Genomic DNA, 112,235 nt, shown 5'->3' on the forward strand with positions numbered 1-112,235 from the left:
GCGTTACGAGAACATCTTCCGTGACCGGCCGCCGACCCTGATCGCGTTCTTCGCCGAGCGCGTCAACCTCTGCAAGGGGCGCTGGGATCCGGAGGGCGGCACCGCAACGGCCTACATCTGGCTGGTCTGGGACAAGTATGAGCAGCCCCGCGCGCCGTTCTGGATCCCGCCCGGCTCCCGCGAAAGCCTGTCGCGATCCAACGACGTCGCCCGCTTCACCCAGCATCCGGTCGCGCGGCGCCCGGATCATGTTTCCCGTGCGAAAGCAGATGTGCGTGCGATCTCCGTGCATGCCGGGCAACGCCCGGATGCCGCATCGCTAGGTGTAGAACCATCTGCCGGTAGGCTTCCCGATGGGCGGACATCGGACGCCGGCGCAGCGGAATTGCTCGTTGCGCCGGCACCAATACCCCGAGAGGAGGCGTCTGGTACAGCTCGCGAGGCTCCCACCCCCGTTTCGGGACGCGAACCGGCCAGGCCTTTGGTTGTGGCAGCCGGTTCAGACGTAGGGGTTCAGCCCGCGCCTCCGCAGCTCGCGTCCAGCGAGCCGCACCCGCTCGACCTTCCCGAATTCCTGAGACGGAGCAAGGAGCCATGAAGCACCTTCGCTGCATCGGCGGTCCTCGCCACGGCTCGGTGATCGAACTGGCCGATCACACCGGCGACGTTCTCCTGATCAATCCGAGAGCGCCGGAAGAACCGCGCACCCGCTACACAGCGCGGTTCGCCTACACGACGCGTTCGGCATTTACGGATGATGTCGTTCACTTCCTGGCGCCCGCGGACATGACCGACAGCGAGGCGCTCCGGATCGCGCTGGGCCCGGTCGAGCATTTCAACCGGTCGTGGATCTCGCTCGAAGAGGAGCAGAAGCTTCGCGACCGGATCGAGGTGCTCGAAGGCGAACTGCAGCAGGCGAGGGACAGCGCAGCATGAAACAGTCCCGCTTTATGTCTGCGCTGGAAACGACGCTGTCGACCGCAGCCGGCTTCGGTCTTTCCCTGTTCTTGCAATGGATGATCCTGCCTCTCCTCGTCGGCGTGCCTATCCCGCTGCATACTAATCTCGCCTTCGCCGCCATCATGACTGTCGCCTCGCTGGTGCGCGGTTTTGTTCTCCGGCGCGCGTTCGAGGCGTTCCATATCCGCCGGCCGGTCTCCCCGTTCATGTCCGCAGTGATCGCGGAGCGGTTTCGTCAGATCGAGCAGGAAGGCTGGTCGACCGAGCATGACGACGCGCACGACCGCGGCGAGCTCGCCCGCGCGGCCGGCGCCTATCTTCTCCACGCCGGAACGGAATCAAAGACCGTTCCGCACGAATGGCCCTGGGATGGTTCGTGGTGGAAGCCGCAGGGACGCCGCCGCGACCTCGTGCGCGGCGGTGCCCTGCTGATCGCCGAGGGCGAGCGGTTCGATCGTGCCCGAAAGGGAAGGCGCTAATGCACGCCGTCCACATTTCACGTCTCACCAAAGGAGATTCCCATGCGTCCAATCACTGATGTGCTGCGTGACTACCGCAACGGCCGTGCCGTCGACATGGCAAGCCGCGACCTCGCTGAATGCGTCCGTGCCGTTGACGAGACCGGCAAGAAAGCCAAGCTCGTGATCGAGCTCACGATCGAGCCCGAGAAGGGCGGCGGTTCGCAGAAGGAATTGTCGATCAAGGTCAAATCCTCGGTGCCGAAGGCCGACATTCCGAAGGCGATCTTCTTCTCGGACGGCACCGGCGACCTGCACCGCACCGACCCTCAGCAGAAAGAGATGTTTACCGAGGCCGGCGGCGCCGCCCGCGGCAGCGCCTGATTCTGTTCGTCTCCACCACCGCGTTCGTTCAACCCCCAAAACCTAAGGTCCTAGATCCATGAGTGAAGCCGATTCCGTCGCCAAGCTTGCCGCCAAGGCGGCTGGCGTGCCGCAGATAATGACCATGGCCGATGGCCGTGAATTGCTGGTTCTGCCCCAAGGGTTCGAATTCAAGGATGTCTCGCCGGCCAACAAGGCCGAGGTGCTCGCACCGAAGCAACTAGTGCAGTCCGTCACGCTCCAGAACGCCGATGCGTTGATCGAGTACCTCAACCGGTTCAAGGCCGATACCTCACTGATGTTCGCCGACGTTCAGGCCAACCGGATCGTCTGCGCGCTCGACTACCACGACAAGGCCAAGGCATCGCTGGTGACGCACCGCGCGATGCTCGACCTGCCGTTCTCGGAAGAATGGAAGACCTGGAGCGGCATCTCGGGCCAGCTGAAGCCGCAGCTGGAGTTCGCCCGCTTCATCGAGGAGAACGCGCCCGACATCAAGGCGCCGGATGCCGCCTCGCTGCTGGAAGCCGTACGCGACCTGCAGGCGCGGCGGACTGTCAACTTCATCAAGGCCGTGCGCACCTCGAGTGACAATGAAAGCTTCGAGTTCAACGACAATACCGAGGCCCGCACCAAGGGTGACCTCGAACTGCCGACCCGGTTCCTGCTGAGCATCCCGGTCTATTTCGGGGATGCGCCGGTCGAGGTCGGCGCCTTCCTGCGCTGGAAGCTTGACGAGGGCTCGCTCAACCTCGGTATCAAGCTGCATCGCGCCGAGCATATGCGCCAGGCGGCGCTCAGGCTGATCGTGACCGACGCGGTCGAGAAGACCGGCGTCATGGCCGTGTTCGGCAAGCTCGGCTGAGACACCATGCTGGCGCCGCATCGCATGTCGCCGAACCGCCGCCGCGAGCTGCGCGAACGCGTGCAGCAGCTCGTCCGCGAGCGGCTCGGCGACCGCCTGATCTGCACGCGATGCGGCGCCAAGCTCTCCACCTATGCCGACAAATGCGCCGCTGATCTCGATGAACGGTGCCCGGGCTTCAACGTCGTCGATCGCGTGCAGATGGATGCGGAGAAGGAAGTGGGGCTATGTTGATGAAGGCGATATCGCTGTGGCAACCATGGGCGTCCCTCATCGCATGCGGCGCGAAGCCGTATGAGACGCGCGATTGGGCTCCGCCGGCTGAGTTGATCGGGCAGACGATCGCGATCCATGCCTCGAAGAAGGTCGACAAGGACGCGCGCGCCTTCGCCGAAGACCTGATGTACGGGCAGCACTCGCCCGGCGGCTTCGATCTCGCCGACAAACTGTCGGCATCGATGCAGGGAATCCCCGACGAGCTGATGCAATGCTTCGGAATGGCAGTGATGCCGGTCGGCTGCGTCGTCTGTACCGCACGGCTGGACGCTGCCTTTCAGCTGGGCGATGCCGCAGAAGGGACCGCCGTTCCAGCTGCGCGCGTAGTCCGACGCATGGTGAGCCGCCCTATGCCGGACTGCTTCACGGTCCGCTACGACGACTTCGGAGACTACAGGGCCGGCCGTTGGGCATGGTTGTTGCGGAACGTGCGGGTCCTCACGCCTACCGCGGGCGTGACCGGACGCCAGAAGTTTTTCGAGGTGCTGCAATGACCGCGCCGCAACGGATCCAGCGACAGCGCACCAAGGGCTGGCGGATGCCGGAGAACACGGTCTACGTGGGTCGGCCCGGCAAGTTCGGAAACCCGTATGCCGGCACCTTCGAGCAGGCAATGTACCGCACCTGGCTGTGCGGCAGCAGCGAGCGCGCCAAACGTGTCCTCGACGCGCTGCCGAGTCTTCGTGGCAAGAACCTCGCGTGCTGGTGCGCCGTCGGCGAGCCATGCCACGCCGATGTCCTGCTCGAACTCGCAAACCGTCCCAATTGTGAGGAGGCGACGCGATGAGATCGCTCACCGTGTGGCAGCCATGGGCCTCGCTGATCATGATCGGCGCCAAGCACCACGAATTCCGCGGCAAGAGCTACCGGCTCTATATGAACGCGCCGCAGGTAGGCGAGCGCATCGTCATTCAGGCCGGGGCGCGTCCGGTGCGCCCGAAAGAGGTCGAGGACCTGCTCGCCCGGCTCGATGCCGAGGCCAATGGCACCGCCGAGCTCTCCGGCCGCACCTGCCTCGACGTCGACAAAGCCCGCGCGCTGCTGCTGAAGGTCCGGGCTGCGCACAAGTATCGGCTGCTGCCGACCGGCATGGCGCTCGGCACCGTCGTGCTAGGTCAGCCGATCCTCGCCTGCGACCTGTTCCGGATGAATGTCGCTGACAGTGACCGCAGCAACTTCAACTGGGCCTGGCCGCTCTCGGACATCCGCCACTTTGAGCCGCCGATCGAGATGCGGGGCTATCAAGGATTCTTCAACGTCAATGTGCCGGAGGTGGCATGAAGCGTCCGCGCAAGATACTCGTGGCCGACCTGCTTTGCGGCGCTGGCGGTTCATCGACCGGCGCAGCTCGCGCGCTATCCGATCTCGGCCTCGAGATGGAGCTCGTCTGCGTTAACCATTGGGGCGTTGCACTGGAGACGCACCAGAAGAACCATCCGGCGGCGCGGCACTATTGCGAGGACATCGCGGCGGTGCGGCCGCACATCATCGTGCCCGAAGGGTACCTCGATCTCCTGATGGCCTCGCCGACTTGCACGCATCATTCGGTCGCGCGCGGGGGCAAGCCTACCTCGGACCAGCAGCGTAGCGATCCCTGGCACATCATCACCTGGCTGACGGAGCTTCGCGTCAAGCGCATCATCATCGAAAATGTCTGGGAGTTTTGCGGCTGGGGCCCGGTCGATGCCCGCACCGGCAAGCCGATCAAGAGCCGCAAGGGCGAGTATTTCCGGGCATGGATCGATACCATCCGCAGGCTCGGCTTCGATCCGGAATGGCGCAAGCTGAACGCCGCCGATTATGGCGACGCGACGACGCGGCAACGCTTCATTTTGATGGCGCGCAGCGACCGCAAATCGTTCTCATGGCCGATGCCGACGCACGTCAGGAAGATGGACGGCCTGTCGCTGTTCCCGACGCAGAAGCCCTGGAAGCCAGCGCGCGAGATCATCGACTGGTCGATCAAGGGCCGCTCGATCTTCGACCGAAAGAAGCCGTTGGCGCCGAAGACGATCGCCCGAATCTATGCCGGCGCGGAGAAGTTTAAATGGCCGGAACCGTTCCTCGTTGTCCTGCGCAATCATATGGCAGGGCAGAGCCTCGATCGGCCGTTGCCGACAGTTGCGGCGAATGGATCACACATTGCCTTGGCACAGCCGGTGCTGGTCGAACCCTTCATCCTCAACCGGCATGGCGATGGCTACGGCGAGAGCAGGGCGCATGCCATCGGCGAGCCAGCGCCGACGGCGAACTGTGATGGCGGGGGCTATCTGGTCGAGCCATTCGTTCTATCGCGACACGCCGGAGGCGCCGCGCGATCGCTCGACGAGCCGACGCCGACGCAGGTGGCGAAGCACTCGCACTGCCTGATCGCGCCTTATTACGGCTCCGGCTCGGGCGAGACCTGCCAGAGCGCGGAGGAACCGCTGCCAACGGTCACGTCGAAGGGGCGTTTCGGTATGGTTGTGCCGGTCACCCACACCCATGGCGGAAACGCAGCGCGCGATGTTGACGATCCGCTGCCGACGCTGACGACCGCCAAGGGCGGCGAATTCGCCATGGTGATGCCGGTTACCCACGCTGGTTTCGACGATCGCGCCCGCGATCCTGCGACCGATCCGCTGCCGACTGTGACCGGGGCCAACCGCGGCGAGCTCGCCTTCATCGCTGCGCAGTTCGGCGAGCGTGTAGGGCAGGCGCCACGCGTGCATGATCTCGACGGGCCAACGCCCGTAATCTGCGCGTCGGGACATATCAACCTGGTCGAGGCGACTCCGCAGTTCGACATCCTGTTCCGCATGCTGGAGCCGCACGAGCTCGCCGCGGCGATGGGCTTCAATTCCGATGACCAGGCCTACGAATTTGCGGGCACCAAGACCGAGAAGATCAAGCAGATCGGTAACGCCGTCTCGGTCGCGAAGATGAAGGCGTGCGTCGGCGCGATCATGGCCGATGCGGCACGACCGCGCATGAATGAGCCTGACGCTATCCTGCAGAGGGCGGCCGAATGACGGGAACAGCAGAAATCGTAGCCGGATCGCATGGCGATTGGCGGAAGGCCCAGATCGAGCTTCTGGAAATGCTGTGGCGAGAGGCCATCCGAAAGCATGCCCGGATTCCGTGGGCGGAGATGGCTCGCCAGGTCGGTCACTCGATCGCGTCGTGCGAGGCCAAGATCGCGGACATCCGCGCGGACGCGCAGCTCAGAGGGAAGCGGGAGATCATCATGACGACGAAAAAACACAAGCCCTGGACGACGCGGCAGACCCAGATTCTGCTTACTGCCGTGCGCGAGGCCCGCTCCGGCATGGTCCGTGTTCGCGTGCCTTGGGAGAAAGTTGCCGAAGAGGTCGGGCACTCCGTGTCCTCGTGCAAGGACAAGTTCGCCAACATGCGCAAGCGCGACAGCATCCAGCTGATCCGCAAGCTGTGCGGACGGGACCGCGATCCGGCACCGGTAGAGCCGATCGAGATCGCTGCGCCGACCGCGCCCGAACCCGCGCGCGCGCCTGCGCCGTCAGCCTATATCGACTTCAACCGCCCGGCATCGCCCTTCCGGTTTGGATTCGACGCCGACATCCGCGCCCGCGTCGCCGAACAGGGCGCGACCGCGGGCCTTCTCGGTGACCCCAAGCCCGGCCGCAGCGCGCTCGATGCCATGCGCCGCGGCGAGGTCTCCGAGCCGGGCGTGCCACGCAACGGCTACCGGCTGGCCCGGATCACGCTGGCGGGAGGCGTGCGATGAACGGGCTCGCCGAGGGTACTCCGCTCGCGCCAGTCCAGCCGTTCTGGTCGGACGATTTCGACATGGACCTTCCGAAGATTTTTCCGGAAGCGCACCACCTGCTCGGCGATCTAGCGGGCGTCGAAATGTGGACCGGAGGCAGCGCGGACGCGAATGGGCGACTCAACCATCCGTCGTGCTGGAACACGGATGTCGGGCTCGCCGCATTCTTCGGATTTAGCGATACCGGGCGCGACGAGGGCTTTTACGTCGCGAGCGGGGGCCGCGTGCGTTGCACCGCATGGGAAGCGTTCCGCGATGCCTGGTGCCGCAACTACGTGATGGTCATCGAAAACAGGGTCGTCTGGCGCACCGATAGGCTATGGCCTCATTTCGAGACCATCATGTGGAACGTGCGCAGCTGGGACGACGGCAGCAAGAAGCCGAACGATGGCTTTGCGCGCCGTCAGGCATTGGGCTCGTATCGCCACGCGATCCAGCTTTTCCGTGAAGTGGTCGAACTGCATCGCGCACGGAGCGCGCCATGAACCATCGCTGGGGCGATCCCGTCCGCTTCCCCCATAAGACCGAGCACGAATGCCTCAACGGCTGCCGCACCATCAAGGTGACGCGCCACGAATCCGAGGCCGCGCGCGACGTCGTCTGGCCCGAATTCTGGCGCGACGGGGAAAAGATCGAGGGCGACAGCACGCCCGAGTGCGAGCCGGTCGCCGTCGGCGGCTGCGCCGTCTTCTCGCCCGATCGCATGTACCGCTACCGGCTCGAACGCGAGCTCCCGGGCGAAGGCATCATCGCCGCCATCATCATGGTGAACGGCTCCGACGCGGACGAAACCTCGAACGACCACACGGTGCGCAAGCTGATCGGGTTCGGCACGCGCCTCGGCTGGCGGCGCATCATCATCGGAAATCTGTTCGCCTTCGTCTCGACCGACATCAGCGGCCTGCGCACGGCCGCCGACCCGATCGGCTCCGACAATGATCGCCACCTCGAGGAGATCATCGCCGCCGCCGACATCGTCATCGTCGGCTGGGGCACAGTTAAAAAGCTGCCCGAGGCCCTGCGCAAGCGCTGGATCGACGTGGTTAGAATCGCCGATCGGCTCGGCCAGCAACTCTATTGCCTCGATGTGACCGACGACGGCCACCCGAAGCACCCGCTGATGATCGGCTACGACGCTGTGCCGCATCCGTGGGACGCGCCGTGGTTTCCGAACCGGGTGCCGGCTGGCCTGGAGGTCGCGCCGTGAAGTCAATCCGCCACCCCCTTCTTATCGACCGCGTCGCACCATTCCTGCGCAAGCCATCAGCCGCCCCCCTGCTCACGCCAGCCGAGGTAATCTCGGCCGCGCTCTCGCTCTTCGTGCCGGGGCCAGCACGCATGATCTCGCCATCGGGCCTCGGCGTCAGGTTGATCCTGCTGGCGCTTGACAAGACTGGCTACAAGATCGTGCCGATGGAACGGGAAGATCACGATGCCTGATTTCCCGTCACGCCAGCAACGGCTGCACATCCTGCTCCGCGACGCGCTGATCCAGCAGCAACGCCGCTGCGCCTATTGCAAGGTGCCACTCTCGCGCAGCACGGCCACCGCCGACCATAAGCACCCGCGCTGCCGTGATGGACGCACATCGCGCGGCAACATCGTAGCGGCGTGTCTGTCGTGCAACCGCGCCAAGGGCGACATGCATGAGGGCGCGTTCTACCGGATGATCAATCGCGCGCGGCCCATTCCCGGAACACCGGCCAACATTCTCCTGATCTGGGCGGCAAGGCGCATCTGGCGCCGCACGCACCAGGCCTGCGCTGCGATCGAAAGGCGCGTGCGTGCCCCTGATGTTCCCACCACTCATACGAGTTCATTGCGTCCAGATTCACTTTACGGCCAAGAGACATCTCCGACATGACTGCCAATGCCCGCGACAAACGCCGGAAACGGCGCCTCGCCTCCGACGAAGCCCACAGCTGGGCGCGGAACATGGAATTGAAGAATCCGCTCGGCAAATCGGTGCTGCGCGCAATCGCGTTCTACTGCAACGACGAAGGCATCTGCACGGCAGGGATCGATACCCTGGCGCAGGACTGCGACGTCACGGCCAACACGGTGCGCTCGCGCCTCAAGTTCCTCGAGGACGTCGGCGCCATCGTGCGGCTGCCGTGCTGGCGGGATGATCTTGGTCGGCGCAATTATGAGGGTCGCGGCAAGCGCACCACCGACGATATCCGCATCATGGTCGATGCTGACGTCGAGATGATCGAGGCGCGCGCGCAGGGTTTTGCGGTTCCTGATCACGATGACGCTGGCGAGATTAGCCCCTCACGCGGTGAGGGGCTAAATCCGGGCGACGCGAATCGTAGCCCTTCAGTAGCCCTGCAGCAGCCCTCCAACTGCGTGGAGGGCCTAATGTCTGAACCTGAACCTGAATCTTTCCCCCAACCCCCTTCCAGGGGGCTGTCCGATGATGAGGACGATCGGGAAGGTGAAGCGGGCGATGCTGGCAGCGTCGTCGAGGAACCGGAGCATTTCGCGTTCTTCAAGGCCAACTATCCGGGCAGGGAGCGCTGGGCCTGGCAGAAGCCGTTGATGGTTTTTGCCGCGCTGTCGCCGCTCGATCAGCAGCGCGCGGCAGCAGCGGCGCCCGAATACGCCAAGGCCATCGAGACCTCGCGTCCACGGCAGGCGCCGTTCCGGCCCGACAGGTTCCTGAAGGATCGCGTGTTCGACAACTTCCCGCACGCCCGGCTGCCGGAGCGTCCGCCGGAGCGCGCCTGGATCGTCGAAGGCTCGGTCGAGTGGCGCGCGCTCGAGGTGCTCGCGTATCTGCTCGACCTGTCGCCGCCGCGCCCGATCCGTTCCGAGACGGGCGAGTTCGGGATGTGGCGCCTCGGCGCTGTCGGGGCTGATCTTGCGGCCCTCGCGCAGTTCGATCCGGACGAAGCGCTGGAGTGGCCGGTCGCCGTTCCCGAAACGCGCGAATTCAACGCATGGCGAAGCCGATATCACGGCTGGACCGGACGCTGGCCCGAAGAGCGCATCGTGATGCGCGCTGGTCAAACCACCACAGAGGTCAACGGCAAGCCGATGACCTACCAGAACCGGATCAAGGGACTGCTCACTCCGTGTCGGTGGCCGCCCAAAAAGGATGGCGGACTGTATGCAGAGCACGAAAAGCCGGGCAACGAGGAGAGGGCGTGATGAACATGGTGGTCGAGTTCGGTAATCTCGAGAACGTGAGGCAGGCCCTCAAAGTCGGCCAGATCGTCGAATATCTCTCGCCGCAGGAGGCGATCTCGGTACCCTTGCCAAAGAGGTGGTACATCCTGCGCACCATGCCGACCCGGGAGTTTCAGGTGATCAGGCGCTTTGCGCGCCTCGGGCTGAGTGCGTACCTGCCGACACTGACGGCCCGCCGCGAGTTTCGCAGGTACAAGGCCGGCTATGAATGGATCGAACGACGGAACGTCACCATGCCGCTGATCGCGGGAGCGATGCTCGTCCCTGACTTCGAGATCGATGCCGGTCACTGGAAATCTGTGGAGGGCGTGTTCGGAATCCTGCGCTTTGGCGACTTCGTGCCAACGATCTCACCTGCATTGCTGGCTGACCTCAGGCGCATCGAGGCAATCGGCAATACCCCTAAAAGCAAGCGGGATCATTACTTTAAGATCGGTCAGCTGGTGCGGGTGCTGAGCGGTCCATTCAGGGATTTCTGCGGTCGGGTCGAGCGCTTTGACAACACCGGCCGAATCAATGTTGGACTGGAGATATTCTCGCGCATCACGCCATCGGAATTCGATGAGGGTGAGATCGAGGCGGTTTAAGCTGGGTGGCAGCGTTGTATGCCACCTTGGTGCCAGACGGCCAAGGTCGTCAGGACGCCTCGAACGAAGGAAGCACACCTTCGGCGCCCCCCTCGTCGGCACCATGCCGATTCAGGGGCTGTTCAGAGATGCGCCTTTCGAGGCAAGCCCCGGCCCCGTCCGGGGGCTTTCCGATTCATAGCCATAGGTTATGCGGTAGCGCCTCGGCACTATCGCTGCCCTCCTTGGGCGTTTCCTCCCTAGACTTGGGCCGCTTGTTCATTCAAGCTGCCCGATCTTTCGTAAACACGGGGTATCAATGGGTCCTTCCCAGCCCCAAACGTAATGCGGGCAGGCTGAGCGTTCGGCTTCTCTAGCAAGTCAGCGTTTTTAAAAGCCTGAAATTTCATCGCCCGTTGCAAATCTGGCGGTGAAATTCAGTGAAGACGGTCGTTTCCAAAGGCGAGTTCGCAAAACGCAAGGGCCGTGGCCCGTCTGCGGTGTCGAACTGGATCAGGGACGGCAAAATCTCGGCCGCAGCGCTGATCGGGTCAGGCAACGCCGCGAAGATCTGGCTCGAGCGGGCGGAGGCGGACCTGGCCGGCTCGCTCGATCCGTCGCAGCAGGTCAACCAGGCAACGCCAATTCTGGCCGGAACGGCAGCGGGAGCGCTGGCGGACCTGCCGCTGGTAAACGGTGATGCGCAGTCGGCGCCGGTGCCTCCGCCTTCGTTTAGGCCGGTTGTGCAGACCGACCGTGAACTCGACCTGGCCCGGCGCACTAAAGCCGACGCGGACAGCGCCGAACTCGACCTCGAGATCAAGCGCCGCAAGATGGCGGTGGATGAGGGGCGCTATGTGGAGGCCGCGGAAGCAACGCGATCTTTCGGCCGCGAGCTCGCGAAACTGTCGAGCGAGATTGAGACGTGGTTGTTTTCCACGCTGGCCCGCGAGATCGCCAATGCATACGGCCTGGACTGGAAGGCACTCGCGGTCGCGATGCGAGAATCTTACCGCAAGTTCCGCGCCGGCATCAGCGACGATGCCCGCGACCGTCGTGAAGCGATCGAAGCTGGGAAGCTGAATGTCGATCCTGGTGAACCCGGACGCGCTGGCGCTGATGGCGGTCGAGGTGGCGATGAAGCCGCCGCCGCCGGCGGACCTGAATAGGTGGGCGGAAGACAACATCAAGTTCGGCAAGGAGTCCTGGGCTGCCGGCCAGTACAGCAGCGACACGATTCCGCAGTTGAGGCGGATTCTGCAGGTGCTCTCGCCGGACCATCCGGCCACCGTCGTCTCGGTGCGTGGTGCTGCGCAGATCTTCAAGACGACAGTCGCACAGATCTTCATCGGCAGCCGCATGGACATCGATCCCTGCGACATGGGGTACGTCCATCCGAGCCACGACAACGCCATCCGCTGGGCGCGCCGCAAATGGAAGGTGATGCGAAAGCAGAGCCCGGCGTTGTGCCGGATTTTCGGCGAGCAGCGATCGCGGGACTCGACGGATACGACGCTCTACCAGGAGACCCGGGACGGTCTCGGTTCGCTGCAGATCTCCGGCGCGAACTCACCGGCGTCGCTGTCGATGGTGAGTTGGCCGGCGCAGGTGCAGGACGACCTGTCGAAGTGGCAGGCCAACGACGCTGGCGATCCGGAGGAACAGTCCGACAGCCGGTCGGGCGCCTTCGAATGGCGCAAGGTGCTGAAGATATCGACGCCACTGGTCAAGAAGACCTGCCGCATCACGAGGAACTTCGAGCGCGGCACGCAGGAATGGTGGCACGTGCCGTGCCCGCATTGCGAGCACTACCAGGCGCTGAAGTGGGAGAACTTTCAGGCCAACATCGATCGCGAGGAACCGGACGAGTCGCACTTCACCTGCATCGCCTGCGGCTCAACGATCGAGCGCAAGCACAAGGCCGATATCCTGCGCCGCGGCCGGTATGTCGCGGACAATCCCGGTGCTAGGGAAATATCGCTGCAGGCCTCCCGAGCGGAGATGCCCAACTACGACTGGGGCGAGATCGCGCGGAAATGGCTCGACGTCGAGGGCGACCCGAAGGCGGAGCAGGTCTACCTCAACGATTGGTGGGGACTACCGTTCGAGAGCGCCAGCGAGGCGCCGCCCTGGGAGGATATCCGCAACCGCGCCAATGGCGTCGACGACGCGGGCAACGTCGTTCCGGATGCGCCGACCTATCAGCGTGGACGGATTCCTCCCGGCGCTCTCCTCACTTGCGTCGGCGTGGACTGTCAGGGTGATCGCATCGAGGTGCACATCAAGGCGTTTGGAGAGCATCTTCGGCGTTACACGGTCGACTATGAGATCATCCCGCATTTCATCGGCACCGATGAGGGGAGAGCCGCACTCGACAAGGTGCTGATGCGAACCTTTCCCGATGCGTTCGGCAACATGCGCGGCATCGACATGCTGGCGATCGACGGCAACGCCTACACCAAGGATGTGTTCGCCTGGGCGAAAGGCCATCCGTGGACGAAGGTGATCGTGGTCCGTGGTGCAAAGAGCGACCTGGCGCCGCCGCTGGCGCTGACGAAAACCGAGCGCAAGCCGGATGGTCAGGTCAGGAAAACGCAGAAGAGGTTCTACAACGTCGGCGTCTCAGCCCTGAAGTCGGCGCTCTATGAGGTCTTGCGGCGGGTCGATCCGCTGGCGCGTGGTTTCTGCGGCTATCCGCAAGGGTTGGACGACGAGTTCTATCGGCAGCTCACCTCTGAAAAGCGGGAAACGACCGTCGACAAGCGGACTGGCTTCCCGCGCTCGTTCTGGCGCAAGGATCATGACCGCAACGAGGTACTCGATACCGAGATCTATGCGGAGGCCGCCGCGGTCCGTTGCGGCTGGTACACGCGAACCGCGGAAAGCTGGGCTGCGATGCGGGCCGAGCGCGAAGTGGTCAATCAGAACGGTCAGTCGGACCTGTTTGATCCGGCGCGCGAGGTCTCGGCGCACGCGGCGCGTCCCTCGGTGACGGTGACCGAGGCTAAGAAGTCCAAGGCGTCGATCGCGAAGCTGTTGGCATAGGAGAGCGGAAATGTTCGTTCCGAACCAAACGATCCTGGCCGGCATCCCGACAGCGACCCTGCAAGCGCAGCTCGCGGCTGCGCAGGCGGCCTACAACAAGATCATGATCGGCGGCATGGCCGAGATGGTCACTCACGAAGGCAAGTCCGTTCGCTACACGACTGCCAACAAGAGCGATCTCGTCAGCTACATCCAGCTGCTGCAGCGTCAGCTCGGTCTCACCAGTGGCCGTCGCGCCGTCCGCCCATACTTCTGAGGCTAGTCATGGCATCTACTCGTCGATCGACCGATGACGAACTCCGGACCGGCTCTGTGGCGAGCCTGATCGAGCTCGGAAAAACGCATGGTCTTACTCCGACGGCGATCGAGGTCAGGCATCGGCTCGACGACAACCGGACCTCGATGGAGTCGTTTACGCGCATCGAATTTGCGCAGGCAACCGGTATCCGTTGATGGGTGACCGAAACGTCACGATCCTCGGCGCCGATGGCGAGCCGGTCAAAAGCGGCCGCGCCGGCATGCTTGCCGGCGGTAACGGCCGCGTCGGCGGGCCGGCCTATGACGCGGCGGATCTGTACGGCCAGCACATGGCGGCGTGGACGCCGTTCCTGTGGTCGCCGGACGCCGAGCTCAACCCCTACCGCGACCGCATCGTCTCGCGCGTTCGCGACCTGGTGCGCAACGATGGTTGGGCATCGGGTGCGGTCACCCGGATTCTCGACAACGCGATCGGCGCAAATCTGCGCCCGATCGCAAAGCCGGATCATCGCTACCTTGCGGCCGTGACCGGCAATCCGGCCTTCGACCACGAATGGGCGAAGGAGTTCGGCCTGGCGCTCAACACCAATTGGCGGGCTTGGGAAGCCGATCTCGGCCGCTACTGCGACGCCGCGCGACGGCAATCGTTCCGCCAGATGATGAAGACCGCGTTCCGCCACAAGCTGATCGACGGCGATGCGCTGGCCGTGATGCGCTGGCTGCCCGATCGGGTCGGGATGGGCCGCGCGCGCTATGCGACTGCCGTGCAGCTCGTCGATCCCGACCGGCTGTCCAACCCGCAGCTGCGGTTCGATCAGCAGGCGCTGCGTGGCGGCGTCGAGATCGACGGGTATGAAGCCGCCATCGCCTATCACATCCGCAAGGCGCACGAGGGCGACTGGTTCTCGGCAATGGAATCCCTGACCTGGGAGCGCGTCGAGCGCGAGACCTGGTGGGGCCGGCCGATCGTCGTGCACGACTTCGACGGCGATCGTGCCAGCCAGCACCGCGGCGGCGCCGGCATCTTCACGCCGATCCTGCAGCGGCTGAAAATGCTGATCAAGTATGACGGCGTCGAGCTTGATTCCGCGATCATCAATTCGATCTTTGCGGCCTATGTCGAAAGCCCGTTCGACCAGGAGTTGGTCGGCGAGGCTCTGAGCGACGGCGACCGCATCGGCTCGTATCAGACGGCGCGACGCGAGTTCCACGACGAAAAGAAGATCTCGCTCAACAACGCCCGCATCCCGATCCTGTTTCCGGGCGAGAAGATCAACTCGGTCGCGGCGAACAGGCCCTCCAGCAATTTCGAGGCCTTCGAATCTGCGTTCCTGCGCAATGCCGCAAGCGGGCTCGGCCTCTCGGCCCAGCAGGTGTCGAACAACTGGTCCGACGTCAACTATTCGTCGGCGCGCGGCGCGTTGCTCGAATCCTGGAAAACATTGTCGCGGCGCCGGCAGGACTTCTCGGAGAATTTCTGTGGGCGCATTCGCGGCGCGTGGATCGAAGAGGCGATGGAAGAGGATGATCTTCCGCTGCCGAGCAATGCGCCGGCCTACATGGAACATCCGAATGCCTATTCGCGGTGCCGCTGGCTTGGCCCGGCGCAGGGCTGGATCGACCCGGTCGACGAGCGCACCGGCGCTGTGATCGGCATGGATGCCGGCATCGACACACTGGAATCGATCTGCGCCCTGCAGGGCGAGGACATGGAAGAGGTCCTCGATCAGCGCGCTTACGAGATCAAGGAATTTGATCGCCGCGGCATCCCGCGTCCCGATTGGGCCGGGCAGGTCGCGGTCAACCGCGTCAAACAGAGGCCGCCAGCCGAATGATCGTCACAGCTCAACAGCATTTCGTGAACGTTCCGCTTGCGCTGCTGCCCGAGCGGGCGGCGCTGCTCCTCGAGGCCATGAAGGCGAGCGATCTCGGCGAGTTTGCGCCGTTCCGCGCCCGGCTCGATCCGGCGCCGGCGGCGGCGCTTGGCCAGGATGCCTACACGCGCGACGAGCAGCGACCGTACAGCGTGATCGACGGTATCGCCGTCATCGTCGTGCGCGGCGTTCTCGTGCATCAGCGGTCATGGTGGTTCGATGAGACCTGCTATGCCGACATCCGCCGCGCCTTTGTCATGGCGCTGGATGATGCGAAAGTCCGCGCCATCGTGCTGCACGTCAATTCGCCTGGCGGCGTCGTGTCCGGCTGCTTCGATCTGGCCGACCTGATCTTCGTCAATCGTGGCAAGAAGCCGATCTGGTCGATTCTGGATGAGCACGCATACAGCGCCGCCTATGCGCTGAGCTGCGCCGCGGACCGCATCATCGTGCCGCGGACCGGTGGCTCGGGGTCGATCGGCGTCATCATGCTGCGCATCGACGTGACGGCCATGTGGGAGAAGTTCGGCGTCAAGGTCGAGACGATCAAGTTCGGCGCACAGAAGGACGACTATTATCCGACCACGCCGCTGTCGAAGGATGCCCGCGACCGCATGCAGGCCGAGGTCGACGCGATGGGCGAGATGTTTGTCGAGATGGTCGCGCGCAACCGCAAGATGACCGCGTCCGCTGTGCGTAAGACCGAAGCTGGAATTTTTCTCGGATCTGCCGGGGTCGATCAGGGCCTGGCTGATGCCGTCATGTCGCCGGACGAAGCATTCATCGCCCTCCGCGACAAGATTTCCTGATCGCTTAACCCCAAAACTGCACCCCAAAGAGGAGGCCTCTCATGGCAACCAGAACCAGCGTTCCGCAGACCCGCCCTTCGACCGCCTTGTCCGCGTTCGCCCATCTCGCCCGCACCAAGTCGGAAGACGAGGAGTGCGAGGACAAGGAGAAGGACGGCAAGAAGGCCGAGGACGAAGAGGACGACGAGGAGGCCAAGTCCAAGAAGTCCAAGTCGAAGAAGGCCGAGGATGAGGACGACGAGGAAAAGTCGGAGTCCGAGGACGACGAGGAGGCCTCGAAGTCGAAAAAGTCGAAATCCAAATCGAAATCCAAGTCGAAGAAATCCAAGTCCGAAAAGGACGAGGACGACGATGAGGAAGACGAGGACGATCAGGACGACGATGAGGACGGCGACGACGATTCGGATCGCGAGGACGACGACGATCCGGATGCGCGGCACGCCCGGGCCCGCGAGCGCGGCCGGATCAAGGCGATCATGCTGTCCGATGTCGGCAAGCGCAACCCGGCCGCCGCGGCGCACCTCGCCACCGGCACCTCGATGTCGCGCAAGCAGGTGATCCAGACGCTCGCTGCGATGGAAGCGGCGATGCCGCAGACCAGCTCCGGCAGCGGCCGCGAAAGCCTGCGCAACCGGATGTCGGGCGTCAAGGATCCCGCGCTCGGTGCCGGCGGCGAATCCGCTGCGCCGAACCTGGCGCAGCAGATCGTCCAGGCCGGCAAGAAGGCGCGCGGCGAGGCCTGATCCCCACTCGCGCTGCTGAAGTGAGGCGTGCGGCGGGAGAACATCCCGCCGCAGCCTAGCAAAGCGTTTCACCCATTCCTCAAAAAGGTGCCTCCCATGACCACTTCGCCGACCAACGTCTATGACAATGCCGACCAGCCGTCGGCCACCGCGTATACCTATCTTCCCGATCAGCTGATTGCTGGCGGCCGTCAGTTTCCGACCGAGACTGTGACCGTGACCGGCAATGCCGCGCTGAAGCGCGGCACTGTGCTGGGCCAGAAATCGTCCGGTGACGTCGGTGCGGCCGTGGCCGGTGGCAGCAATGCCGGCGACGGCGCGATCTCGGCGATCTCGAAGGGCGCGAACTACAAGCCCGGCCAGTACAAAATCCTGTTCACCGGCGCGACCGCGTACCAGGTGATCGATCCGCTCGGCGAGGTCGTCGGGAGTTCGGCGTCGGCGGGGGCATTCACCTCGCAGGACATCAACTTCACGTTCGCCACGCACACCAATCCGATGGTGGCCGGCGATTATTTCACCATCGCGATCGCCGCGGGAACCGGCCCCTACAAGGCGTCGGTCTCAGGCGCGGGTGACGGCAGCCAGACGCCGACCGCGATCCTGGCGGATGACTGCGATCCGACCGCGGGCGATGTGCGGGCCGGTGTCTACCTGGCCGGCGAGTTCAACAAGCGCGCGATCACGCTGGATGCCTCGATCTCGATCGACTCCGCGCGCAGCTCGTTGCGCTCGGTCGGCATCATCCTCAAGGGCAGCGTCTCGGCCGCCGATCCGACGTAGTCGATCCCGGTCCAGGCTCGTTACGGTCTGACATCATGTTAATAGCGACCGGTACGAGCCCGGCGGACGATCCGCTGCACAAAGCGGAAGTCTCGCTACCGGATGGCCTGGTCCTTGACGAGCGCACGCTCGTCACGGACACGGCCACCATCACCGGCACCGCGGTGTTGCCGCGCGGTGCGGTGCTCGGTCAAATGAATGACGGTCGCTACCGCCTCGCGGTTGCGAGCGCGACCGATGGCAGCAATGTTCCCTGTGCGATTTTGGCCAACATCAGCGACGTCACGTCAGGCGATGTCGAGGGTGGTGTGTACCTCGGCGGCTCGGTTCATGTCGCCTGCCTGACGTTCGATCCGTCGATCACTCCACTGAATGCCCAGGCCGCGCTGAGGCGGTACGGGATTTTCGTCAAGGGCCTTCCGGCCACTCTCTAAACCCCTTTGAAAGGAATATCGCCATGACGACCCCTGGCGGGAATCTTGTCTATGACACCAATACCCTCGTGCAGGTTGTTCCCAACCTGAAGCGCGCGGTCAGCTTTCTGCTCGACCGGTTCTTTCCGAACATTGTCACCGCCGACAGCGAGTTTGTCTCGATCGACGTCGACGTCGGCAAGCGCCGCATGGCGCCGTTCGTCTCGCCGCTGGTCGAAGGCAAGCTCGTCGAGCAGCGCCGGATTCAGACCAACATCTTCAAGCCGGCCTATATCAAGGACAAGCGGGCGCCGGACCTGCGCAAGCCCGTGCGCCGAATGATCGGCGAGCGCATCGGCGGCCAGCTCACCGGCGCCGAGCGCGAGATGGCCAACATCGAGTTCGAGATGACGGATCAGATCGACATGCTGACCCGTCGTCTCGAGTGGATGGCGGCCAGCGCACTGAACAGCGGCACCGTGACCATCGCCGGCGAAGGCTTCCCGACCGTCGTGGTCGATTTCGGCCGCGACTCCACGCTCACCGTGGTCAAGACCGGCGGCGCACAGTGGACCCCGGCCAACGTGTTGGCGGGTACCGCCTCGCCGACGCAGGATATCGAGGGCTGGCAGCGCCAGATTCTCAAGAAAAGCGGCGCTACGGTCGAGGACATCATCTTCACCACGAGCTCGTGGGAAGGCTTCATTGCCGATCCGCTGCTCAAGGGCGCGATCTACTATCCCAAGCTCGGCGAGAGAGGCAACGTCATCGACCCCGGTGCCCGCATCAAGCGCGGCGCGACCTACAAGGGCCAGTGGGGGCAGTACTCGCTCTGGATCTACAACGAGTGGTATGTCGACGAGAACAACGTCGAGCAGCCCATGCTGGTCGACGGCACCGTGATCCTGTCGGGCACCGAAATGCAGGGCACTCGCGCGTTCGGCCAGATCCAGGACCCGGCCTTCAACTACGGTCCGATGGCCTTCGCGCCGAAGACCTGGGTCGAGGAAGATCCGGCGCAGCGCTACCTGATGATGCAGTCGGCGCCGATCGTGATCCCGTCGCGGGTGAACGCCGCACTGTCGGCGAACGTCTGCGCCTCGCAGTTCACCTGATCGCCGGTGACGATCTGACGGCGTGACCTCGCAAGGGGTCGCGCCTTCGGTCCATTCCAATGCGCGTCAAGTCTCACAATCAACAGGAGTTCTTTGCAATGGCAGAGCAGGACAAGAAGGTCCGCGCCACTATCGCGCGCGGCCGCACGCTGGTGATGAGCGATCCCAGCCAGATGAACATCGTCGGCTATGACAGCGAGGGCAAGGCGATCAAACGTGCCAAGAGCGTTGCCTTCGGCGAGCATCAGGACGTCGAGTTGCCGGCGGCCGAGGTCACCCGGCTGCGCAAGCTGGGCTACCTGGTCGATCCAGGTGCGGCGCCGATCCCGACCGCCGACGGCCCGAGCTTCACCGAGCTGCCCAAGAGCAGCGACGCCGCAAAGTCAGTCGCTGCCTGACATCGCATGATCTGGGGCGCGGTCGGACCGCCATGGTGGGACGACCGCGTCACAGTCGTCATCGGCGGCGGCCCGTCGCTGTCGGGATTCGACCCCCGCGCGATACCCGATCGGGCACACATCGTTGGCGTCAACCAGGCGATGCTCGACTTCCCCTGCGAAGCCGGTATCTCGATCGACTTCGGATTCGTCGCCCGCAATCAGGTGCGGTTGGCCGAATTCGCGGAGAGTAGGCCGCTCTATCTCGCCGTCTCCGACCGACGGCCAGAACGGATGCCCGCCATACAGTCCGCGGTCTATCTCCGGAGCGTCTCCGAAGGCCTGTCCGGTCCGGATGACTACTCGTCAGCCGTCGTGGACGGCGGCACCTCAGGCTTCGCCGCCTTGCAGCTTGCGGTGCTGAAGCGTGCGCGGCACATCGTGCTGCTGGGTTTCGACTACGGGCTCCAAGGCGACCGCGACCACTACCACGACGCTTATGTGGGGCATGGCGCCGGCGCCGACGCGGCCACCTGGCAGCGATGGGCCGAGAATTTCAACGTGATCGCCCCACAGATGGTCGCCCGCGGAATCGAGGTGATCAACGCTTCGCCGGCAAGCCAGATCAGCTGCTTTCCGAAATGTTCGATTGAGGACGCTTTGCATGCCGTCTCATAGGCCGCCGTTGTTGGTCCGCGGCATGCACGGGCTCGGCGACAACCTGCATCAGCGGGCGGTGCTGCGGCAATTGATGGTCCGGCATGACGTCTGGCTCGAATCGTCGTGGGTTTCGCCCTATCACGACCTGATCGGGCAGGGGCTGAAGGTGTTGCGCAAGGCAACATCGCTCCGGACGCAGGCGAAGAATGCTGCGCGCGAGGCCGAGTTGTTCGCCAGCGCGCCGTCGCCTCCATCGGCACAGGCAGTGAACGTTTGGTATCAGCCCCAAGAAGTTCGTCGGCGCGGTTCAGTGTTGGCGGCCATGTGCGCAAGCGTTGGTGTTGATTATGCGACCGCCGATTTCAGGCTCTCGCTGCCGGACGCCTGGTTGCGGCGCGCCGACGAGCTTGTCGCCTCCTTTGCGACCGACAAACCGATCCTGTTGTATCGCCCGCTGGTCGAGCGCACGGAGTGGAGCGGCTGCGCGGCGCGCAATCCGCACCACGATGGCTACGCCGCGATCTTCGAGGCTATTCGGGAACGCTTCTTCGTTGTCTCGCTCGCCGACCTGGTCGATAGGGTCGAATGGATCGTCGGCCGGCCGATCGAGGCCGATGCAACCTTCCATAAGGGCGAGCTTGACTTCGAGATGCTGGCGGCCCTGTTCGCGCGCGCAGCCATGGTGTTTTGTGCGCCGGGCTTTGCAGTGATCCTGGCCCAGGCGGTCGGAACGCCGGTGATCTGCAGCTTCGGCCGCTACGAGCGGGCCTATTCGTTCTCTGCCGGCGCGAGACACTCTCCGTATCTTGGCATCGAGCCCATCAACCCCTGTGATGATTTCAAACATGACGATAGCCACGACAAGACGATCGACATTGCCAGTGCGATCAGCCGCGCCGCCGTTTTTGCCGGCGAAGCGGAAAAGCGTGTCCGTTCCGCTTGCGTCGTGTGATCTGTCGGGGCTGCACGCCCGATATGTTCATGCAGGCGAGTTGGAGACGCTGATCTGGCTGATCGCCAGCGTAAAACCGCGCTCGGTGATCGAATTTGGCGCCAATTCCGGACGCACGGCCAAGGCGATCCTGCGCAACGTGCAGGGGATCGAGCGCTATGTCGGGATAGACGTCCCGCAGGGCTACGTCACGGAAAAGCTTGTGCAGCGCCGGGAGGTGCCGGATCGACCGGGTGAGCATGCGCTCGATGATCCCCGTTTCCGGCTTCTGATTGCCCGCCACGGATCCCACGACATGGCGCCCGATGACCTGCCTGCAGCGGACGCGGTGTTCATCGACGGTGATCATTCCGCACGCGGCGTTCGCCGGGACTATGCTCTCGCCAAAGCGAAGGTGAGGCCGGGCGGGATCATCATCTTCCATGACGATAACGGCAGCGAACTCGTCGATGTTAGCAAGGTGCTCGACGAGTTCGTCGAAGGCGGCGCCGAGATCGTCCACGTCAGCGGTACTTGGCTGGCCTACGAGCAGGTCTGACCTATGAGCGCAATCCTGGCTTCGCTGAAGGCCCGCCTGGCCGACATTCCGGGCATCGAATCCATGTCCATGCAGCTGCTTGCTGGACGACAAAGCTACTCGATCGGCGGCAAGGTGGTCAGCGTCGACGCCACAGCGACGGAAGACGAGGCAGAAGCGGCGATCCGAGCGGCGCTGGGCTCGCTGGCGGTCGCTCAGATGCCGGCCGGGACACCGGTCGCGGCGCCGGCCGTGCCGGCCTCCAGCTCGTCGGCGCTTCTGCCACAGGTCAACATGACAGCCAACCAGGAGAGCACAACGATGAGCATCACGGGTGCCGGCGGCGCGGGATTGTCGCTGAAGGCGATGATCCAGAAGCGCAAGGCCAAGATCCAGGCGGACATCGACAGCCATATGAAGGCGATCGAGGCCGAATTCGACGTGCAGGATCAGGTTGTCGCCGGTCTCGGTGCTCTGCCCGGCAAGATCAAGAGCGAGACGTCCGATCTCGCGGCCAGCATCGGGCAGTTCGCGAACGACATTCTAGGGGAAAGCAAGTGACGACTGAGGCCGATCTCGCCGCCGCACTGGCGAAGTTCGACGACGCGATCGCGCGCGACGACGAGAAGGCCGGCCGCGAGGCGCTGGTTGCGCTGGCTACGATCACGATCGGCGGCGTGCTCCGGATCGCCGCGGCGCTCGAGCATATCGGGCGCAACATCATCCCGGAAAAGACCTGACGTTGAGCCGCGTCTTCATCGTCGCCGGCGGCCCCTCGGTCAATGGTCAGGACACCGACCGGTTGAAGGGCCAGCGCGTCATCGCGATCAACTCGAGCTGGCACCGCGTCCCGTTCGCGGAGATCCTGTTCTTCGCCGATGACCGTTGGTGGCGGGAGTACTCCGCTCAGGTCCTGGCAGGGTTTGCCGGCCGGATCGTAACCTGCGCCGAGGCCGTCCATCATGTCAGGCTGGAAAAGCTGTATCGGCGCACCATGGTTCCGGGCCTCTCCATTAATCCCGGCGTCGTGATGGTTCGCAGGACCTCGCTGACGGGTGCGATGAATATGGCGGTCCATCTCGGCTGCCGGGAAATCGTGCTGCTCGGCGCGGATGGCAAGCCGGGCGAGGACGGTCGTCTGCATCACCATGCCGAGTACGGTCCGCGGCTGAGGACGTGCTATTCCGGTCTTTGGGCCGAGCAGCGCAAGGACCTCGAGACCGCCGCGGCCGATCTCGCGCGTTGGGGAATTTCGGTGGTCAACGCTTCACCAGGATCCGCGCTTTCTGACCTGTGGCCGGTGACCACACTGGACGACGTCTTGAGCAGGGACATGGTTGCGGCATGAGCATCTGGAACGGCATGCTCGACACGATCTATTCGACCGATATCGCCGCGCCCGCGATCCTGACGGCGCCGGCAGTGACCGCACCGATGGACGTGATGGCCGTAGATGAGACGTCCGGCGCCGTGATCGAGGGCAAGGGTGGCAACATCGGCGTGCAGACCGTCAGGCCCGCCTGCAGGCTGCGTATGACGGAGCTCGCGTCCTACCAGGTCCGACCGGCCGATCTGATCGGCGGCACGATCTCACTTCGGCCCGGCACTCCGGACCAGGCCGTCTGGCGTATCGAGAGCTCTGTACTCAAGCCGAGCGCATATGGCGAGACGTCCGGCGAGGTCCAATTGATCCTGGTAAAACAATAGTGGACCGCCGCGAGGCCATACTCGTCCAGCTGCTCGCGATCGCGACCGCTGCGCCTGGCGTCACGACGGCCGCGCGGAACCGTCTCGCGCCGACCGATGACGAGTCTCCATCGATCATCATCTACGACGGTGACGAGATGGTGTTGGAGTCGTCGGATGCACCCGGGGAGATCAGAAGGCCGGCCAGAAAGCCGCGGGTCGTTCCGATGGCACCGACGATCGAGGTGTTGTTGGGAGCTTCGCCGGCGAACGCGGGCACCGTCATCAACGGAATCCGCAAATACCTGATCAAGACGATCATCCAGGATGAGACGCTGGCGTCATTGGTCGTCAGCGACATGACATCGCCGCCGATGGCGCGCGGCATCCATTATCTCGGCTGCACCTTCGGGGCCGGGCTCGGCCGTTCGCTGCAGGCCGACATGGTCCTGAATTTTGCGTTCACCTACGTGCTGAACATCGACGAGCTTTAAGCGTAACCCCGCCGGCGGTGCGAAGCCGGATTTCACCTCACCGCAAACGGAGATAGATCGCCATGACCACCGTGTGGACCCATATGGGCAACGTTCAGAAGTGGGACATCACGCCGAACCCGACCATTCTGAAGCACAAGAATACCCAGGGCGGCCTGAAGCGCGTCGACATGACGGCGATGACGCTGCTGGAGATGGGCTTCTCGACCGCTCTCGACGAATGGACCGTCGACAACATGATGATCGCGCTGCTCGGCACGGTCAACACGGCCGGTCTGATCGAGATCGGGGTGACTTCGATCACGCGGCAGATCAAATGGGTCGGCGCCAATATCTACGGTCCGCAGTGGGAGGTTATCCTGCCCAAGGTGTTCATCGCCGCCAAGGAAGCGATTCAGTTCATGAGCCAGAGCGATACCGAAACGTCGCAATTGCCGCTGTCAGGCGATGTGCTGTACGACCAGACGCTCGGTTCGTTCGGCACAGCTCAGCCGCTCGGCACGGCGACCGGAGGCGCGCCGATCGCGCTCACGCCGAACGAGCTGAACTACTATCTCGGCACCGGCAGCGTCTACTCAGCGCCGGTCGGGACCTGATCTGTGGCAGTGGTAGACATCCGGGATATCCTGCCCGGCAAAGGCGAGGTGACGATCGGGGAATCGATCGTCGAAGTGCGCGGCCTGTCGCTGCATTCGTTCGCGGAGACGGTCGCGCAGTTTCCCGAGATCATCGCTTATCTCGACGGCGGCAGCATCAGCGATCCGACAGCGCTCCTGGCATCTGTCCCGGATGCCGCGCTCGCGCTCATGGCGTGCGGTATTGGCAAGCCTGGCGACGCCGAGATCATCGGGATACTGAAGGTCTGGGAGTTGCCGCAGCAGACCGATCTGCTCACCGGTGTGCTGGATCGCACCTTCAAGGGAAGCGCGCGCCCTTTCGTTCAGGCGCTGCTGGTCGCCGCGGTTCGCGCAGCAAGAAGCAGCAGCGCCCAGCCGCAGCCAGAGACCTCGGCGCCGAGCTCGCAGCCCTCGTCGAATTCCTGATCGGCGAGGCCGGGCATCCGCCCGCATCGGTCTGGAGCTATACGCCGGCGCAGGCGCAGGCCTTCGCCGACCTGGCGCGCAAGCGGCTCGCCAGAAACCGCGCCAGTGCGTTGCTGGTGGCATCGCTCGGCGCGCGCGGCGAACTCAAGACCGTGCGCGACAAGATCAAGGAATGGCAGCGACCGTGAGTATTCGCCTTCGTCTCGAAATGCTCTCGCCGGACTACGGCAAGCAGATGGCGGCGGAGACGCGGAAGATCGCGCGCGCGGCGACGGCATCGGTGACCGAGGCCGCTGCGTTGTCGAAGGCGGAAGGCAAGAGCTCGCTCGCCGCCCTGGGACGCCTGCAGCACGCCATGTATGCCAAGGTCTTCCCGGGCCATGGCGACAGCCTGCATCCGGCAGCGGTGATCGGCGTCAAGGTCGACTACGCCAGCGTGTTCGAGGAAGGGGCGACCATTTCCGGCAAGCCGCTGCTCTGGCTGCCGCTCGACAATGCGCCGCGTGGCCGCGGCGGCAAGCGAATGGGACCCGGCGAGTTCACTAAGAACGTCGGCGTGCTCTACTCGATCAACCGGCCCGGCAAGGCGCCGCTTTTGGCGGCCGTGGTGCGCGAGACCGATGCCCGGGCGAAGAACGCGCCGTCCTTGAGGCTGCTCCAGCGCGGTCGCAACCCGGGCGGCCGCGGCACGGTTCGCCTGGTGCCGATGTTCGTCGGCGTCCCGTCGGTGACCGATCCGAAGATCACCGACGTCAGAAAGATCATCCAAAGGCATGCCGATGAGCTCCCTGAGCTCTACGAGCGCAACTGGAACGAGTTGAACCGTGGCTGACATCAAACAACGCATCTCGCTCGACGGCGCCGACGATGTCGCGAGCAAGCTGAAGAAGATCGGCGACACCGGGTCCGACGCCTTCAAGAAGCTGAAGGAATATTCCGATCGCGGCGGCGAGGGATTTTCCAAGTTCGGCCGCGAAACCGAAGACCTCGAGATCGGCGAGAAGCTCAAGGAGACCCTCCATACCCTCCATCCGGTGTTGGATGAAGCAGGCCTCGGGCTGGAGAACCTTGGCGCGTTCGCGCGGCTTGCCGGCGCAGGCATGCTCCCGCTCGGAGCGGCGCTGGCCGGCTCTGTGCTGGTCGGGCTCGCCAAGGTCGGCGAGGAGACCGATCGCACCAAGAGCCGGCTGAAGGGGCTCGGGGCAGGCGAGGGCGGCTTCGAGGATTTGTCGAAGCAGGCCAAGGCCCTCGGCGTCGAGATCTCCAGCCTGCAGCCGCGCTACGAGAAGTTCATTTCGTTCCAGCAGCGCTCGCTTGCCGGCAACCGGTCGATCAGCCATCCGCCGAACTTCGTTCCTGGTGAGGCCGAGGAAACCGCCGCCGGCGTTCGCGTGCTGGGCGGTAGCGGCACGATCACGCCGCCGTCGAAGGATTCGTTCCAGCAGTTCGACAAGGCGCTGTTCGAGGAGATCCGGCGCGATGTCGGCAGCGCCGACGACGCCGGCAAGATCGCCGACGAATTCGAGCAGTCGCTCTATGAAAAGGGGCTGACGCCGGACGCGCTCAAGTCGCTGCAGGGCAGCGCGCCGAACGCCGCCGATTTCGTGACGAAGTCGCTGACCGGCTTGCTCGGCGGCGGGTTCTCCAATCCGAACGAGCTGGCGACGCGGCTGCAACGCGGCGATCGGCAGGTCTCGGCCACCGACCTGATCAATGAGGGCGCCAAGAACGTCGGCCGGGCTGACAAGGACGCGGAGGCTGCGCGCGGCGTCACGGCTGCGTTCGAGGGCCTGAAGGCAAGCGCCGGGCGGCTCGCCGAGGAGCTCGGCGGCGATCGCGGCATCACCCATGCGGTCGATGGGCTCACCCACGTCATCGACCAGGCGACCGAGCACGTCGATCAGTTCCTGCATCCCCGCGACTATGAGCCGGGTGGTCCTAAGTTCACCGGACCGGTCAGCTCATCCGAGCAGAAAGAATACAACAAGCCCGACATCATCGACGTCGGCAAGGCGCTCCTTACCGGCCAGGCCGACGATCGTTTCAAGGACAGCAATGCCATTGCGGTCGCCAAGGCGCTGCACAACGGACCTACAGGGTTGCAGAAGACCCCGGACGAGGGCTTGCGCGACCTCATCGACGCGGCGCATCAGCCCGGGGCGATCAATCAGCAGCAGCTACCGCTTCTGAATGAGACCAATCGGGGATCCGGTGTCAGCACGAATCTTTCTCCTGACGAGACCGGGCCGTGGGCCGCCGGATCGGCGGCCTTCGAGGCTGCGCAGAAGGCACTCGCCAATCAGCCTCAGGGTAAGTCTGCTCTGGAGACCTGGCCAGCTCCGCCGCCCCCGGAAAAGCATTCGGAGGCTGAAGGCTCGACGGCGATCGCATCTCTCGGGTCGCTTTTTCAGCAGGCTGGCGCTGATTCATCCCAGGCCATTCGCGACGGGTTCGGGCAGTCCCAGCAAGCCGAGCAAGAGCAGACCGGCATCCTGCAGCAGATCCTTTCCGCGATCGCTGCGCTGGTCAACAAGGCCAATCCGCCGAACACGCGCGTCGATGGTGATGTCGGCACCATCGGCGTGCGGGGTGCAACAGGCGGTCTCATCAGGGCATTGGCGGATGGCGGCCGCATCGATGCGCTGGGAGGCGGGCATCTCAGCGGGCCCGGCGGCCCGACCGGAGACAAGATCCCGCTGTGGGGCTCGGCCGGCGAGGTCATGATCAAGGCCTCCAGCGTCAACAAGATCGGCGCCGATCGGCTGCTCGAGATCAACGAACATCCGGAGCGCTTCTTTGCTGAAGGTGGGGTTACCAGAACCGGCCGGGATAATGGGAACGCTTCCTCAACCGTCGGCAATGCGCGATCATCGCTTGGCCCGGGGCAGCACTCGGTCCTGTACGATCCGCAATCCGGCGGCGCCTATGTCGATGGCCTCCTTCATCTACCCGGCGATCCGCTTCTGAACGATCCGATCGTCAGGAAAGGCATGGAGGAATCCAAGGCCGGCATGAATCAGAAGACGTCCTCGAAGAAGCACAGCGAATTCGTCGGCCGCTTCGGCTACGACGTCGAGACCGACACCGGCAGCGGGTTTGCCGAAGGCGGCATCATCGGCCGGTCCTCGTCGGGCAGCGGCAGCTGGCTCGGGAGCATCGGACATTTTGCCTCCGGCGGTCAGGTCACCGGAGACATCGACGCCGTCTCCCTGATCGGCGGCGACCGCTTTGACGCAGGCGGTCGGATCTCGGCTTCCGACCTTGCCGCGCTGCCTTCGGGCGACGATGGCGCCGGCGCCGGCGGCAGGCATTACGGGACGGCCGATCTCAGAACGGACCACGGTGACTTCCCGGTGATGGGCGAGCACGACGTGCTCGACAAGCTGACCCGCGCCACCATGTCGAAATCCCGCCGGCGCACCGGCGTCTCTCCGGGCTGGCAGGGAGCCTGATCGATGCCGCTCGATACAACCGGCACGATCCTGACGATGACCAATGTCGCCGACGGATCGTCACTCGTTCCGTTCTATAGCGCAAGAGGGATCACGCAGACGCTCGAGCCCATCGACGGCAGCATGTACCAGATGCGCACGGTCAACGGCGAACTGATCGACCTGTCGGTGCCGCGCTTTCGCAAGTTCAGGTCGGTCATTTCTGCAAGGGACGTCAGGCCACCGAGCCGGGATGACATCTGGCCTGGTGCGAAGGTGGTTGTCGGCTGCGCATATCTGTTGTCCTACCCGACCATCGGTGGCTCCCCCAGCCGCACGCCCGTCAGCGGGTCTCAGATCGTCGAGGGCAGCTTCACGTTCTACCAGCCGCAGATCACCTTCATGATCGGTAAGCCGACGGGCTCCTTCGAGGAGTGGGAGGCCGGCTATGCCTGGTCGATCCCGCTCGAGGAAGTCTGATGCCGCTTGCAGGCCCCGTCTATTTTGCCTGGGTCGACGGTGGAACGGCCTTTGATCCGACCATCCATAACCGGATGGACGAGTATATGGAGTATTACAACCTCGTGCTGTCCGAGGGCGACATGCCGGCCCTCGAGCTGAGGATCCGCAATCCGCACATCGGGTTGCTCAACTCGAGCCGAAAGCAGTGGGCCTGGCTCAGCCGCATGAACTCTGTCGGCACGATCGTGCCGATGTTCTACGGGCGCATCGTCGCCGCGCCGCGGGATATCTTCAAGGAGGTGATGACGATCGAGCTGATCGCCTGGCCGAGCGACTTCTACGTGCAGAAGCAGGCGCTGGCCGAGCAGATCAAGCTGACCGGACCCTACGATCCGGTCTTCATCGACGTCAGCAAGCGCGACGATCCCGACACCATGCTGGAGGCGATCTCCGGACGCTTCCATGTCGATCCCGTCACCCACGTCGTCTCGATCAGCGATCTCCTGAACGGCGAGGACGGCAACGTCGACATCACGGCCGATCAGCATTTCTACGAGAAGATGAATGCTGATCTCGATCAGACCAGCGCGCTGACCAACATCCTGATGGATGCCACGGTGACGTGGAACCAGACCGGTCAGGGCTACATCGACATGGGCAACCGGTCGATCGGTAGCTTTGCCGGCGATGCCATCATCAACGAGTGGCCAAAGCCGCTGCAATCGCTCGGTGGCGGCTATACCGTCGCCTACAGCAATGCTGTCGACGCCGCCGGCATCAATGCCATCGTGACGGCGACGGCCACGTACTCCTGGACCAATCAGGCAAAAGAACATTCAGACGGCGATCAATTGTCGTTGAACTGGTCTGTGACGGCACCGGCCGGATATGGGACCAGTTTCTTCAACGCGGCCACGGTGCTCACTGAGACCAACCAGAGCGGCGCTCTCGATCCCTTCGCGGTCGACGGCGACGGTGATCCCGCTCCGGTGAACATTCCGGCGCATTTTGACGCGACATACGCCTACGTTCCCTGGTGGAGGGTCAACACGTCGCTCGTGCTGCTCTATCGCGACCTGCAACGGCAGCGCACCGAACGGGTGCAGATGCTGCTGACCAGCGACCTACAAACGATCATCGTCGATCCGACGGTCGAGCAGTCGAGCGAGGTCATTACCAAGAGCGGCGCGGATGTCGGTATACCCATTGTTCCGCTTCTAAGCGCGACGACAGTCGCCGGCCAGACTGTCGGGCTGGACACGATCGTCTTCCCCGATCATCCATCTCTGCCGAGCCAGCGCACTGCCCAGATCTGCACGACTGCCGGTCTCACGACGGCCAATGTCCCCGACTTTAGCGACATACCCGGCACCACGACGACGTGGGGCACTGCCGTCTTCGCGAGCCTCGGGATCTCGTCGCCGACCGAGACAGCTTACGACTGGACGGCCTTGACCAATGTTGGCCTCGGCACCGTCATCCTGGCGCGCAAGCCATTGTTCATCGCCTGGACGACCCTGACCCAGGCCGGCCGCCAGTTGGTGCCGCAGACCGGGACGCAAGCCTCGCTCGGCATGATCATCCAGAGCAGCAATGGCTTTTTCCACGTCTGCACGCTGGCAGGCTTGACGCTCACCCGTGAGCCGAACTTCGCCAATGTCAGGGGCACTGTCACCAACGACGGCAGCGCACAATGGACCTGCCTTGGCGCCGCGCTGCCGGATGGCAAGACGCACTTCCTGTGCGTCCAGCCCGGCAAGACCGGTGCGCAATACCTGATCCCGGCGTTCGACAACACGCTGCATGCGCAGACGACGGACGGAACCGTGGTCTGGGCTGCGATCGGCACCGGTGTCATTCCGATCGGTGGCACACCGGGTGACACCTGGGCAAGTTCCTTTTTCGATAGTGACTACGCCAAGCAATATACGTTCCCTTATCTGATCTCGATCCAGCGCGCCCATGGCCGTAAGAAGGCCAGGGCGGTTGCCATCGACTTCTCGCCGATCGACCCGTTCGGGCTCGGCCTTGAGCTGACGCTTCGCAAGACCGTTTCGCTGCACGACACAAGGCTCGGCGGCGGCATTGCGAGTGGCAAGCTGATCAGGATCGAGCACGCCTGCGATGGCCCGAGTGGCCGCGAGACCTGCAATGCCAGGATCGGCTGCGCGATCGGAAACGATACGACGATCACGGCAGTCCACGGCAATCCAACATGGTGTGCCGCGGACTTTCTCGGCAGCGACTATCAGGTCTTTTCCAGTTCGATCGTGGTCATTGGAGACGCCAGTGACGTCGGCTACACGCCGCCGGTCGCTGCGCCCAATGATGATGGTCTGGTTTTCCCGCTGACCAAGGATCAAATCGTTATCAGCGAGGCGGTGCGGGGCGACGCCGGCGCACAGGGCGCAGCGGTGGGTTCGGCGCTGAATGCCATGGCGCAGGCCGCCCGCCTAGGTGCGCTGCAGACAAGCGATCTCGGCACCTCGGCGATGATCCAGAAGCAGATTCAGGCGCTGCAGGCCAACAGCGTACAGCGGGCAACCACGCTGAATCCGATCTGGTATGACGCCGTGCTGAAGCCGCTGAGCGGCCTGGAATTCAACGCTTTCTACAATGTCAAACTGACGCAGCTGACATGTCCGAAGGGCATCGATCTGCAGGCCGCGAGCACGCCATGAGCATTGAATCGATCGTCCGTCCGTTTCAGACGCCAGGCGTCGCGCTGGGAAGGCCGTTCTATCCTGCCGGCAAGGCCGGCGCGCCAAATGTCATCCTGCAGTTCGGCCGCGGTGGCGGCGGCAAGGTGCTCAACGGCAACGCGACTTACAGCGCGTCCTTCTACATGACGCAATACGTCAACGAGAAGCGCGACGCGACCTGGGGCACCTCGTTCTAGCCCGCTCGCTTCTCTTTCCAATCCAGCCAGTCTGATCCAGCCTCTCCGCGGGGATTGAATGCCGACGCCTCCCACCTACGCGCCGATCACCTATAGCGCGAACGATACCGTCAGCGGTCGCTGGACAGGGCAGGGCTCCGTCCTTACGGCGCAGCAGGGCAACTATAACTTCTACAATCACAACCAACGCATCGCGTGGCTCGAGTCGAACTACACCGTAACGGTCAGCATCGCGACGATCACATCGCCAACTCCGGGCGAACTGCTGTTCACGATGACGGATTCCTCGACGCAGGGACCGATCCCGATTCCAGCAGCAGCGTTCCATAGCCGCGGTGCGTGGGCTCCGTTCACCTCCTATAACGTCAACGACACGGTGACGAACAACGGCACGATCTACGACGTGCCGACTGCGCATACATCTGCCGCGACCTTCGACCCCGGCGCGAATGATGGGCACGGCAATAATTACTACAGCGCGATGCTCACGCTGCCGGGCAACAGCCTGCCGTCCGGCGGCGCTCCCGGCATGGCGGTGGTCAAGAATTCGTCGACCAACTTCGACTACAAGCTCGCCTATATCCTGCCGTCGACCGGAAGCGCCGGCGAGGTCGTCATCAGGACCGGCACCGGTCCGACCGACTATGTCTGCGGCTTCGTGGATGCAGCCCACGTTACTTTCACGCCTTCGACGGCGAGTGCGCTGGTCTCGACCAACGTCGCGGCTGCCCTGGAAGAGCTCAAGGCCGATATCGCGAGCGGGGGCGGCAGCATCACGCTCAGCGGCCTTTCTGACGTCAACGTCACCGAAGGCTCCGGGATCAACGGCTATTACCTGTCGTGGAACAACGCGACCAGCAAGTGGGTCGCCGTTGCCGCAGCGTCGAACCTCTCCGGCCTGGCTGACGTCAACGTCACAGAAGGTTCTGGAATTAACGGATGGTTCCTGCAGTGGAATCAGGTGACCGGGAAGTGGATCGCTGCGGCATCATCTGCGTCTCTGGCCGGTCTCTCGGACGTCAATGTCACCGAAGGCGCCGGAATCGATGGCTACTCGCTGAAGTGGAATAATGCGACCAGCAAATGGATCGCGTCGACTAGCGCACTCTCCGGCCTCTCGGATGTCAATGTCACCGAAGGTTCCGGCATCGACGGCTATTTCCTGAAATGGAGCAATTCGACCGGCAAGTGGATTGCATCGCTGACAGGTGCGACCGCCACGCTGCTCAGCGGCCTCTCGGACGTCAACGTCACCGAGGGCTCGGGGATCGATGGTTATTTCCTGAAGTGGAATAACGGCACCTCGAAATGGATCGCCGGGGCGCTTGGTACGGCGGCTGCGCAAAACACAGGTACTTCTGGGGCCACCGTTCCGTTGCTGAACGGGGCCAATACCTGGGCCAGCGCGCAGACATTTACGACGGCGCCGGTCTTCAGCGATGCTCCGACCACACGCAGCAATCTCGGCGTCTCGGTCGGCTCGATCGAGGTCGTCATCGACGGCGGCGGATCGGCCATCGGGACCGGCTTAATGGGATTCGTCAGGCTTCCGTTCGCCGGCACCATCACCGAGGTGACGATGCTCGCTGACAGGTCGGGCAGCATCGTCGTCGACATCTGGAAGTGCACATATTCGCAATTCGACGCCGGCGCGACCCACCCGGTAGTGGGAGATTCGATCACCGCGTCCGACCACCCGACGATTTCATCGGCGACGAAATCGGACGATACGGCGCTGACCGGATGGACCACGTCGTTCTCGGCCGGCGACATCCTCGGCTTCAACGTCAATTCGGCGAGCACCGTTCAGCGCGTGACGCTTGCCCTGAAATACACGAAGTAGGTCAAGATGCAGGTCCTCACGCCGTCCGGCTACAAGAGCCCGGCATCGCTGGCTGCCGGCGATGACGTTTGCGCGTTCGATCTCGTGACCGGCGCGGCGATCGTCAACCAGGTCGAGACCATAGACCTCGTCGATCATGCCGAATGGTGCCGCTGGTGGTCGGTCGAGGAGGCCGTGCCGCCGTTTGCCTGGGTACGGATCAACGGCTCATTCACCTTGTTCCGCGAGCAGAGCATCTGGCGGAACGGGACCAATGTGTGTCACGTCCGCGATCTTACCGTCGGCGACGTGATCTATGACGATGCCGACCACGCAGTCACGATTTCCACGATCGAGGAGATCGAGGACGATTCGCTGATCTGGTACCGCTTCGCCATCTCCGGCGACCACAGCTACATCGTCGATGGCGTGACGGTGCACAACGCTTCCCGATTCTGGGTCGGCGGCACCGGGACGTGGGACAGTTCGACGACGACGCACTGGGGGTCGTCGAGCGGGACATCTGATAACTCGTCTGTGCCCGGCTCAGCTGACACGGTTGTGTTCGACGGATCGAGCGGCGGTGGTACCTGCACGGTCAACTTTGGCGGCACGATTACCATCACGTCGCTCACCTTTGGTGCTTTCACGGGGACGCTCGACTTTAGCGTCAACAACAACGGCATAACCCTGAGCTCGGGCTCTGGCGCGTTCAATGGTAACGGCTCTGGGGCGCGAATCCTCAAGATGGGTGGCGGAACGTGGTCGTTTACGTCGACGTTGAGCAGCGGCAATGCGTTGTGGAATTTGTTCACCGCGACGAATATGACGCTTGTCGCCGGCGGCTCCACTATCGCGTACACCGGAAACGTAACGACCGGCTCTGGTGCACGATTGTTTACCAGTGCAGGGGCGACCTACAACAACATCTCGTTCCTTGGTAACGGGTCCTACGCCTTCAGCGGCTCGGCCAATCTCACGATCGGTACGCTCACGCTCGGGCCGAATGCAAACGTCAGATTTCTGAACGGTCAGACGTACACCTGCACGTCACTGGCCTCGACGGCGACCAGCTCCGCACCGGCGAGCATGATGACGGACGTCGACACGGAGCGATCAACAATCAGCATCGCATCGGGTACGCAGTCTATCGCGAACGTCGCCATCAAGGACATGGCCTTCACGGGCGGTGCGACCTTCGCTGCAACGGGTTACAATCTCGGCAACAACAGCGGGATCACGATCACCGCGCCGTCGGGAGGCGGAGGAGGTGGCAGTCCGAGGTTTTCGGCGACAATATTCTAACGGGAGCGTCATCCTAAATGGCGACCAACGCGCCCGCGAGCCGCAAGACGCACATCGTGCGCATCTTCGGTGTCGACCGTCAGGGCAACATCATTCCGGACATGTATGCCGACGTCGAGCGGATGGACGTCGTCAAGCAGGCGATGCAGATCCCGCCGGATCGGCAGTGGCAGGGCACGCAGCGCACGTTCCATTGGTGCGACGATCCCAATTCCGATGACTACGCGCCCGACGGCACCCCGTCGCGCATTATCGAGATCGTCAAGGTCTGCGATCCCACGACGACGACGAACTTCGAAGACCCGGATGAATACATCCCGATCAAGTCAGTCAAGGGCATCCGGACCAGGGTTGAGGGGCAGGAGATCAATGGCGGCACCGGAATGGACCGCTTCCTCGCCAGCGTCACCAACGAGGAGCTGACGACGGCGCGCGTGGTGCAGGTCCGCCAGATCGTGCACCACGACACCAGTATCGATGCTGCGGCTGCGGCTGCGGCGGCAAATGGCCAGAAGGAGTACGTCGTCGATCCCGCAAACTACGAGAAGGATCTCAGCACCCGGGATGACACCCAGCACATCGACCAGGAGATCATTCTCTACCTGAAGCACAAGGGCAACGTCGCAGCACTGGCCGGGCTCGCGCGGCAGACCAAGCTGCTCAATCAATACCTGATCGACGAGAGCGATCCGCCGTCGGGCGACGTGACGGGGCCGGCCGGCTACAATCCGCCGTATCGGTTCGACTTTCTTCAGAGCATCATCAACATCAAATTCTCGTCCGGCCCCGACCAGCAGTGGCTGCTGGCGATCACGAACGGCACCGGTACCATCAGCGGGCTAAACATCGCATCTGATGTCGATGTGCTGGCTGCGGACGGTGCGCGGTGGACGGCCTATGCCGGTGCATCAGGACTTGGCTTTACGGTGATTGCTGGAGCGGTGGCCTACGGCAAGGCGACGCTGAACGACGGCACCACGATGAATTGCTTCCTGGCGTGCGATGCCAATATGCGCAGCGCAAAGCTCGGAACGCTCAGCAATGGCAAGATTTCATGGCAGGCCGCGTGGTCGGTGCCTACTGGCGGCGATCATCCGGAAGACGTGTTCATCTCCTCGATCTCCTACGCCAAAGATCGATTTTTCATCACGTTCCTCGATCAGAACGCCGTCATGAATATCGTCTCGACCAGGGACGGAAAGAGCTTCTCGGTGCCGCAAGCACCTCTGCCAAGTCGAGGATCCGGAACCGGACCGCTCGGGGGTGGCGTCGCATATGTTGAAACAGATGCGGTCCATCAAACCGGCGTCTTCGCGGTGATTGGCTACGAGCTCCAGGATGACACCGAAACCGAGGATCATCTGGCGTTCAGCGCCGGCTTCTGCTGGGCAACGTCGAACAATGGCACATCGTGGTCGGGTGGAAAGATCGAGGGGGTATTTGAGCAGCCCGGCGGCGGGGGCGGATATGTCGGCAACCTTAATCTGACCTCGCAGTCGTTCATTGCCGCCGGGAACGGCGTGTTTGTCGCTGCCGCGTCAAAGCGCAACGAGGTGTTCGAACAAGTCGGCGTCTTTGACGATGAAGGCAATCTGATCGGCACGCGAGATGCGCCTTACATTCTCACGTCTGCGGCGGTTGCCGTATCAACGAACGGCACATCGTGGTCCCTCGTGCCGTTGCCCGGTGCGATCTTCATTCAGAGCAATGTGGATGGCGACGTTGGCGGCACGACGACAGGCGTCCGGTTCATCCAGGACAAGAGCTATCGCGATCAGAGGGGCAACACGGGTTACTTCGTTGCGTGCGGGTACGAGGGCGCCGCGCAGGGCTTCGAGAATGCCAAACTGTGGAAATCGGTTGACGGCCGCTCATGGTCGCTCATTCGATCAGAGACGCACCATATACCCTCACCAGCGGGCGGCAACTACGTCGGCCTGAGCGCGATCGACAAGGTCATCAGCAAGGTCTCCGTCCTCTAGCTGCACACAATTTGGCGGCTGCCGGCCATCTACAACCATAGGATTTACCCCGATGACGTCGGACACCGTGTCTGCGAGCGCTCTCGATTTGTCCGGTTTTGGCGACGCGTTGATGAAGCTGTGGCCGCAGGGCGACAAGCATATCGCCGGACTGCGCCAGGCGATGGGCGAGCAGATGCCCGCGGTCGCCGCGAAGTGGGATTTCGACAGCCTCGACATCATCGCGATCTTCATGGGGCAGGTCTCGCTCGAATGTGGCGCCGGCCTCGAGGTCGAGGAGAACCTCAACTACACGGCCAAGCGCATGATGGCCGTATGGCCTTCGCGTTTCCCGACGCTCGCGAGCGCGATGCCCTATGCCGGCAATCCGCGGAAGCTTGCGAACAAGGTCTACAACGGCCGCATGGGCAACCGCACGGGCTCCGATGATGGCTGGAACTACCGCGGCCGCGGCGGCACCCAGACGACCGGCCACGATGGCTACGAGGCGGCCGGGCAGGCGACGGGGCTCGATCTGCTCAATGATCCTGGTCTCGTCAATGACATCCGGTTTTTCCTCGAAACGGCTGCCGCCGACTTCGTGAAATGCGGTTGTCTGCCGTTCGCGCGCAAGGGTGATATCGACAGCGTCACCCATCATCTCAACGGCGGTTTCACGGGGCTTTCCGATCGCAAGGTGTGGACCAAGAAATGGCGCGCGGCGCTCGCGGTGCAGCCGGCGCCGAAACCCGCGGCCGACGGCGTCCTGCGCCTCGGCACCAAGGGCTTCGAGGTCAAGGCACTGCAGCAGCGGCTCGTCGAGCTCAACTACGCGGTCGGCGCGATCGACGGCAAGTTCGGCCGTGGCACGCGGATGGCGGTGATTGCGCTGCAGCTCGACCGCGGCCTGCCTGGCACAGGCGAGGTTGACGCTGCGACGCGCGAGGCCCTGCAGCGGGACCTGAAGAAGCCGGTCTCCGAGGAGCGGGCGACAGCGACAGCGGATGACCTGCGCCAATCCGGATCAGAGACCGTCGCCAAGGCCGACAATCTGAACTGGTGGGGCAAGCTACTGACCTTCACCGGTGTCGCCGGCGGAGGCGGTCATGCCGCACAGAAGGTCGGCCTGATCGACAACGTCAAGGACGCGACCGACCAGGTCCAAACCATCCGCGGCGTCGTTGAGCAGGTCCAGGATGCCGGAGGCTGGGTCGTCTCGGTCCTGCAGACCTATTGGTGGCTGGCGCTGATCGCGGTCGGCATCGCCGGCGTGCATTTCGGCGGCGCCATCATCCGCCAGCGTCTCGCGGACCACCGCGATGCCTTCAACATGAGCCGCTGAAGGCTCGCCGCAAATGATGCCGGAAACAACGCTCGAAAGGGACCACCTCCAATGCTGAACACTCTGATGCTTGTCCTCACCTGGGCGATCGGCGTCCTCGGCGGCGGCAGTGTGGTTGCCATGATCGTGACGATGGTCGCGCTCGGGCCCGCAGCCGTGGTCGGAATCGTCCAGCCGATCCTTACCCGTTTCCTCGCCTGCGCCATGTGCGTGGCTTCAGTCGTTTTCGTGCTGGCGACTGTCGGAGCTTATTGGGTCGGCCGCCACGGCGAGTATGAGCGCGGTTACAAGGCTGCACTCGCCCACATCGCCGTTGAAGACGAACAGGCGATCAATGGTGCGTGGGAGCTGCGTCAGACGTGGAAGGATTGCCGCACGCGCGGCGGCAAATGGGATCAGTCGACGGGAGTCTGCCAATGAACCGGATCATCCTGCTGCTTTTGCTGGCGCCGCTGCTGAACGCCTGCGCGTCCCATGGTCCCGGCTCTATCGCGGGCGGCGAATGCAAGATTTTCGAAGCCCCGAGATACGCCATCAAGGGCGAGACCCAGTACGACCAGGATTGGGTTGACAGCACGATCGAGGGCGGCGTCGGAGGATGCCACTGGACGCGACCATCGCCGCGGCCAGCTGAACTGGATGCGGGTGAGAAAAAGACGAAGGCCGCAGCGCCGCGGACCACGGCAAAGCCGCGGCGCAGCTTCCTGAGGCGCTTTCACGATCAATTTGCGCCAAAAAAGAAGCCGGGCGACGTTCCTTCGCCCGCACCCGCCGCAGAGATGCCGCCGGCAAGACAAGAGCCGCTGGCCGTGGAGCCCACGCCGGCGCCGCCGCCGGCGCCGCGGTCGCGGATCGAGCAGCTACTGCGACCGAACGGGTGAGGGCGCAATGACGCTACCAAGGCTGATTGCTCATTTCGGGAATCGCCTCGCTGAGGTTGGCACCACGGTGATGATGTTGATGCTGGCGGCTCACATCGCGATCTGGCCGGACTCGATCCGCGCCAGCGGCTTCCGCCAGATCCTCGACGTGCTGTCCGTCGCTTGGCTTGGCTGGGGCTTTGCCGTCGCCGGCGGTCTGCGGATCGCAGCGCTGATCGTTAATGGTGCATCCGACTTCTGGGGTCCGTTGCTGCGCGCGATGTTCGCGCTTTCTGGTGCGCTGATCTGGCTGCAAATGTCGATCGCGCTCTACCATCTCACACCAACCGTTGGCTCTCCGCCCTCACCAGACATATCGATTTATTTGACGCTGTCGGCCGTCGAGCTCGTTTCGATGTACCGCGCGCTGGTGGGGGTGCGCTGGCATGGAAAAGCTCCTTGAGCGCATCTACGACGGGTTGACGTCTACTCCGCTCAACACGGTCGGCGCCCTGATCATTTTCCTGATTGCGCTGCCCCTGATCCGTGCAGGCTTTCGTGACGGCAAACCTTCGGCGCCGCCGCCCATGCAGCCACCGGTGCCGATCCAGATCGAGAGTCCCTGGCTGACGCAGCAGCTGATCGAGATGCACTACGAGATCGAGAAGATCGAGGAGCGGCTCGGCGTGCTCTCCAACCAGGTCAAGGGAATTGCGACGCTGCTGCGGCGTCGCGAGCAGCGCGAGCCGAAGAAGTAGTCTGCGCGTACACTTTTTTCTTCATCAATCGAAAGGCATCACCATGTTCCGTACCGTCGTTCTGGCGGCGATTGCGCTCGCCTGCCTGATCGCGCCCGCCGAGGCCCGCCACAAGCACGAGATCATTTCCGTCGCGCACCCGGACTGCAACATCGTCTTCCCCTGCGTCGGGGTGGTGGCCTCGCCGCGCGGGGAGGCGATCGCCAAGAAGCTCGGCTTCGGCGCGGCCCAGAAGCAGTATCGGCATCGCATTTCGGAAGTGGTGCAGCATCCCGATGGTTGCCCGCGGCGCGCCTTTTGCGGCTGTGGCGCGGCCGTGCGGGTATTCGGCGCGCCGATCCGCTCGCTCTGGCTCGCCGCGGCCTGGTTCAAGTTTCCGCGCGCGACGCCGGCGCCGGGCATGGTGGCTGTGCGACGGCACCATGTGTTCGTGCTCGAGCGGCATCTCGGCGGCTCGACGTGGCTTGCCTTCGACGCCAACTCCGGCCGCCATGCCACGAGGATTCATGCCCGCTCGATCGCCGGCTATGTGATCGTCAATCCGCGCAGCAGCTCGTCGTGATCCAGCGCCGCGCGACTTGGCTATGCCGGAGTTGATGACGTGAGCAAAAAGCTCGACATGATCCTCGCGAAGGATGAGGCCGGCGAATTTCGCCTGTGGGCTTGCCGCGGCGAAGGCAAGGGATGCGACCGCAACAAATATCGACGCAGCAAGTCGCCGTGCGTCGATTGTGTTGGCCCACTCGATGAGAATCTCACGCTTGGGGAGGTGATGGACCAACTCAATCGTGGTGACGCGTAACCCTGAGTCCGCCGCCTGACGGCGTCAGGCAAATCCCGTCAGAGGAGATTGGCCATGGCCATTCGCTGTAAGATGCGTCTCGACAACGTGTTTCGTCACCAAGCCTGGAGCGGCCTGAAGGCATTCTTCAGCTGCATCTATGATGAGAAACTGGCTGCCGCGGACAAGGCATTCCAGAAGGCGACGCCTACCGGCAATGCCGAGTTCATCATCGACAACCCAAAGGCGGCCGAGCAGCTGGTGATCGGTCAATACTACTACGTCGATTTTCACCCGGTGCCCGAACCGGAAGCAAAACCGAGCTAGCACAGTAGCGTACCGCGTACCTCCAAGGGCCCGCGTCGCCATGCCCGGCGGCACGGGCTTTTCGCGTTAATCGTTAATGGTGCATTGGCGAGGCTTCACCTTGAGACGCTGAGGTTGCAGTGATAAGGGTGCTGCTATTTCAGGTGGGGCTATATTTTCAATGGCCTGGACTTCAGTTCGCGCGACCACGACCGCGCTCGTCGCGATCGGGGTCTATATTCTGCTTGTGTGCTCCGGTCGCCACGTCCTGCGTGACCCGGATGTCTTCTGGCACATCGAGACCGGCCGGTGGATCTTCGCTCATCTTGCGGTTCCAAGCACGGACCCGTTCTCCAACACCATTGGCGGGACGAGCTGGATCGAGCACGAATGGCTGGCTGATGTGATCTTTGCAGCTGCCATGTCGCTCGCCGGCTGGCGTGGCGTGCTGGCACTCACGGCTTTAGCCATTGCGACGGCTTTCGCGCTGCAGACCCGTTTTCTTTTGCGGCATGTGCGCGAGTTGCTCGCGATCGAGATCGCGATCGTCGCGGTGGTGTTGATCGAGGGCCACGCGTTGGCCCGGCCGCATGCGTTGGCTTATCCGATCCTGGCTGCATGGTGCATCGGCATCGTCAGGGCCGCAGACGAGAACCGAAGTCCGTCACCCTGGCTGCTGGTCTTGATGCCGCTGTGGGTCAATCTCCACGGCAGCTTCCTGTTCGGCATCGCGTTCATTGTCCCGATGGCGCTGGAAACCCTGCTTAGAGGTCCGGACCGGAAACGCTTGGCTCGGGATTGGGCGCTCTTTCTGGCGGCGGCTCTGATCGCTGCCTGCATGACGCCTTACGGACCAAAACTCCTGTTCACACTCAACCGGGTGATGGACCTCGGTCCTGTGCTGGAGATGATATCCGAGTGGCAGCCGTCGACGTTGAGCAACAACCTGCCGCTCTTCCTGGTGACGCTCGTCGGCGTCGGGCTTGCGGTGTACTTCCGTGTTCGGCTGCCCGCCATTCGCATCCTCCTTATCGGCGCCCTGCTGCTGATGGCCTTGTCGCACATGCGGCACACCAGTCTTTTGTCGCTCGTCGTTCCGCCCCTAATCGCAGCGCCGCTCGGCCGTCAGTTCGGCCGGCCGAAGCTTGCTCCCGTGACGCCGGTTCGCCTTGCGGGCCTTGCGAGCGTCGGCATGGTCGCAATCGCGCTGACGCTCGTCGATCGAAGGCCTCCCGATGACATCGTGCCGCGAGCTGCTGTCAGCGCCATGCTGGAGTCGACCAGCGGTCCGGTCCTGAACGAATACAATTTCGGAGGGTATCTGATCTCGATTGGCGTCCGGCCCGCGATCGACGGCAGGGCTGATCTCTATGGCGGCCCGTTCATCATGCGCTACGTCCGCGCAATCCATGACGGCGATATCGGAGAATTGAGCTCGCTGATCGCCCAGTATCATATCGCGGCAACGCTGCTGGGCCCGAACGCCGCCGCGGTGAAGACACTCGATGCGATGCCGGGGTGGCAGCGCGTCTATTCCGACGAGATCGCCGTCGTCCACGTCAGAACAGAATAGGGCCTTTTTCCCCCACACAATCCGAGGTGGTGTTGCATTTCTGCAATTGACTCAACCTCCGGTTATGGTGGACCCTTATGCTCTTTCAGGGGCGGGGTATTTTTCATGAAACTGCTCGCTTTAGCGGCTCTTTGCGCTACGTCATTGTCGATGTTCCCGGCTGCCCTCGTTCACGCCGCGGAGCCGACGGAGATCGAACAGTCTCACGCCCAGATCACGCTCGGTGTCGATGAGACCAAGACGTTCAGGTTCGATACACAAATCAGCCGTGTCGATTTATCCAACGAAGGCGTCGTCCGAGCTTTCCCACAAGCGGGAAATCAAATTAGGCTCACCGGAATATCTTCAGGCCGTACGCCTGTCGCGATCTATGGTCCCGACGGATCGCGGATCTACAGTGCCACGATCACGGTGACCGCCGAATCCGGTCACATGGTCCGCATCTACCGGCAGCCGACCAGGGAAGAAATGAAGGCTGCGGGGAATAGCGCCGATGGCAAGGTCGATGCTTCCGACGAATATTGGTGCACACCTCTCGCATGCAATGACTCTCGCCGGATCACCCCAACCAACAATCGATGAGATCGATCCGCGCCTGAAGTCTGTCGACGAGTATTGCGATGTGGCCCGCGCAGGGATGATCTCCGCGCGGGCCGTTTGATGTGGAGACCATCTAAGCGCGTGAGGGCTTCTCGATGTCGGCATTGGCGTGAAGAAACCAGTTAGGCCCCTGGGTTTGTCGCCAACCATGGTCCTGGTTGATCAACCGATCGAACGAGCCGAGCGCCGGCTCCTCCTCGTCGCCCGACAGCTCATCGTCCACGTTGGGCTCCCTGCCATCGTGCTCGTCCTCGCGATCGTCGCGCGAGCCCTTGTTCCAGCAGGTCTGCGCACCGTCGCCGGTTCGATAGGGCGCATTGAGCCATGACTCGCCCGGGATGCATTCCGGGTGTCGCTCCAGTGCCGCGAGCGATGGCTCGAGGTCGCCGCCGTCCTCGAGATCCGCTTCACCGTCGATCTGGTCGAGCAGGAGAAGAAGATAGTCGATCGCTGCCTCCGCGCGTTTTCGGAGTCGCCGCCACTGCAATTCCATCTGCAATTTCCCCGTCAATTCCAACATGTGTCTCCCGGCCTTCAATTACTCGCGCCGGGGTAGTGTCATCAAAACATGCATGCGGAGTGATGTGCGGACGAGAGTGTCCAAAGTGGACACCACTTTAGTCGGATGCGGGTCGCGCCAAAGTGTACGGAGTGTACGGACTATCGTTTCAGCCGATCGGCGGCGCTGCGTACGGCGAGCGCCATGGCGCGCGTGTCGCTGCGCGAAAGTTGATCCATGCGTTTGGCGGACGTGCGCCAGCCGCGCGCGGTCCGCTCCAATACGCCGAGGCGATCCAGTGCGCGCAGCCGCCTGACGACGGTTGCCCGCGGCATGCCGACAAAACCGGCAAGCTTCTTGGCGGTTATCGGCCGCCCCTCGATCGTGCTGACGTAGACGGCGGCTCCGATCATCAACAACGCGGTGCGCGAGCCGAACTGCGCCTGCTTGTCGGGTGCCGCGGTTTCATGGAGCTGGCGGGTGAGTTCGATCCACAGGCGCGCGAGGTGATAGAGCTTCGGTGGTGGCGGCATCTCTCTCTGCTGCGACACGCCCGGGCTGGTGCCGGGCGGTTGATATTCAGCAGCACTGCTTGCTGACCCCCATTATTGCCGCCACGCAGGGAGCTATCGTCATGTTTCGCAATAACGACATCAGCGATGGCGGCCGTGCGGTCCTGATTGAGGGGCCAACCGATGAGGTCATCGCGCTCGCGGACGTCAAGGCGGCGCTCGGCATCAGCGGTGGTAGCCAGGACCTGGTCCTGACCGCCGCGCTCGAGACGGCGATCGCCAATCTAGATCCGGCGTCGGGTGGCTCCCTCGGCCGCGCGCTCCGCGAGCAGACCTGGGAGCTGCAGCTCCGCAGCTTCGATGACCGGCGCCGCAAGGTGCTGCCGCGAAACAATCCGTTGGCGATCCCGCTGCCTTATCCTCCGCTGTTGCAGCAGGGCGCCGGGGCGATGGGGGATCTCGGCAACCAGGCGCAGGCCGCCGGCGCCGTCATTGACGACGCGACGATCAAGCGCGCATCCGATTTCGATGCCGAATGGCGCAAGAGCTCGGTCCAATGGTCGCTCTACATGAAGGCGGCCTTTGCGGATGTGCTGCCGTTCCTCGACGATCTGATCGAGCGCGCGGCCAAATTTTTCAAGTCGTTCGATCGGGACGCGGTCGAGAAGGCGGCAAACGAGCAACTCGACGCCCTGTCCGGCGCAGTCGGCGGTCCTGGCTCAAACCAGACGGTCGGCATCAAGATCGGGATCACGCCGGAAACCGAGCGCGCACTGGCCGATTTCAAGAATGCGTCGGTTTTCACGCTCGATTTCTGGGAATCGGCCGGCCGCGTCTTGAGCTCGTCGGTCGAGCGCATCAGGCCGGAGGATATCAAGTGGTACGCCGGGACGGGCGCCTCGATCACGGACACCAGCAACGCGCAGAACGAATTCGCCTGGCAGGGGCAGGCCGCGTCGCTCAAGTCGATGCAGGCGGGCCTGACCGGCCTGCAGTTCGGCAGGCCGTCCAATGTGGCGACAAGGGGCGATGCGGCCCTCGATCCTGTCGACCGCGCGATCAACTCACTGCGCAAGCATACGGAGACGCAGGAGGCCGATACCAAGGCGGTCGGGCTCGGCGATGCCGCGCTCGCGTCTTTCCGCGCAACGGCCGCTGAGACGTCCGCAGTGCAGGCCAATAACGGCAAGGAAACGGCGGCGCAGGCCGCCAAGTTCGCCGAGCTGCGCGATCGCGCGGCTGCTGCTGCCGACGCCCTGGCGCGGGCCAAGGTGAGCTCGCAGATCGATTTCGCCAGCAAGACGGCGTTCCTGTCGTCCGACGACGTCGCGATCGCCTCGCAGCTCAAGGGGATCTATGGAAACGACGTGCCGGCGGCCCTGGACAGCACGTATGCGGCTGCGATCCGCACCAACAATGCCTTTAAGGGGATCTCGTCCTCGATCGAGGGCGACCTGGTCAACGGCCTGACCGACATCACGACGGGCGCCAAGTCGGCCGGCCAGGGCTTCACCGACATGTCGAATGCGATCGTCAAGGCGATCGAGCAGATGATTATCAAGATTACGATCGTCGAACCGCTGATGCGGTCGCTGCAGTCGGCGGCCGGCGGCCTCGGCCTGTTCTCGTTCGGCGGCTCGGGCGGCGGCGCAGCGTCGACCGGCGCCGCCGGCGTCGGCGGCCTCGGCGGTCTCTACCACACGGGCGGCATCATCGGCGCGGAGCCGACGTCGATGCGTTACATCCACGGCGCCTATTTCGACGACGCGCCGCGCTTCCACACTGGCGGCATCGCTGGAAACGAGGTTCCGATCATCGCGCAACGGGGCGAGGGCGTCTTTACGCCGGGCCAGATGGCTGCGCTCGGCGCCGGCGCCGGCGGAGGCCGGTCGCCGCAGGTCACCATCAACAATTACACGGATGCGACGCCGGCGGTCGAGCAGGCGCCGAACGGCGACATCACGGTGACGCTGCGCAAGATGGTCGACGGCGCGGTGGGTGACTCGCTGTCGACCGGCACTGGCCGGCGCGTGCTCGGCGACCAGTACGGCGTCAAACCGTTCACGGGGCAATAAATCATGGCCTTGCCGGCATTCCCGATCGCAAACGCCGTCCTCCTCAAAGAGGGGTTCGGTCTGCAGCGCATGCGCGATCCGATCGCGACCGATATGGAGCAGGGCAACACGCGCCAGCGTCCGCGGCCTGGCGACAACGTCGGTACGGTGACGCAGACGGTTCGCTTCTATGCGGCCGACTATGACACGTTCGTCGAGTGGGTTAAGACGACGCTCAATCTCGGAACGGCGCGCTTTACCATCGACGTCTGGCTCGGAACGTCGCTGGCGAACAAGGTCTGCCAGTTTATCAAGCCTGGCACGTCCCTGATCGCCAGCTGGCCGAATCCGGGAACTGTCGACGTCCGCATGACGCTGCGGGTTTACGACGTCTAGCCATGCCGACGCACAATGAAGCGCTGCTCGAGGCCTATGCCTCCTGTCCGCCAAGCGCGCGGATTTACTACACGCTCGAGCTCTGGCAGTCGTCGTTCGACCAGCCGGCGCGGGTTGTCGCCAATGTCGGCGCCGATATGGCCTTTGGGCTCGAGGCGGGCGCGCCGCGCAACGCCGGCCAGACGGTGACATTCATCGCGTGTCCGTTCCAGGCAGGCTATCCGGAGCAGAAGGAAGGCCAGCCGCCGTCGACCACGATCAAGATCGACAACGTCAACCGCGAGCTGGTGCCGAAGATCCGCGCCGCGCAGGGGACGCGCGAATATATCCAGGTGCTTTATCGCGAGTACCTCGGCAGCGACCTGACCGAGCCGGCCTATGGGCCGATCGAATTCGAGCTGCGCAGTGTGCAAATGGTCGGGGCATCGCTCACCGGAACGGTCATGGTCAAAAACCTGCAGAACAAGCGGTTCCCGCGCATCACCAAGAATTACGACTATGTGCAGTTTCCGAGCCTGTTGCCCTAGTGGCGGGACGTCCGGCAAGAAGGTCGGCTCCTCCTCCGAAAGGCGACCTTACAACAGAGTTGGGCAGTGTCAGAGTTTGGCCAATAGAGCCTCTGCGCGCCCCAGAGGACCGGTCAACGCGGAGTTGTCCCTTTCCGTACCGCACGGATCGTGTCATTATTTATCGGCGGCGGCTATCGCGTTCGCATCTTGGTCAGCTGCTTATTGCAAAGGAGATTATTGTAGAAAAGGGAGCGCAGATATGAAGAAAGCATCGAGGTATGTTTTAGGTCTACTCATCTTGACTGCTGCGCCTGCTGCATTCGCATCCGAGCTGCCAAAGGAGGGTAGCTACGACTACACTGCCTGTTGGTCCGGCGTTAACAACGTGATCACTTTTTCCAAGACCCACACCGCGGCCAGTTACGAAATGACGGGCACCACCCGCAGCAATCCTTCAGGCGGGATGTTTGATAAGAATACCTTCCACTGCGTCGGGATGAATGCCTCGCTTGACGGGAAGAGCACTGGATCCACCGTGTGCGAGGCAACGGATACGGATGGCGACAAACGCTTGGCATATTTCTCGCTCGGCAGCGATGGAAAGGTGACCCGAGAAAACATCACAGGCACCGGAAAATACGAAGGCATGGTGGCAAGCGGCACCGTCCAACCGTTGGGTCCGTTTCCCGTCGTGAAAGCCGGAACGTTTCAGGACTGCAATCATCAGACCGGCACGTATAAGCTAAAGTAAGACCGCAATGAGAATTGGCCGCCGCTGATCCTCTTTCAGCGGCGGCTTTGGCGCGAGCGTGTGTTGGCGCACAAGCCGCCCTCCGCCCAAAACCATGCCGGTGATCGTGACGACCGATGAAGACCGAAATGTCGGATGCAGGCGCCGTGAGATGAGGCGAAAGCGTCGCGAAAGACTATTGCCCGATGATGTGCCGAGGATCGTCGCGTGCTGCGCGTCAAGGAAGAACGGGCGGCATGATCAGAACGGCCACTGGCAGTCGCTGTGGACTTGTGCCGCCTATATACTGCTTGCGGTCACTGTGCTTGAGAAAATCCGACCAGCCGACTTCCGCTTTTTCTCAATGAGCTGACCTACCGTCAGTTTACCTGCCAAGCCGTTTGGAAGGCAACGGGCTCTTGTCCATTAACCGTTCGTCATTCCTGTCGCCCCTGATCGGCGAGCCGTGGGCCTGGCAATCTCGCAACTGCTGGGACTTCGCCTGCCATGTGCAGCGCGAATTGTTCGGCCGCGAGCTACCGCGCGTTGCGGTGCCGGACGGCTTTTCCGAGCGCTGGGTGCTCGAGGAGATCGCGGGGCATCCCGAACGCGCGCTCTGGCGCGAGGCACCGCAAGGGCCGGGCGGCCTGGTGACGGCTGCGGACGGCGCCCTGGTGCTGATGGCGCGCCTGCGCTTTCCCGCGCATATCGGCGTCTGGATGCAGCCCGAGGCGCGCGTCATTCACTGCGACGGCAAGACCGGCGTTGCCTTTGAGACCGTCCTGGCGCTGCGCCAGATGGGCTGGAAAAAGCTTTCCTTCTTCGAACCAAGGTAACATGCACAGATCTATCAAACGATTGCGGACGCCGGAGATCGGCGCGCCGCGGCCGCGCGCACGCCGTGCGCGGCGCCCTGATGCCGCGCGTCAGCCCGTGCTGCATCTGGTGATGCCCGGCCTCGAGGTCGGCCGCGCCGAGCCGCGACCGAAGGAGACCGTCGCGGCTTTCCTGCGGCGTACCGGCTGGGCCGTGCGCGATCGGGAATTCGGCTGGCAGTTCAAGAAAGGCCTTCCGACCGTCCTCGAGATCAACGGCGAGGCCGTGCTGCGCAAGGATTGGCGGTCGCGTCGCATCGGACCGGCCGACGCGGTTCGCTTCATGTCCTATCCGCTCGGCGGCGGCCAGGGCGGCGGTAACGCGGTCAAGCAGGTGATCGGCCTGGTCGCGCTGGTTGCTGTCTCCGCATTCGCGATCTGGGCAGGTCCCGCACTGTTCGGCGCCGGCACGTTTGGCGCGCTCGCGACGACGGCGGCGATCGGCATTGGCGGCTCGCTGCTCGTCAACGCCCTGGTGGCGCCAAAGGCCGGCGCGACCAATACGCCGACCGCGACGCAGGACCAGATTTACTCGGTCGCGGCGCAGGGCAATGTCGCCAAGCTCGGCCAGCCGTTGCCGGTCTGGTATGGCCGCGTAAAGGACTATCCGGATTTCGCAGCGACGCCCTGGGGCGAGTTCGTTGCCAACGATCAATACCTCAACGTCCTGCTGTCGCCGACCATGGGCAGCATGCAATACGAGGCCGTCTATATCGACGATACCGTGTTCTGGGACGCGACCAATGGGATCGCGGCGGCGTTCACCAATGCACAGATCGCCTTTTATGAGCCTGGCAGCCCGGTCACGTTGTTTCCGACCAACGTCGACCAGTCCGCCGAGGTCAGCGGCCAGCAGCTGCCATCGGGGACCGGGACGTCTGGCGGACAGTATGACGCGAATGGCTTGCCGTTCGGCGCCTCGGCGCGATCGCCTGGCGCCTGGATCGGACCATTCGCGGCAAACCCGGCCGGCACGCTGGCGCAGTCGCTTGCTGTCGATTTTGTCTTTGCTGCCGGCTGTTACACGGTCAACAGCAAGAATGGCTCTATCGGCTATTCAAACGTCGGCCTGACCGCGGAATATGCGACCTGCGACAACGCCGGCGCGCAGACCGGGCCGTTTAATCCGCTGTTCTCGATCGTGCGGCAGTATGGCTCGCAGGCGCCGGTCCGCGACAGCGTCAAGGTCGACGTTGCGCCTGGCCGCTACCTGGTCCGCTTTCGCCGCGAGGACGCCGAGCTCTCCGGGACCGCCGGCAGTAACTCGGTGCTTTGGGCAGGCCTGCGCTCGTTCCTGAAAGGCAACAATTCGTTTGCCGACGTCTCGACGATCGCGATCCGGCTAAAGGCCTCGCAGTCGACGCAGGGCGCCTACAAGTTCGGCGTGCTCGGCACCCGCAAGGTGCCGGTTTGGAACGGCGCGGCCTTCGTCACGCAGGCGACCCGTAACCCGGCTTGGGCGTTTCTCGATGCGGTCACCAGCGGGCAATATGGCTCGGGGCTGTCGATCGCCAAGGTCGATTTCAACGCCGTTGTGAATCATGCCGCCGGCTGCGACGCGCGCGGCGACACGTTCGATTATCGGTTTACCACGGCCGTCGCCGTGCCCGATGCGTTGAACAAGATCCTGGCGCCGTCGCGCGCGCAGCATTTCTGGCTCGGCGATACCGTCTCGATCGTCCGCGACGAGTGGCGCGACGTGCCGACAATGCTCCTGACCGATCGCGAGATCGTGCGGGATTCGATGCAGGTCAGTTTCACCATGCTCGGCGAGGAAGATCCCGACGCTGTCGTGGTCGAATATGTCGACGAGAGCACCTGGCGGCCGGCGCAGGTGCAATATCCGCCGGACAGTGACACGTTCACGTCGCTAAATGCCGAGACCAAGCGCGTCGACGGCATCGTCAACCGTGACCAGGCGTTTCGGGAATGCGCGTTCTATTACCTGCAGTCGATCTATCGGCGCGAAAACGTCGCGCTCGGCTCGGAATACGAGGGCAGGGCGATCACGCGCGGATCTGTGATCCGGGTGCAATCCGACCTGCCGGAGACCTATGGCTATGGCGGGGCCGTCGTCGGCGTCGCCGGCGCGACGCTGACGCTCAACCCGGCGCCGGTCTGGGATAGCGGGCCGTTCTATATGCGCCTGCGGAAACCGAACGGGAAATTCTTTGGCCCGGTGCTTTGCAGCCGCGGCGTCGACGATCGGCATGCCGTGCTGGATGCCGCTGGCCTGGCTGCGGCCGAGACGGCGCAGGCGACGACGCTGGCGGCCGTCGTCGCCCGCGAGGACGGCGCGGAGTACCCGTCATTTGACCTCGGCACGGGCGTTAGCCAATCGCGCCTTTGCGTGGTCCTGGACGGCTCGCCGAACGGCGACCAGTTCACGCTCAACATGGTGGTTGATGACCAGCGGGTTCATGCGACGGATCTCGGCAATCCGCCTGTGCTGCCGAGCGCGCAGTATCCGTCAAACGACAAGGTCCCGCTGGTGTTCGGCCTCAATGCCTACATCAGCCAGGGCACGGCCGAGCCGCGCCTTTTCGCCAGCTGGTTCCCGACCGCCGGCGCGGTCTACTACGTCGCCGGCGTCTCCTATGACGAGGGCAAGAATTGGACGCAGGTCTATGAGGCGGCCGAAAACCAGTTCGATACGGTCGTCAGCCTGGCTGCGGTGCGGCTGCGCGTCCAGGCGGTCAACGCGACCATGCGCGGCGCTTATTCGACCGTCGACCTCGAGGCGCCGACGGTCAAGCTGTCGCCGGGGATGGTCACGCTCGAGTCTTTCAACGCGGCCCTGAAAAAGCAGGTCACGGAGATCGATGACCAGAACAACGACGAGATCAATACCGCCCTGCAGACGATCGCGGCGACCGCTGCCAACCAGGACGCGCGCAACTGGCTCGACAAAAAGTCGATCAAGTCGGAGATGTCAGCCCGCGTCGGGGCTGCATTCGCACAGATCGCCACGGTCCAGACGGTCGCCGTCAACGCGCAGCAGGCCGTCGCGGATCTCAGCACGTCGGTTACAGCCGAGTTCGGCGACGTCAATGCGTCGATCACTGAGCAGTCGACGGCGATCGCGCAGCTCAACGGATACGCCGCCGCGGCCTGGTCGCTGACGCTCAACGTCAACGGCTATGTGACCGGAATTCAGCTGGTCAATGGCGGATCTGGCGTCTCGGCCTTCACGGTCCTCGCCGACAAATTCCAGATCCAGCTGCCGGGCTACAACGGCAATGTGCCGAAGTCGGTCTTTACGGTTGGCACGATCGGCGGCGTCGCCTCGATCGGCATCACGGCGAATATGTATCTCGACGGCGTCCTGACCGCGCGGATGATGAACATCGGCGTTTTGAGCGCCATCACGGCGAACGTCGGCACGCTGACCGCGGGTGTCATCCAAAGCACGTCGGGCCTAATGGTCATTAACCTGACGGGCGGCACCATCACGATCTCAGACTCGTGACCAAGCGCATCTATATCGCCGCGGATCGCGTCACGGTGTCCAAGCCGGGCTATGACGCCGAGAATCCGCCGGCCGTCGACTACAAATATTTGTCGCTGGATTCGCGCTTGAACCAGGGGCGACCGCTCGAGGTCGGCCTGTTTCCGAGTACCGTGTTTGGCAGTGGCAAGGTGTTTTACTCGACGACCTATCCGCATCCGCCGGCCGTCGACATCGTCGCCTATAGCATCCCGTCAGCTGGTGTTGCGCTGTACTCGAAGGCGATGGTTTGCCGGGATGCGAATTCGAGCATTGCTTACCAGCGCTCGAGCTGGGTGCCGGTCCTGTACACGGACGGGTTTCTGATTTCGGACGATTGGCGATACCGGCGCTCGCGCATCATGGGGACGGGCGTCAATCTCTACTATATCGCCTGGCAGGTCTGGTGAGATGCCTCGGCGCTTTCATGCGGGTTACAACTCGTTCCTTGGGGCCTACGGCGTCTGGCTGTCGCGGCCCGGCGTCGACGTGCTGGCGACCTCGAGCAATTCCGACTTTCTGCTGCGGTCGGAAACCAAAAATGACCAGGTCGTCATGTCGGGGTCGATCTATCTGCCGATCAACAGCGGCGACCAGAACATCCCTTATCCGGCGACGTTCACCAGAACGCCCTACGTCTGGTTTGAGGCCTACATCGACAGCGGCGTGGTCGCGTATCCGTACAATCAGGGCATGGCTGCGCGCGAGATCACGGTCGGCGGCGTGCTGACGTATGAGGTCGGCATGGGCCTGACGTTCTGGAACAATAAGATCACGCTGAACAACGCCAGCTCCGACTATGCTTTTTACGTGGATTACATGATCTTTCATCGGAGCCTTGGTCTCTGATGGTCAAGCGGGTTTTGATCCAGTCCGGCGCCGGCGCCGCAATGAGCGTGAGCCTGCCTGGCGTCGACGTGACGACGGCGAACATCGACCAGATGGTTTTCGATTCTCGCTGGTCGGGGCATCAGTTCTTTGCATCTGGGACATTGGACAGCTCGCAGGACTCGGTCGCGACGTTTGTCTTTCCGTCGACGCTCGATGCCGTCCCGTTCCTGGCCGCCTACACGGATACAAACATCACGCTCGCGCCTGGGAGCCAGTACCTGGGCTTTACCAATTTCCGGGGCAACAGCTCCGACTATTGGGTTTACGCGCAGGTCACGACCTCGTCGCTGCAGTTCCGATTCAAATTCGGCAACCAGGTCGGGCGCCTTTACTTCGCACTTTTCAGGAGGATTGCAGGATGACGGGGGTAACGCTCGACGGGGCATGGGCTGTTGCGGGCTACATGCCGCCTGGTGGCGGCGGGCAGGCTGCTGCAGCAGGCGCGGAGCCGGCAGCGCTCGAGGAGCCGGCGGCCGCCAGCAGGCCCAAGGTGATCGTGCGGCACGACGGCAACGGCGTGATTACGGCCGTCACGCTGCAGGTCGAGATGGGGATGGAAACGCTGTCCGAGAAGTATGCGGAGATGGGCATCCCGCACATTCTCTATGACGGCGAGGTCGATATCGCCGACGCCTGGGTAAAGGACGGCGAGGTTGTGCCGAAACTCGACGTCGAGATCTCCGGCGAGGTTCGCCCGGTCAAGGCGGACGGCGAGGATCTGCTGCAGCTGATGGTTTCGCCGGCGGAGTTCGATGCGACCGTCGCGCTCGACGGCGCGCTGGTGCATTCCGAGCATGTAACCGATGGAAAGCTCGAGTTCGCGGTCGATCATCCCGGCAGCTACGCGATTTTCGTCGTGCCGGCGCATCCGTATCGGCTCAAGAGGCTGGACGTCGAGGCGATCGCGCCATGAGGGTGAGTGTCATCGAGGTCAAGCGCAAGCGCGTCGAGGCGATCGTCAACGAGCGTTACATGGTCGACGGCCATGACATCGCGCACGATCGCAAGCGCAGCCTGGCCGCGGCCGTCGCCGCCGGCGCCGAGCCATCCGCCGAATTCGCCGAGGCGGCGGCCGTCGAGGGCGTCACGGCGCAGGCGCTCGCGCAGACGATCCTGGCAAAGCCGGACGAGCTCATGACCAAGGAAAACAAGCGGCGATCGATGGTCGTTCGGACGCGCGCGGCCAAGACCGTCGCCGAGCTCGAGGCGATCCAGGCAGAGGCCGACGCGGCGGCGCCGTCGCCGGCGCCGACATCTCGCATCTTTTTGCAGGAAGGACCGTAGTCAATGACCGCGCTCTCGAGCTATTCGACCGGAACGATCTCTGTCGCGGCAAACGGAACCGCCGTCACGGGTGTCGGGACGATCTGGTCAGGCACCAACGTTCGGCCTGGTGATATCCTGCAGATCGGCAATTTTCAGACGATCATCGCTGACGTCACCGACCCGACGCATCTCGTCATTCCGCCATGGGGCGGCGGTGCGCAGGCCGGCGTCGCCTACGTCATCTGGAAAGTGTCGCCGCAGCGCATCGTCGGGGCGCAAGCGATGGCGGACGTCTCGGCGCTGGTCGCGGCGCTGAACACGTCCGGCTTTTTCTGGTTTGTCGACGCATCGCTCGCCGCGCCTGATCCGTCGCTCGGCTCGGACGGTCAGTATGCGCTGCAGCCGTCAACCGGGAAAATGTGGTTCCATACCGCCGGCGCCTGGTCCTATCTCGGCATCTACAAGGGGTTTAGCTTTCGCGGCGCCTATGACAACGCCGCGACCTATTCGGTCGGCGATGTGCAGACGACCGCCGGAACGTCCTATGTCTGGATCAATCCGGCGCCGGGGTCGGGGCACCCGGCGCCGGACGCGACTTACTGGCAGGTCCTGGCGGCCAAGGGTGACAAGGGCGATACCGGCGCCGTGCCGTGGAGCAACGCGACGGCTTGGGCAACAGGTACGAATTACGTAGCCGTGCCGCCGACCTCGATCGTGGTGCACCCGATCAACAAAAACCTCTATCAGTGCATCGTCCCGCATCTGTCGGGGAATTTCGCGACCGATCTGGCGGCCGGAAAATGGCTGCTGCTCGCTCAGAGTGCAACGGAGGCGGCGAGCGCGACGGCGCTTGCGATCGGCACGGGAACCAAGGTGTTCTCGGCGGTCACAGGCTTTTCGTATCAGAACGGCGTCCGTCTGCGGGCATCGTCGAACGGCTCGCCGACCAATTGGATGGAAGGCGTTTGTCTCTACGATCCCGTTGCGCAGATCATCACGATGACGGTCGACAAGACCGCTGGCGCTGGCACGTTTGGAGATTGGAATTTCAACCGCGCCGGTCAGCCTGGCGCTGGTGATCTGACGTCCAGTCTCAATCTCGCGGACCTGACGAACAAGCCTGCTGCTATAGTCAATCTCGGCATTCCCGGACTACTGAGGGGCTATCAGTCCGGCTTGAAGATCAGCGCTCTCGGGGTCGCCAACTTCACTTTAACCGCCGGCGTTGTGGCTGATCGCAACGCGACCGACATGATTACGCTTGCTGCCGCGCTGAACAAAACGAGCGGCGCCTGGGCTGCTGGAAATGGTCAGGGCTGCCTGGATACCGGCGCGATGACGACCGGATTTTACCATGTCTTCGTGATTAGAAATCCGACCGGCTCGGGCTCGGTCGACGCAGTCATATCTCGAAGCGCAACCGCTCCAACTCTGCCGGGCGGCTATACGCTGTTTCGCCGGCGCGGGGTTGTCTATTGGAACGGCACCATCTTCAATCAGCTGTTGGTGCGCGGAAACGAGTTCCTCTGGCCGGGTGTCCCCCTCGACGTGAACGTGAGCAATCTCGGAACTGCGCTGACGACTTACTCGCTCGCAAGCATTCCGACGGGGATTCAGGTTCAGGCAATCCTTACCGTCATCGGCTGGAGCGCGACGCAAAACACTCAATGGTGGGTGCACGACGTGGCGATGATCGACGTCGGGCCGAACTTTACGACCGGTGCAACCGGAACGGAGGTCACAACCGTGTCCATGGGCAACTTCGCGGAAGCCCGCGTCTGGACGGATCTAAGCGCGAATATTGCTGCGCGGGCCTCGAATGCATCAACGACGTTTAGGATCGTTACTCGCGGCTTTTTTGACCCGTTGGAAGGATGACAGTCATGGGATTCATAGAGCGAAACAATGCTGGTGAAATCGTCGGATGGTTTGGCTGCGAGCAGCCTGGCCGCGTCCTCGAGCAGGCCGCCGACGATGATCCGGCGGTCATTGCATTTCTGCATCCGCCGGCGCCGGCGCCGAGCTCCTGCACCAAACTTGGCTTGAAGCGGGCCTATGACGAGCTCGGCAATTGGGCCGTGGTCCGGGCAGCGATCGCGGCGGATGCCTCGGTCCAGGAGGAATGGAATCTCGCGACCGAGCTCCGGCGAACAGATCCTTTGGTGCAACGCATGATCGCGGTCCTCGGTCTCTCTGACGCGCAAGTCGACCAGCTCCTCATTCGCGCAAACGCCCTGGTGTGACCCGGTTCAAGTTTAGGCTGTAAGAAGGAAAGCAAATACCAACAAAGCTGCGGCGATGACGACGCAGCCGAGTATTGTGATCCAGTCGAGTTGTCTCTTCATATCGACACGGTGTGTTCTCGGCGGTCGAACACGTTGACATAAGTCAAGGTCGAATCGATCGGTGCCGATTTTCGCGCAAACGCCCTGGTCTGACCGGGCCGCGCTCCTCCGCTCCATCACAAAAGGACTATCACGATGACCAGCGCAGTCATTTCTGCGAGCGCTATCGATTTGCATGGAATCTCCCGCGCGACCTTTGACCTGATCGTCAGCGCCGAGGTCACCAGCCCGGCCTGGTATTCAAAGCGTCTGAGCGGCGCGACCTGGCCTGGCGAACAGTCCGGCGTGACGATCGCCTGCGGCTATGACGTCGGCCAGACGACGCGGCAGCAGTTCCTGGCCGATTGGTCGGGCAAGATCCCGGACGCGATGTTGAAGGCGCTGGCGAAGTGCTGCGGCGTCACAGGGCCGGCGGCGGAAAAGCTGGCGCACAAGCTGCGCGGGGTGGTCGATATCCCTTGGGACGTCGCGCTCGAGGTTTTCTCGAGCCATGACATCCCGCGCTATCTGGCGATCTGCCGGCGGCTGCTGCCGGGTTTCGACGAGCTCTCGCCGGATTGTAAGGGCGTCATCCTGTCGATCGCCTTTAACCGCGACGCCGGCGGCTTCAATAAGCCGGGGCCGCGCTGGTCGGAGATGCGGCAGATCAAGGCGGCGATCGGCAGCGGCGAGCTCGCCAAGGTCCCTGGCCTGATCCGGTCGATGAAACGGCTCTGGCCCGACAGCAAGGGGCTGCGCATCCGCCGCGACGACGAGGCGGCGCTATTCGAGCGCGGCCTAGCGACGTCGCATCCGCAGGAGCATGCCAAGCTGGCGACGACGCCGGCGCCGGTCGATCCGGAGGCCGTCGCGTATGTGCAGCGGCGGCTGCGCGAGCTCGGCTATTACGACGTCGGCCAGGTCGACGGCGAGCAATCGCCGCAGGGGCGGACCGAGGGAATGATCCTGGCTTATCGCAACGCTCGCGGCCTGCCGCTGACGCCTGCGATCGACGACCAGCTGATCGCCGAGCTCGGCAGGCCGCAGGCGCCGCGTCAGGTCGCCGAGACGCGGGCGAGCGCGACCGTCGAGGATCTCCGCGACGAGGGATCGCAGACAATCGCGCTGACCGATCGCGCCAAGGGATGGGCCGGCAAGATCTTCGGCAGCTCGACCGGCCTCGGCGGCGCCGGCGTGCTCGCCTGGCTCACTGACCGCGCGACGCAGGTCTCGGCCGCGAAGGACGCGGTCGGCGCGCTCGGCCTCACGCCTGGCGCGATCCAGGCGATCGCGATCGGCGTCGCCGCCCTGGTCGTCGTCGCCGGCGTCGGCGTCATGGTCTGGTTTGTCGCCGACCAGCTCGAGCGGCGCCGCCTGGCTGACTATCGCGCGGGGAAACACGCATGAGCTGGATCGTCGCAATCGTCATGCGCCTGGCGGGCCTCGCCGGCGTCAGCCTTTCGCCTTTTGCCGCCGGCGCGCTGTTCGCCGGCGGCCTGGCAGTCGTCGCCGGCGGCGCCGCGATCGCCGGCGGCGCGCATCTCTACAACGCCGGCTTTAGCTCGGCGGATGCCAAGTGCGAGGCGGCGCAGGTCGCCGAGCAGAATGCGCAATTGCAGGCGCGCCTCGCCGAGAAGGACCGCCAGCTCGTTTTCGCAAACGCCCTGCAGCAACGCGACGCCAAACGCGCCGCCGCGGCCGAGGCGCAGATCCAGTCTAATCAGGGGGCAATCGATGCAACGCCGGCTAATCCTAATCAGTGTTTTGATCGTGCCGCTTCTCGGCGGGTGCGCGGGGTTCGATAGCCAGGAGCGGCTGCAGTCTCCGCCTCCGGACGCGCCGAACATTCCGGCGTTGCCGGCGGACGTTGCGGGCTGCGAGCGCGCGCCGGTCGATACGCCGGATCGCAAGCTCGACGCGGGCGAGATCGAGCGGCTCTGGAAAACCGACCGCGCGGCGCTGGCAAAGGTCAACGCCTGCCTGCGGCGCGCCGTCTGCCAATACCAGGACGTCCGCGAGGGCATCGGCCGCGTCGAGGGCGTCGCCTGCGAGATCTCGCCGCCGGCGGAAAAGCCGGCGCACGGTTTCAGTCTGTTCAAGCGAAAGAAGGCGCAATGAGCGACGCGGTGACGTGGGGCGCGATCGTGGCGGCGATCGGCGCTCTGGCGACGATTGTCGGCTTCTGGACGCGGTATTCCGACCGCATCACCAAGTCCGAGGCTGCAGCGGCGGCCGCAGCAACGGCGGCGGCGGGCGCGGCCACCGCGGCGGCCGAGGTCAAGCGCGCGGCCGAGATCGCGATCGCCGACGCCAGGCGTGAGGCGCAGCAGGCGGCCGAGGAAGCCCGCACGCTCGCTGCAAAGCTCTACCAGGTCGAGATCTGGGCGCGGGACGAATTCGTCCGCAAGACGAGCTTCGAGAACGTCATCCGGCGGCTCGAGGCCGGCTTCGGCGAGCTGAAGAGCGACATCGGCGGCCGGCTAGATCGCATGACCGATCGGATCGAAACCATCAAGACCGGCACGTCGCACTAGCTCGAAATGTTCCGCATCGTTGTCGTCGTCGCGCTCAAGCTCGTCGTCTGCTTGACGCTTTCCTGCGTGGTGCTCGGCATCGTCGCCCAGCTCGGCGTCAGCGTGATCATGCGGCGGCAATGCGGGCTTCCGACTGTCCGCAGCCTAATGCGATGCCCGTCCCCCGAGAGGATTCCACGGCGTGTATTCGGCTATCTCATTCGCCGTAAAACTCCGGCGCTCTCGCAACGTCTCTACCACCACATAGCGAATCGGCTTCGCACTATCGCGGCAGCGTTCCTCGATCCGCTTCGCATAGACAAAGGGATCTTCCTCGAGCGGAACGCTGTAGATTTCGATCGGCGATCTATCGCTGGCAAAAGTGTGGATCCTGTCGGGCACAGGAATTTGCGATTTCATGTACCTGATCAGCTTCGGGTGCATGTCACCCCAATTTTTGCCCATCGCATAGTCCACAAAGCCATACGGCAGAGCAGCAATTTCTGCGATCTTCGCGGTGTCGATGTTTTTCGCCGCGTACGGCCCCGACAACAGTTCGCGCACGGCGATAGGGAAAAGAACGGCGAGCGCGTAGAGGAGCCCACTATGATCGTTTCGGGCATGGGCGCCTGCAGGTGTCGACCAATCGCTGATTTCCTGGACGGGGAGAACCATGCGCTTGATGAGTTCCTGAACTTCTTCCGGAGTGCTCGCGCGATCAATGCGCGGGTCAAGGATGTGAAGAAGTTCCTTGACCTGCACCATACGCTTTTCTTCAGGCGTCAGCGTTCGCGCGGTGTAAATGTCGGCGACCTTATAGGTCCATCCGTTGGCCTGGTATTCCCAGTGAACGATCGCGCCCTTCAGGACCTGGGTGTCCATGTCGGCGTCCCAGAAGTGGATTTCGTCCTTGATGCCCTGCTGTCGCAAGTAGTCGACGACGTGCTCAACCTCTACTGGGAGAGTCGTCCGCGCCGCAAATTCGTTGATGAGTTTGAGGAGAGCACTCACTGAACAGAGCTCCGATACGAAAAGAGCCCGGGTAATGAACCCGGGCTCTCATGCGAGTGATTCGGTAAAGCAAATATTACAGGTCGGCAACCAATTTGCGAATATCGACCTGAGGCCTTCCACTCCTGACAGCGGCGCCTGGCTCCAAGCCGTGGTCACGCTGATCGAGGAGGGAGCAAATTTCAGCGGTCATCATTTCGGGGCTGATGACTGCGGCGCCGCCGCGCATGAATTTGATGTTCCGGAGCTTTCGGTCCTGCCTGGAGAAGAGGCAGTCCAGCAAGCCGTCTTTCTCGTGAGTTGACATGGACTTAGCCCTCGTTTTCCGCCTAAACTCAGTTCCCATTACTTGCCTGGCGGTCAAGGCAAGAATGGGGCCGGGAAGGTTAACGGACCATTAATTCTCGTATGGCCAAACTGTGGCGTCAACCGATTTCCCGGAATCGATTTCTCGCTCACCCCCTTTAAAAGGGGCGATTGCCGTCGTTGTCAATGCGCTGGGTCACAGCCCGTTCCGTTTTGCGGCGATCGTGGTGAACGAGACCCACCCAAAATGGGCCGGGCTGGCCGGATTTCAAGGCGGGAACCCTGAGTTAGACCTTTCGCCGCAGCGCTATCGGGGCTCGGGATCGGGCCGAAACCCCGGGGGCATTCGCGGAACCTTTTCGGGATCTGAGCTATTGCAGGCCGGGCAGGGCGCGCCGGCGCCGCCGCAGGTGCAGGCGTGCGGGCCGGTCCAGGGCTGGTCCGGATGGTTCTCGCAAACCCAGCGCTCGCCTTCGCAGAGAATGCAGCGCGGCTCGGTCATCTCATCAGCTCGAACAACTTCTCGACCTCGCTCAGACGCAGCTTTGTTCCGGCCGGCATATGCTCGAGCAGCATGTGCCTGGTGCCGACCGCGATCCGGCCGCGCATGATGCCGTCCCGCTCGGCGTGATAGGCCCGCATGTCGGCCTCGAACTGGCGGGCGATCGCGGGTGGGATTTCGAGCGGCTTTCGGGTGATCGGCATGCCCGGAAGATAGGTATCCGGGGCGGATTTGCGATAATCAGTCCTGCCAGTGCCTCGGTCGTTTCCGTGGGCGCCGTTCGTCGCGTTCTTGGCTCTCACGGGCCTCCCGGATCTCGTCATCGGTCAGGGTCGGGCGAATGGCACTCCAGGCGAGCTTGACCCTTTGTTTGGCCTCCTCGTGGTCCTTGGCTAGTCCCCGGTGAGCCGGCGGCTGCGGTCTTCCTGGAAACGAGACGCCCCACGCGACACTCGGCCGGCCAGGTGGCAGACCGGTCTGCTGATGAATCCTTCCGATGCGGATCTCGTCCCAGATCACGACGTAGTCGCCCTCGGCGGTCTCGCCGCCGATCACGGTGCGGCGAAGCAGCAGCTGCTCGGTCATGGCATCTCGGATGTCGCCGGGCCGCGTCGCGCGAGCTGCAGCAGCTCGGCCGGCGGCCGCTTGCCTGCCTTGCGGCATTTCTCGCAGCGCAGCCGGCCGCAAAGATCGTGGATGCAGGTCGTTGCGACGTGGGGCAGCGCAGCGAGGTCGACCGCACGCGGCGTCTTGCAGCTCGAGCAGCGGATCTCCAGCCACGGGAAACCGGCGTTGACGGCCTGGTCGATTGAGGGCGATGGGTCGACCGGGCCGCCGTCGGCCCACATCCGTTCGTTCCAGCTCTGGCAGGCGAGGTCGTCGGCTTCGCGGATCAGCGCCTCGCCGGCGGCTCGCTTCTCGGCTGCGCGGGCGGCGAGGATCGTGGTCACCGCTCGGGCGCGCGCCAGCTCTTTCGTCAGCGCCTTGCGGTCGCCGCCGGAGAGGGGCGTCGGGTGATGTTTCGGGGCCATGCGCTTATGAGAACGCTTCTATTGTTGAGATGCAAACGTTCCGCAGAGCGAAATCGCTCCGGGGATTTCTCCGGGGATTCGGTGCCACCAACGCCGGCAAATTCCAGCATTGTCCCGCAAATGTTCTCGCATGAGAACGCTCAATTCCCGCCTGCGAAAGCTGCAAATCCCTTTGATGCATCGTGTTTTTTGTTGGCGATCCCGGCAGGATTCGAACCTGCAACCCGCGGAGTAGAAATCCGCTACTCTATCCAGTTGAGCTACGGGACCGTGGCCGCCTTGTAGCACCCGCAATATGAAAAATCCGCCTTTCCGCCAAGTCCGTCCGAACCGATTTTTGTGGTTAGACGACAAAGGCAAGCAGGGGTCCCGCCCTGTGTTGGCCAGACCGCCCGCCGAGCCGGCATGACGCTGCCGCTGGGGCCGGTCGAAGGAATGTCGGCAATGCAATCTGCGACGTTTTCGTCCGTTCATGTCGGCGCCTTCACTCCGTCACCTTTTCGCGCGTTTTTTAACCCCAACGCGGTGGTCGACCGCGGGGCGTTCAGGAGCTCCATCATGATCGGATTGGTTCGTGCGGCCGCAGTTTGCGCCACGCTGGCGCTCGGCCTGGTGAGCGCCCAGGCTGCGGACAAGACCTTCAAGCGCGACGATCTCGCAGATTCCGCGATCAAGCTGGAGGCCCAGATCAAGAGCGAAGCGGGCGCGGTCAACAAGTCGGCCGCGACCTTGCGCACCGACGCGGACGCCGCCTTCAGGCGCAATGATTTCCGCGGCGGGCTCACGATCCTCGGCCAGATCGCGGCAACCGCGCCCGAGGACGGCGCCAACTGGCTGCGGCTTGCCAGGACCGTCTTCCAGATCCGGTCGGCCAGCTCCAACGAACAGACCTTCCTGATGGAGCGCGCCTCCACCGCCGCCTACATCGCCTATCAGCGCGCCGGCAATGCGGGCGAGGAGGCCGATTCGTTGGCCGTGCTCGGCAAGGCGCTCGCGGAGCGCAAGCTGTGGCGTCCGGCGCTCGATGCGCTGCGGCTGTCCCTCGACCTGCGCGAGGTGGCCGATGTGCGGGGCCAATATGAGAAGATGCGCGACGAGCATGGCTTCCGGCTGCTCGACTATACCGTCGATTCCGACGCGGCCTCGCCGCGGGCCTGCTTCCAGTTCTCGGAGGAGCTCGCCAAGCGGGTCGACTTCGCGCCGTATCTCGCGCTGGCCGGCACCGACAAGCCGGCTCTGTCGGCGGAAGGCCAGCAGCTCTGCGTCGACGGGCTGAAGCACGGCGAGCGCTACAACATCAATCTACGCGCCGGCCTGCCGTCGACCGTCAAAGAGACCCTGCCGAAATCCGCCGAGTTCAACATCTATGTCCGCGACCGCAAGCCGTTCGTGCGGTTCACGGGGAGAGCCTACGTGCTGCCGCGGACCGGACAGCGCGGTATCCCGGTGGTCAGCGTCAACACGCCGGCGGTCACGGTCAACGTGTTCCGGATCGGCGACCGCAACCTGATCAACACCGTGATCGACAGCGACTTCCAGAGCACGCTGAGCCGCTATCAGCTCTCCGATCTCGGCGACCAGCGTGGCGTCAAGGTGTGGTCCGGCGAGCTCGCCACCGCCACCACGCTGAACCAGGACGTCGTGACCGCATTTCCGGTCGACCAGGCGCTCGGCGACCTGCAGCCGGGTGTCTACGTCATGACCGCTGCGGCCAAGGGGCCGGGCAGTGACGACGATGGCACGCTGGCGACGCAATGGTTCATTGTCTCCGACATGGGCCTGTCGGCGTTCTCGGGCAACGACGGTATCCACGTCTTCGTCAACTCGCTGGCCTCGACCGAACCGGTCGCCAATGCCGAAGTGAAGCTGGTCGCCCGCAACAACGAGATCCTGGCCACCCGCAAGACCGATGCAGCGGGTCATGTGCTGTTCGAGCAGGGGCTGGCGCGCGGCGAGGGCGGATTGTCGCCGGCGCTGCTGACGGTGACGGGCGAAAAGGCCGACTACGCCTTCCTGAGCCTGAAGACCAACGCCTTCGACCTCACCGACCGCGGCGTCGCAGGGCGCGCAATCCCGGCCGGCGCGGACGCCTTCGTCTACGCCGAGCGCGGCGTCTACCGTTCCAACGAGACCGTCTACCTGACCGCGCTGCTGCGCGACGGACAGGGCAACGCCCTGACCGGGACACCGCTGACCATGGTGATCGAGCGGCCCGACGGCGTCGAATTCCGCCGCACCGTGCTGCCCGACCAGGGCGCCGGCGGCCGGATGCTGGCGGTGGCGCTCAATTCCGCGGTGCCGACCGGGACCTGGCGGGCGCGCGTCTTTACCGACCCCAAGGGCTCGTCGGTCGGCGAGACCACCTTCATGGTCGAGGATTACATCCCCGAACGGATCGAATTCGATCTGACCAGCAAGGAGAAGGTCATCAAAGCTGAAGTTCCAGTGGAACTTGAGGTCTCCGGCCATTTCCTCTATGGCGCGCCGGCCTCGGGCCTGCAGCTCGAAGGCGACATGCTGGTTGCGCCCGCGGCGGCCGGCCGGCCCGGCTATGCCGGCTACCAGTTCGGCGTCGACGACGAGCAGACCGCGAGCAACGAGCGGACCCCGATCGAGGACCTGCCGGAGGCCGACGCCAATGGCGCGGCCAGCTTCCCGGTCAAGCTCGAGAAGGTCCCGGCCTCGACCCGGCCGCAGGAGGCCCAGATATTCATCCGCATGGCGGAGACCGGCGGCCGCTCGGTCGAGCGCAAGATCGTGCTGCCGGTGGCCCCAGTGGCCTCGCTGATCGGCGTCAAGCCGCTGTTCGGCGACAAGAGCGTGGCCGAAGGCGACAAGGCCGAGTTCGACGTCGTGTTCGTCGCGCCCGACGGCAAGCAGCTGTCGCGCAGCGGGCTGCGCTACGAGCTGCTGAAGCTGGAGTCGCGTTACCAGTGGTACCGGCAGAATTCGTCCTGGCAGTATGAGCCCGTCAAGTCGACCCGCCGCGTCGCCGACGGCGATGTCAATCTCGCCGCCGACAAGCCGATGCGCCTGACCTTCCAGCCGCAGCCCGGCCGCTACCGGCTCGATGTGAAATCAACCGACGCCGACGGTCCGGTGACTTCGGTGCAGTTCGATGTCGGCTGGTATTCGGACGGCAGCGCCGACACGCCCGACCTGCTCGAAACCTCGATCGACAGACCGGAATATCAGTCCGGCGACACCATGACGGTGTCGGTCAACGCGCGCACATCAGGCAAGCTGACCGTCTATGTGCTGGGCGACCGCCTGCTGACGACCCAGAGCGTCGACGTCAAGGAGGGCACGCAGCAGGTCAAGTTATCGGTCGGCAAGGACTGGGGCACCGGCGCTTACGTCATGACGACGCTGCGACGTCCGCTCGATGCCGCCGCCGGGCGCATGCCGGGCCGCGCGATCGGGCTGAAATGGTTCGGCATCGACAAGAAGGCACGCACGCTGGCCGTCGAGCTTTCGCCGCCCGCATTGGTGCGGCCGGGCACGGCGCTGAAGATCCCGGTCAAGCTCGGCGGGCTCAATCCCGGCGAAGACGCCAAGGTCGTGCTGGCCGCGGTCGATGTCGGCATTCTCAATTTGACCAACTACAAGCCGCCGGCGCCGGATGACTACTATCTCGGTCAGCGCCGCCTGACTGCCGAGATCCGTGACCTCTACGGCCAACTGATCGACGGCATGCAGGGCACAACCGGCCAGATCCGGAGCGGCGGTGACGCCGCCGGTGCCGAGCTGCAGGGCTCGCCGCCGACACAGAAACCGCTGGCGCTCTATTCCGGCATCGTCACGGTCGGCCCTGACGGCACCGCCGAGGTGAGCTTCGACATCCCCGAATTCGCCGGCACGGCGCGGGTGATGGCGGTGGCGTGGAGCGCCACCAAGCTCGGCCGCGCCAATGTTGACGTGATCGTGCGCGATCCCGTGGTGGTGACCGCGACACTGCCGCGTTTCCTGCTGACCGGTGACAAGGGCACCATCAGCATGGATATCGACAACGTCGAAGGCGCCGCCGGCGACTACGCCATCAGCGTCAAGGCGAGCGGCCCGATCAAGGCTTCGGGCAATCCGACCACGACGGTGAAGCTCGCCGCCAAGCAGCGCACCTCGCTGTCGCTCGGCCTCGAGGCCGGCGGCGCGGGTCGGGCCGATTTCGACGTCGACATATCAGGGCCGAACGGGATGACGCTGGCGCGGCACTACGCGCTCGACGTCAAGCCGGCGACCCAGGTGCTGGCGCGCCGCTCGATCCGCACGCTGGCGAAGGGCGAGAGCCTGACGCTGACCTCGGACATGTTCTCCGATCTGGTGCCGGGCACCGGCAGCGTCTCGATCTCGGCGAGCCTGTCGACCGCGCTCGATGCGGCGAGCATCCTGAAGGCGCTCGACCGCTACCCGTATGGTTGCTCCGAGCAGATCACGAGCCGCGCCTTGCCGCTGCTCTATGTCAACGATCTCGCCGCCGGCGCCCATCTTGCAATGGACACCGCGGTCGACCAGCGCATCCGCGACGCGATCGAGCGGTTGCTCGCTCGACAAGGATCGAATGGCTCGTTCGGCCTGTGGTCGGCCGGCGGCGACGACGCCTGGCTCGACGCCTACGTCACGGACTTCCTGACCCGGGCTCGCGAAAAGGGCTTTGCGGTGCCGGACGTGCTGTTCAAGAACGCACTTGACCGCGTCAGGAACTCGGTCGTCAATGCCAACGAGCCGGAGAAGGACGGTGGCCGCGATCTGGCCTACGGCCTCTACGTGCTTGCGCGCAACGGCGCCGCGCCGATCGGCGACCTGCGCTATCTTGCCGATACCAAGCTGAACAATCTGGCGACGCCGATCTCCAAGGCGCAGCTTGCCGCGGCGCTGGCGCTGGTCGGCGACAAGGCGAGGGCCGAGCGGGTCTATGGCGCCGCACTCGACGCGCTGAACCCGAAACCGGTGATCGAGTTCGGCCGGGTCGATTACGGCTCGGCGCTGCGCGATGCGGCGGCGCTGGTCTCGCTCGCGGGCGAGGGCAATGCGCCGCGCACCACGCTGACGCAGGCCGTGCTGAGAGTGGAAGCGGCGCGGGGGCTGTCGCCCTACACCTCGACGCAGGAGAATGCGTGGATGGTGCTGGCGGCGCGTGCGCTCGCCAAGGAAGCGCTGGCGCTCGACATCAACGGCCAGCCGGTCAAGACCGCGGTCTATCGCAGCTACAAGGCCGAGGAGATGACGGGCCAGCCGCTCAAGATCACCAATACCGGCGATGCACCGGTGCAGGCGGTGATCTCGGTGTCGGGCTCGCCGGTGACGCCGGAGCCGGCGGCTTCCAACGGCTTCAAGATCGAGCGCAGCTATTTCACGCTCGACGGCAAGCCGGCGGATGTCGCCAAGGCGAAACAGAATGACCGCTTCGCGGTTGTCCTGAAGGTGACGGAAGCCAAACCGGAATTCGGGCACGTCATGGTGGCCGACTATCTTCCGGCCGGGCTCGAGATCGACAACCCGAACTTGGTGTCTTCGGGCGATTCCGGCACGCTCGAGTGGATCGAGGACGGTGTCGAGCCGAAGAACACCGAGTTCCGCGATGACCGCTTCACCGCGGCGATCGACCGGGGCGCCAACGACAAGTCGGTGTTCACGGTCGCCTATGTCGTGCGCGCGGTGTCGCCGGGCAAATATGTGCTGCCGCAGGCCTATGTCGAGGACATGTACAACCCCTCGCGCTACGGCCGCAGCGGCACCGGCGCGGTCGAGGTGAAGCCGGCGAAATGAGTGATCGTGGAATGAGCAAGGACGCGCGTCCAAAACTCTTCTCGTCATGGCCGGGCTTGACCCGGCCATCCAGGGACGCGTCCGTTGGCAAGAAAGACGTGGATGCCCGGGTCAAGCCCGGGCATGACAAGCGTGGCGGGCGGTTGGCGCTTCGCGTCGTCGGCGCTGTTGCGATCGTGCTTGTCATGGTTGCTGCGGCCTTCGCAGCCTGGGTCGCCTCGCTCGGGCCGCTGCCGCTTGCGCAGGCGCAGCAGGTCTCGACCACCGTCATCGACCGAAATGGAAAACTGTTGCGCGCCTATGCGATGGCGGATGGGCGCTGGCGGTTACCGGTCGACGCCAAGACATCGGTCGATCCCACCTATCTGAAGCTGCTGTTCGCCTATGAGGACAAGCGCTTCTATGAGCATCATGGCGTCGACCCGCTGGCGCTGTCGCGTGCAGGATTCCAGCTGCTCACGAGCGGCCATATCGTCTCTGGCGGTTCGACCATCACGATGCAGCTGGCGCGGCTGATCGAGCCGCGGCATCAACGCTCGGTCTATGCAAAGCTGCGGCAGATGGTGCGCGCGGTCGAACTGGAGCGGCAGCTCTCCAAGGATCAGATCCTCGATCTCTATCTCGCGCTGGCGCCGTTCGGCGGCAATCTCGAAGGCGTGCGCGCCGCCTCGATCGCCTATTTCGGCAAGGAGCCGAAGCGGCTCTCGCTTGCCGAGGCCGCATTGCTGGTGGCGCTGCCGCAATCGCCGGAGCGGCGGCGGCTCGATCGCTATCCGGAAACTGCGCATGCCGCGCGCGACCGTGTGCTCGACCGCATGGTCGAGGACGGCGTGGTGTCGAAGGACTACGCCGCGCAGGCCCGGGCCACGCCTGTGCCGAAGATGCGCAAGCAGATCCCGATCCTGGCGCCGCATTCGTCCGATCAGGCGATCGCGACGATGAAGGATGCGCCCGTCATCAAGCTGACGCTCGATGCCTCGCTGCAACGGAACCTGGAGGCGCTGGCGCGCGATCGCGCCATCGCGCAAGGACCTGACGTCTCGGTTGCGATCGTCGTGGTCGACAACGAGACGGGTGACGTGCTCGCCCGCGTCGGCTCGGCGGACTATTTCGACGAGCGGCGGGCCGGGCAGGTCGACATGACACGCGCGGTGCGCTCGCCGGGATCGACGCTTAAGCCGTTCATCTACGGCCTCGCTTTCGAAGACGGTTTTGTTCATCCCGACAGTTTGATCGAGGATCGGCCGATACGGTTCGGCTCCTATGCGCCGGAAAATTTCGACATGACGTTCCAGGGCACGGTGCCGATCCGCAAGGCGCTGCAATTGTCGCTGAACGTGCCGGCGATCGCGCTGCTCGACCGGGTCGGCGCGAGCCGGCTGTCGTCGCGGCTCAAGCAGGCCGGCACCAATCTTGTGCTGCCGAAGGATGAGGCACCGGGCCTTGCGATGGGGCTCGGCGGCGTCGGCATCACGCTGCAGGATCTCGCCCAGCTCTATTCCGGCCTGGCGCGGCTCGGTGCTACCAAGCCGCTGCGCGAGATCGTGCAGGCGAATGACAGCCGCGACACGATGCGGCTGATGGATCAGGCGGCGGCCTGGCAAGTCGGCAATGTCCTGCTCGGCACGCCGCCGCCGGAGAACGGCGTGCACAACCGGATCGCGTTCAAGACCGGCACCAGCTATGGCTATCGTGATGCCTGGTCGGTCGGCTTCGATGGCCGCATCACGATCGGCGTCTGGGTCGGCCGTCCGGACGGCGCGCCGGTGCCGGGCCTGGTTGGGCGCACGGCGGCGGCGCCGATCCTGTTCGATGCCTTTGCGCGCACCGGGAATATCCCGGCGGCGTTGCCGAAGCCGCCGCGTGGCGTGCTGGTCGCCTCCAACGCAAAACTGCCGCCGCCGCTGCGCCGGTTCCGGCCGCTCGGCGAACTGGTCCGCAGCGGCAACGACCAGGCGCCACACATCCAGTTTCCGCTGAACGGCTCACGCATCGACGTCGATCAATCCGAGGGCGGTCATGCGGCGATGCCGGTCAAGGTCGCCGGCGGGGTGCTGCCGCTGACGGTACTCGTGAACGGTGTGTCAGCCGGGGACATCGACAGCCGTCGGCAGCGCCTGATCGACCCGCCCGGGCCGGGCTTCGCGCGGCTCACGGTCATCGACGCCACGGGGGCAGCGGATACCGTTGTGATCCGCGTGCAATGATCGCGCGGGAAAGCGGAACAGCACGGTTGTTTGCGCTGCGGTTTCATCGTATGCGAAACCTATGGTGGATAGCCTCCAACCCCGGCGCTTCGGAGCAGGGCAACAGTCTGTAAAACCTGCGCATTCGAGCCGCAGGCTGTTCATGGCGTTCGAGTTCGCGACGGCCAGCCAATGGCGTTCGATCCTGTTCCTAACGCTGACCTGCCTGGTTCTGTTCCTGCCGGGCTTCTTCACCATCCCGCCGATCGACCGCGATGAGGTGCGCTTTGCCCAGGCCACCAAGCAGATGGTCGAGAGCGGCGACTTCGTCGACATCCGCTTCCAGGACGACGTTCGCTACAAGAAACCGGTCGGCATCTACTGGATGCAGGCGGCGGCGCTGAAGACGATTTCCGCGCTCGGGGTGCCGCGTGCCCAGGTCCGCATCTGGGTCTACCGCCTGCCGTCCCTGATCGGCGCCATCGGCGCCGTTTTGCTGACTTACTGGACGGCGCTAGCGTTCGTGACGCGACAGGGGGCGGTGCTGGCTGCCTTGATGATGGCAAGCTGCGTGCTGCTTGGCGTCGAAGCGCGGCTCGCCAAAACCGACGCCATGCTGTTGCTGACGGTCACCGCGGCGATGGGCGCGATGGCGCGGGTGTATCTGTCCTGGCAACGCGGCGAAGACCCGGCGCATCCATCATGGGCCCCGCCTGCGATCTTCTGGACGGCGCTGGCGGTCGGCATCCTGCTCAAGGGCCCGCTGATCCTGATGTTCGTCGGCCTTGCCATGGCCGGGCTTGCGATCCTCGATCGATCGGCGGCCTGGTTCTGGCGCATGCGCCCGGTCTGGGGCCTGATGTGGACCCTGGTGCTGGTGCTGCCGTGGTTCGTGCTGATCTTCCTGCGCGCCGGCGAGACCTTCTTTGCCGACTCGGTCGGTGGCGACATGCTGAGCAAGCTCGGGGCGCAGGAGTCGCACGGCGCGCCGCCCGGGCTGTATCTGCTGCTGTTCTGGATCACGTTCTGGCCCGGCGCGCCGCTGGCCGCCTTGGCGGCTCCGGCGGTCTGGCGCGCGCGGCGCGAGCCTGGTGCCCAGTTTCTGCTCGCCTGGTTGATCCCGTCCTGGATCGTGTTCGAGGCGGTGCTGACCAAGCTGCCGCATTACGTGCTGCCGCTCTATCCGGCGATCGCGATCCTGACCGTCGGCGCGCTGGAGCGGCGTGTGCTGTCGCGTTCCCCCTGGTTGTTGCGCGGCGCCGCCTGGTGGTTCGCTATCCCCGCTTTCGGCGCCGTGCTGGTGATCGTCGGCGCCATCAAGGCGATCCATCAGCCGGTGTTTCCGGCCTGGCCGTTGTTCGCGGTGGCGATGGTGTTCGGCCTGATCGCCTGGTGGATGTTCGAGGACAGCCGCGCCGAGCGCTCGCTGCTCAATGCGGTGATCGCCGCGGCGCTGATGGCGGGCGCAACCTATGGCGTGGTGCTGCCGCGGCTCACCACCGTGTTTCCGAGCCAGGAGGTCGCGCGCGCGCTGCGCAATGTGACCTGCGTCGGCCCGAAGGCGGCGGCTGCCGGCTTCCACGAGCCGAGCCTCGTGTTCATGACCGATACCTCAACGCTGCTCACCGACGGATCGGGCGCCGCGGATTTCCTGGGGCAGGGCTCCTGCCGCTTCGCTCTGGTCGAACAGCGCTCCGAGCGCGCCTTCGTGCAACGCGCCGAGGCGATCGGCCTACGCTACAACGCGCCAGTGCGGATCGATGGCTATAACATCTCGCAGGGCAAGGCCGTTTCGATCGCGATCTTCCGTTCCGAAGGGACGGAGTGAATGTCGGCGCCGCCAGCCACCGCGGAATCCGTCAACTATTTCGGACGATTGCTGACGCTGGTCTGGCTATCCTTTGCCCAGCTCGTGCGCGCGCCGTCGCATTCGCGCCGGGCCGAGGCGGCGCGACGCTCCGCGCGCCACGCGCTCTTGCTCGTCGTCGTCACTGGTGCCGTGATCATCACGCTGATGTATGCGGTCGATGTCGCCGAGATCAGCCTGATGCCGCCGCGCGGCACGCCAGGTCTCTGGTGGGTGAAGATACTCACCGATTTCGGCAAGGACGAGTATGTGCTGTGCACGCTTGGCCTGCTGCTGATCGCGGTCGCGGTGGCAGCGCCTGCGCTGCGCGGTGTGCCGCGCGCTACCTTGCTCGGCCTCGGAACGAGGCTGCAATACCTGTTCCTGTCGGTCGCGCTGTCCGTGACGGTGGGCGAACTGATCAAGTGGACCGTCGGCCGCGGGCGACCGTTCGTCGGCGGCAAGGCCAATGCCTTCAACTTCCAGCACTTCGCCGGCACCGAGGCCTATTCGAGTTTTCCGTCGGGACATTCGATCACGGCATTCGCGCTGGCTTTCGCCGTGTCGGCGCTATGGCCACGCGCGCGGGTCGCGATGCTGGTCTATGCGCTGATCATCATCGCGACGCGGCTCGTGCTGCTGGCTCATCACCCGAGCGACGTGGTGGCCGGCGCGCTGGTCGGCGTGATTGGCGCGATGGCGGTGCGCTACTGGTTCGCCGCCCGCCGCCTTGGTTTCGCCATCGATCGCGATGGCACCGTGATGGCGCTGTCAGGACCGTCGGAAGGGCGCCTCAAAAGGGTTGCGAGGAACGCCTTCGCCCCATAAAAGCGGTCGCCCGACGGCCGGATCGGGCGGGTTCCAGCCACTGCCAACCAACCAAGAGTACCGATTTGCCTGCTCCCGACCAGACGCCGGTCGCCGTTTCCATCGTCGTGCCTGTGCGCAACGAGGCGGACAATATCGCGCCGCTGATCGCCGAGATCGCGGCGGCGCTCGACGGACGCTGGGCCTACGAGATCGTCTACGTCGATGACGGCTCGACGGATGCCACCGGCGAACGGCTGAGCGCGATCATGGCGCAGCGGCCCAACCTCCGGCAACTCCGCCACACCGTCTCGTCGGGCCAGTCCGCCGCCGTGCGTAGCGGCGTGCGCGCCGCGCGCGGGGCGATCGTGGCAACGCTTGACGGGGACGGCCAGAACGATCCGGCCTTCCTGCCCAAGCTGATCGCGGCGATCGAGAGCGGCAATGGCCGGGTCGGCCTCGCCGCGGGCCAGCGCGTCGGACGCAAGGACACCGGCTTCAAGAAGCTGCAATCGAGAATCGCCAACGCCGTGCGCGGCATCATCCTGCGCGACGGCACCCGCGACACCGGGTGTGGCCTGAAGGCGTTTCCGCGCGAGGTGTTTCTGGCGATGCCCTATTTCGACGGGCTGCATCGTTTCCTTCCGGCGCTGGTCCGCCGCGAGGGGCTCGCGATCGCCTATGTCGATGTCGTCGACCGCCCGCGCCATTCCGGCGTGTCGAACTATGGATTCTTCGACCGGCTCTGGATCGGGATCATGGATCTCGGTGGCGTGTGGTGGCTGATCCGCCGCAAGAAGCCGACGCCGGTCGTCACTGAAGTGACTGAGGTGAAGTGATGCTGATTCAGTTCGGCCAGGCGCTGAGCGCCTACTTCTACGACGTGTTCGTGGCCAAGTTCGATTTCTGGCTGGCGTTCGGCCTGATTGCGCAATTGCTCTTCACCGCGCGTTTTCTGGTGCAGTGGATTTCCAGCGAGCGCGCCGGCCAGAGCGTGGTGCCGATGGCGTTCTGGTTCTTCTCGATGGGCGGCGGTCTGATGACGCTGATCTACGGCATCGCCAAGCGCGAGCCCGTCATCATCATCGGGCAGGGCTTCGCCACGCTGATCTACATCCGCAACATCATGCTGATCGTGAAGAACCACGCCAAGGCGTCGAAGACGCTCGACAGCTGATCCTCGCGGTTGTCGGCGCGGCGAGCGGTATGCTGGGCCTCCTCGCCAATCGCGACGGATTGCGGCATCGGGCTCCACGCGGCACGGACCGCATCTCTATTACGAGGTGCGGATCAACGGCCATAACGTCGATCCGCTGCGGATGAAATTGTCAGGCGGCCGGCTGCTGCAAGGCGAACTCCTTGGGGCCTTCGATCGCCAGCGGGACAGTATCAACCAGCTCGCGGCTGCCTCCGCGTTTCCGCAGCGGCCGCCCGGTTCCGAACACCGGCCGCCAACATAGCCTTGAAGCCGCGTTCGATCAGAGCCGCCCCGGCGCTGGAAGTTCGGCTGCATCGACCGCATTCTCGCGATCGGCGGCGGTCTCGCCGGCGGCGTCGAGCACGGGATAGGCGACCGAGCAGATGTGCGAATGGATGCGGCGAAGGTCACGCAACACGTCGAGATGCAGCGAGGTGGTTTCGATGGTCTCCGGCCGGCCTTCGCGCAGGCGCTCCAGATGGCGCTCGACGGCGGCGAGTTCGGCCGCGCGCAGCGCCGCCTTCTCGGTGAGCAGCTTGCGCGCCTCGGCGGCGTCGCCCGACATGAACACGCCGAACGCGAGCCGCAGCGAGTCGATCGTACGCTTGTGGAACGCCGACAATTCCTCAGTGCCTTCGGCCGAGAATTGCAGGCGATGCTTGATCTTCTTGGTGGCGAGCTCGCTCAGATTCTTGTCGATGATGTCACCGATATGCTCGAGATTGATCGCGAACGCGACGATCTCCATGGCGCGGTGACCCTCGCGCTCGTCCAGGCTGCCGCGGGTAAGCTTCGTGACGTAAAGCTTGATCGCCTCGTTCAGCCGGTCGACGGTGTTGTCCATCTTCGACACCTGGTCGACCAGCGCGCGATCGTTGGTCAGCATTGCCGTCATCACCTTGCGCAACATAGCCTCGGTGTGGTCGCCCATATGCAGCACCTCGCGCGCCGCATCGGCCAGCGCGAGTGACGGCGTCTCCAGCGCGCTCTCGTCGAGATAGCGTGGCCGTGACGGATCGGTCTCCTGCACCCGCTTTGGCAACAGCCGCTCGAGCAGACGTGCCAGGTGGTCGAGCACGCCGACGAACAGCAGCGCGGTCGCAACGTTGAAGGCAATGTGGAACAGCGCGGTCGCCTTGGCGAGATCCGGCTGCCAGGCGTAGATCTGCTCGGTGATCGGGCGCAGGAACGGCGCCACCAGCAGGATGCCGACGACACGGTTGACGAGGTTGCCGACCGGCAGCCGGTAGCTTGCCGGATTGTCGCGCCGCGCTCCCTCCATCAATGGATTGATGGCACTGCCGAGATTGGCGCCGAGCACGAGCGCGAATGCGGCATAGGGCGAGATGAACTGGGAATAGGCCAGCGACATCACCAGCAGCACGCTGGCGACGCTGGAATGGACCAGCCAGGTCACGACTGCGCCGATCAGGATGCAGAGCACCGGATCGCCGGTGATCGCGTTCAGGAACACGCGCACGCCCGGGGCATTCTCGGCCGGCGCCATCGTATCGAGCAGGATATGCAGCGCGAGCAGCATCAGACCGAGGCCGATCGAGACGCGGCCGAGATCCTTGATCCGGGAGCGCGGCCCGCTGCGGAATGCGACGAGGCCGACAATGAACAGCACCGGCGCCACGGCTGCGACATTGAACGACAGCACCTGCACGATCAGCGTGGTGCCGATGTTGGCGCCGAGCATGATCGCAAGCGCCGGCACCAGGCTGACGATCTCCTCGGCGGCGAAGGAACTGGTGATCAGGGCGGTCGCGGTCGAGCTCTGGAGCAGCGCAGTCAGGCCGAGGCCGGCGCCAAGGGCGGTGAAGCGGTTGTTCAGCGCCCGGGCCAGCAACAGCCGCAAATCGGGCCCGAACGCCCGCAGAATCCCGCTGTGGACCATGTGCAGGCCCCACAACAGGAGCGCGACGCCCCCCATCAGATCAAGCAGAACAAGACTTCCCATACTTCCTGAAGTTCCCGGCAAATTCGAGTCGAAGGGGGCACGCTATCGCCAAATGACGGGGGATCAACCCCTTTCTGTTCCCGTTGGAACCGGCCGGCGAGAAGGCCCCGGTAAATGATTCTCGAACATGACCGCTCAATTGCGATTGGTTCCGCTAGGCAGTTTCCAATCTTTCCCCGTTATGACGGTGGGAACGAGAAGCTGTCCAGCCGAGAAGCTATCCAGAAAAGGGCTTGGGGATCAGGATGTTTGTCAATCGCCGCAAGAGCGAACGCCGTGAGTGCCGGAGCGTCGCCAAAATTCAATTGGGCACAGGGTCGTTGCCGCGCGACTGCATGATCACCGATATCTCGGCTGGCGGCGTCAAGGTGATCGCTGAATATCTGGAGATTCCGCCGGAATTCACCATCATCCTGTCGAGCGGCAGTCCGCGTCAGTGCCGTTTGGCCTGGCGGATCGGGCACGAATTCGGCGCCCAGTTCGTCGACTGATCGAGCCGCCAGGCTGGCGGTTCGCGCCGCGTCCGGCACCGCTTCTGGGCCGGATGACGGCGAGATGATGGCATCCTTAACCGGAACTTAGGGTTAAGCTGTGAGCATCCCGGAACCTTCGCTGTTCCGAGTCTCATTGATGTCTGACAAGCTACCCCGACCTTCAGGCCGCATGCACCGTCTCGCGGGCTCGGTATCTGTCGCGCTCCTGTTGATCGGGCTGTCCGCCTGTCAGACCTCGGGTCCGTCCGATATCACTGGGTCATTGGGCGATACGGCGGAGTCCACGCCGGCCCCAGCCGACCCGCGGCGCGACATCGCGACCTACCATGAGCGCGTGCGCGCCAACCCCAAGGACACCGACGCCGCGCTGAAATACGCCCGGGCGCTGCGCGCCACCGGCCAGCGCGCGCAGGCGGTTGCCGTCATGGAGCAGGCGGTGCTGGCGCAGCCCAGCAACAAGGCGCTGCTCGCAGGCTACGGACGGGCGCTCGCCGACAACGGCAATTTCCAGCAGGCATTCGACGTGCTCGGGCGCGCCCACACTCCGGAAGACCCGGACTGGCGCATTCTGTCGGCGCAGGGCGCCGTGCTGGATCAGCTCGAGCGCCATGACGAAGCCCGCCAGTATTATGCGAGCGCCCTGAAGATCGTGCCCGACGATCCGTCGGTGCTGTCCAATCTCGGCCTGTCCTATCTGCTGTCGAAAGATCTGCCGAAGGCCGAGGAAACGCTGCGCCGGGCCCGGGATCGCGCGCCCGACGACATGCGGGTGCGAACCAATCTCGCCGTCGTGGTCGGCCTGCAGGGCCGGCAGGTCGAAGCCGAAACCATCATGAAGGCCGATCTGCCGCCCGATCAGGGCTCAGCCAATGTCGCCGCGCTGAAGCGGCTGTTGGCGCGCAGGGACGCGAGCCGCACCGATGCGGACAAGATCCCGGTCGCGGCCAGCCGCCGCGACTAGGTCCACCAGCATCTCAAATCAGGGCTGCTAGCCGGCTGCGCGGCGTCCATCGTTCCGGCGCGACTGCAGCTTCCTGAGAATCGGCGACAGGAACGACTCGCGCGTTTCGGCAAGATCGGGGCGGCCGGTCAGGCGTTGCGCGATCTGCAGGAAGGTCCTTGTGGTGCGGTGACGCGCAGAGACTTCCGCGATCATCTGACCGTTGTTGGCGGCTTCACCGAACAACCTGCAATCGAACGGGATGGTTGCGATCGGCTGGCTCTCGATCGTCTTGGCGAAGTCCTTGACCTCGATCTCGGGGCGCTTCGACATGCCGACCTGGTTCAGGCAATAGAGTGGTGGGCGGTCGTTCGGACGCGCGGTCCGCAACAGGTTCATCATGTTCTTCGTATTGCGCATGTTGGCGAGGTCGGGTTCGGCGACGATCAGGATATCGTCGGCGCCGACCAGCACGCGCTTGGTCCAGGCGGTCCATTGATGCGGAACGTCAAGCACGATGCAGGACGTGGTCATGCGCATCGTATCGAAGATGGCATCGAATGCTTCGGCGCCGAAATCGTAGACATGGTCGAGCGTGGCCGGTGCCGCCAGCAGGCTGAGGTGATCGCCGCATTTTGCCAGCAGGCGCTCCATGAAGGCACTGTCGGGGCGCTCGGGCGAGAACACGGCATTGGCGATACCTTGTGTCGGATCCTGGTTGTAGTCGAGGCCGGCGGTGCCGAAGGCGAGGTCGAGATCGACAACGACCGAATCCAGCCCGAGGTCGCGCGCGATGGTCCAGGCGACATTGTGAGCAATGGTCGAGGCGCCGACCCCGCCCTTGGCGCCCGCGACCGCGATCAGACGGCCCACAGAGACTGCTTCCGAGGACGAGAACAGGCCGCAGATCGAGCGCACGACGTCGAGCACCTTGACCGGCCCGATGACGTAGTCGTTGACGCCGCGGCGGACCAATTCGCGATACGGTGCAGTCTCGCCGGGCGTGCCGAGCACGACGACGCGGGTGCCGGGATCGCAGACCGTGGCGAGTTCGTCGAGACCGGCGAGCAAATCAATGTCCGGCTCGGTCTCCAGCATGATGACGTTGGGCGTCGGCGCCTTGTGATAGGCGTCGATGGCGGCAGCTATGCCGCCCATATGGACGGAGAGGTGGGCCTTGGCGAGTCGGCGGTCTTCGGCGGCGGCGCGCGCCGTCGTCGCGGTCGCGACGCTGGCGCAGAACGCCTGCACGGAAATCCGTGGCGCCGGCGCGATGTGGTCGTTGGCGTGCTGTGGCTCGTCTTGTTGTTCGGTCATTTCCCGGCGTCGCTCAGCTTGGCTCTATCGGCTTCGGGGTAGGTGGTCGCGGTGGACTCACCCTTGCCGTACTTCTGGAACGCGACCGACCGGCGCGGCGTGTAGGCTGCGGTTTCGGTCCGCGGCTGCACGAGGTCGGACGGATTGGCGACCATCGCGGCAAGGTTGTGCTGCGTGGAGCAGCCGAAATTGTCCCACTGCTTGTTCTCGTTGTAGCTGGGATTGTAGATCGAGGGACCCAGGTCGCTCGGCCACAAGCCGCAAGGCCCGGCGACCGCGGCCATCTTCGGATAGCTGAGGCGAATGGTCGGCAGCGCGCGCGGATCGTCGACGCGATAGGAGCGCCGGACGATAGCGTGGCCGGGCACGCCCATCGACGCCAGCACGCCGCGGATATCCTGATACACCGCCTGCGCCGAGCGCGCATTAGAGGTGTCGGCCGGGACGTCGATTGCGATCGCGCCGGTGCCGTCGCGGCGCCAGGTGCGAGCCAGTCCCATGACGTCGTCGCGTTGCGTTTCGGTGAGGTTGCCGCGGGCGCGGCCCACGAACACGACGATCGACTGCTCGCCCTCGGTGACGGCGATCGGATGCCGCTGCCGGTAGTCGTCGGGCACCGTGCCGGTGGCAATATTATCGCCGGTCAGATTGCAGCCGCCAAGCGCGATCGCGGTGGCGAGAAGGGCGCCGGACAGCGACAGCGTCCTCGCATGACCGGCTCTTGTGTTGCGTGTCATCATGGCATCCCCCAACCCTTCAGCGCCTCAGTCGATGATGAAGCCGAAATTGACCGGCGTGGCGCCGATCGGCTCGGCACGGGCGGCAACGCCGTAGATGCGATTGACGCGCGCCAGCAGTGCCGATTGCGCGTCGGAGGCCGGGGCGAACCCGTCATCGGGACGCGACAATTCCTTCTGTGCAACCGCGCGCACCACATAGGGCGTCACGATGACCATGAGCTCGGTCTCGTTGTTGACGAAGTCCTGGCTCCTGAACAGTTGTCCGAGCACCGGGATCTGATCGACGCCAGGCATTCCGTTGATGGCCTGCTTGGTCTGCTCCTGGATCAATCCGGCCATCGCGATCGAGCCGCCGGAGGGCACCTCCAGCGTGGTGTCGGCGCGGCGGGTCTTGATCGAGGGAATGGTCGTGCCGCCCTGGCCGCCGGTCAACGCGTTGTCCATCGAGACTTCGGAGACCTCGGTCATCACCTTCAGGCTGATGCGTCCCTCGGACAGCACCACCGGGGTGAAGTTGAGCGAGATGCCGAACTTCTTGAAGCTGACGGTCTGGACGCAATTCCCGATCGTGCCCGACGTCGTCGTCTGACAGGTGACACCGGTCGGAATCGGAAACTCACCGCCCGACACAAAGGTCGCGGACTCGCCGGAGATCGCCGTGAGGTTGGGCTCGGCGAGCGTCTTCACCACGCCCGCGCTCTCCATCGCGCGCAGCGTCGCGGTGACGGTCGGCACGCCGAGCTTGTTCAGCGCCGCGCCGGTCAGCAGGTTGTTGGCGAGCGGTCCGTTGTTGGCGGTGAAGGCGTTGGTGTTGTTGAAGACGACAGCGGCGGTGCCGTAATTCATGTTGGCGCTGAGATCGACGCCGAGCTGCTTGACGACGTCGCGTCGCACTTCGGCGACGGTGACCTTCAGCATCACCTGGTCGCGGCCGCGCACCACGATGGAGTTGACGACCTTGTCGGGGCCGCCGACCAGCTTGGCTGCGATGTCGCCGGCCTGCTGGGCCTCGACCGGGCTTGCCACCGTGCCGGTCAGCACGACGCTCTCACCGACGCCCTCGATCTGGACGCCGGGCAGCATCTGCTTCAGCGCGGCACGCATGCCGTTGAGGTCGCGCTTGATCGCGATGTCGTAGGAGGCGACCTGGTTGCCGTCGGCGTCGAAGAACACCACGTTGGTCTGGCCGACCGCGGCGCCGATGATATAGGCGCGCTGCGCCGAGCGGATCACGGCGTTGGCGATCTTGGGATCGGCGACCAGGACGTCCTTGGCTTCGCGCGGCAGGTCGACCACCACCGACTTGCCGACGCCGAGCGAGACGAAGCGCGTCTTGGCGGCGATGCTGCTCGTCACCGCGACGTCCGCGTTCTTGTCCGGATCGGTCGCCCTGGCGAGGGCAGGGATCAGCATCAGGGCGGTGACCGCCGAGAATGACAGCGAGCGGACCAGTGTGGCCCGCGTCGCCAGTTGTTTTGCACCAATTGTCATATCGAAGCCCCCATCACTTCTGTGTCGTCTGAGAGCTCGGGATGCCGAAACGCACCACCCGGATGCTCTCGCCCCGCTTCGGGGCATGGTCTGTGGTCTCGTCGGTCTTCTCGTTGACATCGGCGATGCTGCGCAGCGCCAGCGCCAGCGTGCCGCTCTGCCGTGCTCGCGCGAGCGTCTCGGCCTGTTCGGGCTTGAGCTCGAGGGTCACGGTCTTGCCGATGAGGGAGTTGTTGCCGTCCTTCTCCTTCGGCGCCTGGTCGATCGCCAGCACGCGCACGTTGGACAGCAGGATTTCGGTGGTGATGATGTCGCGGGTGCCCTGCTGCTGATCGGGATTCTTGTCGCGTCGCGACAGGATCACGTCGACGCGGTCGTTGGGCAGGATGAAGCCGCCGGCGCCGGTCTCCGGCGAGATTTCCGTGGAGATTGCGCGCATGCCGGAGGGCAGGATCGCGGCCATGAAGCCGCTGCCATTGGCCTTGACCAGCTTCTGCTCGCGGATCGGCTCGCCGATGATGAAGGGAGCGCGTGCGATCGAGCCGATGACGTCGTTCATGGCGTCGGCATTGGTATCGTGGCGGATGAACGCGCTGCTCGCGGTCTCGGCCGGCCAGCGCTGCCATTGCACGTCTTCAGGCTTGACCGACTGACCGAGCCCGATGTCGGACTTCGCCACCAGCACCTCGACGGTCGGCAGCTGGACTACTGGCGGCGCGACCGGCGCCGGTTTGCGATCGCCAAAGCTCGCGAGATACATGGCCGCGAGGCCTGCGACTCCGGCGATGCCGAGGACCACGATGCGTGCCGTCTTCATGCGATTGTCTGAATGCCCTTAACGCAGGGCAGTCACGTCCTTGCGGCACTGACAGCCCTTCCCGGGAGCATCAGTACGGCCGCAAAAGTATAAGGGAACTTGATGGAAGGTCCGGACAATTAAGGGATTGGTGGGGATGGTGAACGGCGAGTTATCGATGCCTTTGCATCTCCGCAGAATCCCGGAGATCGCGCGCGTGCAACGTGTGCGATGTGGAGGCCACAACGCGGCGTCACGGCCGCTCGGTCGTGGTTAATGTCGCCTAACGTGCAAGCCGGCGCGGAAGGATCAGAGCGCGGCCTTCAACGCGGCAAAACCCCGATCGAGATCGGCCTTGAGGTCGTCGAGATTCTCGAGCCCGATATGCAGCCGCAGCGTCGGTCCGCCCGGCGACCATTTGGTCGCGCTGCGATAGTCGCTGCAGTCGAACGGGATGGCGAGGCTTTCGAAGCCGCCCCAGGAAAAGCCCATGCCGAACAGGGTGAGCGCGTTGAGCATCGCATCGACTGCGGTCTGCGGCACGGGCTTCAGTACGATGCTGAACAGGCCGGAGGCGCCGGTGAAGTCGCGTTTCCAGATCGCATGCCCGGGATCGGTCTCCAGGCCCGGGTGCAGCACACGATCGACCTCGGGCCGCGCAGCAAGCCAACGCGCGATCTCGATCCCGGAGCGATGGTGCTGCGCCAGCCGCACCGACAGAGTCCGGACACCGCGCAGCGCGAGATAGACGTCGTCGGGGCCGGCGCAAACGCCGAGCAGGCGGATCGCCTCCTGCACCAGCGGCCAGGCCTTTGCATTGGCCGAGATGGTGCCGAACATGATGTCGGAGTGGCCGCCGATATACTTCGTGCCGGCCTGCATGCTGATGTCGACGCCCTGTTCGAGCGAGCGGTGATAGAGCGCCGTCGCCCAGGTGTTGTCGTCGATCATGAGCGCGCCGCGGGCATGCGCCACAACCGAGATCGCGCGGACGTCGGGCATCTCGAAGGATTGCGAACCGGGCGCCTCGATCAGCACCGCGCGGGTATTCGGCCTGAACAGCGTCTCGATGCCGGCGCCGATCAGCGGATCGAAATAGCTGGTCTCGATGCCGTAGCGCCTCAGCATGTTGTCGCAGAAATTGCGGGTCGGCCGATAGGCGTTGTCGCATACCAGCAGGTGATCGCCGGACTTCAGCACGGCGAGCAGCGTGGTGCTGATCGCGGCGAGGCCCGACGGGGCGAGACCGACGCCGGCGCATTGCGGGCCCTCCAGCGCCATCAGCACGTCCTGCAGCGCCCGCGTGGTCGGGCTGCCGTGGCGGCCATAGGTAAATTCGGCGCGATGGGCGTGGAGGTCCTCGGCGGTCGGATAGAGCACGGTCGAGCCGTGAAACACCGGCGGATTGACGAAGCCCTTCTGGGCCTTGGTGTCGCGGCCGGCCGTAACCAGGCGGGTCGCGGCGTCGTGCGGGCGGGAGGGCGTGGAGCCGTCGGAGGAGGTCATGGTTTGCTGCCGTTGGACTTTAGACTTTTTGCCGCAGCCGTACCGCGTCGGGAAGACAGGGCCACGCCGGGAGGTGTTACTAACAAGAGGTAGAAGACGTGCGTCAACCCCTTGACCCGGCTCGTCAGTCGCTATGTGATGCGCCGCAACTACCAGTCGCCGCACGTTGAGGGGCCTGCCGCGACCTACGATCCGTTGCCTGGCCGGTTTGCACGTCAAACTGACTGTCAGATCAGCAGCTTTTGCTGCAGGGGATCATTGGGATGGCCCGTGAACGCGAGGCGATCACAAAGCAAACGTCCAACGGACGACCCTGAAAGGCCTACCCATGAAACGCGTATCCCTGGCTGTCCTCCTTGCCGCTGCCGCTGCCTTGTCGGTCCAGTCCGCCTCGGCGCAAACCCTCAAGACGGTCAAGGACCGGGGCCAGCTGTCCTGCGGCGTCAGCCAGGGCCTGCCTGGCTTTTCATCACCGGACGACAAGGGGAACTGGACCGGGATCGACGTCGACGTTTGCCGGGCCATTGCCGCCGTGGTGCTCGACGACCCGACCAAGGTCAAGTTCGTGCCGCTGTCGGCCAAGGATCGCTTCACGGCGCTGCAATCCGGCGAGATCGACGTGCTGTCGCGCAACACCACCTGGACGGTGTCGCGCGACACCTCGCTCGGCGCCAATTTCACCGGCGTGACCTATTATGACGGGCAGGGCTTCATGGTGAAGAAGTCGCTCAAGGTCAATTCGGCGCTCGAATTGAACAGCGCGTCGGTCTGCGTGCAGACCGGCACCACGACCGAGCAGAACCTCGCCGACTTCTTCAAGGGCAACAACATGAAGTACGAGGTGATCGCATTCGGCAGCATCGACGAAGCCGTCAAAGCCTATGAATCCGGACGCTGCGACGTCTTCACTGACGACGCCTCCGGGCTCTATGCCAGCCGTCTGAAGCTCGCGAACCCTGCGGATCACATCGTGCTGCCGGAAATCATTTCCAAGGAGCCGCTGGGACCGATGGTGCGCCACGGCGACGACCAGTGGTTCGACATCGTGAAGTGGACGCTGTTTGCGATGATCAATGCCGAAGAGCTCGGCATCACCCAGAAGAATGTCGACACGATGCTCAAATCGGACAAGCCGGAGATGAAGCGGGTGCTCGGCACCGACGGCAATCTGGGTGAACAGCTCGGCCTGACCAAGGACTGGGTGGTGCGCATCGTCAAGGCGGTCGGCAATTATGGCGAGACCTTCGAGCGCAATGTCGGCACCGGCTCGCCGCTCGGCATCGCCCGTGGCGTCAACAATCTCTGGAACAAGGGCGGGATCCAGTACGCGCCGCCGATCCGCTGATCGGTCCGGCCAACGGCTGCCGCGATGAGCATCGCGCCCCGCAAACCACCGCTGCAATTTGCCCTCAGGCTGAAACGTGCGCTTGGCGGCAAGACCGGCTGGAACGGATTGGCCGCCCAGATTGCCTTCGCCGCGGTCCTGGCCTGGATCGCCTATGAGATCGTGGCGAATGCGCGGACGAACCTGGAGACCCAGCACATAGCGTCGGGCTTCGGCTTCCTCAATTACAATGCGGGCTTTGACGTCAATCAGAGCCTGATCGCCTACAACAATTCCGACACCTACTGGCGGGTGTTCTTCGTCGGCTTGTTGAACACGATCCTGGTCTCGGTGATCGGTATCGTCTTCGCCACCGTGATCGGCTTCGTCGTGGCGCTGTGCCGGTTGTCGCCGAACTGGCTGCTGTCGCGGATCGGCGGCATCTATGTCGAGATCGTCCGGAACTTGCCGGTCCTGTTCCAGATCCTGTTCTGGTACCTCGCAGTGCTCGCGGCGCTGCCGGCGCCGCGGCAGAGCATCTCGATCTTCGGTGCGTTCTTCCTCAACAATCGGGGCCTGATCGTGCCGCAGCCGGTCAGCGAACCGGGGCTCTATCCGTTCCTCGCCGCGCTCGCGGTCGGCATCGTCGTGGCGCTGGGCTTGCGCCACCATGCGCGGCGTGCCCTGTTCCAGCGCGGGCAGATGATCCGGATCTGGCCCTATGTGCTGGGTTGCCTGATAGGTCTGCCGCTGGTCTCGATGCTGATCTTCGGCGGGCCGTTGAAATTCGAGCTGCCGCAGCTGAAAGGCTTCAACTTCGCCGGCGGCGCGCGAGTCATCCCGGAATTCGTCGCGCTGACGGTCGCGTTGTCGACCTACACGGCGGCGTTCATCGCCGAGATCGTCCGCGCCGGCGTCATGTCGGTCCACAAGGGACAGATGGAGGCGGGCTCGTCGCTTGGCCTCAGCCGCGCCGCGACGCTGCGGCTGATCGTGGTGCCGCAGGCGATGCGTGTCATCGTGCCGCCGCTGACCAGCCAGTACCTCAATCTCACCAAGAATTCGTCGCTGGCGGTGGCGATCGGCTATCCGGATCTGGTCTCGGTGTTTGCCGGCACCGCGGTGAGCCAGACCGGGCAGGCGATCGAGATCATCGCCATGACGATGGGCGTCTACCTGCTGCTCTCGCTCGCGACGAGCGCGCTGATGAGCATCTATGGCTGGCGCATCAACCGGAGCATGGCGGCATGACCGATCTGTCCGCTCCGTCCTTTGTCCGACAGGATCTGGTCGCCGAGCGTGCGGCGCCGGCCAAGACCACTGGCTTCATCGGCTTCGTGCGAACGCGGCTGCTGAATTCGCCGGGCAACATCCTGCTCACGATCCTCGGGCTATTGCTGGCCTGGTACATCGTTGTCCCGACGGTCAAGTTCCTGCTGGTCGACGCGGTCTGGGCCGGCAAGGATCGCACCGCTTGCCTCGCCGAACAGGCGGGGCACGGGGTCGGTGCCTGTTGGCCCTATATTCAGGCCAAGCTGACGCAACTGATCTATGGCTTCTATCCGGAAGCGCAGCGCTGGCGGGTCAATCTGACCTATGGGCTCGGCGCCGCGCTGTTGCTGCCGCTGCTGATGCCGCGCCTGCCGGCCAAGGGTATCAACTCCGGCCTGTTCTTCTTCGCCTTTCCGGTGGTGGCGTTCTACCTGCTGCACGGTGGCGGCATCGCGGGCTTCGGCGTGAGCTGGACCGCCGGCCTGTTGCAATTGTTCGAGCAGAGCATTGGCGGCGCCGGCGATCTCTTGGTCAATCTCAGCAAGAGTTCGGCGATCGCCCCGCTGCCGTGGGTACTGGGCAAGGTGCTCGTCCTGGTCGGCTTTCTGATCCATTGGCTGATCTTTCCGCTGACCTGGCTGCGCGACCAGTTGCAGCTCTCGTCGCTGCCGGTCTGGGGCGATTTCCTGGTCACCGCCGTGATCGTCTCCGCCGTGCTGTTTGTGCTCGGAGGCGGCATGCGGACCGGGCACAGGGCGCTGATCGGCAGCCTGCTGACGTTTGCCGGGATCGCCGTCGGCATCAAGCTGATGGGGCTCGATCGCGGCGGCTTTCCCATCGTCGACACGCGACTGTGGGGCGGCCTGCTGGTGACGCTGGTGATCGCGATCACCGGCATCGTTGCCTCGATGCCGATCGGGATTGCCCTCGCGCTCGGCCGCCGCTCGAGCATCCCGCTGATCCGGATCTTCTCGATCGCCTTCATCGAATTCTGGCGCGGCGTGCCGCTGATCACGGTGCTGTTCTTCGCGACCTACATGCTGCCGCTGTTCGTGCCGGGCAATTTCGCCGTCGACGGCTTGTTGCGCGCCCTGATCGGCGTGGCGATCTTTACCGGCGCCTATATGGCCGAGGTGATCAGGGGCGGGTTAGCTGCGGTGGCGCGCGGGCAGGCGGAGGCCGCATCGGCGCTCGGCCTGTCCTGGTGGAAGACGACGTCGCTGATCGTGCTGCCGCAGGCGCTGCGCTACGTCATTCCCGGCATCGTCAACAGCTTCATCTCGCTGTTCAAGGATACCTCGCTGGTGTCGATCGTGGCGCTGTTCGATCTATTGGGTTCCCTGAGGGCATCGTTCTCCGACCCGAACTGGTCGACGCCGACCACGGCCTTTACCGGCTTCGCCTTTGCGGGAATGATCTATTTCGTGTTCTGCTTTGGAATGTCGCGCTACTCGCTGTTCGTCGAAAACAGGCTCAACGCTCACCGCCGCCACTGAACAAGGTCACCATGTCCACAACCCCGATCGTCAACATTTCCACGCTCAACAAATGGTACGGCGACTTCCACGTGTTGCGCGACATCAACCTTGAGGTTGGCAAGGGCGAGCGTATCGTGATCTGCGGCCCGTCCGGCTCGGGCAAGTCGACCCTGATCCGCTGCATCAACGCGCTGGAGGAATTCCAGGAGGGCGAGATCGTGGTCGACGGCATCGAGCTCGGCCCGAACCTGCGCCGGGTCGACGAGGTGCGGCGCGAGGTCGGCATGGTGTTCCAGAGCTTCAACCTGTTCCCGCATCTCACCGTGCTCGACAATTGCACGCTGGCGCCGATCTGGGTGCGCAACATCCCGAAGAAGGATGCCGAGGCGGCCGCGATGAAGTTCCTGGAGCGGGTCAAGATCCCGCATCAGGCCAACAAGTTTCCCTGCCAGATGTCGGGCGGTCAGCAGCAGCGCGTCGCGATCGCCCGCGCCCTGACCATGAACCCGAAGGTGATGCTGTTCGACGAGCCGACCTCAGCGCTCGACCCGGAAATGGTCAAGGAGGTGCTCGACACCATGGTCGATCTCGCCAGGGAGGGCATGACCATGCTGGTCGTGACCCACGAAATGGGCTTTGCCCGCGAGGTCGCCAACCGCGTCGTCTTCATGGACGCCGGTCAGATCATCGAGTCGAACACGCCGCAGGAATTCTTCGCCAACCCGCAGCACGCGCGCTCGAAGCTGTTCCTGAGCCAGATCTTGCGGTGAGCGCGCGTAGGGGCGAATTGCCAGCAGCGAATGGTGAATAGCGATTCCGTTCTATTCGCCACTCACTATTCGCTGTTCACACCTCAAACGAACGGCAGCTCGATCTTGCTCCGCTTTTCCAGCCATTCCGGGACCGGCAGGTTCTTCGAACGCATGAAGGCCGGGTTGAACAGCTTGGACTGATAGCGGTTGCCGGAGTCGCAGAGAATGGTGACGATGGTCTTGCCGGGGCCGAGCTGCTTGGCGAGCTGGATCGCGCCCGCGATGTTGACGCCGGTCGAGCCGCCGAGGCACAGGCCTTCGTACTCCAGCAGCTCGTAGATGATGGTCACGGCTTCCTCGTCGGAGACCAGGAACGCATCGTCGACGTTCGCGGTTTCGATCACCGGTGTCTTGCGTCCGAGGCCGATGCCTTCGGTGATCGAGTCACCGGGCGTCGATTTGACCTGGCCGTTCTTGAACAGCTCGTACATCGCGAAGCCGTGCGGATCGGCGCAAGCGGTGACGATATCCTTGTTCTTTTCCTTCAAATAGCGGCTGATGCCGGCGAGCGTGCCGCCGGTGCCGACCGAGCAGATGAAGCCATCAACCTTGCCGTTGGTCTGCTGCCAGATCTCGGGTCCGGTCGAGTCGTAATGCGCCTTGGGATTGTCAAGGTTGTTCCACTGGTCGGCGAACAGCACGCCGTTTGGCTCGGTCTTGCGCAGCTGCTCGGCGAGACGCTTGCCGAGATGCTGATAGTTGTTCGGATTGGAGTAGGGCAGCGCCGGCGCCTCGACGAGCTCGGCCCCGCACAGCCGCAGCATGTCCTTCTTTTCCTGGCTCTGCGTCTCCGGAATGACGATCAGGGTGCGATAGCCCCGCGCGCTCGCCACGACCGCAAGTCCGATGCCGGTATTGCCCGCGGTCGATTCGACCACGAGCCCGCCGGGCTTCAGATCGCCGCGCTTTTCGGCCTCCAGGATCATCCCCTTGCCGGCGCGATCCTTCACCGACTGGCCGGGATTCATGAATTCGGCCTTGCCGAGGATGGTGCAGCCGGTCAGTTCGGATGCGCGTTTCAGCTTGATGAGGGGGGTGTTGCCGATCGCTTCAATGACGTCTTTGTTGAATGCCATGTCGGGGAATTTCTTTGCCGGTCTGTGTCTTGCTTGCGGCGAACCTAGTGTGCTGATCGAAAAAGGGAAGGGCTTTTGCACTGCGGCAAATGGCGGGTTCACCACGCTGAACCGATTGGCGCCCACCCTATGGGCATCGCGGAGAAGGCTGTTTTGCCGCGGCCGGGTCGTCTGGCAGAATCGTTCTGCGGTCAGCGCTTTTGCGTCAGTTGTGCGCGATCGACCAAGTCAAGGCCTGGCGAGGCGGGGCGTGCCGCCGCGAGATCGTTGTCGCTCCGGCGCATCTTGCGGATTCGGAGCAACAGGGCCGAGAAATCCCCATGAAATCTTTGTTAGAAAGATGACTTGCGGCACCGGTCTGAAACGCATGGGAATGCCGTAAAATAGGGAAAAGCCGGCATTCCTTGTAGCCACGAATCGCTTGCGATGCGACGTCGCACGACCGTGACAGGGCTGTCCGCCCTATCGTCCCAAGGGTAGGATGGGACAGCCAGGTTCCATTGGAAGCATTACCGCGTGCACGTCACCCAGACCATTGCTGACTGCGTCATTCGTGCGCCATGGGCGAAGTCTGGCTTTGGCGGAGAATGGGTGTGACCCAGCCCGCGTCCGTGATGGTGCCTGGAGGCCGGTTCGGCCTCGCCGTCCGCATGCGACGGCTCGCGGGACGCTCGCTTGTCGCGCTCGGCCTGGTCGCGGGCTCGGCTGGCTGCATTCTGACCCAGGACATCCCAGATCCCGCGCTCGACGTGCCGCAGGGCTACAAGGCCGCGCGCCTTAGCCGGCCGGGCGACGCGCTTCCGACGCTCGACTGGTGGCGAGGCTTCCGCTCCAGGGAGCTGACGCAGCTGATGGAGGAGGCGCAGACCGTCAACCTCGACATCGCAGCCGCCGTGGCGCGTTTCCGGCAGGCCGACGCGCTGGCGCGGCAGGCGGGCGCGGCGCTGCTGCCGACCGTCAATCTCAACGGGTCTGAAACCTACTCACGAACCTCCGGCTCCAGCGCCAGCGGCCTCACCAACGGCGGGCGCGAGGTGGTGAACTACAGCGCCTCGCTCAGCGCCAGCTACCAGCTCGACTTCTGGGGCCAGAATCGCGACGCGGCACAAGCGGCGGAGGAGACTGCCGTCGCCAACCGGTTCGACCGCGAAGTGGTGGCGCTGACCACATTGGCGAGCGTCGCCAACGCCTATTTCACCGTGCTTGCCACCCAGGACCGGCTGCGCACCGCGCAGCGCAACATCGCCAGCGCCGAGCGTATCCTCAACGCGATCCGGGATCGCTTCAAGGCCGGCACCGGCACCGATCTCGATGTCGCGCAGCAGGAGAGTGTGCTCGCGAACCAGCGTGCGCTGGTGCCGCCGCTGCGGCAGACGCTCGACCAGAACGTCAACGCGCTCGCGGTGCTGGTGTCGCGGCCGCCGGAGAGCGTGCGCGTCGCCGGCGGCTCGCTTAATTCGGTCGCCATTCCGCGCGTCACGCCGGGCCTGCCGTCCGAATTGCTCACCCAGCGTCCCGATATCCGCAGGCAGGAGGCGCAGCTCGCGTCCGCGACCGCCAATGTCGGCAGCGCGCGGGCCCAGTTCTTCCCGAGCATCCAACTGACCGGGACGGGCGGCTACCAGAGCCAGGCGCTGGTCTCGCTGTTCCAGCCGCATGCGGCCTTTTTCAACCTGGTCGGCGGCATGACCCAGCCGATCTTCGATGGCGGCCGGATCCTCGGCAATTTCGAGAATGCAAAGGCGCGGCAGGACGAGTTGCTGCAGACCTATCGCAAGACGGTCGTGCAGTCGTTCACCGATGTCGACAACGCGCTGGTCGCAATTCGCGAGACCACGCGGCGGCTGCAGCTGCAGCGTGACGTGCTGTCGTCGTCGCGGCGTGCCTTCGACCTGGCCGAGCAGCAGCTCAAGGCCGGCACCGCCGACATCGTAACTGTGCTAAATACGCAGCTGACCCTGTTCCAGGCGGAAGACGCACATTCCCAGGCCCAGCTGGCCCGGCTATTGGCGATCGTGAGCCTGTACCAGGCCCTGGGGGGCGGCTGGGAACCGAAGGTGGAAAGACCGGTCGATGCTCTTTAAGCCCGACTCGACGGACGACAAGAAAAGCTCAGCCCCACGCAAGCGGAGCCTGGTCTCGCGCCTGCTTGGACGCATGGTGTCGCTGCTCATCACACTCGTGATCCTCGGCGGGCTCGGCTATCTCGGTTGGCTCGCTTTCCAGCCCAAACAAAATGGCGGCGGTGGGCGCGGCGCGGGCGCGCGGCCCGATCTGCCGGTGCCGGTGCTTGCGGCCACGCCGCAGGTGCATGACGTGCCGGTCTATCTCGACGGCGTCGGCTCGGTGAAGGCGCTCAACACCGTCACCGTGCGCTCGCAGGTCGACGGCAAGCTGCTCAAGGTGAATTTCGTCGAGGGCCAGGACGTCAAGAAGGACGACGTGCTCGGCGAGATCGATCCTGCGATCTATCAGGCGCAATACGATCAGGCGGTAGCCACGAAGGCCAAGGACGAAGCGCTGCTCGCCAATCAGAAGATCGACCTCGGTCGCTATGAGCAGCTCGCAGCCACCAACGCGGGCTCCAAGCAGCAGGCCGACACGCAGCGTGCGCTGGTCGCGCAGCAGGAGGCGATCATCAAGGCCGACCAGGCCCAGATCGACAATGCGCGCGCCACGCTCGGCTATACCAAGGTCGTTGCGCCGATCTCCGGGCGCGCCGGCCTGCGGCTGGTCGACCAGGGCAACATCATCCACGCCTCGGACATCACCGGGCTCGTGATCCTGACCCAGCTGCAGCCGATCGCGGTGTGGTTCAGCCTGCCGCAGCAGCAGATCATGCGGGTCAACGCCGCGGCGGCAAAGGGCCAGCTTGCGGTCGATGTGTTCGGCAATGACGGCGTCACCGTGATCGATACCGGCAAGCTGACCGGCATCGACAATCAGGTCGATCCGACCACCGGCACACTGAAGCTGAAGGCTGAACTGCCGAATGCCAGCTATCAGCTCTGGCCCGGCCAGTTTGTCAATGTGCGGCTGAAGGTCGAGACCTTGCCGCAGGCGATCGTGGTGCCGACCTCGGCCGTGCAGCGCGGTCCGGCCGGGACCTTCAGCTACGTGATCGGCGCGGACAATACCGTCACCGCCAAGCCGGTCACGGTCACGCAGCAGAACGAGCATGAAGCCGTCATCGCGAGCGGCCTGACCACGTCGGACCGCGTCGTGACGACGGGCTTTGCCAATCTCGCCGATGGCTCCAAGGTCGTGGTCGGCAAGGACGACGGGCCGCCGGCCGCCGATCTGGCGCCGCGCAAGCGCAGCCGCACTCCGGACGGCAAGCGCGGGGCGCAGGGCGACGGCCAGAGCAAGGACGGCAAGCAAGACGCGCAGGGCAAGAACGGCGAGCAGCGCGGCCGTCGCGACCACAGCGAGGGCGATCAGAAGGGCCAGACCGGGCCGGCGCCGGCAGCAGGGGGCGAACAGTCGGGCGGCGCGCCGAAGGCGCAGCCATGACCGACATCCTGACCTCGTAATGTCCGACCTAACAGCGAGCACGCAACCATGAGCGTCTCCGAACCGTTTATCCGCCGGCCGATCGCCACCTCGCTGCTCGGCATCGCCCTGATGATCGGCGGCGCGCTGGGCTATTGGGCGTTGCCGGTCTCGGCGCTGCCGCAGGTCGATTTCCCGACCGTGCAGGTGACGACGCAACTGCCGGGCGCGAGCCCCGACGTGGTGGCCTCGCTGATCACGGCGCCGCTGGAGCGGCAGCTCGGGCAGATCCCGTCGCTGTCGTCGATGAACTCGACCAGCTCGTTCGGCGTCAGCCAGATCTCGCTGCAGTTCGACCTCAACCGCGACATCGACGGCGCCACCCAGGACGTCCAGGCTGCGATCAATGCCGCCGCCGGCATCCTGCCGAAGACGCTGCCGTACCCGCCTGTCTACGCCAAGGTGAACCCGGCCGACGCGCCGGTCATGACCCTGGCGCTGACCTCGGACACGATCTCGCTGCGGGCGATGAGCGATCTTGCCGATACCATCCTCGGACAACGGCTGAGCCAGATTTCCGGCGTCGGCCGGGTCTCGATCCTCGGAGGATTGAAGCCCGCGGTGCGGGTGCAGGCCGATCTGGCCCGGCTCGCGGCCTATGGCATCGCGATGGAGGACCTGCGCAACGCGATCGCCGGCGCCAACGTGTCGGGGCCGAAGGGGTCGCTCGACGGCGCCCAGCAGTCCTACACCATCGCCGCCAACGACCAGATCGCCGCCGCCGACGCCTACCGGCCGATCATCATCGCCTACCGCAACGGCTCGCCGGTCACGATCGGCGACGTTGCGCAGATCGTTGACGGGCTCGAGAACGATCGCACCGGCGGCTGGTACCAGGGCACGCCGGCCGTCATTATCGATATCCAGCGCCAGCCCGGCGCCAACGTGATCGACGTCGTCCAGCAGATCCGCGGTGAAATCCCGCGGCTGCAGCGGGCCGTCCCGGCCGGCGTCAAGCTGACTGTGGTCTCCGACCGTACCGTGACGATCCGCGCCTCGGTCCACGACGTGCAGTTCACGCTGATCCTGAGCGTCGTGCTGGTGACGCTGGTGGTGCTGTTGTTCCTGCGGTCGCTGCGCGCGACCCTGATCGCAGGCGTCGCCCTGCCGCTGTCGCTGATCACGAGCTTCGGCGTCATGTACTTCGCCGGCTTCAGCCTCGACAATCTGTCGCTGATGGCGCTGACCATCGGAACCGGCTTCGTGGTCGACGACGCCATCGTGATGATCGAGAACATCGTCCGCCACATGGAAGGCGGCGAGACGGTGATGGAGGCCTCGCTGAAGGGCGCCAGCGAAATCGGCTTCACCGTGATCTCGCTGACGGTGTCGCTGATCGCCGTGTTCATCCCGCTGCTGTTCATGTCAGGGCTGGTCGGCCGCATGTTCCGCGAATTCGCGCTGACCCTGACGATCGCGGTCGTGACCTCGGCGATCGTCTCGCTGACCTTGACGCCGATGATGTGCTCGCGGCTGCTCAAGAACATCCATGAGGAGATGGCGGTCCCGGGTCTTGCCGCGGTCAGCCGCTTCATCGACCGCATGGTGGAGTTCTACCATCGGACGCTGCTCTGGGTGCTGCGGCGCCAGCGCGCGACGCTGCTGGTGACGTTCGCGACCATCGCGCTGACGCTCATCATGTACGTGCTGGCGCCGAAGGGCTTCCTGCCGCTGCAGGACACGTCCTCGATCACGGCGGTGACAGAGGCCGGCCCGGACGTCTCGTTTGCCGAGATGCAGCGCCGCCAGAGCGAGGTCTCCGACCTCATCAAGGCCGACCCCGACGTGGTCGGCGTGGTCTCGGTGATCGGCGCCGGCTCGGTCAATCCGACCACCAATGTCGGCCGCCTGGTGATGACGCTGAAGCCGCTCGACCAACGGCGCGACGGCGTCGTCAAGGTGATCGAGCGGCTGAAGCAGAAGATCGCGACGGTCCCCGGCATGACCGTCTACTTCCAGCCGGTGCAGGACGTGCAGATCTCGACCCAGTCGAGCCGCTCGCAATACCAGTACACGCTGACCGCGACCGATGCCGCCGAGGTCTCGCAATGGTCGCAGAAGCTCGTCGCCGAGATGCGGCGTGATCCGATCTTCCGCGACGTCTCGTCGGAAGCGCAGGACGGCGGCCTGCGCGCGGCGCTCGACATCAACCGCCAGCGCGCCGGCCAGCTCGGCGTCAGCCTGCAGGGCGTCACCGATACGCTGAACGATGCCTTCGCGCAGCGGCAGATATCGACGATCTACGGCCAGGCCAACCAGTACCGCGTGGTGCTCGAGGCGCTGCCGATGTTTCAGCGCGATCCGTCGATCCTCGACAAGCTCTATCTGCCGGGCGCCAACGGGGCGCAGGTGCCACTGTCGGCGGTGGCGACGCTGGTCCGCACCACGGCGCCGCTTGCGATCTCGCACCAGGCCCAATTCCCATCGGTTTCGCTCAGTTTCAACCTGGCGCCGGGGGAGGCGCTTGGCGATGCGGTCGAGGCGGTGAAGGCGATCGAAACCCGGATCGGCATGCCCGGCAGCATCGTCGGGATCTATTCCGGCGATGCTGCCGAATTCGCCCGCTCGTTGGCCGGGCAGCCATGGCTGATCCTGGCGGCGATCATCACGATCTATATCGTGCTCGGCGTGCTCTACGAGAGCTACATCCATCCGATCACGATCCTGTCGACGCTGCCGTCTGCCGGCGTCGGCGCCATCCTGGCCTTGATGCTGTGCGGGCAGGACCTCTCGGTGATCGGCCTGATCGGCATCATCCTCTTGATGGGCATCGTCAAGAAGAACGCGATCATGATGATCGACTTCGCGCTGGAGGCCGAGCGGCATCAGGGCATGTCGTCCTATGACGCCATCGTGCAGGCCTGCCTGTTGCGGTTCCGGCCGATCATGATGACGACGCTGGCGGCGCTGTTCGGTGCGCTGCCGCTCGCGATCGAAAGCGGCACCGGTGCCGAGCTGCGCTTCCCGCTCGGCATCTCGATCATCGGCGGCCTGCTGCTGAGCCAGCTGCTGACGCTCTACACCACGCCGGTGATCTATCTCGCGCTCGACCGGCTCAACCGCCGGATCGAGCGGGCCGTGCCTGAGCCGGGTCCCAGTGGCCCGCCGATCGCGGGCGCCACCGAGGGCATGCAGTGATCTCGATCTCCGAGCCCTTCATCCGCCGGCCGGTGGGCACCACCTTGCTGGCGATCGGGCTGTTCCTGGTCGGGATCGTCGCCTACGAATTTCTGCCGGTGTCATCGGTGCCGAATGTCGACTTCCCGACCATCCGGGTGTCGGCGTCGCGGCCCGGCGCCGATCCCTCGGTGATGGCTGCGACCGTGGCCGCGCCGCTGGAGCGCAAGCTCGGCACCATTTCGGGCGTCGACCAGATCACCTCGACGAGTTCGCTCGGCACCACCAGCATCCAGGTGCAGTTCTCGATCGGCCGCAACATCGACCGCGCCGCGCGCGACGTGCAGGCCGCGATCAACGCCTCGCTCGCCGATCTGCCGAGCGACCTGCCGTCGCTGCCCAAGTTCCGCAAGGCCAATCCGGCCGCAGCGCCCGTGTTCGTGCTGGCGCTGACCTCGAAGACGATCTCGACCAGCGCGATGTACGACGTCGCCGACACCGTGCTGGCGCAGCGCATCTCGCAGGTGCCGGGGGTCGGCGAGGTGACGGTCAGCGGCGCCGACCAGCCGGCGGTGCGCATCGCACTCAATCCGGTGTCGCTGGCTAACGCCGGGATCGCGACCGACGATGTCCGGCTTGCGATCATCAATGCCAATCCGCTGGGCCCGGTCGGCATCTTCAATGGCGACCGGTTGAGCGAGACGCTTTCGATCAACAAGCAGATGCGCACCGCGGCCGAGTTCCGCGACATCGTCATCAAGAGCTCGAACGGCAATTTCGTCCGCCTCTCGGATGTCGCCGAGGTCGAGGATTCCGTCCGCAACTCGCGCTCGATCGCCTGGTTCAACAAGCAGCCGGCGGTGCTGATCCAGATCACCAAGCAGGGCGACGCCAACGTCATCGATACCGTCGACGGCGTTCGCAGGATGCTGCCGGAACTGAAGCAGTGGATCCCGGCCGGTGTCGAGATCTCGACCCTGGTCGATCGTACCGGAACGATCCGCGCCAGCGTCGAGGACATGCAATTCACGCTGCTGGCGACCGCCATGCTCGTGATGGTCGTGGTGTTCGTGTTCCTGCGCAGGATCGTACCGACGATCGCCGCCGGCGTCTCGGTGCCGCTGGCACTGGCCGGCACCTGCGCCGGGATGTGGCTCGCCGGATTCTCGATCGACAATCTGTCGCTGATGGCGCTCGCGATCTCCGTCGGCTTCGTGGTCGACGACGCCATCGTGATGATCGAGAACATGTATCGCAATCTCGAGCAGGGCATGGCGCCATATCCGGCCGCGGTCGAGGGTGCCAAGCAGATCGGCTTCACGGTGCTGTCGATCTCGCTGTCGCTGATCGCGGCCTTCACGCCGCTGATCTTCATGGACGGCATCGTCGGCCGGTTGCTGCGCGAGTTCTCGCTGACCCTGACATTTGCCATCATCGTGTCGACCCTGGTGTCGGTGACGATCACGCCGATGATCTGCGCGCACTACATCAAGGAGGCGACCTCGGATCGCGCCACCTGGTACGACCGTGCCATCGAGGGCACGCTGTCGCGCGTCGTGGCGTTCTACGCGTCGAGCCTGCGCATCGTGCTCGGCTATCCCTTCCTGACCCTGGTGGTGTTCTTCGCCACCGTCGCGCTGACGGTGGTGCTGTACGTCAAGACGCCGAAGGCCTATTTCCCGACCGACGACAGCGGCTTCGTGATCGGGGCGACCCGCGCTTCCGCCGATATCTCGTTCCAATCGATGCTCGGTCTGCAGCAGCGGCTCGCCGATATCGTGATGGCCGATCCCGCGGTCGCCGGCATCGGCTCGTCGGTCGGCTCCGGCGGCGGCCCGGGCGGCGCCACCTCCAACCGCGGCACCATGTTCATCAGCCTGAAGCCACCGGAGGAGCGGGGAGGCATCTCGACCGCGCAGGTGATCGACCGGCTGCGGCGCAACCTGTTCATGGTGCCGGGCATCCGCCTGTTCATGTTCGCTGCCCAGGACATCCGCACCGGCGGCCGGCAGAGCGATTCCGACTACCAGTACACGCTCGCCTCGACCGACCTCGATCTGTTGCAGAAATGGGCGCCGCTCGTCGCCAAGCGCATGGAGACGGTGGAGGGCATCACCGATGTCTCCGCCGACCGCGACCCCGGCGGCTTGCAGCTCAACCTCGTGATCGACCGCAAGATCGCCTCCAGCCTTGGCGTCCGGGTGCAGGACATCGATAATGCGCTCAACAACGCGTTCTCGCAACGGCAGATCGCGTACATCTACACCCAGCGCAACCAGTACGTGGTGGTGCTCGAGATCGATCCGAAATTCCAGAGCGACCCGTCGAACCTCGAGCGCATCTACGTCGCCGGCGCCAATGACGTGCAGGTGCCGCTATCGGCGCTCGTCCACTACCAGCGCGGATTGTCGGCGCTCGCGGTCTATCACTCCGGCGGCTTCCCCTCGACCACGGTGTCGTTCAACCTGCTCCCGGACGTGCCGCTGGAGGTCGCGACCACGAACATCCAGCAGGCGGTCGACGAGCTGCATATGCCTGAAGGCATTCGCGGCAGCTTCGACGGCAATGCCGGCGACTTCAACAAGACCAGCGGGCGGCAGCCGCTGCTGATCCTCGGCGCGCTGATTGCGATGTATATCGTGCTCGGCGTGCTCTATGAGAGCCTGGCGCATCCGATCACGATCATCTCGACCTTGCCTTCGGCCGGGCTCGGCGCCTTGCTGGCGTTGCAGGTCACCAATACGCCGCTGACCGTGATCGCTTTTGTCGGCATCATCCTGTTGATCGGCATCGTCAAGAAGAACGGCATCATGATGGTCGACTTCGCGCTCGAGGCCGAGCGGCATCAGGGCCTGTCGTCACGGGATGCGATCTTCGAGGCCTGCCGGGCGCGCTTCCGCCCGATCTTGATGACGACGATGGCAGCGCTGTTCGCCGGCGTTCCGCTGGTGATCGCGACCGGCCCGGGCACCGAGCTGCGGCGGCCGCTCGGTATCACCATCATCGGCGGCCTGTTCGTGTCGCAGATCCTGACGCTCTACACCACGCCGGTGATCTACCTGCTGATCGACCGGTTGCGCCAGCGTCCGGCACCGTCAGGCGTGCACGCTCCGGCGGAATAGGTTGGATTGAACGGCTGCGCACGCGTATAGCGAAGCGATGTCCGAACCCACCGAAGCAAAGACCGAGCTTGCCGCCGAGATCCCGGAGTGCCCGCATTGCGGCAAGCCGATGCCGCTGTGCATCTGCGACAGCGTCGCGCCGATCAAAAGCCGGATCCAACTGCTGATCCTGCAGCACCCGCAGGAGCAGGACAGGGCGCTCGGCACGGCACGGCTCACCGCGCGGCACTTTGAGAATGCGGTGGTACGGATCGGGCTGTCCTGGCCCAGCCTCGCCAAGGCGCTGGGCCGGCCGGTGCCCGACCCGTCGCGCTGGGCGGTGCTCTATCTCGGCTCGGCCAAGGTCGAGGATCTCGATACCGACGCCGAGATCGTCGCGATCAACCGCAAGGGCGAGCTGGAGCCGCACCAGCGCGCGATCCTCTCCGACATCGAGGGCATCGTGCTGCTCGACGGCACCTGGAGCCAGGCCAAGGCGCTGTGGTGGCGCAATGCCTGGATGCTGAAGTGCCAGCGGGTGATTCTCGGACCGAAACGGCCCTCGCTGTACGGCAAGCTGCGCCGGGAACCACGGCGCGACGGCCTGTCCACCATCGAGGCGGCCGCAATCCTGCTGGCCGGGCTGGAAAAGCGGCCGGATATCGCGGCAGCGTTAACTGATAGTTTCGAGCGGATGCTGGCGAGATTCCGCGAAGTGCAGGCCGAAATGCCGGAATTGGCGCCAAAACCGAAGAAGCGGGACTTCCGGAAGCGCTGACGTTAGCTGTCCGGCTTGGTTGCCTATCGCAGAGAGGGCGTATATGAAGTGCGCCGCAAGGGGCCACGTGGCGGAGTGGTTACGCAACGGTCTGCAAAACCGTGTACACCAGTTCAATTCTGGTCGTGGCCTCCACTCATCTCATCAACGGCTTGCAGCCAATAAGTGAGAAGCCGCATTAGCTCGCGGCGTACCAGCCTTCAGGAAACGGAATCAGCGGCCACGGCACCTGGTTGTCATTGGCGGCGCGCGGCGGCGGCTGAATGCGGGGCGACGGCTGGGCCACGAAATCCTCCTGAGCAATAGGCGCGATCGCCGTTCGCACGGCGTCCAGCAGCAGATCAAATTCGACTTCGCTCATCGCGCTCTCCGAGGTTCGAGAGCGCCATGGTCGCAAAACTGTCTTCGGTCCGGATTGAGCGATTCGTTCGAATTTTATGAAAAGAACGATGGCGCCCGCTTTGGTTAATAAATCGCTGATGATCCTTCGCGGAACCTAGGTCGGCACGGCCGCACCTCGTGTGGGACAAATCACATCTTGCGAAAAACTCTTCCCGGACTTCCCGGTCGTATTCATAGACGTCAAATATCGCAGGAATTTTAGGAAGACGTGACAACGAAGGCAGGCATCGCAGGATGGTCGGCGATCACATCTCGCATCGATTCTCGGTTCGTGCCGGCATGGTCCGGCAGCGGGACGGCGTCGGGTGCAGTGGGCAGTTCCCGAACGGCGTAAATGCGCCCGCTGTCTATCGCCGCAGCGAAAGGGAAATTCCCGACGTCGGTGCGGTCGCGGTCATGCCAGCCCGCCGAGGTCACCCGGCAGCATGGTCTTGAATTGCGTCAGCACCTGCCGCGCCTTCCGCGGCGGCAGCGTGATCGCGTGACGCACGGCGGCCGCGATCAGCGCCATCGTCAGCCCAGAGAAGGTGGCGAGGGTGGCGGCCGGCATGCTGGGCGCAACCCGCGCGATCGCGTCGGACAACAGGCCGGAGAGCACGGCCATGTCGTCCGCATCGAGCTTTTGCAGGGCGCGGTCGGCCTGCGTCGCCTGCCAGATGTCGCGCATCACCGGCTCGCGCATGAACATCTCGTAGTAACTGTCGACGATCCGGCATAGCGCCGGGTGCAGGTCGCGTGCGGACGAGACCGCGGCCAGATCGCGCCTGACGCAATCGCGCCCGACGGCGTTATGCCGTTCCGCCAGCGTGCCGATGATCGCGGTCTTGTCGGGGAAATATTGATAGAGCGAGCCGAATGCGACGCCGCTGCGTTCGACGATGTCGCTCATGCGGAAGGCCTCGCTGCCTTTCTCGGCCATGATCTCGGTCGCGCAGGCGAGGATGCGCTCGAACCGCTCGCGGCTGCGCTGTTGCGTCGGAGCTAGCCGCGCCAGTCCGGGCAGGGGCGCTTCCACCCCGGGCGCGGCCCTTGCCGCTACCCTTGCGACTGCCGCCGACGCGGCCTTTCGTCTCGCCATCTCTTTCCTCCGCAATCGGGGTTGACCGCTCGAATACGAGAGTTTATCGCATTTTACAAATGCGAGTAAATCTCGCGTTTGGAGGTGGAGCGATGCGCAATATCCTGGCTTCGGGCTTGCTGTGGTTTTCCGCACTCGGCTGCGGCCTGCTCGCCGGGCTCTATTTCGCGTTCTCGGCGTTCGTCATGACCGCGCTCGGCCGCATCGACCAGGCCGCCGGCATCTCGGCGATGAACGCGATCAATGTCGACATCGTGCGCTCGCTGTTCATGCCGATCTTCCTCGGCACCACGTTGTCTTGCGCCGTGCTGGTCGTGCTCGGCGGGCTGCGATGGCAGGAGCCGGGCGCGCTTGCGATGATCTGCGGCGGCGGCCTCTATGTCGTCGGGATGTTCGTCGTCACGGTCGTCTTCAACGTGCCGCTGAACGACCAGCTTGCGGCCACAGATCCCGCGAGCACTGCGGCCGCGCCGGTCTGGGCGCGCTATCTGACCGACTGGACCTTCTGGAACCACGTGCGGACCATCGCCTCGCTTGCGGCGACCACGCTATTCATCGTCGCCATCGCTGCGCGATAGAGCGCTTTCGAGGGAGGCGCTTCGCATTTTGTACACGATTTGTACTCCTGCAGCACGATCGCTAAGGAGGTGACGCCGCACACCGATGTGCGGCCGACTGCCAGGAGATTTTCAATGAAGTCTATTTTGCCGGCACTGCTTGTGATGGGACTGGGGCTGATCGCATCGCCCGCGTCGGCCGCCGATAACCGCAACGTCTCGGTGGTGAACGAGACCGGATACGCCATCAAGTTTCTCGGTTTCAACGGGCCTGATGACGGCCTCGACGAATGGGAGAACGAGCTCGAGGGCACATTGAAGAGTCAGGACACTGCTTACGTCGAGTTCGGCAACGACGACGAAGGCTGCGTCTGGAACATCAAGGTCGACTGGGCCAGCTACAATGAATCGGTGCTGTGGAAGAACGTCAATCTCTGCAAGCTCAACGTCCTGAGGCTGCGCTACGACCCCGGCACCAAGACCACCTCGTTCATCGCGGAATGACGTCAGGGGCGGGCGTGCCCCCGGGGAAGAATCGACGGCGCGGCGAAATGGTCGCGCCGGCGGTGTTTCCCGGCGCCCGCGGCGCCGATAACGGAACAGCCGGGACAAGCCCGCATCGCCCTGGAACGCCGGCAAAGCCTTGCACCGCAGAGGTTTACCGTCCCGCGCTAAAGTTTCGCCGGAGGCCCATTTGGTTCTTTGCAAGGCCGAAAGGCTTTGTTATACGCTGCCCGCTCGCGAACGTTTTGTTCGCCTATTCCTCGGTAGCTCAGCGGTAGAGCATTCGACTGTTAATCGAATGGTCGCTGGTTCGAATCCAGCCCGGGGAGCCAGTTCTGGCCCCATCAATACCCTTCATCGTCCTTCACAAGCTTGTGCTCCGAAACGGGCAGACAAAAAACGTCGTCAAATCGACTCAATAACCGCCGACACTTCGTCTTGCCGGGTCTTGAGAGATGATTCTGATGGCCATTAACCTGATCGACCTGTCGATGCCGCAGCCGACGCTTGTTCCAAGCGATGCTCCCGACATCAGTGACGATGAGTGTGTCCGCCGGCTCGCAAGGGCCGTCGAGGAGCATGATTCCGAGCATCTCGATGAAGTGGCCCGCCTGATCGGCCGGCTTGCGGTCACGATCGAATAGAGCGCATTATGGCGCGCATTCTGGGAGCGCGTTTTGCACGCCAACGGCGTGTTGCGTTTTGGCGGAGCTTGTTCCAAAAGATGGCCCTGTTCTAGCTTCTCCAGCGGCAATGCCGCGACTTGCAGGGTCCCGCCAATGACCGGTTTTTCGACCGCGCGCCAGTACATGGTGGATGGTCAGGTGCGTCCGAGCGACGTGACCGATGATCGTATTCTCGAAGCCATGCTGACCGTGCCGCGCGAGGTGTTCGTGCCGGCCGGCAAGCAGGCGCTGGCCTATCTGGACCTCGATCTCGACGTGACCGAGGGTGCCGCGGCCAGGCGCTGCCTGATTACCCCGGCGTTGCTCGCCAGGATGCTGCAAGCCGCCGAGATCAAGGCGACCGACCGCGTCCTGGTCGTCGGCTGCGCAACCGGCTACGCCGCCGCCATCGTGGCGCGATTTGCCGGAGGGGTCAGCGCAACCGAGGGCGATCCGGCGCTTGCCGGGAAGGCCTCGGCAGCGTTCGCCCAGCTCGGCATCCAGAATGTGACCGTCAAGACCGCGGCCGCTGCCGACGGCGATGCCGCCGGCGCGCCGTATGACGTCATCGTTCTCAACGGTGCGAGCGAGATTATCCCGACCGGGCTGTTCGGCCAGCTCAAGGAGGGGGGCCGGCTGGTCGGGGTGTTCGGCCTGAGGCCCCCGCCGCGTGCCACCCTCGTGACTCATTCCCACGGGGATTTCGGACATCGCGAGCTGTTCGACGCCACGGCCCCCGTGCTGCCCGGATTGGAACGGGTTCCAGCCTTCGTCTTCTGACCGCTACCGCGGCGCACTGGCTGATAAAATCCCATTCCGAATCAGAAGTGTGGCCCGTTTGCCCCACGTGAAGAGTTTCGACCGCGTTCCGTTGCGGGGTAGTTCCGTTGCCCTTAGCTGCGGACTAAGGTGAGGCGGGACTCACTTCATCTGAAGCGACCGCCGGACTGACTTGCGTGTGGAGACGGCGACTACAATGATTGGATTACCGGGGATGCGAGGGGTGAAAGCTATCACCGCGGCTGCGACTGCCGTCCTTCTGTTGGCGGAGATGGGCCCCGTGCCCGCGCTCGCCGACACTATCGAGGCCGCGCTGGTGCGGTCCTACCAGAACAATCCCCAGCTGAATTCGCAACGCGCGCTGGTGAGGGCGACCGACGAAAACGTTCCCCAGGCGCTCTCGGGCTACCGTCCGAAAGCCGCGCTGACCGTGAGCGGCGGATATCAGTACACAGACCAGCAGCCGACGGGCATCAAGGACGCCATTCACGGCACCCAAAATCCGGCCAGCGCCGGTCTGACGGTGAACCAGTCGCTGTACAACGCGCAGACCCCGCACAGGGTGCGGGCTGCCGAAAGCCAGGTGTCGTCAGCACGCGAAGGTCTGCGCGTGCTCGAGCAGACCGTGATCCTGAGCGCCGCCACCATCTACATGGATTATCTGCGCGACGCTGCGATCGTCGAGGTCCAGCGCAGCAACACGCGGGTGCTGGAGCAGACGCTGAAGCAGACCCAGGATCGCTTCAACGTAGGTGAGGTGACGCGGACGGACGTCGCGCAGTCCGAGGCACAGCTTGCGGCCGGCAAGACCCAGCAGCTCACCGCGGAATCGAACCTGACGACGACGCGGTCGAACTTCCGCCGCATCATCGGCAACGAACCGCAGAATCTCGCGCCCGGCTCGCCGGTCGATCGGTTCTTGCCGACGACGCTCGCGGCTGCCGTCGAGCTCAGCCTGACCCAGAATCCCAACGTCACGGCCGCGATGTACGGCGTCGACGTCAACTTCCTGCAGACCAAGGTTGCCGAAGGCGCGCTGTTGCCGACGGTCGGGTTGCAGGCTTCGGTGAGCGAAGGCTACCAGCAACAATTGTCGGTGAACCGCCTCTTCAATGCGGCGGCGCAGGTTCAGGTGTCGGTGCCGATCTATCAGGGCGGCGCTGAGTACTCGCTGATCCGGCAATCGAAGGAATCGCTGGCGCAGCAGCGTCTGGTCCTGGAACAGACCAGGGATCAGGCGCGCGCCAACGTCGTCACCGCATGGGGCCAGCTGGTCGCCGGCAAGTCGCAGGTCGCGTCGGCGCAGGCGCAGGTGACCGCGTCCGAAATCGCGCTGAACGGCGTGCGCGAAGAGGCCAAGGCCGGCCAGCGCACCACGCTCGACGTGCTCAACGCGCAGCAAGCGCTGGTCAATGCGCGCAACGCACTCGTCACCGCGCAACACGACCGCGTCGTTGCATCCTACAACGTGCTGAGCGCGATTGGCCGGCTGTCACCGCAGGTGATGGGCCTTTCGACCAACGTCTATGATCCCACCGTGCACTACCAGCAGGTGCGCGACAACTGGGCCGGCGTACGCACGCCCGACGGCCGCTAAACACCTTCACATCAACATCGCTTGTCGCGCCATGTTTGTGGTTCTGAGTTAATCAGGACCACAGACTGGCGCGTTTGCTTGCAATCGATAATTGGCCTGACATACCGTTTTGTCGGGCAGCAAGGCGATTCGCGGCGCCGGCGTTGCGTGATGGCAGGTGCGACGCCACCTGTGATGACGCTGCATTGGGCGACACGAGCTTGCACAAAGCCTCGGGCGGGCTTGATCTGGGGACAAGTCGGGCGGGAGCAATGAAAATCTCCGCCCGCTTCATCGGAACCGGCGAATCCTCTCGGGCTTGATGTAAAATAAGTTTCGATGTGGAGTCGGAGATGACGCAACCTGCGAAGGTCCAAGAGCCCTCGATGGAGGAGATTTTGGCGTCGATCCGTCGCATCATTGCCGACGACGAGGCGAAGCCGGCTGCGGCCGAGAAACCTGCTTCTGCCGCTCCGCCGCCGCAGAAAGTCGAGCCGCCGCCACCAGCAGCCAAGCCCGCGATGAAGAGCCCGCCGCCCGCAGCACCCCCGGCCGCGAAGCCCGCCGCAGCAGCGCCGAAATCGCCGCCGCCTGCGCCAGCTCCGGCCAGCAACAATCAGGACGACATCGACTCGCTGCTCGCCAGCCTCGACGAGGCGACGCCTGCGGCCGAGATCAGGCCGTCGCCGCAGCCCGAAGCCCAGCCCGAAGCCGACGTATTCGAACTCACCGACGACATGGCGCTGCCGGAGCCGGCGGCCACGCCATCGTTCCACAAGGTCGAGCCGCAGGACGACGTCGAGTTCACGGAAGCCCGCACACGGGCGCCGGAGCCAATGCGAGAGCCGGTTCGGGAGCGAGAACCGCCGGCAATCGAAACCGCGCCGATGCAGCAGATCATCTCGGGAACCACGATGCGGGCGGTCGAATCCGCCTTCAACTCGCTGGCCAACACCGTGCTGAGCAACAATGCTCGGACGCTGGAGGATCTGGTCAAGGAGATGCTGCGGCCGATGCTGAAGTCTTGGCTCGACGACAATCTGCCGGGACTGGTCGAGCGGATCGTCAAGGCCGAGATCGAGCGGGTCTCCCGCGGGCGTTAGCTCCGCCGCGGGCGTTAGCTCCGCCGCGGGCGTTAGCTCCGCCGCGGGCGCTAGCTCCGCCGCGGGCGCTAGCTCCGCCGCGGGCGCTAGCTCCGCCGCGGGCGCTAGCTCCTGCCGCAGGGGGCTTGGCAGCCCTCATTCAGCCCCCAAATCCCCCGGAGTTTCGGTTCTGATAGGATCCGAGCCGAAACGCCAGTTCCCTGTTTCGACGCGTTTTCTTCACGCGAACCGGTGTCCCCTTCGCTCGAAAACGCTCTCAATGCCGTTTTGACGTGCCGGTCCGGTTGACTCGGTGCGTTCTGGCGGCTTTCTACCCTTTCCCCATGGTCCACAGCGCATTGTCATGATCGAGAAAAACTACCAGCCTGCCGATATCGAGCTCCGTATGGCCCAGCTCTGGGAGGAGAGCGGTGCGTTCAAGGCCGGCCGGCCCGAGCGCAAGGACGCCGCGCCTTTCACCATCGTGATCCCGCCGCCGAACGTGACCGGCTCGCTGCACATGGGCCATGCGCTCAACAACACGCTGCAGGACATCCTGTGCCGCTTCGAGCGGATGCGCGGCCGCGACGTGCTGTGGCAGCCCGGCACCGACCATGCCGGCATCGCCACCCAGATGGTGGTCGAGCGTCAGCTGATGGAACGGCAGGAGCCCGGCCGGCGCGACATGGGCCGCGCCAAGTTCCTCGAGCGGGTCTGGCAGTGGAAGGCCGAGAGCGGCGGCACCATCGTCAACCAGCTCAAGCGCCTCGGCGCGTCCTGCGACTGGTCGCGCGAGCGCTTCACCATGGACGAGGGCCTGTCGCGGGCCGTCGTCAAGGTGTTCGTCGAGCTGCACCGCCAGGGCCTGATCTACAAGGACAAGCGCCTGGTCAATTGGGACCCGAAGCTGCTCACCGCGATCTCCGATCTCGAAGTGCAGCAGGTCGAGGTCAGGGGCCATCTCTGGTACCTGCGCTATCCGATCGAGGGGCGGACGTTCAATCCCGAGGACCCCAAATCGTTCATCGTGGTCGCGACGACGCGTCCGGAGACGATGCTCGGCGACACCGCGGTCGCGGTGCATCCGGACGATGAGCGCTACACCGATCTGGTTGGCCAGCATGTGATCCTGCCGCTGGTCGGCCGCAAGATTCCGATCGTCGCCGACGATTATTCCGATCCGGAGAAGGGCTCGGGTGCCGTCAAGGTGACGCCGGCGCACGACTTCAACGACTTCGAGATCGGCAAGCGCCACGGCCTGCCGCAGATCAGCGTGCTCGACCAGGAAGGCAGCCTGAATCTCACCGGCAACGAGGACTATCTGCGGGGCCTGCCGGCGGGCGCCGACGAATTCGCGGCAGAGTTTCACGGCATCGAGCGCTTCGCGGCGCGTAAGAAGATCGTGGCGCGGCTGGAAGAGTTCGGCTTCCTGGAGCGGATCGAGCCCAACACCCACATGGTGCCGCATGGCGACCGCTCCAACGTCGTGATCGAGCCATATCTCACCGACCAGTGGTATGTCGACGCCAAGACGCTGGCGCAGCCGGCGATCGCGGCGGTGCGCTCGGGCGAGACCACGTTCGTGCCGAAGAACTGGGAAAAGACCTATTTCGAGTGGATGGAGAACATCCAGCCCTGGTGCATCTCGCGCCAGCTCTGGTGGGGCCATCAGATCCCGGCGTGGTACGGGCCCGACGGCAAGGTGTTCGTTGCTGAGACCGAGGAAGAGGCGGTCGGCAACGCGCTCGGCTATTACGTCGAGCAGGAAGTCATCACGCCGGAGCAGGGCCACGACATGGCGGTCGATCCCGCCAAGCGCGAGGGCTTCATCACGCGTGACGAAGACGTGCTCGACACCTGGTTCTCGTCGGCGCTGTGGCCGTTCTCGACGCTGGGCTGGCCGGACGACACGCCGGAGGTCGCGCGCTACTACCCGACCAACACGCTGGTCACGGGCTTCGACATCATCTTCTTCTGGGTCGCCCGCATGATGATGATGGGCCTTCATTTCATGAAGGAGGCGCCGTTCTCGACCGTCTACATCCACCGTCTCGTCCGTGACGAGAAGGGCGCCAAGATGTCGAAGTCGAAGGGCAACGTCATCGACCCGCTCGGCGTGATCGACGATTTCGGCGCCGACGCGCTACGCTTCGCGCTGACCCGCGAGGCGGCGCAGGGCCATGACATCCGCCTGTCGCCGCATCTGGTCGAGACCAACCGCAACTTCGCGACCAAGTTCTGGAACGCCTGCCGCTTCGCCGAAATGAACGAGTGCGTGAAGCCGGACGGTTTCGATCCGAAGGGCGCGAAGGAAACGTTGAACCGCTGGATCGCGCACGAGACCTCGCGCGTCACCCGCGAGGTGACCGAGACGATCGAGGATCATCGCTTCAACGATGCGGCCGGCGCGATCTACCGCTTCGTCTGGAACGTGTTCTGCGACTGGTATCTCGAGCTCGCAAAGCCGGTGCTGATGGGCGAGGAGGGCGCGGCCAAGGCCGAGACCCGCGCCATGATCGCCTGGACCCGCGACGAGATCCTCAAGCTGCTGCATCCGTTCATGCCCTTCATCACCGAAGAGCTGTGGGCCGTGACCGCAAAGCGCGACAGCCTCCTGGTGCTGGCGCCCTGGCCGCGCAAGCAGGGCGTGACCGGCGAGCAGCTGGCGGCGATCGCGACCGCCGGTCCGGTTGTCGATCCGATCATTCCGCCGGTGATTGCCGCGCTCGACGCGGACGAGTTCAGCGATCCCGCAGCCGAGGCCGAGATCGGCTGGGTGGTCGATCTCGTCACCACGATGCGGTCGGTGAAGGCGGAAATGAACATCCCGCCGTCGACGCTGACGCCGCTGGTGATCGTGACCACCTCCGACGAGACGCGGGACCGCGCCCAGCGCTGGAACGACACCATCAAGCGCCTCGCGCGATTGTCGGACATCTCCTTCGCGGACGCCGCGCCGGAAGGTGCCATGCAACTGCTGGTGCGCGGCGAAGTCGTCGCGCTGCCGCTGAAGGGCGTGATCGATCTTGCCGCCGAACGGGCGCGGCTGGATAAGGAGCTCGGCAAGGCCGACGCCGACATCAAGCGGGTCGACGCAAAACTCTCCAACGAGAAGTTCGTCGCCAACGCGCCGGAAGAGCTCGTCGAGGAAGAGAAGGAAAAGCGCACGGCCGCGCAGGAACGCCGGGCCAAGATCCTCGAGGCGATCGAGCTGCTGAAGAAGGCGTCATAGCTGATAACGCTGTGACGCTCAGAACCGCTTGCTGAGAAATTTCGATCCCTTCAGCCCGTAGCGCCAGGGCAAATCGACGGCCTTGGTGATGCCGATCCGCAATCCGGTGACGATGTCGGGCGTCCCTGGCCGCGCGTGGAGCGCGATCGGCGGACGGTCGAGCGGCAATTCGCTGTGCGCGATGGTGATGCCGAGAGCCTCGCAAAGCTTGCCGGGCCCCGAGCACAAGGCCCGCTCATCCTCCAGTCCGCGCCGCCGGCGCATGGCGGCGAGGCCGTGGGTCGGCTCGAGCGCGCGGATCAGCACGGCGCTGGCCGAGCCCGGCGCCTCGCAGACGAAGTTGACGCACCAATGGATGCCGTAGGAGCGGTAGACATAGGAGAAGCCCGGCGGGCCGAACATCACCTGGTTGCGCGGGGTCGGTCCGTTGAACGAGTGGGCTGCCGGTTCGGTGTGATGGTAGGCCTCGACCTCGGTGATGATGCCGCCGACGCCGCCGACCAGGAACGTCGCGCCGATCAGGTCGGGTGCGACCTCGTGGACGCTGCGATCGAAGAACGAGCGTTTCAGAGCTTTGCCGAGGCGCGGCGCGGTCGCCGTGGTCGATCGGGGTTTTTGAGGCATTTTGAGTGGGAATCGGGACGGAACGGACCTCGACACTGCCAATATATTGGCTGATCTGCTAGGGTTGCATGGGCCGGGTTGCGAGCCGTGCCAACACGGACTAGCTATGGCCTCTCGCGACTTGCAGGCACAAATGGTCACCATCGTCGACACCATCTCCACCACGCAGCTCCGCCCGCGTCACCCCGAAAAGGTGAACCGGCCGGATGCCGTGTCGCCGCCGAAGCCGGACTGGATCCGCGTCCGCGCGCCGAACACGCGCGGCTATGCCGATACGCGCCGGATCGTGAAGGAGAACGGCCTCGTCACGGTGTGCGAAGAGGCGGGCTGCCCCAACATCGGTGAGTGCTGGGACAAGAAGCACGCCACATTCATGATCATGGGCGACACCTGCACGCGCGCCTGCGCGTTCTGCAACGTCAAGACCGGCATGCCCGGCGCGCTCGAGGCGAGTGAGCCGGAATACGTCGCAGAGGCGGTCTCGAAACTGGGTCTGACCCATGTCGTGATCACATCGGTGGATCGCGACGATCTCGCCGACGGCGGCGCCGAGCATTTTGCAGAGACGATCCGCGCCATCCGCGCGCGCTGCCCGACCACCACGATCGAGATCCTGACGCCGGACTTCCTGCGCAAGGACGGCGCGCTGGAGCGCGTGGTCGCGGCCAAACCCGACGTCTTCAACCACAATCTGGAAACCGTGCCGTCGCGCTATCTGACGGTCCGTCCGGGCGCCCGCTATTTCCATTCGATCCGGCTGCTGCAGCGGGTCAAGGAGATGGACCCTACCATCTTCACCAAGTCGGGCATCATGGTCGGCCTCGGCGAGGAGCGGCACGAGGTGCTGCAGGTGATGGACGATCTGCGTTCGGCCGAGGTCGATTTCCTGACCATCGGCCAGTACCTGCAGCCGACGCGCAAGCATCACGCCGTGATGCGCTACGTGACGCCGGACGAATTCGCGGGCTACGAGCGTGTCGCTTATACCAAGGGTTTTCTGATGGTGTCGGCGAGTCCGCTGACGCGCTCGTCGCATCATGCCGGCGAGGATTTTGCGAAGCTGCAGGCGGCGCGCACGGCTCGCGGCCGCTAGATTTTGTAAACGGCAGGAGGCCGGCGTCGCCAAGCGCCGTTGCCTGATCGAGCCTCGACCGAACCTTGATCTTGGACGGGACCAATGCAACGCGTGCTGGTGATGGGATCGTCAGGGTCCGGCAAGTCGACCTTTGCGCGACGGCTGTCCGCCATGACGGGTATCCCGACCGTGTCGATCGATGCGTTGTTCTGGAAGCCGGGCTGGGTCGAGTCCGACAAGGATGAATTCGAGCGCCGCATGATCGAGGTCACGCAAGCGCCGCGCTGGATCATGGATGGGAACTACATGAAGAGCGGTGCAGGCAATCTGCGCCGAGCGCTCTCGGATACGATCATCTGGTTCGACCTGCCGCGGCTGACCTGCGTGCTCGGAATCCTGGGGCGGATCGCCGGCAGCTATGGCCAGGTTCGCCCCGAAATGGCCGAAGGCTGCCCCGAGAAGATCGATCTCGAGTTCTTCCGCTATGTGTGGACCTATCGCCAGCAGCAGCGGCCGAAGCTGATCGAGTATTTTTCGGGCTTGCGCGCCGATCAATCGCTGGTCTGCTTCACCGATCGGGCCCAGGCGGACGATTATCTGCAGCGTGTCGCACGCCGGCAAAACCGTGCGAGTATCCACTGATGCCACGATTCTCAAGCAAGCGGCGGGTCCGCCACACCGCACCTCAAATGTTCGATTTGGTCGCCGACGTCGAGCGCTATCCGGAATTCGTGCCGCTGTGCCATGCGCTCAAGGTCCGCCAGCGCACGCCCATGGACGACGGCACCGAGGTCGTGGTCGCCGACATGACCGTCTCGTTCAAGCTGGTGCGCGAAA

117 protein-coding genes and 3 tRNA genes (2 of these 120 running past the window's edge) are annotated in these 112,235 nt (G+C 64.3%); 103 read left to right on the forward strand and 17 right to left on the reverse strand.

Annotation, left to right across the window (positions count from 1 at the left end):
- The 56 genes from ACE10Z_RS23475 to ACE10Z_RS23750 form a co-directional block, all read left to right on the forward strand.
- On the forward strand, positions 1–598 hold the final stretch of the coding sequence (locus tag ACE10Z_RS23475) for a hypothetical protein (RefSeq protein ID WP_375782877.1). Its footprint begins 1,058 nt before the window's first position; the window shows 598 of its 1,656 coding nt (coding positions 1,059–1,656); its start codon lies off the left edge, out of view; it ends in the stop codon at positions 596–598.
- Positions 595–936: a hypothetical protein gene (locus ACE10Z_RS23480; protein WP_375782878.1), complete on the forward strand. Its 342-nt coding sequence runs from the start codon at positions 595–597 to the stop codon at positions 934–936. Before ACE10Z_RS23475 ends, ACE10Z_RS23480 begins: the two co-directional genes overlap by 4 nt.
- On the forward strand, positions 933–1,439 hold the full coding sequence (locus ACE10Z_RS23485) for a hypothetical protein (RefSeq protein ID WP_375782879.1): 507 nt from the start codon (positions 933–935) through the stop codon (positions 1,437–1,439). Before ACE10Z_RS23480 ends, ACE10Z_RS23485 begins: the two co-directional genes overlap by 4 nt.
- A 42-nt stretch (positions 1,440–1,481) precedes the next feature.
- Complete coding sequence (locus tag ACE10Z_RS23490; protein WP_375782880.1) at positions 1,482–1,802, forward strand: hypothetical protein; 321 nt, start codon at positions 1,482–1,484, stop codon at positions 1,800–1,802.
- A gap of 58 nt (positions 1,803–1,860) precedes the next feature.
- Positions 1,861–2,667, forward strand: a complete 807-nt coding sequence (locus tag ACE10Z_RS23495) for a DUF2303 family protein (protein WP_375782881.1) — start codon at positions 1,861–1,863, stop codon at positions 2,665–2,667.
- Positions 2,668–2,673: 6 nt separating this feature from the next.
- Positions 2,674–2,901 carry a hypothetical protein gene (locus ACE10Z_RS23500; protein WP_375782882.1) on the forward strand — a complete coding sequence of 76 codons (228 nt, stop codon included), beginning with the start codon at positions 2,674–2,676 and terminating at the stop codon, positions 2,899–2,901.
- Positions 2,895–3,437, forward strand: a complete 543-nt coding sequence (locus tag ACE10Z_RS23505; RefSeq protein ID WP_375782883.1) for a hypothetical protein — start codon at positions 2,895–2,897, stop codon at positions 3,435–3,437. The genes ACE10Z_RS23500 and ACE10Z_RS23505 overlap by 7 nt, the downstream gene beginning before the upstream one ends.
- Entirely contained in the window at positions 3,434–3,730 is a 297-nt protein-coding gene (locus ACE10Z_RS23510) for a DUF4326 domain-containing protein (RefSeq protein ID WP_375782884.1), read from the forward strand. The genes ACE10Z_RS23505 and ACE10Z_RS23510 overlap by 4 nt, the downstream gene beginning before the upstream one ends.
- Positions 3,727–4,224, forward strand: a complete 498-nt coding sequence (locus ACE10Z_RS23515; RefSeq protein ID WP_375782885.1) for a hypothetical protein — start codon at positions 3,727–3,729, stop codon at positions 4,222–4,224. Before ACE10Z_RS23510 ends, ACE10Z_RS23515 begins: the two co-directional genes overlap by 4 nt.
- Complete coding sequence (locus ACE10Z_RS23520) at positions 4,221–5,954, forward strand: DNA cytosine methyltransferase (protein WP_375782886.1); 1,734 nt, start codon at positions 4,221–4,223, stop codon at positions 5,952–5,954. Before ACE10Z_RS23515 ends, ACE10Z_RS23520 begins: the two co-directional genes overlap by 4 nt.
- A gap of 119 nt (positions 5,955–6,073) precedes the next feature.
- A complete protein-coding gene (locus tag ACE10Z_RS23525; protein ID WP_375782887.1) occupies positions 6,074–6,688 on the forward strand; it encodes an SANT/Myb-like DNA-binding domain-containing protein in 615 nt (204 codons plus the stop codon).
- Positions 6,685–7,215, forward strand: a complete 531-nt coding sequence (locus tag ACE10Z_RS23530) for a hypothetical protein (RefSeq protein ID WP_375782888.1) — start codon at positions 6,685–6,687, stop codon at positions 7,213–7,215. Before ACE10Z_RS23525 ends, ACE10Z_RS23530 begins: the two co-directional genes overlap by 4 nt.
- Positions 7,212–7,937: a DUF1643 domain-containing protein gene (locus ACE10Z_RS23535; protein ID WP_375782889.1), complete on the forward strand. Its 726-nt coding sequence runs from the start codon at positions 7,212–7,214 to the stop codon at positions 7,935–7,937. The genes ACE10Z_RS23530 and ACE10Z_RS23535 overlap by 4 nt, the downstream gene beginning before the upstream one ends.
- On the forward strand, positions 7,934–8,170 hold the full coding sequence (locus ACE10Z_RS23540; RefSeq protein WP_375782890.1) for a hypothetical protein: 237 nt from the start codon (positions 7,934–7,936) through the stop codon (positions 8,168–8,170). The genes ACE10Z_RS23535 and ACE10Z_RS23540 overlap by 4 nt, the downstream gene beginning before the upstream one ends.
- Complete coding sequence (locus tag ACE10Z_RS23545; protein ID WP_375782891.1) at positions 8,163–8,594, forward strand: HNH endonuclease; 432 nt, start codon at positions 8,163–8,165, stop codon at positions 8,592–8,594. The genes ACE10Z_RS23540 and ACE10Z_RS23545 overlap by 8 nt, the downstream gene beginning before the upstream one ends.
- Positions 8,591–9,883 (forward strand): hypothetical protein, encoded by a 1,293-nt coding sequence (locus tag ACE10Z_RS23550; RefSeq protein WP_375782892.1) that lies wholly within the window; start codon positions 8,591–8,593, stop codon positions 9,881–9,883. The genes ACE10Z_RS23545 and ACE10Z_RS23550 overlap by 4 nt, the downstream gene beginning before the upstream one ends.
- Entirely contained in the window at positions 9,883–10,509 is a 627-nt protein-coding gene (locus tag ACE10Z_RS23555) for a transcription termination/antitermination protein NusG (RefSeq protein WP_375782893.1), read from the forward strand. Before ACE10Z_RS23550 ends, ACE10Z_RS23555 begins: the two co-directional genes overlap by 1 nt.
- Positions 10,510–10,928: 419 nt before the next feature.
- Positions 10,929–11,657 (forward strand): hypothetical protein, encoded by a 729-nt coding sequence (locus ACE10Z_RS23560; RefSeq protein WP_375782894.1) that lies wholly within the window; start codon positions 10,929–10,931, stop codon positions 11,655–11,657.
- Positions 11,572–13,533 carry a phage terminase large subunit family protein gene (locus tag ACE10Z_RS23565; RefSeq protein WP_375782895.1) on the forward strand — a complete coding sequence of 654 codons (1,962 nt, stop codon included), beginning with the start codon at positions 11,572–11,574 and terminating at the stop codon, positions 13,531–13,533. Before ACE10Z_RS23560 ends, ACE10Z_RS23565 begins: the two co-directional genes overlap by 86 nt.
- A 10-nt stretch (positions 13,534–13,543) precedes the next feature.
- Entirely contained in the window at positions 13,544–13,789 is a 246-nt protein-coding gene (gene gpW / locus ACE10Z_RS23570) for a gpW family head-tail joining protein (RefSeq protein ID WP_375782896.1), read from the forward strand.
- A gap of 56 nt (positions 13,790–13,845) precedes the next feature.
- Positions 13,846–13,986, forward strand: coding sequence for a hypothetical protein (locus ACE10Z_RS23575; protein WP_375782897.1), 141 nt, complete (start codon positions 13,846–13,848; stop codon positions 13,984–13,986).
- Positions 13,986–15,626 carry a phage portal protein gene (locus tag ACE10Z_RS23580; protein WP_375782898.1) on the forward strand — a complete coding sequence of 547 codons (1,641 nt, stop codon included), beginning with the start codon at positions 13,986–13,988 and terminating at the stop codon, positions 15,624–15,626. The genes ACE10Z_RS23575 and ACE10Z_RS23580 overlap by 1 nt, the downstream gene beginning before the upstream one ends.
- A complete protein-coding gene (locus ACE10Z_RS23585) occupies positions 15,623–16,474 on the forward strand; it encodes a S49 family peptidase (RefSeq protein WP_375782899.1) in 852 nt (283 codons plus the stop codon). Before ACE10Z_RS23580 ends, ACE10Z_RS23585 begins: the two co-directional genes overlap by 4 nt.
- A 41-nt stretch (positions 16,475–16,515) precedes the next feature.
- Positions 16,516–17,217, forward strand: coding sequence for a hypothetical protein (locus ACE10Z_RS23590; protein WP_375782900.1), 702 nt, complete (start codon positions 16,516–16,518; stop codon positions 17,215–17,217).
- A 96-nt stretch (positions 17,218–17,313) separates the two neighbouring features.
- Positions 17,314–18,000 carry a head decoration protein gene (locus tag ACE10Z_RS23595; RefSeq protein ID WP_375782901.1) on the forward strand — a complete coding sequence of 229 codons (687 nt, stop codon included), beginning with the start codon at positions 17,314–17,316 and terminating at the stop codon, positions 17,998–18,000.
- A gap of 35 nt (positions 18,001–18,035) precedes the next feature.
- The gene (locus ACE10Z_RS23600) at positions 18,036–18,434 is read left to right on the forward strand and encodes a head decoration protein (RefSeq protein ID WP_375782902.1); all 399 of its coding nucleotides are present in this window, start codon (positions 18,036–18,038) and stop codon (positions 18,432–18,434) included.
- Between the two features lie 23 nt (positions 18,435–18,457).
- Positions 18,458–19,528 (forward strand): major capsid protein, encoded by a 1,071-nt coding sequence (locus tag ACE10Z_RS23605; RefSeq protein WP_375782903.1) that lies wholly within the window; start codon positions 18,458–18,460, stop codon positions 19,526–19,528.
- 98 nt (positions 19,529–19,626) lie between these two features.
- Entirely contained in the window at positions 19,627–19,926 is a 300-nt protein-coding gene (locus ACE10Z_RS23610; RefSeq protein ID WP_375782904.1) for a hypothetical protein, read from the forward strand.
- A 6-nt stretch (positions 19,927–19,932) separates the two neighbouring features.
- Entirely contained in the window at positions 19,933–20,583 is a 651-nt protein-coding gene (locus tag ACE10Z_RS23615) for a hypothetical protein (protein ID WP_375782905.1), read from the forward strand.
- A gap of 22 nt (positions 20,584–20,605) precedes the next feature.
- Positions 20,606–21,517: a hypothetical protein gene (locus ACE10Z_RS23620; protein WP_375782906.1), complete on the forward strand. Its 912-nt coding sequence runs from the start codon at positions 20,606–20,608 to the stop codon at positions 21,515–21,517.
- Positions 21,518–21,557: 40 nt separating this feature from the next.
- On the forward strand, positions 21,558–22,055 hold the full coding sequence (locus ACE10Z_RS23625; RefSeq protein WP_375782907.1) for a class I SAM-dependent methyltransferase: 498 nt from the start codon (positions 21,558–21,560) through the stop codon (positions 22,053–22,055).
- Between the two features lie 3 nt (positions 22,056–22,058).
- Positions 22,059–22,595 carry a hypothetical protein gene (locus ACE10Z_RS23630; RefSeq protein ID WP_375782908.1) on the forward strand — a complete coding sequence of 179 codons (537 nt, stop codon included), beginning with the start codon at positions 22,059–22,061 and terminating at the stop codon, positions 22,593–22,595.
- Entirely contained in the window at positions 22,592–22,774 is a 183-nt protein-coding gene (locus tag ACE10Z_RS23635) for a hypothetical protein (RefSeq protein ID WP_375782909.1), read from the forward strand. Before ACE10Z_RS23630 ends, ACE10Z_RS23635 begins: the two co-directional genes overlap by 4 nt.
- Positions 22,775–22,836: 62 nt before the next feature.
- A complete protein-coding gene (locus ACE10Z_RS23640) occupies positions 22,837–23,382 on the forward strand; it encodes a hypothetical protein (RefSeq protein ID WP_375782910.1) in 546 nt (181 codons plus the stop codon).
- The gene (locus tag ACE10Z_RS23645) at positions 23,379–23,741 is read left to right on the forward strand and encodes a hypothetical protein (protein ID WP_375782911.1); all 363 of its coding nucleotides are present in this window, start codon (positions 23,379–23,381) and stop codon (positions 23,739–23,741) included. The genes ACE10Z_RS23640 and ACE10Z_RS23645 overlap by 4 nt, the downstream gene beginning before the upstream one ends.
- Positions 23,741–24,214, forward strand: coding sequence for a hypothetical protein (locus ACE10Z_RS23650; protein WP_375782912.1), 474 nt, complete (start codon positions 23,741–23,743; stop codon positions 24,212–24,214). The genes ACE10Z_RS23645 and ACE10Z_RS23650 overlap by 1 nt, the downstream gene beginning before the upstream one ends.
- 62 nt (positions 24,215–24,276) lie before the next feature.
- On the forward strand, positions 24,277–24,810 hold the full coding sequence (locus ACE10Z_RS23655; RefSeq protein WP_375782913.1) for a hypothetical protein: 534 nt from the start codon (positions 24,277–24,279) through the stop codon (positions 24,808–24,810).
- A 3-nt stretch (positions 24,811–24,813) separates the two neighbouring features.
- Positions 24,814–25,257: a hypothetical protein gene (locus ACE10Z_RS23660; RefSeq protein WP_375782914.1), complete on the forward strand. Its 444-nt coding sequence runs from the start codon at positions 24,814–24,816 to the stop codon at positions 25,255–25,257.
- Between the two features lie 184 nt (positions 25,258–25,441).
- On the forward strand, positions 25,442–26,089 hold the full coding sequence (locus tag ACE10Z_RS23665) for a DUF6441 family protein (RefSeq protein WP_375782915.1): 648 nt from the start codon (positions 25,442–25,444) through the stop codon (positions 26,087–26,089).
- Positions 26,082–28,709, forward strand: coding sequence for a hypothetical protein (locus ACE10Z_RS23670; protein ID WP_375782916.1), 2,628 nt, complete (start codon positions 26,082–26,084; stop codon positions 28,707–28,709). Before ACE10Z_RS23665 ends, ACE10Z_RS23670 begins: the two co-directional genes overlap by 8 nt.
- A 3-nt stretch (positions 28,710–28,712) precedes the next feature.
- Positions 28,713–29,168, forward strand: coding sequence for a hypothetical protein (locus tag ACE10Z_RS23675; RefSeq protein WP_375782917.1), 456 nt, complete (start codon positions 28,713–28,715; stop codon positions 29,166–29,168).
- Positions 29,168–31,831: a hypothetical protein gene (locus ACE10Z_RS23680; RefSeq protein WP_375782918.1), complete on the forward strand. Its 2,664-nt coding sequence runs from the start codon at positions 29,168–29,170 to the stop codon at positions 31,829–31,831. Before ACE10Z_RS23675 ends, ACE10Z_RS23680 begins: the two co-directional genes overlap by 1 nt.
- The gene (locus ACE10Z_RS23685; RefSeq protein WP_375782919.1) at positions 31,828–32,049 is read left to right on the forward strand and encodes a hypothetical protein; all 222 of its coding nucleotides are present in this window, start codon (positions 31,828–31,830) and stop codon (positions 32,047–32,049) included. Before ACE10Z_RS23680 ends, ACE10Z_RS23685 begins: the two co-directional genes overlap by 4 nt.
- 58 nt (positions 32,050–32,107) lie before the next feature.
- On the forward strand, positions 32,108–33,892 hold the full coding sequence (locus ACE10Z_RS23690; RefSeq protein WP_375782920.1) for a carbohydrate-binding protein: 1,785 nt from the start codon (positions 32,108–32,110) through the stop codon (positions 33,890–33,892).
- Positions 33,893–33,976: 84 nt separating this feature from the next.
- Positions 33,977–35,176 carry a hypothetical protein gene (locus ACE10Z_RS23695; protein WP_375782921.1) on the forward strand — a complete coding sequence of 400 codons (1,200 nt, stop codon included), beginning with the start codon at positions 33,977–33,979 and terminating at the stop codon, positions 35,174–35,176.
- A gap of 17 nt (positions 35,177–35,193) precedes the next feature.
- Positions 35,194–37,158: a hypothetical protein gene (locus ACE10Z_RS23700; protein ID WP_375782922.1), complete on the forward strand. Its 1,965-nt coding sequence runs from the start codon at positions 35,194–35,196 to the stop codon at positions 37,156–37,158.
- Positions 37,159–37,210: 52 nt separating this feature from the next.
- Positions 37,211–38,479, forward strand: coding sequence for a peptidoglycan-binding protein (locus ACE10Z_RS23705; protein ID WP_375782923.1), 1,269 nt, complete (start codon positions 37,211–37,213; stop codon positions 38,477–38,479).
- A 51-nt stretch (positions 38,480–38,530) separates the two neighbouring features.
- Complete coding sequence (locus ACE10Z_RS23710) at positions 38,531–38,899, forward strand: hypothetical protein (RefSeq protein ID WP_375782924.1); 369 nt, start codon at positions 38,531–38,533, stop codon at positions 38,897–38,899.
- On the forward strand, positions 38,896–39,360 hold the full coding sequence (locus ACE10Z_RS23715) for a hypothetical protein (RefSeq protein WP_375782925.1): 465 nt from the start codon (positions 38,896–38,898) through the stop codon (positions 39,358–39,360). The genes ACE10Z_RS23710 and ACE10Z_RS23715 overlap by 4 nt, the downstream gene beginning before the upstream one ends.
- A gap of 73 nt (positions 39,361–39,433) precedes the next feature.
- Positions 39,434–39,802, forward strand: a complete 369-nt coding sequence (locus ACE10Z_RS23720) for a hypothetical protein (RefSeq protein ID WP_375782926.1) — start codon at positions 39,434–39,436, stop codon at positions 39,800–39,802.
- On the forward strand, positions 39,786–40,097 hold the full coding sequence (locus ACE10Z_RS23725; RefSeq protein WP_375782927.1) for a hypothetical protein: 312 nt from the start codon (positions 39,786–39,788) through the stop codon (positions 40,095–40,097). Before ACE10Z_RS23720 ends, ACE10Z_RS23725 begins: the two co-directional genes overlap by 17 nt.
- Before the next feature lie 43 nt (positions 40,098–40,140).
- Positions 40,141–40,659, forward strand: a complete 519-nt coding sequence (locus ACE10Z_RS23730; RefSeq protein WP_375782928.1) for a hypothetical protein — start codon at positions 40,141–40,143, stop codon at positions 40,657–40,659.
- 39 nt (positions 40,660–40,698) lie between these two features.
- Positions 40,699–40,899 (forward strand): hypothetical protein, encoded by a 201-nt coding sequence (locus ACE10Z_RS23735; RefSeq protein WP_375782929.1) that lies wholly within the window; start codon positions 40,699–40,701, stop codon positions 40,897–40,899.
- Positions 40,900–40,953: 54 nt separating this feature from the next.
- Positions 40,954–41,205, forward strand: coding sequence for a hypothetical protein (locus ACE10Z_RS23740; RefSeq protein WP_375782930.1), 252 nt, complete (start codon positions 40,954–40,956; stop codon positions 41,203–41,205).
- A 160-nt stretch (positions 41,206–41,365) separates the two neighbouring features.
- Positions 41,366–42,757 carry a hypothetical protein gene (locus tag ACE10Z_RS23745; protein WP_375782931.1) on the forward strand — a complete coding sequence of 464 codons (1,392 nt, stop codon included), beginning with the start codon at positions 41,366–41,368 and terminating at the stop codon, positions 42,755–42,757.
- Between the two features lie 105 nt (positions 42,758–42,862).
- Positions 42,863–43,339 (forward strand): pilus assembly protein N-terminal domain-containing protein, encoded by a 477-nt coding sequence (locus ACE10Z_RS23750; RefSeq protein ID WP_375782932.1) that lies wholly within the window; start codon positions 42,863–42,865, stop codon positions 43,337–43,339.
- A gap of 91 nt (positions 43,340–43,430) precedes the next feature.
- Here ACE10Z_RS23750 and ACE10Z_RS23755 read toward each other — a convergent pair whose 3' ends face one another.
- Together ACE10Z_RS23755 and ACE10Z_RS23760 are read right to left on the reverse strand one after the other, a co-directional pair.
- Positions 43,431–43,877 carry a hypothetical protein gene (locus tag ACE10Z_RS23755; RefSeq protein WP_375782933.1) on the reverse strand — a complete coding sequence of 149 codons (447 nt, stop codon included), beginning with the start codon at positions 43,875–43,877 and terminating at the stop codon, positions 43,431–43,433.
- A 140-nt stretch (positions 43,878–44,017) separates the two neighbouring features.
- The gene (locus tag ACE10Z_RS23760) at positions 44,018–44,389 is read right to left on the reverse strand and encodes a hypothetical protein (protein ID WP_375782934.1); all 372 of its coding nucleotides are present in this window, start codon (positions 44,387–44,389) and stop codon (positions 44,018–44,020) included.
- A 101-nt stretch (positions 44,390–44,490) separates the two neighbouring features.
- On the opposite strand from ACE10Z_RS23760, the gene ACE10Z_RS23765 reads away from it, so the two are divergent.
- The 17 genes from ACE10Z_RS23765 to ACE10Z_RS23845 all read left to right on the forward strand — a co-directional run bounded on the left by ACE10Z_RS23765 (position 44,491) and on the right by ACE10Z_RS23845 (position 59,434).
- Positions 44,491–46,443 carry a hypothetical protein gene (locus ACE10Z_RS23765; RefSeq protein WP_375782935.1) on the forward strand — a complete coding sequence of 651 codons (1,953 nt, stop codon included), beginning with the start codon at positions 44,491–44,493 and terminating at the stop codon, positions 46,441–46,443.
- Between the two features lie 3 nt (positions 46,444–46,446).
- Complete coding sequence (locus ACE10Z_RS23770; RefSeq protein ID WP_375782936.1) at positions 46,447–46,818, forward strand: hypothetical protein; 372 nt, start codon at positions 46,447–46,449, stop codon at positions 46,816–46,818.
- Between the two features lie 2 nt (positions 46,819–46,820).
- A complete protein-coding gene (locus ACE10Z_RS23775) occupies positions 46,821–47,345 on the forward strand; it encodes a DUF1833 family protein (RefSeq protein ID WP_375782937.1) in 525 nt (174 codons plus the stop codon).
- A 241-nt stretch (positions 47,346–47,586) separates the two neighbouring features.
- Positions 47,587–48,078 carry a hypothetical protein gene (locus ACE10Z_RS23780; protein WP_375782938.1) on the forward strand — a complete coding sequence of 164 codons (492 nt, stop codon included), beginning with the start codon at positions 47,587–47,589 and terminating at the stop codon, positions 48,076–48,078.
- 398 nt (positions 48,079–48,476) lie between these two features.
- Positions 48,477–48,893 carry a hypothetical protein gene (locus ACE10Z_RS23785; RefSeq protein ID WP_375782939.1) on the forward strand — a complete coding sequence of 139 codons (417 nt, stop codon included), beginning with the start codon at positions 48,477–48,479 and terminating at the stop codon, positions 48,891–48,893.
- 1 nt (position 48,894) lies between these two features.
- A complete protein-coding gene (locus tag ACE10Z_RS23790; RefSeq protein ID WP_375782940.1) occupies positions 48,895–52,401 on the forward strand; it encodes a host specificity factor TipJ family phage tail protein in 3,507 nt (1,168 codons plus the stop codon).
- Positions 52,398–52,829, forward strand: a complete 432-nt coding sequence (locus tag ACE10Z_RS23795) for a hypothetical protein (protein WP_375782941.1) — start codon at positions 52,398–52,400, stop codon at positions 52,827–52,829. Before ACE10Z_RS23790 ends, ACE10Z_RS23795 begins: the two co-directional genes overlap by 4 nt.
- A gap of 1 nt (position 52,830) precedes the next feature.
- The gene (locus tag ACE10Z_RS23800; RefSeq protein WP_375782942.1) at positions 52,831–53,268 is read left to right on the forward strand and encodes a hypothetical protein; all 438 of its coding nucleotides are present in this window, start codon (positions 52,831–52,833) and stop codon (positions 53,266–53,268) included.
- Positions 53,268–53,672, forward strand: a complete 405-nt coding sequence (locus ACE10Z_RS23805) for a hypothetical protein (RefSeq protein ID WP_375782943.1) — start codon at positions 53,268–53,270, stop codon at positions 53,670–53,672. The genes ACE10Z_RS23800 and ACE10Z_RS23805 overlap by 1 nt, the downstream gene beginning before the upstream one ends.
- A complete protein-coding gene (locus ACE10Z_RS23810; protein ID WP_375782944.1) occupies positions 53,669–54,223 on the forward strand; it encodes a hypothetical protein in 555 nt (184 codons plus the stop codon). Before ACE10Z_RS23805 ends, ACE10Z_RS23810 begins: the two co-directional genes overlap by 4 nt.
- The gene (locus ACE10Z_RS23815) at positions 54,220–54,594 is read left to right on the forward strand and encodes a hypothetical protein (RefSeq protein ID WP_375782945.1); all 375 of its coding nucleotides are present in this window, start codon (positions 54,220–54,222) and stop codon (positions 54,592–54,594) included. Before ACE10Z_RS23810 ends, ACE10Z_RS23815 begins: the two co-directional genes overlap by 4 nt.
- 264 nt (positions 54,595–54,858) lie before the next feature.
- The gene (locus ACE10Z_RS23820; RefSeq protein ID WP_375782946.1) at positions 54,859–56,454 is read left to right on the forward strand and encodes a hypothetical protein; all 1,596 of its coding nucleotides are present in this window, start codon (positions 54,859–54,861) and stop codon (positions 56,452–56,454) included.
- A gap of 5 nt (positions 56,455–56,459) precedes the next feature.
- Positions 56,460–56,819, forward strand: coding sequence for a hypothetical protein (locus ACE10Z_RS23825; RefSeq protein ID WP_375782947.1), 360 nt, complete (start codon positions 56,460–56,462; stop codon positions 56,817–56,819).
- A 237-nt stretch (positions 56,820–57,056) separates the two neighbouring features.
- Positions 57,057–58,307, forward strand: coding sequence for a peptidoglycan-binding protein (locus ACE10Z_RS23830; RefSeq protein ID WP_375782948.1), 1,251 nt, complete (start codon positions 57,057–57,059; stop codon positions 58,305–58,307).
- Complete coding sequence (locus tag ACE10Z_RS23835; protein ID WP_375782949.1) at positions 58,304–58,705, forward strand: hypothetical protein; 402 nt, start codon at positions 58,304–58,306, stop codon at positions 58,703–58,705. Before ACE10Z_RS23830 ends, ACE10Z_RS23835 begins: the two co-directional genes overlap by 4 nt.
- A 49-nt stretch (positions 58,706–58,754) precedes the next feature.
- The gene (locus ACE10Z_RS23840; protein WP_375782950.1) at positions 58,755–59,018 is read left to right on the forward strand and encodes a hypothetical protein; all 264 of its coding nucleotides are present in this window, start codon (positions 58,755–58,757) and stop codon (positions 59,016–59,018) included.
- Positions 59,015–59,434, forward strand: a complete 420-nt coding sequence (locus tag ACE10Z_RS23845; RefSeq protein ID WP_375782951.1) for a hypothetical protein — start codon at positions 59,015–59,017, stop codon at positions 59,432–59,434. Before ACE10Z_RS23840 ends, ACE10Z_RS23845 begins: the two co-directional genes overlap by 4 nt.
- 144 nt (positions 59,435–59,578) lie before the next feature.
- On the opposite strand, the gene ACE10Z_RS23850 is transcribed toward ACE10Z_RS23845, so the two are convergent.
- Entirely contained in the window at positions 59,579–60,424 is an 846-nt protein-coding gene (locus ACE10Z_RS23850; RefSeq protein ID WP_375782952.1) for a hypothetical protein, read from the reverse strand.
- Positions 60,425–60,458: 34 nt separating this feature from the next.
- On the opposite strand from ACE10Z_RS23850, the gene ACE10Z_RS23855 reads away from it, so the two are divergent.
- Complete coding sequence (locus tag ACE10Z_RS23855) at positions 60,459–60,728, forward strand: hypothetical protein (RefSeq protein WP_375782953.1); 270 nt, start codon at positions 60,459–60,461, stop codon at positions 60,726–60,728.
- 500 nt (positions 60,729–61,228) lie between these two features.
- On the opposite strand, the gene ACE10Z_RS23860 is transcribed toward ACE10Z_RS23855, so the two are convergent.
- The 4 genes from ACE10Z_RS23860 to ACE10Z_RS23875 all read right to left on the reverse strand — a co-directional run bounded on the left by ACE10Z_RS23860 (position 61,229) and on the right by ACE10Z_RS23875 (position 62,533).
- Entirely contained in the window at positions 61,229–61,435 is a 207-nt protein-coding gene (locus ACE10Z_RS23860; RefSeq protein ID WP_375782954.1) for a hypothetical protein, read from the reverse strand.
- A gap of 37 nt (positions 61,436–61,472) precedes the next feature.
- Positions 61,473–61,817, reverse strand: a complete 345-nt coding sequence (locus tag ACE10Z_RS23865) for a hypothetical protein (RefSeq protein WP_375782955.1) — start codon at positions 61,815–61,817, stop codon at positions 61,473–61,475.
- Positions 61,814–62,263: a hypothetical protein gene (locus ACE10Z_RS23870; protein ID WP_375782956.1), complete on the reverse strand. Its 450-nt coding sequence runs from the start codon at positions 62,261–62,263 to the stop codon at positions 61,814–61,816. The genes ACE10Z_RS23865 and ACE10Z_RS23870 overlap by 4 nt, the downstream gene beginning before the upstream one ends.
- Positions 62,264–62,456: 193 nt before the next feature.
- Positions 62,457–62,533, reverse strand: a tRNA-Arg gene (locus ACE10Z_RS23875).
- A gap of 288 nt (positions 62,534–62,821) precedes the next feature.
- On the opposite strand from ACE10Z_RS23875, the gene ACE10Z_RS23880 reads away from it, so the two are divergent.
- From ACE10Z_RS23880 to ACE10Z_RS23905, 6 genes are all read left to right on the forward strand, one after another.
- Positions 62,822–68,029, forward strand: coding sequence for an alpha-2-macroglobulin (locus ACE10Z_RS23880; RefSeq protein WP_375782957.1), 5,208 nt, complete (start codon positions 62,822–62,824; stop codon positions 68,027–68,029).
- Positions 68,030–68,127: 98 nt separating this feature from the next.
- Positions 68,128–70,236, forward strand: coding sequence for a penicillin-binding protein 1C (gene pbpC, locus ACE10Z_RS23885; protein ID WP_375782958.1), 2,109 nt, complete (start codon positions 68,128–68,130; stop codon positions 70,234–70,236).
- Between the two features lie 61 nt (positions 70,237–70,297).
- Positions 70,298–72,043: an ArnT family glycosyltransferase gene (locus tag ACE10Z_RS23890; RefSeq protein ID WP_375782959.1), complete on the forward strand. Its 1,746-nt coding sequence runs from the start codon at positions 70,298–70,300 to the stop codon at positions 72,041–72,043.
- Positions 72,044–72,889 carry a phosphatase PAP2 family protein gene (locus tag ACE10Z_RS23895; protein WP_375782960.1) on the forward strand — a complete coding sequence of 282 codons (846 nt, stop codon included), beginning with the start codon at positions 72,044–72,046 and terminating at the stop codon, positions 72,887–72,889.
- A 65-nt stretch (positions 72,890–72,954) separates the two neighbouring features.
- Complete coding sequence (locus ACE10Z_RS23900) at positions 72,955–73,707, forward strand: glycosyltransferase family 2 protein (protein ID WP_375782961.1); 753 nt, start codon at positions 72,955–72,957, stop codon at positions 73,705–73,707.
- Positions 73,707–74,045: a lipid-A-disaccharide synthase N-terminal domain-containing protein gene (locus tag ACE10Z_RS23905; RefSeq protein WP_375782962.1), complete on the forward strand. Its 339-nt coding sequence runs from the start codon at positions 73,707–73,709 to the stop codon at positions 74,043–74,045. The genes ACE10Z_RS23900 and ACE10Z_RS23905 overlap by 1 nt, the downstream gene beginning before the upstream one ends.
- A 301-nt stretch (positions 74,046–74,346) precedes the next feature.
- On the opposite strand, the gene ACE10Z_RS23910 is transcribed toward ACE10Z_RS23905, so the two are convergent.
- Positions 74,347–76,029: a Na/Pi cotransporter family protein gene (locus ACE10Z_RS23910; RefSeq protein WP_375782963.1), complete on the reverse strand. Its 1,683-nt coding sequence runs from the start codon at positions 76,027–76,029 to the stop codon at positions 74,347–74,349.
- A 245-nt stretch (positions 76,030–76,274) separates the two neighbouring features.
- Between ACE10Z_RS23910 and ACE10Z_RS23915 the strand changes: the two genes are divergently transcribed.
- Together ACE10Z_RS23915 and ACE10Z_RS23920 are read left to right on the forward strand one after the other, a co-directional pair.
- Positions 76,275–76,520, forward strand: a complete 246-nt coding sequence (locus tag ACE10Z_RS23915) for a PilZ domain-containing protein (RefSeq protein ID WP_021079298.1) — start codon at positions 76,275–76,277, stop codon at positions 76,518–76,520.
- Between the two features lie 139 nt (positions 76,521–76,659).
- Positions 76,660–77,484 carry a tetratricopeptide repeat protein gene (locus ACE10Z_RS23920; protein ID WP_375782964.1) on the forward strand — a complete coding sequence of 275 codons (825 nt, stop codon included), beginning with the start codon at positions 76,660–76,662 and terminating at the stop codon, positions 77,482–77,484.
- Between the two features lie 27 nt (positions 77,485–77,511).
- On the opposite strand, the gene ACE10Z_RS23925 is transcribed toward ACE10Z_RS23920, so the two are convergent.
- From ACE10Z_RS23925 to metC, 5 genes are all read right to left on the reverse strand, one after another.
- Positions 77,512–78,780 carry a CpaE family protein gene (locus tag ACE10Z_RS23925; protein ID WP_375782965.1) on the reverse strand — a complete coding sequence of 423 codons (1,269 nt, stop codon included), beginning with the start codon at positions 78,778–78,780 and terminating at the stop codon, positions 77,512–77,514.
- Complete coding sequence (locus tag ACE10Z_RS23930; protein ID WP_375782966.1) at positions 78,777–79,517, reverse strand: CpaD family pilus assembly protein; 741 nt, start codon at positions 79,515–79,517, stop codon at positions 78,777–78,779. The genes ACE10Z_RS23925 and ACE10Z_RS23930 overlap by 4 nt, the downstream gene beginning before the upstream one ends.
- A 27-nt stretch (positions 79,518–79,544) precedes the next feature.
- Positions 79,545–81,011 (reverse strand): type II and III secretion system protein family protein, encoded by a 1,467-nt coding sequence (locus ACE10Z_RS23935; RefSeq protein ID WP_375782967.1) that lies wholly within the window; start codon positions 81,009–81,011, stop codon positions 79,545–79,547.
- A gap of 13 nt (positions 81,012–81,024) precedes the next feature.
- Complete coding sequence (gene cpaB, locus ACE10Z_RS23940; RefSeq protein ID WP_375782968.1) at positions 81,025–81,828, reverse strand: Flp pilus assembly protein CpaB; 804 nt, start codon at positions 81,826–81,828, stop codon at positions 81,025–81,027.
- A 288-nt stretch (positions 81,829–82,116) separates the two neighbouring features.
- Complete coding sequence (gene metC / locus ACE10Z_RS23945) at positions 82,117–83,313, reverse strand: cystathionine beta-lyase (protein WP_375782969.1); 1,197 nt, start codon at positions 83,311–83,313, stop codon at positions 82,117–82,119.
- Between the two features lie 328 nt (positions 83,314–83,641).
- Between metC and ACE10Z_RS23950 the strand changes: the two genes are divergently transcribed.
- The 4 genes from ACE10Z_RS23950 to ACE10Z_RS23965 are packed head-to-tail and all read left to right on the forward strand — an operon-like array spanning position 83,642 to position 88,157.
- On the forward strand, positions 83,642–84,658 hold the full coding sequence (locus ACE10Z_RS23950) for an amino acid ABC transporter substrate-binding protein (protein ID WP_176531446.1): 1,017 nt from the start codon (positions 83,642–83,644) through the stop codon (positions 84,656–84,658).
- Positions 84,659–84,682: 24 nt separating this feature from the next.
- The gene (locus tag ACE10Z_RS23955) at positions 84,683–85,888 is read left to right on the forward strand and encodes an amino acid ABC transporter permease (protein ID WP_375782970.1); all 1,206 of its coding nucleotides are present in this window, start codon (positions 84,683–84,685) and stop codon (positions 85,886–85,888) included.
- A complete protein-coding gene (locus ACE10Z_RS23960; RefSeq protein ID WP_375782971.1) occupies positions 85,885–87,405 on the forward strand; it encodes an amino acid ABC transporter permease in 1,521 nt (506 codons plus the stop codon). Before ACE10Z_RS23955 ends, ACE10Z_RS23960 begins: the two co-directional genes overlap by 4 nt.
- Before the next feature lie 11 nt (positions 87,406–87,416).
- Positions 87,417–88,157: an amino acid ABC transporter ATP-binding protein gene (locus ACE10Z_RS23965; protein WP_375782972.1), complete on the forward strand. Its 741-nt coding sequence runs from the start codon at positions 87,417–87,419 to the stop codon at positions 88,155–88,157.
- Between the two features lie 83 nt (positions 88,158–88,240).
- On the opposite strand, the gene ACE10Z_RS23970 is transcribed toward ACE10Z_RS23965, so the two are convergent.
- The gene (locus tag ACE10Z_RS23970) at positions 88,241–89,275 is read right to left on the reverse strand and encodes a cysteine synthase A (protein WP_375782973.1); all 1,035 of its coding nucleotides are present in this window, start codon (positions 89,273–89,275) and stop codon (positions 88,241–88,243) included.
- A 587-nt stretch (positions 89,276–89,862) separates the two neighbouring features.
- On the opposite strand from ACE10Z_RS23970, the gene ACE10Z_RS23975 reads away from it, so the two are divergent.
- The 6 genes from ACE10Z_RS23975 to ACE10Z_RS24000 all read left to right on the forward strand — a co-directional run bounded on the left by ACE10Z_RS23975 (position 89,863) and on the right by ACE10Z_RS24000 (position 99,958).
- Positions 89,863–91,359: an efflux transporter outer membrane subunit gene (locus tag ACE10Z_RS23975; protein WP_375782974.1), complete on the forward strand. Its 1,497-nt coding sequence runs from the start codon at positions 89,863–89,865 to the stop codon at positions 91,357–91,359.
- Complete coding sequence (locus ACE10Z_RS23980; protein WP_375782975.1) at positions 91,349–92,788, forward strand: efflux RND transporter periplasmic adaptor subunit; 1,440 nt, start codon at positions 91,349–91,351, stop codon at positions 92,786–92,788. The genes ACE10Z_RS23975 and ACE10Z_RS23980 overlap by 11 nt, the downstream gene beginning before the upstream one ends.
- 48 nt (positions 92,789–92,836) lie before the next feature.
- Entirely contained in the window at positions 92,837–95,965 is a 3,129-nt protein-coding gene (locus tag ACE10Z_RS23985) for an efflux RND transporter permease subunit (RefSeq protein ID WP_375782976.1), read from the forward strand.
- Positions 95,962–99,066: an efflux RND transporter permease subunit gene (locus ACE10Z_RS23990; RefSeq protein ID WP_375782977.1), complete on the forward strand. Its 3,105-nt coding sequence runs from the start codon at positions 95,962–95,964 to the stop codon at positions 99,064–99,066. Before ACE10Z_RS23985 ends, ACE10Z_RS23990 begins: the two co-directional genes overlap by 4 nt.
- A 37-nt stretch (positions 99,067–99,103) precedes the next feature.
- Positions 99,104–99,823 carry a tRNA-uridine aminocarboxypropyltransferase gene (locus tag ACE10Z_RS23995; protein WP_375782978.1) on the forward strand — a complete coding sequence of 240 codons (720 nt, stop codon included), beginning with the start codon at positions 99,104–99,106 and terminating at the stop codon, positions 99,821–99,823.
- A gap of 61 nt (positions 99,824–99,884) precedes the next feature.
- Positions 99,885–99,958: transfer RNA gene (locus ACE10Z_RS24000), tRNA-Cys, on the forward strand.
- A gap of 43 nt (positions 99,959–100,001) precedes the next feature.
- On the opposite strand, the gene ACE10Z_RS24005 is transcribed toward ACE10Z_RS24000, so the two are convergent.
- Both ACE10Z_RS24005 and ACE10Z_RS24010 read right to left on the reverse strand, forming a co-directional pair.
- A complete protein-coding gene (locus tag ACE10Z_RS24005; protein ID WP_223966421.1) occupies positions 100,002–100,184 on the reverse strand; it encodes a hypothetical protein in 183 nt (60 codons plus the stop codon).
- A gap of 435 nt (positions 100,185–100,619) precedes the next feature.
- A complete protein-coding gene (locus tag ACE10Z_RS24010) occupies positions 100,620–101,303 on the reverse strand; it encodes a TetR/AcrR family transcriptional regulator (RefSeq protein WP_375782979.1) in 684 nt (227 codons plus the stop codon).
- Between the two features lie 92 nt (positions 101,304–101,395).
- Here ACE10Z_RS24010 and ACE10Z_RS24015 point away from each other — a divergent pair, with 92 nt between their 5' ends.
- The 8 genes from ACE10Z_RS24015 to ACE10Z_RS24050 all read left to right on the forward strand — a co-directional run bounded on the left by ACE10Z_RS24015 (position 101,396) and on the right by ACE10Z_RS24050 (position 109,699).
- Complete coding sequence (locus ACE10Z_RS24015) at positions 101,396–101,881, forward strand: DUF1772 domain-containing protein (protein WP_375782980.1); 486 nt, start codon at positions 101,396–101,398, stop codon at positions 101,879–101,881.
- A gap of 114 nt (positions 101,882–101,995) precedes the next feature.
- Positions 101,996–102,364 carry a hypothetical protein gene (locus ACE10Z_RS24020; RefSeq protein ID WP_375782981.1) on the forward strand — a complete coding sequence of 123 codons (369 nt, stop codon included), beginning with the start codon at positions 101,996–101,998 and terminating at the stop codon, positions 102,362–102,364.
- A 257-nt stretch (positions 102,365–102,621) separates the two neighbouring features.
- A tRNA-Asn gene (locus ACE10Z_RS24025) sits at positions 102,622–102,696 on the forward strand.
- A 132-nt stretch (positions 102,697–102,828) separates the two neighbouring features.
- Positions 102,829–103,008 carry a hypothetical protein gene (locus ACE10Z_RS24030; RefSeq protein WP_050404540.1) on the forward strand — a complete coding sequence of 60 codons (180 nt, stop codon included), beginning with the start codon at positions 102,829–102,831 and terminating at the stop codon, positions 103,006–103,008.
- Positions 103,009–103,143: 135 nt separating this feature from the next.
- Positions 103,144–103,809, forward strand: coding sequence for a protein-L-isoaspartate O-methyltransferase (locus ACE10Z_RS24035; protein ID WP_375782982.1), 666 nt, complete (start codon positions 103,144–103,146; stop codon positions 103,807–103,809).
- Between the two features lie 214 nt (positions 103,810–104,023).
- Entirely contained in the window at positions 104,024–105,406 is a 1,383-nt protein-coding gene (locus ACE10Z_RS24040; RefSeq protein ID WP_375782983.1) for a TolC family outer membrane protein, read from the forward strand.
- A gap of 332 nt (positions 105,407–105,738) precedes the next feature.
- Positions 105,739–106,488 carry a DUF2497 domain-containing protein gene (locus ACE10Z_RS24045; protein ID WP_375782984.1) on the forward strand — a complete coding sequence of 250 codons (750 nt, stop codon included), beginning with the start codon at positions 105,739–105,741 and terminating at the stop codon, positions 106,486–106,488.
- A gap of 343 nt (positions 106,489–106,831) precedes the next feature.
- Positions 106,832–109,699 (forward strand): valine--tRNA ligase, encoded by a 2,868-nt coding sequence (locus ACE10Z_RS24050; RefSeq protein WP_375782985.1) that lies wholly within the window; start codon positions 106,832–106,834, stop codon positions 109,697–109,699.
- Between the two features lie 18 nt (positions 109,700–109,717).
- Here ACE10Z_RS24050 and ACE10Z_RS24055 read toward each other — a convergent pair whose 3' ends face one another.
- On the reverse strand, positions 109,718–110,323 hold the full coding sequence (locus ACE10Z_RS24055; protein ID WP_375782986.1) for a DNA-3-methyladenine glycosylase: 606 nt from the start codon (positions 110,321–110,323) through the stop codon (positions 109,718–109,720).
- Between the two features lie 133 nt (positions 110,324–110,456).
- Between ACE10Z_RS24055 and lipA the strand changes: the two genes are divergently transcribed.
- The 3 genes from lipA to ACE10Z_RS24070 all read left to right on the forward strand — a co-directional run.
- Positions 110,457–111,416, forward strand: a complete 960-nt coding sequence (gene lipA, locus ACE10Z_RS24060; protein ID WP_375782987.1) for a lipoyl synthase — start codon at positions 110,457–110,459, stop codon at positions 111,414–111,416.
- 84 nt (positions 111,417–111,500) lie between these two features.
- Positions 111,501–112,040, forward strand: a complete 540-nt coding sequence (locus ACE10Z_RS24065) for a DNA topology modulation protein (protein WP_375782988.1) — start codon at positions 111,501–111,503, stop codon at positions 112,038–112,040.
- A protein-coding gene (locus ACE10Z_RS24070) for a type II toxin-antitoxin system RatA family toxin (protein WP_375782989.1) crosses the window boundary here: on the forward strand, positions 112,040–112,235 show its 5' end (the start). The gene runs 272 nt beyond the window's last position; the window shows 196 of its 468 coding nt (coding positions 1–196); its start codon is at positions 112,040–112,042; its stop codon lies off the right edge, out of view. Before ACE10Z_RS24065 ends, ACE10Z_RS24070 begins: the two co-directional genes overlap by 1 nt.

The organism is Bradyrhizobium sp. Pha-3, from assembly GCF_042258615.1.
In the GTDB taxonomy this organism is placed as follows: Bacteria; Pseudomonadota; Alphaproteobacteria; order Rhizobiales; family Xanthobacteraceae; genus Bradyrhizobium.

Coding starts and splice junctions, on each gene's coding strand:
- ACE10Z_RS23810 (WP_375782944.1), top strand. CDS start 53,669: ATGACGGGGGTAACGCTCGACGGGGCATGGGCTGTTGCGGGCTACATG.
- ACE10Z_RS23985 (WP_375782976.1), top strand. CDS start 92,837: ATGAGCGTCTCCGAACCGTTTATCCGCCGGCCGATCGCCACCTCGCTG.
- ACE10Z_RS23980 (WP_375782975.1), top strand. CDS start 91,349: ATGCTCTTTAAGCCCGACTCGACGGACGACAAGAAAAGCTCAGCCCCA.
- ACE10Z_RS23675 (WP_375782917.1), top strand. CDS start 28,713: ATGCCGCTCGATACAACCGGCACGATCCTGACGATGACCAATGTCGCC.
- ACE10Z_RS23610 (WP_375782904.1), top strand. CDS start 19,627: ATGGCAGAGCAGGACAAGAAGGTCCGCGCCACTATCGCGCGCGGCCGC.
- ACE10Z_RS23765 (WP_375782935.1), top strand. CDS start 44,491: ATGTTTCGCAATAACGACATCAGCGATGGCGGCCGTGCGGTCCTGATT.
- ACE10Z_RS23780 (WP_375782938.1), top strand. CDS start 47,587: ATGAAGAAAGCATCGAGGTATGTTTTAGGTCTACTCATCTTGACTGCT.
- ACE10Z_RS23740 (WP_375782930.1), top strand. CDS start 40,954: ATGGCCATTCGCTGTAAGATGCGTCTCGACAACGTGTTTCGTCACCAA.
- ACE10Z_RS23620 (WP_375782906.1), top strand. CDS start 20,606: ATGCACGGGCTCGGCGACAACCTGCATCAGCGGGCGGTGCTGCGGCAA.
- ACE10Z_RS23600 (WP_375782902.1), top strand. CDS start 18,036: ATGTTAATAGCGACCGGTACGAGCCCGGCGGACGATCCGCTGCACAAA.
- ACE10Z_RS23500 (WP_375782882.1), top strand. CDS start 2,674: ATGCTGGCGCCGCATCGCATGTCGCCGAACCGCCGCCGCGAGCTGCGC.
- ACE10Z_RS23775 (WP_375782937.1), top strand. CDS start 46,821: ATGCCGACGCACAATGAAGCGCTGCTCGAGGCCTATGCCTCCTGTCCG.
- ACE10Z_RS23955 (WP_375782970.1), top strand. CDS start 84,683: ATGAGCATCGCGCCCCGCAAACCACCGCTGCAATTTGCCCTCAGGCTG.
- gpW (WP_375782896.1), top strand. CDS start 13,544: ATGTTCGTTCCGAACCAAACGATCCTGGCCGGCATCCCGACAGCGACC.
- ACE10Z_RS23525 (WP_375782887.1), top strand. CDS start 6,074: ATGGCTCGCCAGGTCGGTCACTCGATCGCGTCGTGCGAGGCCAAGATC.
- ACE10Z_RS24015 (WP_375782980.1), top strand. CDS start 101,396: ATGCGCAATATCCTGGCTTCGGGCTTGCTGTGGTTTTCCGCACTCGGC.
- ACE10Z_RS23580 (WP_375782898.1), top strand. CDS start 13,986: ATGGGTGACCGAAACGTCACGATCCTCGGCGCCGATGGCGAGCCGGTC.
- ACE10Z_RS23930 (WP_375782966.1), bottom strand. CDS start 79,517: ATGACACGCAACACAAGAGCCGGTCATGCGAGGACGCTGTCGCTGTCC.
- ACE10Z_RS23855 (WP_375782953.1), top strand. CDS start 60,459: ATGAACCCGGGCTCTCATGCGAGTGATTCGGTAAAGCAAATATTACAG.
- ACE10Z_RS24065 (WP_375782988.1), top strand. CDS start 111,501: ATGCAACGCGTGCTGGTGATGGGATCGTCAGGGTCCGGCAAGTCGACC.
- ACE10Z_RS23630 (WP_375782908.1), top strand. CDS start 22,059: ATGAGCGCAATCCTGGCTTCGCTGAAGGCCCGCCTGGCCGACATTCCG.
- ACE10Z_RS23690 (WP_375782920.1), top strand. CDS start 32,108: ATGCCGACGCCTCCCACCTACGCGCCGATCACCTATAGCGCGAACGAT.
- ACE10Z_RS23830 (WP_375782948.1), top strand. CDS start 57,057: ATGACCAGCGCAGTCATTTCTGCGAGCGCTATCGATTTGCATGGAATC.
- ACE10Z_RS23495 (WP_375782881.1), top strand. CDS start 1,861: ATGAGTGAAGCCGATTCCGTCGCCAAGCTTGCCGCCAAGGCGGCTGGC.
- ACE10Z_RS23615 (WP_375782905.1), top strand. CDS start 19,933: ATGATCTGGGGCGCGGTCGGACCGCCATGGTGGGACGACCGCGTCACA.
- ACE10Z_RS24030 (WP_050404540.1), top strand. CDS start 102,829: ATGGCCATTAACCTGATCGACCTGTCGATGCCGCAGCCGACGCTTGTT.
- ACE10Z_RS23820 (WP_375782946.1), top strand. CDS start 54,859: ATGGCGGACGTCTCGGCGCTGGTCGCGGCGCTGAACACGTCCGGCTTT.
- lipA (WP_375782987.1), top strand. CDS start 110,457: ATGGTCACCATCGTCGACACCATCTCCACCACGCAGCTCCGCCCGCGT.
- ACE10Z_RS23565 (WP_375782895.1), top strand. CDS start 11,572: ATGTCGATCCTGGTGAACCCGGACGCGCTGGCGCTGATGGCGGTCGAG.
- ACE10Z_RS23995 (WP_375782978.1), top strand. CDS start 99,104: ATGTCCGAACCCACCGAAGCAAAGACCGAGCTTGCCGCCGAGATCCCG.
- ACE10Z_RS23645 (WP_375782911.1), top strand. CDS start 23,379: ATGAGCATCTGGAACGGCATGCTCGACACGATCTATTCGACCGATATC.
- ACE10Z_RS23545 (WP_375782891.1), top strand. CDS start 8,163: ATGCCTGATTTCCCGTCACGCCAGCAACGGCTGCACATCCTGCTCCGC.
- ACE10Z_RS23950 (WP_176531446.1), top strand. CDS start 83,642: ATGAAACGCGTATCCCTGGCTGTCCTCCTTGCCGCTGCCGCTGCCTTG.
- ACE10Z_RS23805 (WP_375782943.1), top strand. CDS start 53,268: ATGGTCAAGCGGGTTTTGATCCAGTCCGGCGCCGGCGCCGCAATGAGC.
- ACE10Z_RS23505 (WP_375782883.1), top strand. CDS start 2,895: ATGTTGATGAAGGCGATATCGCTGTGGCAACCATGGGCGTCCCTCATC.
- ACE10Z_RS23750 (WP_375782932.1), top strand. CDS start 42,863: ATGAAACTGCTCGCTTTAGCGGCTCTTTGCGCTACGTCATTGTCGATG.
- ACE10Z_RS23920 (WP_375782964.1), top strand. CDS start 76,660: ATGTCTGACAAGCTACCCCGACCTTCAGGCCGCATGCACCGTCTCGCG.
- ACE10Z_RS23530 (WP_375782888.1), top strand. CDS start 6,685: ATGAACGGGCTCGCCGAGGGTACTCCGCTCGCGCCAGTCCAGCCGTTC.
- ACE10Z_RS23960 (WP_375782971.1), top strand. CDS start 85,885: ATGACCGATCTGTCCGCTCCGTCCTTTGTCCGACAGGATCTGGTCGCC.
- ACE10Z_RS23710 (WP_375782924.1), top strand. CDS start 38,531: ATGCTGAACACTCTGATGCTTGTCCTCACCTGGGCGATCGGCGTCCTC.
- ACE10Z_RS23515 (WP_375782885.1), top strand. CDS start 3,727: ATGAGATCGCTCACCGTGTGGCAGCCATGGGCCTCGCTGATCATGATC.
- ACE10Z_RS23975 (WP_375782974.1), top strand. CDS start 89,863: ATGGGTGTGACCCAGCCCGCGTCCGTGATGGTGCCTGGAGGCCGGTTC.
- ACE10Z_RS23720 (WP_375782926.1), top strand. CDS start 39,434: ATGTTGATGCTGGCGGCTCACATCGCGATCTGGCCGGACTCGATCCGC.
- ACE10Z_RS23925 (WP_375782965.1), bottom strand. CDS start 78,780: ATGACCGAACAACAAGACGAGCCACAGCACGCCAACGACCACATCGCG.
- ACE10Z_RS24055 (WP_375782986.1), bottom strand. CDS start 110,323: ATGCCTCAAAAACCCCGATCGACCACGGCGACCGCGCCGCGCCTCGGC.
- ACE10Z_RS23905 (WP_375782962.1), top strand. CDS start 73,707: ATGCTGATTCAGTTCGGCCAGGCGCTGAGCGCCTACTTCTACGACGTG.
- ACE10Z_RS23865 (WP_375782955.1), bottom strand. CDS start 61,817: ATGACCGAGCAGCTGCTGCTTCGCCGCACCGTGATCGGCGGCGAGACC.
- ACE10Z_RS23825 (WP_375782947.1), top strand. CDS start 56,460: ATGGGATTCATAGAGCGAAACAATGCTGGTGAAATCGTCGGATGGTTT.
- ACE10Z_RS23715 (WP_375782925.1), top strand. CDS start 38,896: ATGAACCGGATCATCCTGCTGCTTTTGCTGGCGCCGCTGCTGAACGCC.
- ACE10Z_RS24035 (WP_375782982.1), top strand. CDS start 103,144: ATGACCGGTTTTTCGACCGCGCGCCAGTACATGGTGGATGGTCAGGTG.
- ACE10Z_RS23730 (WP_375782928.1), top strand. CDS start 40,141: ATGTTCCGTACCGTCGTTCTGGCGGCGATTGCGCTCGCCTGCCTGATC.
- ACE10Z_RS23970 (WP_375782973.1), bottom strand. CDS start 89,275: ATGGCATTCAACAAAGACGTCATTGAAGCGATCGGCAACACCCCCCTC.
- ACE10Z_RS23680 (WP_375782918.1), top strand. CDS start 29,168: ATGCCGCTTGCAGGCCCCGTCTATTTTGCCTGGGTCGACGGTGGAACG.
- ACE10Z_RS23770 (WP_375782936.1), top strand. CDS start 46,447: ATGGCCTTGCCGGCATTCCCGATCGCAAACGCCGTCCTCCTCAAAGAG.
- ACE10Z_RS23835 (WP_375782949.1), top strand. CDS start 58,304: ATGAGCTGGATCGTCGCAATCGTCATGCGCCTGGCGGGCCTCGCCGGC.
- ACE10Z_RS23590 (WP_375782900.1), top strand. CDS start 16,516: ATGGCAACCAGAACCAGCGTTCCGCAGACCCGCCCTTCGACCGCCTTG.
- ACE10Z_RS23910 (WP_375782963.1), bottom strand. CDS start 76,029: ATGGGAAGTCTTGTTCTGCTTGATCTGATGGGGGGCGTCGCGCTCCTG.
- ACE10Z_RS24005 (WP_223966421.1), bottom strand. CDS start 100,184: ATGAGCGAAGTCGAATTTGATCTGCTGCTGGACGCCGTGCGAACGGCG.
- ACE10Z_RS23965 (WP_375782972.1), top strand. CDS start 87,417: ATGTCCACAACCCCGATCGTCAACATTTCCACGCTCAACAAATGGTAC.
- ACE10Z_RS23915 (WP_021079298.1), top strand. CDS start 76,275: ATGTTTGTCAATCGCCGCAAGAGCGAACGCCGTGAGTGCCGGAGCGTC.
- ACE10Z_RS23585 (WP_375782899.1), top strand. CDS start 15,623: ATGATCGTCACAGCTCAACAGCATTTCGTGAACGTTCCGCTTGCGCTG.
- ACE10Z_RS23555 (WP_375782893.1), top strand. CDS start 9,883: ATGAACATGGTGGTCGAGTTCGGTAATCTCGAGAACGTGAGGCAGGCC.
- ACE10Z_RS23860 (WP_375782954.1), bottom strand. CDS start 61,435: ATGCCGATCACCCGAAAGCCGCTCGAAATCCCACCCGCGATCGCCCGC.
- ACE10Z_RS23510 (WP_375782884.1), top strand. CDS start 3,434: ATGACCGCGCCGCAACGGATCCAGCGACAGCGCACCAAGGGCTGGCGG.
- ACE10Z_RS23790 (WP_375782940.1), top strand. CDS start 48,895: ATGCACAGATCTATCAAACGATTGCGGACGCCGGAGATCGGCGCGCCG.
- ACE10Z_RS23605 (WP_375782903.1), top strand. CDS start 18,458: ATGACGACCCCTGGCGGGAATCTTGTCTATGACACCAATACCCTCGTG.
- ACE10Z_RS23935 (WP_375782967.1), bottom strand. CDS start 81,011: ATGACAATTGGTGCAAAACAACTGGCGACGCGGGCCACACTGGTCCGC.
- ACE10Z_RS24020 (WP_375782981.1), top strand. CDS start 101,996: ATGAAGTCTATTTTGCCGGCACTGCTTGTGATGGGACTGGGGCTGATC.
- ACE10Z_RS23895 (WP_375782960.1), top strand. CDS start 72,044: ATGTCGGCGCCGCCAGCCACCGCGGAATCCGTCAACTATTTCGGACGA.
- ACE10Z_RS23520 (WP_375782886.1), top strand. CDS start 4,221: ATGAAGCGTCCGCGCAAGATACTCGTGGCCGACCTGCTTTGCGGCGCT.
- ACE10Z_RS24045 (WP_375782984.1), top strand. CDS start 105,739: ATGACGCAACCTGCGAAGGTCCAAGAGCCCTCGATGGAGGAGATTTTG.
- ACE10Z_RS23870 (WP_375782956.1), bottom strand. CDS start 62,263: ATGGCCCCGAAACATCACCCGACGCCCCTCTCCGGCGGCGACCGCAAG.
- ACE10Z_RS23705 (WP_375782923.1), top strand. CDS start 37,211: ATGACGTCGGACACCGTGTCTGCGAGCGCTCTCGATTTGTCCGGTTTT.
- ACE10Z_RS23655 (WP_375782913.1), top strand. CDS start 24,277: ATGACCACCGTGTGGACCCATATGGGCAACGTTCAGAAGTGGGACATC.
- ACE10Z_RS23700 (WP_375782922.1), top strand. CDS start 35,194: ATGGCGACCAACGCGCCCGCGAGCCGCAAGACGCACATCGTGCGCATC.
- ACE10Z_RS23760 (WP_375782934.1), bottom strand. CDS start 44,389: ATGCCGCCACCACCGAAGCTCTATCACCTCGCGCGCCTGTGGATCGAA.
- ACE10Z_RS23550 (WP_375782892.1), top strand. CDS start 8,591: ATGACTGCCAATGCCCGCGACAAACGCCGGAAACGGCGCCTCGCCTCC.
- ACE10Z_RS24050 (WP_375782985.1), top strand. CDS start 106,832: ATGATCGAGAAAAACTACCAGCCTGCCGATATCGAGCTCCGTATGGCC.
- ACE10Z_RS24040 (WP_375782983.1), top strand. CDS start 104,024: ATGCGAGGGGTGAAAGCTATCACCGCGGCTGCGACTGCCGTCCTTCTG.
- ACE10Z_RS23800 (WP_375782942.1), top strand. CDS start 52,831: ATGCCTCGGCGCTTTCATGCGGGTTACAACTCGTTCCTTGGGGCCTAC.
- ACE10Z_RS23480 (WP_375782878.1), top strand. CDS start 595: ATGAAGCACCTTCGCTGCATCGGCGGTCCTCGCCACGGCTCGGTGATC.
- ACE10Z_RS23535 (WP_375782889.1), top strand. CDS start 7,212: ATGAACCATCGCTGGGGCGATCCCGTCCGCTTCCCCCATAAGACCGAG.
- ACE10Z_RS23490 (WP_375782880.1), top strand. CDS start 1,482: ATGCGTCCAATCACTGATGTGCTGCGTGACTACCGCAACGGCCGTGCC.
- ACE10Z_RS23485 (WP_375782879.1), top strand. CDS start 933: ATGAAACAGTCCCGCTTTATGTCTGCGCTGGAAACGACGCTGTCGACC.
- ACE10Z_RS23725 (WP_375782927.1), top strand. CDS start 39,786: ATGGAAAAGCTCCTTGAGCGCATCTACGACGGGTTGACGTCTACTCCG.
- ACE10Z_RS23890 (WP_375782959.1), top strand. CDS start 70,298: ATGGTGGATAGCCTCCAACCCCGGCGCTTCGGAGCAGGGCAACAGTCT.
- ACE10Z_RS23880 (WP_375782957.1), top strand. CDS start 62,822: ATGATCGGATTGGTTCGTGCGGCCGCAGTTTGCGCCACGCTGGCGCTC.
- ACE10Z_RS23595 (WP_375782901.1), top strand. CDS start 17,314: ATGACCACTTCGCCGACCAACGTCTATGACAATGCCGACCAGCCGTCG.
- ACE10Z_RS23845 (WP_375782951.1), top strand. CDS start 59,015: ATGAGCGACGCGGTGACGTGGGGCGCGATCGTGGCGGCGATCGGCGCT.
- ACE10Z_RS23815 (WP_375782945.1), top strand. CDS start 54,220: ATGAGGGTGAGTGTCATCGAGGTCAAGCGCAAGCGCGTCGAGGCGATC.
- ACE10Z_RS23685 (WP_375782919.1), top strand. CDS start 31,828: ATGAGCATTGAATCGATCGTCCGTCCGTTTCAGACGCCAGGCGTCGCG.
- cpaB (WP_375782968.1), bottom strand. CDS start 81,828: ATGAAGACGGCACGCATCGTGGTCCTCGGCATCGCCGGAGTCGCAGGC.
- metC (WP_375782969.1), bottom strand. CDS start 83,313: ATGACCTCCTCCGACGGCTCCACGCCCTCCCGCCCGCACGACGCCGCG.
- ACE10Z_RS23745 (WP_375782931.1), top strand. CDS start 41,366: ATGGCCTGGACTTCAGTTCGCGCGACCACGACCGCGCTCGTCGCGATC.
- ACE10Z_RS24010 (WP_375782979.1), bottom strand. CDS start 101,303: ATGGCGAGACGAAAGGCCGCGTCGGCGGCAGTCGCAAGGGTAGCGGCA.
- ACE10Z_RS23755 (WP_375782933.1), bottom strand. CDS start 43,877: ATGTTGGAATTGACGGGGAAATTGCAGATGGAATTGCAGTGGCGGCGA.